The sequence below is a fragment of the Novosphingobium mangrovi genome, assembly GCF_022818885.1.
Taxonomy (GTDB): Bacteria; Pseudomonadota; Alphaproteobacteria; order Sphingomonadales; family Sphingomonadaceae; genus Novosphingobium; species Novosphingobium mangrovi.
The window spans coordinates 56,643-144,581 of the sequence record NZ_JALHAT010000018.1 but is presented as its reverse complement, the minus strand read 5'-3'; the positions used below and the strand labels follow the sequence as shown (position 1 = coordinate 144,581).

68 protein-coding genes, 1 tRNA gene and 1 pseudogene (1 of these 70 cut by a window edge) are annotated in these 87,939 nt (G+C 65.9%); 42 read left to right on the top strand and 28 right to left on the bottom strand.

What is annotated here, in order from left to right:
• From MTR65_RS11860 to MTR65_RS11830, 7 genes and pseudogenes are all read left to right on the top strand, one after another.
• A pseudogene (locus MTR65_RS11860) lies at positions 1-361 on the top strand (DUF4350 domain-containing protein); the annotation flags it as partial.
• On the top strand, positions 358-1,374 hold the full coding sequence (locus tag MTR65_RS11855; RefSeq protein ID WP_243800389.1) for an AAA family ATPase: 1,017 nt from the start codon (positions 358-360) through the stop codon (positions 1,372-1,374). The pseudogene MTR65_RS11860 and the gene MTR65_RS11855, both read left to right, overlap by 4 nt.
• Positions 1,375-1,378: 4 nt before the next feature.
• On the top strand, positions 1,379-2,773 hold the full coding sequence (locus MTR65_RS11850; protein WP_243800387.1) for a DUF58 domain-containing protein: 1,395 nt from the start codon (positions 1,379-1,381) through the stop codon (positions 2,771-2,773).
• Entirely contained in the window at positions 2,770-3,849 is a 1,080-nt protein-coding gene (locus MTR65_RS11845; protein ID WP_243800385.1) for a stage II sporulation protein M, read from the top strand. The genes MTR65_RS11850 and MTR65_RS11845 overlap by 4 nt, the downstream gene beginning before the upstream one ends.
• Complete coding sequence (locus MTR65_RS11840) at positions 3,849-4,799, top strand: RDD family protein (protein WP_243800383.1); 951 nt, start codon at positions 3,849-3,851, stop codon at positions 4,797-4,799. Before MTR65_RS11845 ends, MTR65_RS11840 begins: the two co-directional genes overlap by 1 nt.
• Positions 4,796-5,266, top strand: coding sequence for a GNAT family N-acetyltransferase (locus MTR65_RS11835; RefSeq protein ID WP_243800381.1), 471 nt, complete (start codon positions 4,796-4,798; stop codon positions 5,264-5,266). Before MTR65_RS11840 ends, MTR65_RS11835 begins: the two co-directional genes overlap by 4 nt.
• Entirely contained in the window at positions 5,266-5,778 is a 513-nt protein-coding gene (locus MTR65_RS11830) for a GNAT family N-acetyltransferase (protein ID WP_243800378.1), read from the top strand. Before MTR65_RS11835 ends, MTR65_RS11830 begins: the two co-directional genes overlap by 1 nt.
• 152 nt (positions 5,779-5,930) lie before the next feature.
• Here the strand turns inward: MTR65_RS11830 and MTR65_RS11825 are convergent, their stop codons facing one another.
• Positions 5,931-6,947: a zinc transporter ZntB gene (locus tag MTR65_RS11825; protein ID WP_243800375.1), complete on the bottom strand. Its 1,017-nt coding sequence runs from the start codon at positions 6,945-6,947 to the stop codon at positions 5,931-5,933.
• A gap of 92 nt (positions 6,948-7,039) precedes the next feature.
• Between MTR65_RS11825 and ispG the strand changes: the two genes are divergently transcribed.
• Genes ispG through MTR65_RS11810 form a run of 3 tightly spaced genes read left to right on the top strand, consistent with a single transcriptional unit; the run spans position 7,040 to position 9,462 of the window.
• Positions 7,040-8,188, top strand: a complete 1,149-nt coding sequence (gene ispG / locus MTR65_RS11820) for a flavodoxin-dependent (E)-4-hydroxy-3-methylbut-2-enyl-diphosphate synthase (protein ID WP_243800373.1) — start codon at positions 7,040-7,042, stop codon at positions 8,186-8,188.
• Positions 8,185-8,922 carry a hypothetical protein gene (locus tag MTR65_RS11815; RefSeq protein WP_243800370.1) on the top strand — a complete coding sequence of 246 codons (738 nt, stop codon included), beginning with the start codon at positions 8,185-8,187 and terminating at the stop codon, positions 8,920-8,922. Before ispG ends, MTR65_RS11815 begins: the two co-directional genes overlap by 4 nt.
• A gap of 9 nt (positions 8,923-8,931) precedes the next feature.
• The gene (locus MTR65_RS11810) at positions 8,932-9,462 is read left to right on the top strand and encodes a retropepsin-like aspartic protease family protein (protein WP_243800368.1); all 531 of its coding nucleotides are present in this window, start codon (positions 8,932-8,934) and stop codon (positions 9,460-9,462) included.
• Between the two features lie 433 nt (positions 9,463-9,895).
• Here the strand turns inward: MTR65_RS11810 and rpoC are convergent, their stop codons facing one another.
• Together rpoC and rpoB are read right to left on the bottom strand one after the other, a co-directional pair.
• The gene (gene rpoC / locus MTR65_RS11805; RefSeq protein WP_226632147.1) at positions 9,896-14,191 is read right to left on the bottom strand and encodes a DNA-directed RNA polymerase subunit beta'; all 4,296 of its coding nucleotides are present in this window, start codon (positions 14,189-14,191) and stop codon (positions 9,896-9,898) included.
• A gap of 82 nt (positions 14,192-14,273) precedes the next feature.
• Positions 14,274-18,434: a DNA-directed RNA polymerase subunit beta gene (gene rpoB, locus MTR65_RS11800; protein WP_243800366.1), complete on the bottom strand. Its 4,161-nt coding sequence runs from the start codon at positions 18,432-18,434 to the stop codon at positions 14,274-14,276.
• A gap of 1,147 nt (positions 18,435-19,581) precedes the next feature.
• Between rpoB and MTR65_RS11795 the strand changes: the two genes are divergently transcribed.
• From MTR65_RS11795 to MTR65_RS11785, 3 genes are read left to right on the top strand one after another with little or no spacing between them, the layout of a single operon-like run.
• The gene (locus tag MTR65_RS11795) at positions 19,582-19,785 is read left to right on the top strand and encodes a hypothetical protein (RefSeq protein ID WP_243800364.1); all 204 of its coding nucleotides are present in this window, start codon (positions 19,582-19,584) and stop codon (positions 19,783-19,785) included.
• 28 nt (positions 19,786-19,813) lie between these two features.
• Positions 19,814-20,371 (top strand): DUF2975 domain-containing protein, encoded by a 558-nt coding sequence (locus tag MTR65_RS11790; RefSeq protein ID WP_243800362.1) that lies wholly within the window; start codon positions 19,814-19,816, stop codon positions 20,369-20,371.
• Positions 20,371-20,616 (top strand): helix-turn-helix domain-containing protein, encoded by a 246-nt coding sequence (locus MTR65_RS11785; protein WP_243800360.1) that lies wholly within the window; start codon positions 20,371-20,373, stop codon positions 20,614-20,616. The genes MTR65_RS11790 and MTR65_RS11785 overlap by 1 nt, the downstream gene beginning before the upstream one ends.
• 82 nt (positions 20,617-20,698) lie before the next feature.
• On the opposite strand, the gene MTR65_RS11780 is transcribed toward MTR65_RS11785, so the two are convergent.
• Complete coding sequence (locus MTR65_RS11780) at positions 20,699-21,004, bottom strand: hypothetical protein (protein ID WP_243800357.1); 306 nt, start codon at positions 21,002-21,004, stop codon at positions 20,699-20,701.
• A 463-nt stretch (positions 21,005-21,467) separates the two neighbouring features.
• Here MTR65_RS11780 and rplJ point away from each other — a divergent pair, with 463 nt between their 5' ends.
• Entirely contained in the window at positions 21,468-21,983 is a 516-nt protein-coding gene (gene rplJ, locus MTR65_RS11775) for a 50S ribosomal protein L10 (protein ID WP_226632158.1), read from the top strand.
• Positions 21,984-22,073: 90 nt separating this feature from the next.
• Entirely contained in the window at positions 22,074-22,451 is a 378-nt protein-coding gene (gene rplL, locus MTR65_RS11770; RefSeq protein ID WP_148627451.1) for a 50S ribosomal protein L7/L12, read from the top strand.
• Positions 22,452-22,615: 164 nt separating this feature from the next.
• Here the strand turns inward: rplL and MTR65_RS11765 are convergent, their stop codons facing one another.
• Positions 22,616-23,062 carry a c-type cytochrome gene (locus MTR65_RS11765; RefSeq protein ID WP_243800355.1) on the bottom strand — a complete coding sequence of 149 codons (447 nt, stop codon included), beginning with the start codon at positions 23,060-23,062 and terminating at the stop codon, positions 22,616-22,618.
• 322 nt (positions 23,063-23,384) lie between these two features.
• On the opposite strand from MTR65_RS11765, the gene MTR65_RS11760 reads away from it, so the two are divergent.
• The 4 genes from MTR65_RS11760 (at position 23,385) to MTR65_RS11745 (ending at position 28,469) form a co-directional block, all read left to right on the top strand.
• Complete coding sequence (locus tag MTR65_RS11760) at positions 23,385-24,773, top strand: MATE family efflux transporter (protein ID WP_243800352.1); 1,389 nt, start codon at positions 23,385-23,387, stop codon at positions 24,771-24,773.
• Between the two features lie 198 nt (positions 24,774-24,971).
• The gene (locus MTR65_RS11755; protein WP_039389248.1) at positions 24,972-25,256 is read left to right on the top strand and encodes a co-chaperone GroES; all 285 of its coding nucleotides are present in this window, start codon (positions 24,972-24,974) and stop codon (positions 25,254-25,256) included.
• Positions 25,257-25,301: 45 nt separating this feature from the next.
• Positions 25,302-26,963, top strand: a complete 1,662-nt coding sequence (groL, locus tag MTR65_RS11750) for a chaperonin GroEL (protein ID WP_243800350.1) — start codon at positions 25,302-25,304, stop codon at positions 26,961-26,963.
• A 474-nt stretch (positions 26,964-27,437) separates the two neighbouring features.
• Positions 27,438-28,469, top strand: a complete 1,032-nt coding sequence (locus MTR65_RS11745) for a serine hydrolase (RefSeq protein WP_084591958.1) — start codon at positions 27,438-27,440, stop codon at positions 28,467-28,469.
• A 296-nt stretch (positions 28,470-28,765) separates the two neighbouring features.
• Here MTR65_RS11745 and MTR65_RS11740 read toward each other — a convergent pair whose 3' ends face one another.
• Positions 28,766-29,092, bottom strand: a complete 327-nt coding sequence (locus tag MTR65_RS11740) for a hypothetical protein (RefSeq protein WP_243800348.1) — start codon at positions 29,090-29,092, stop codon at positions 28,766-28,768.
• A gap of 272 nt (positions 29,093-29,364) precedes the next feature.
• Here MTR65_RS11740 and polA point away from each other — a divergent pair, with 272 nt between their 5' ends.
• Positions 29,365-32,205, top strand: a complete 2,841-nt coding sequence (gene polA, locus MTR65_RS11735) for a DNA polymerase I (protein ID WP_243800345.1) — start codon at positions 29,365-29,367, stop codon at positions 32,203-32,205.
• Positions 32,206-32,344: 139 nt separating this feature from the next.
• On the opposite strand, the gene MTR65_RS11730 is transcribed toward polA, so the two are convergent.
• The 3 genes from MTR65_RS11730 to MTR65_RS11720 all read right to left on the bottom strand — a co-directional run bounded on the left by MTR65_RS11730 (position 32,345) and on the right by MTR65_RS11720 (position 34,464).
• On the bottom strand, positions 32,345-32,890 hold the full coding sequence (locus tag MTR65_RS11730) for a glutathione peroxidase (protein WP_243800343.1): 546 nt from the start codon (positions 32,888-32,890) through the stop codon (positions 32,345-32,347).
• 225 nt (positions 32,891-33,115) lie between these two features.
• The gene (locus tag MTR65_RS11725; protein WP_243800341.1) at positions 33,116-33,757 is read right to left on the bottom strand and encodes a CoA transferase subunit B; all 642 of its coding nucleotides are present in this window, start codon (positions 33,755-33,757) and stop codon (positions 33,116-33,118) included.
• Positions 33,757-34,464, bottom strand: coding sequence for a CoA transferase subunit A (locus tag MTR65_RS11720; protein WP_226632171.1), 708 nt, complete (start codon positions 34,462-34,464; stop codon positions 33,757-33,759). The genes MTR65_RS11725 and MTR65_RS11720 overlap by 1 nt, the downstream gene beginning before the upstream one ends.
• Positions 34,465-34,557: 93 nt before the next feature.
• Between MTR65_RS11720 and MTR65_RS11715 the strand changes: the two genes are divergently transcribed.
• From MTR65_RS11715 to MTR65_RS11705, 3 genes are all read left to right on the top strand, one after another.
• A complete protein-coding gene (locus MTR65_RS11715; protein ID WP_243800339.1) occupies positions 34,558-35,466 on the top strand; it encodes a LysR family transcriptional regulator in 909 nt (302 codons plus the stop codon).
• A 104-nt stretch (positions 35,467-35,570) separates the two neighbouring features.
• A complete protein-coding gene (locus MTR65_RS11710; RefSeq protein WP_243800337.1) occupies positions 35,571-36,353 on the top strand; it encodes a universal stress protein in 783 nt (260 codons plus the stop codon).
• A gap of 635 nt (positions 36,354-36,988) precedes the next feature.
• Complete coding sequence (locus MTR65_RS11705) at positions 36,989-39,301, top strand: CDC48 family AAA ATPase (protein ID WP_243800335.1); 2,313 nt, start codon at positions 36,989-36,991, stop codon at positions 39,299-39,301.
• Between the two features lie 136 nt (positions 39,302-39,437).
• Here MTR65_RS11705 and MTR65_RS11700 read toward each other — a convergent pair whose 3' ends face one another.
• The 4 genes from MTR65_RS11700 to MTR65_RS11685 all read right to left on the bottom strand — a co-directional run bounded on the left by MTR65_RS11700 (position 39,438) and on the right by MTR65_RS11685 (position 44,954).
• A complete protein-coding gene (locus tag MTR65_RS11700; RefSeq protein WP_243800333.1) occupies positions 39,438-40,223 on the bottom strand; it encodes a glutaminyl-peptide cyclotransferase in 786 nt (261 codons plus the stop codon).
• A gap of 48 nt (positions 40,224-40,271) precedes the next feature.
• Positions 40,272-41,597 carry a serine hydrolase gene (locus tag MTR65_RS11695; protein ID WP_243800331.1) on the bottom strand — a complete coding sequence of 442 codons (1,326 nt, stop codon included), beginning with the start codon at positions 41,595-41,597 and terminating at the stop codon, positions 40,272-40,274.
• Positions 41,598-41,675: 78 nt separating this feature from the next.
• Complete coding sequence (locus tag MTR65_RS11690; protein WP_243800329.1) at positions 41,676-42,803, bottom strand: mechanosensitive ion channel family protein; 1,128 nt, start codon at positions 42,801-42,803, stop codon at positions 41,676-41,678.
• An 87-nt stretch (positions 42,804-42,890) separates the two neighbouring features.
• Positions 42,891-44,954, bottom strand: a complete 2,064-nt coding sequence (locus MTR65_RS11685; RefSeq protein ID WP_243800327.1) for a S46 family peptidase — start codon at positions 44,952-44,954, stop codon at positions 42,891-42,893.
• 238 nt (positions 44,955-45,192) lie between these two features.
• On the opposite strand from MTR65_RS11685, the gene MTR65_RS11680 reads away from it, so the two are divergent.
• Together MTR65_RS11680 and MTR65_RS11675 are read left to right on the top strand one after the other, a co-directional pair.
• Positions 45,193-47,088 (top strand): M3 family oligoendopeptidase, encoded by a 1,896-nt coding sequence (locus tag MTR65_RS11680; RefSeq protein WP_243800325.1) that lies wholly within the window; start codon positions 45,193-45,195, stop codon positions 47,086-47,088.
• Positions 47,089-47,166: 78 nt separating this feature from the next.
• Entirely contained in the window at positions 47,167-48,018 is an 852-nt protein-coding gene (locus tag MTR65_RS11675) for a sulfurtransferase (RefSeq protein ID WP_243800323.1), read from the top strand.
• A 143-nt stretch (positions 48,019-48,161) separates the two neighbouring features.
• On the opposite strand, the gene MTR65_RS11670 is transcribed toward MTR65_RS11675, so the two are convergent.
• The 8 genes from MTR65_RS11670 to hisS all read right to left on the bottom strand — a co-directional run bounded on the left by MTR65_RS11670 (position 48,162) and on the right by hisS (position 57,324).
• The gene (locus MTR65_RS11670) at positions 48,162-48,797 is read right to left on the bottom strand and encodes a glutathione S-transferase (RefSeq protein ID WP_327194330.1); all 636 of its coding nucleotides are present in this window, start codon (positions 48,795-48,797) and stop codon (positions 48,162-48,164) included.
• The gene (gene trhO / locus MTR65_RS11665; protein WP_243800321.1) at positions 48,794-49,813 is read right to left on the bottom strand and encodes an oxygen-dependent tRNA uridine(34) hydroxylase TrhO; all 1,020 of its coding nucleotides are present in this window, start codon (positions 49,811-49,813) and stop codon (positions 48,794-48,796) included. Before trhO ends, MTR65_RS11670 begins: the two co-directional genes overlap by 4 nt.
• A 130-nt stretch (positions 49,814-49,943) precedes the next feature.
• The gene (gene metK / locus MTR65_RS11660) at positions 49,944-51,158 is read right to left on the bottom strand and encodes a methionine adenosyltransferase (RefSeq protein ID WP_243800319.1); all 1,215 of its coding nucleotides are present in this window, start codon (positions 51,156-51,158) and stop codon (positions 49,944-49,946) included.
• 45 nt (positions 51,159-51,203) lie between these two features.
• Positions 51,204-52,880: an apolipoprotein N-acyltransferase gene (gene lnt / locus MTR65_RS11655; RefSeq protein WP_243800317.1), complete on the bottom strand. Its 1,677-nt coding sequence runs from the start codon at positions 52,878-52,880 to the stop codon at positions 51,204-51,206.
• Between the two features lie 133 nt (positions 52,881-53,013).
• Positions 53,014-53,895, bottom strand: a complete 882-nt coding sequence (locus MTR65_RS11650) for a DUF4167 domain-containing protein (protein WP_268739390.1) — start codon at positions 53,893-53,895, stop codon at positions 53,014-53,016.
• A gap of 244 nt (positions 53,896-54,139) precedes the next feature.
• Positions 54,140-54,988: a peptide chain release factor N(5)-glutamine methyltransferase gene (gene prmC / locus MTR65_RS11645; protein ID WP_243800312.1), complete on the bottom strand. Its 849-nt coding sequence runs from the start codon at positions 54,986-54,988 to the stop codon at positions 54,140-54,142.
• Entirely contained in the window at positions 54,981-56,051 is a 1,071-nt protein-coding gene (prfA, locus tag MTR65_RS11640; protein ID WP_243800310.1) for a peptide chain release factor 1, read from the bottom strand. Before prfA ends, prmC begins: the two co-directional genes overlap by 8 nt.
• A gap of 28 nt (positions 56,052-56,079) precedes the next feature.
• Positions 56,080-57,324 carry a histidine--tRNA ligase gene (hisS, locus tag MTR65_RS11635; RefSeq protein ID WP_243800307.1) on the bottom strand — a complete coding sequence of 415 codons (1,245 nt, stop codon included), beginning with the start codon at positions 57,322-57,324 and terminating at the stop codon, positions 56,080-56,082.
• A gap of 102 nt (positions 57,325-57,426) precedes the next feature.
• Here hisS and MTR65_RS11630 point away from each other — a divergent pair, with 102 nt between their 5' ends.
• Positions 57,427-59,379: a M61 family metallopeptidase gene (locus MTR65_RS11630; protein WP_243800305.1), complete on the top strand. Its 1,953-nt coding sequence runs from the start codon at positions 57,427-57,429 to the stop codon at positions 59,377-59,379.
• Positions 59,380-59,577: 198 nt separating this feature from the next.
• Positions 59,578-60,120: an inorganic diphosphatase gene (gene ppa / locus MTR65_RS11625; protein WP_243800303.1), complete on the top strand. Its 543-nt coding sequence runs from the start codon at positions 59,578-59,580 to the stop codon at positions 60,118-60,120.
• Positions 60,121-60,243: 123 nt separating this feature from the next.
• On the opposite strand, the gene MTR65_RS11620 is transcribed toward ppa, so the two are convergent.
• The gene (locus MTR65_RS11620; protein ID WP_039389215.1) at positions 60,244-60,570 is read right to left on the bottom strand and encodes a WYL domain-containing protein; all 327 of its coding nucleotides are present in this window, start codon (positions 60,568-60,570) and stop codon (positions 60,244-60,246) included.
• 516 nt (positions 60,571-61,086) lie between these two features.
• Between MTR65_RS11620 and MTR65_RS11615 the strand changes: the two genes are divergently transcribed.
• The 3 genes from MTR65_RS11615 (at position 61,087) to MTR65_RS11605 (ending at position 63,775) form a co-directional block, all read left to right on the top strand.
• Positions 61,087-62,025, top strand: coding sequence for a PAS domain-containing protein (locus MTR65_RS11615; protein ID WP_243800301.1), 939 nt, complete (start codon positions 61,087-61,089; stop codon positions 62,023-62,025).
• A 159-nt stretch (positions 62,026-62,184) separates the two neighbouring features.
• The gene (locus MTR65_RS11610) at positions 62,185-62,553 is read left to right on the top strand and encodes a roadblock/LC7 domain-containing protein (RefSeq protein WP_243800299.1); all 369 of its coding nucleotides are present in this window, start codon (positions 62,185-62,187) and stop codon (positions 62,551-62,553) included.
• A 277-nt stretch (positions 62,554-62,830) separates the two neighbouring features.
• Positions 62,831-63,775, top strand: coding sequence for a PAS domain-containing protein (locus MTR65_RS11605; RefSeq protein WP_243800297.1), 945 nt, complete (start codon positions 62,831-62,833; stop codon positions 63,773-63,775).
• Positions 63,776-63,842: 67 nt separating this feature from the next.
• Here MTR65_RS11605 and MTR65_RS11600 read toward each other — a convergent pair whose 3' ends face one another.
• A complete protein-coding gene (locus tag MTR65_RS11600; RefSeq protein ID WP_243800295.1) occupies positions 63,843-65,294 on the bottom strand; it encodes an NAD-dependent succinate-semialdehyde dehydrogenase in 1,452 nt (483 codons plus the stop codon).
• A 204-nt stretch (positions 65,295-65,498) separates the two neighbouring features.
• Positions 65,499-65,798, bottom strand: coding sequence for a GNAT family N-acetyltransferase (locus MTR65_RS11595; RefSeq protein ID WP_039389208.1), 300 nt, complete (start codon positions 65,796-65,798; stop codon positions 65,499-65,501).
• Positions 65,799-65,871: 73 nt separating this feature from the next.
• On the opposite strand from MTR65_RS11595, the gene MTR65_RS11590 reads away from it, so the two are divergent.
• Together MTR65_RS11590 and MTR65_RS11585 are read left to right on the top strand one after the other, a co-directional pair.
• The gene (locus tag MTR65_RS11590) at positions 65,872-66,867 is read left to right on the top strand and encodes a threonine aldolase family protein (protein ID WP_243800394.1); all 996 of its coding nucleotides are present in this window, start codon (positions 65,872-65,874) and stop codon (positions 66,865-66,867) included.
• A 28-nt stretch (positions 66,868-66,895) separates the two neighbouring features.
• Entirely contained in the window at positions 66,896-67,801 is a 906-nt protein-coding gene (locus MTR65_RS11585; RefSeq protein ID WP_243800293.1) for a DMT family transporter, read from the top strand.
• Here MTR65_RS11585 and MTR65_RS11580 read toward each other — a convergent pair.
• On the bottom strand, positions 67,711-68,556 hold the full coding sequence (locus MTR65_RS11580) for a Rossmann-fold NAD(P)-binding domain-containing protein (RefSeq protein ID WP_243800291.1): 846 nt from the start codon (positions 68,554-68,556) through the stop codon (positions 67,711-67,713). The two genes, MTR65_RS11585 and MTR65_RS11580, sit on opposite strands and share 91 nt — an antisense overlap.
• Positions 68,557-68,664: 108 nt before the next feature.
• Between MTR65_RS11580 and pepN the strand changes: the two genes are divergently transcribed.
• The 6 genes from pepN to MTR65_RS11550 all read left to right on the top strand — a co-directional run bounded on the left by pepN (position 68,665) and on the right by MTR65_RS11550 (position 75,682).
• The gene (pepN, locus tag MTR65_RS11575; RefSeq protein ID WP_243800289.1) at positions 68,665-71,319 is read left to right on the top strand and encodes an aminopeptidase N; all 2,655 of its coding nucleotides are present in this window, start codon (positions 68,665-68,667) and stop codon (positions 71,317-71,319) included.
• Positions 71,312-72,094 carry a peptidoglycan editing factor PgeF gene (pgeF, locus tag MTR65_RS11570; RefSeq protein WP_243800287.1) on the top strand — a complete coding sequence of 261 codons (783 nt, stop codon included), beginning with the start codon at positions 71,312-71,314 and terminating at the stop codon, positions 72,092-72,094. The genes pepN and pgeF overlap by 8 nt, the downstream gene beginning before the upstream one ends.
• Before the next feature lie 263 nt (positions 72,095-72,357).
• On the top strand, positions 72,358-72,891 hold the full coding sequence (petA, locus tag MTR65_RS11565) for a ubiquinol-cytochrome c reductase iron-sulfur subunit (protein ID WP_148627413.1): 534 nt from the start codon (positions 72,358-72,360) through the stop codon (positions 72,889-72,891).
• Between the two features lie 23 nt (positions 72,892-72,914).
• Positions 72,915-74,195, top strand: coding sequence for a cytochrome b (locus MTR65_RS11560; protein ID WP_243800285.1), 1,281 nt, complete (start codon positions 72,915-72,917; stop codon positions 74,193-74,195).
• A gap of 30 nt (positions 74,196-74,225) precedes the next feature.
• The gene (locus tag MTR65_RS11555) at positions 74,226-75,035 is read left to right on the top strand and encodes a cytochrome c1 (protein ID WP_243800283.1); all 810 of its coding nucleotides are present in this window, start codon (positions 74,226-74,228) and stop codon (positions 75,033-75,035) included.
• A gap of 110 nt (positions 75,036-75,145) precedes the next feature.
• Positions 75,146-75,682: an adenine phosphoribosyltransferase gene (locus MTR65_RS11550; RefSeq protein WP_226632227.1), complete on the top strand. Its 537-nt coding sequence runs from the start codon at positions 75,146-75,148 to the stop codon at positions 75,680-75,682.
• A 16-nt stretch (positions 75,683-75,698) separates the two neighbouring features.
• Here MTR65_RS11550 and MTR65_RS11545 read toward each other — a convergent pair whose 3' ends face one another.
• Positions 75,699-77,078 carry a malonyl-CoA decarboxylase domain-containing protein gene (locus MTR65_RS11545; protein ID WP_243800280.1) on the bottom strand — a complete coding sequence of 460 codons (1,380 nt, stop codon included), beginning with the start codon at positions 77,076-77,078 and terminating at the stop codon, positions 75,699-75,701.
• A gap of 200 nt (positions 77,079-77,278) precedes the next feature.
• Between MTR65_RS11545 and MTR65_RS11540 the strand changes: the two genes are divergently transcribed.
• A tRNA-Gly gene (locus MTR65_RS11540) sits at positions 77,279-77,352 on the top strand.
• A 108-nt stretch (positions 77,353-77,460) separates the two neighbouring features.
• Here the strand turns inward: MTR65_RS11540 and MTR65_RS11535 are convergent.
• Positions 77,461-80,790, bottom strand: a complete 3,330-nt coding sequence (locus MTR65_RS11535; RefSeq protein ID WP_243800277.1) for a S41 family peptidase — start codon at positions 80,788-80,790, stop codon at positions 77,461-77,463.
• A 215-nt stretch (positions 80,791-81,005) separates the two neighbouring features.
• On the opposite strand from MTR65_RS11535, the gene MTR65_RS11530 reads away from it, so the two are divergent.
• The 3 genes from MTR65_RS11530 to MTR65_RS11520 all read left to right on the top strand — a co-directional run bounded on the left by MTR65_RS11530 (position 81,006) and on the right by MTR65_RS11520 (position 85,807).
• Positions 81,006-81,959: a glycerophosphodiester phosphodiesterase family protein gene (locus MTR65_RS11530; protein WP_243800275.1), complete on the top strand. Its 954-nt coding sequence runs from the start codon at positions 81,006-81,008 to the stop codon at positions 81,957-81,959.
• Between the two features lie 67 nt (positions 81,960-82,026).
• Complete coding sequence (locus MTR65_RS11525; protein WP_243800273.1) at positions 82,027-84,801, top strand: TonB-dependent receptor; 2,775 nt, start codon at positions 82,027-82,029, stop codon at positions 84,799-84,801.
• A 127-nt stretch (positions 84,802-84,928) separates the two neighbouring features.
• Positions 84,929-85,807, top strand: coding sequence for a glycerophosphodiester phosphodiesterase family protein (locus tag MTR65_RS11520; RefSeq protein ID WP_243800271.1), 879 nt, complete (start codon positions 84,929-84,931; stop codon positions 85,805-85,807).
• A gap of 9 nt (positions 85,808-85,816) precedes the next feature.
• On the opposite strand, the gene MTR65_RS11515 is transcribed toward MTR65_RS11520, so the two are convergent.
• Positions 85,817-87,939, bottom strand: partial view of a TonB-dependent receptor gene (locus MTR65_RS11515; protein ID WP_243800269.1) — the 3' portion only. 865 nt of this gene lie beyond the right edge of the window; only the last 2,123 of its 2,988 coding nucleotides appear in the window; its start codon lies beyond the right edge, outside the window — the gene reads right to left on this strand; its stop codon occupies positions 85,817-85,819.

Below are 87,939 nucleotides of genomic sequence, written 5' to 3'. Positions count from 1 at the left end.
TGGCTGGCGCGGTTTCGTACGCTTTGGCCCGCCTGCCACGCCCGAGCGGGCCCTGGCGTTCGGCAAGCAGGCGCTTGTCGCCAACGCGGCCGGGCTGGTGCGCCGATCGCGGCGCTATCACCTGCTGCGCGAGCCCTACGCGGCGCGCGCGCGCGCACGGCTAGTGGCGGCACTGGCGCTCCCGCGCGCCCTCGATGCCGAGGCGGCAGAGGCCGCTATTGACCGGGCGCTGGCCGCCCGCGCGCCCGAGCATGAATCCTTCTCGGCGGTCGCCGCGCGCCTGCGCGCCGCGCACCGTCCCCACGACATCCTCAAGGCCGCGCGTGATCTCCACGCGCTCGAAAGGACACTGACGCAATGAACGACCAGGCCCCGCTTTCCGAGACCCCGGCCGCTGCGGCGCCGGCCACAGACGGTCTTCCGCTGGCCGAGGTGGCCCGGCTGGCCGATGCGATCCGTCATGAGATCGGCAAGGCCGTGGTCGGCCAGGCTGAGACCATCGACCACCTGCTGATCGCGCTCATGGCCCGGGGGCACGTCCTTCTCGAAGGCCCTCCCGGCACGGCCAAGACCTTCCTCGCGCAGTGCTTCGCCGCGACGCTTGGCCTTGATTTCGGGCGCATCCAGTTCACCCCCGACCTCATGCCGGGCGATATCCTGGGCTCCAACCTCTTCAACTTCCAGACCAGCCAGTTCACGCTGACGCGCGGTCCGATCTTCTGCGATCTGCTGCTTGCCGACGAGATCAACCGTACGCCGCCCAAGACGCAGGCCGCGCTTCTGGAAGCGATGCAGGAGCGGCGCGTGACCCTGGATGGCGAACGCCATGCCCTGCCGGCGCACTTCATGGTGGTGGCGACGCAGAACCCGATCGAGAGCCAGGGCGTCTACCCGCTGCCCGAAGCCCAGCTGGACCGTTTCCTGTTCAAGCAGCTGGTCGATTACCCCTCGCTGGAAGAGGAACGCGGGATCGTGGCGCGCTTTGGTGCGAACAAGGGCGCGGCCTCTCCGGCGGACCTCGGCATTGCGGTGGTCACCACGCCGGCCCAGCTCGACGCGGCAGCCGAGGCCGTGCGCGGCGTGACGCTGGCCGACGAAGTGGCCGACTATATCGTGCGTCTGGTTCGCGCGACGCGTGAAAGCGCAGACCTGGCCAGCGGGGCCAGCCCGCGTGCGGCGGTCCTGCTGGCGGGCGCCGCGCGGGCGCGTGCCGCGCTGGATGGCCGCGCGTACGTCCTGCCCGATGACGTGAAGGCCCTGGCCGCGTCCGTCCTGCGCCACCGCCTGCTGCTCAGCCCTGCCGCCGAGATCGAGGGCAAGCAGGTCGAGGCGCTGGTCGAAGACCTCGTCGCGCAGACCGAGGCGCCGCGCTGAGACCATGAGCGCTCCGGCCGACCTTCCCACCGAGCAAGGCTCCGCGGCCGCGGCCGGGCAGGTGCATCGCCCCGAGGGGCGCACTCTGCCGGTGCTGCCGACCGGGCGTGCGGTCCTCGCACTGGCGCTGGCCGCGCCGATTGCCCTGGTGATCGGGGCAGCAGCTCCACAGGCTTGGCTGATCGCGCCTGTGGCTGCGCTGGTCGTGCTCGCGCTGGTCCTGATAGACTCGCAGCTTGCCGGGCGGCTGGGGCCACTCGCGCTGCGCTTTGCCGAGGATTGCGAAGTGGGCGGCGCGTTCACGCTGCAGGCCGATGCCGGGATGCTGGGCGGCCGTGCGCGCGCGATGCACCTGGCGGTAGAGGGTGACCCGCGCCTCGTTCCGGAAGGTCGCTGCGAGATCGCGTTGGCGCCGGACGGGGCTGACTGGCGCGGGGGGCGGGGCCTCTCGCCCACGCGACGGGGCACCGCACGTCTGGGCGGGGTCTGGCTGCGCTGGACGGGGCCACTGGGGCTGGGCGCAAGACAGTTCACCGGCACGCTGGAGCGCGAAGTGCGCATCTGGCCCAATGTCGCGGCGGTGCGCTCGCCCGCCTTGCAGACCTTTCTCAAGGACGCGCAGTTCGGCCTCATCGCACGCCGGATGCGGGGCGAGGGCACTCAGTTCGAGGCGCTGGCCGAATACCAGCCCGGCATGGACCGGCGCCGGATCGACTGGAAGGCTTCGGCTCGCCATTCGCATCTCTACGCCAAGGAGTTCGAGACCGAGCGCAACAACCAGATCGTCTTCGCCTTCGATTGCGGGCAGGCGATGAGCGGGCCGGTGCGCGGCATGCCCCGCCTTGACCGCGCGGTGTCCGCAGCGCTTGCCACGTCCTATGTCGCGCTCAAGGGCGGGGACAAGATCGCGCTCTTCGGCTTTGCCGCAAGGCCCGAGGTACGTACGCCCTTCGTGACCGGGCAGGGCGCGTTCCTGCGCCTCCAGCGCGCCGCGGCGCAGCTGGAATACCGCGCGCAGGAGCCCAACTTCACGCTCGCGCTCGCCACCTTGTCGGGCCAGCTCCAGCGCCGGTCGCTGATCGTGGTCTTTTCCGACTTCACCGATCTCACCAGCGCGCAGCTGATGATCGAGAGCGTGGGGCGTCTGCTTTCGCGCCACGTCGTGTTGTTCGTGACGCTGGTCGACGATGAGCTGGAGACGCTCTCGGCGAAGGAGCCCGATTCGCTCCAGGACCTGTCCGAGGCGGTCGCCGCGGACCTCCTGCTGCGTGAACGCGCCCTGGTCCTGAAACGTCTCCAGCAGATGGGCGTCGACGTCATCGAGGCACCTTACGATGCCATCGGGCCGCGCCTCATCGATGCCTATCTTGAAATCAAGCGCGCAGGAGCCATCGGATGAGCGGTGCCGTTCAGGACAACGCACAGGCGGCTTCGGCCCTTGGCGCCATCGAGAGCGCGGCGCTGCGTTCGGACCGCTTCCGTCTTGAGCGCGAGTCCGACTGGCAGCGCCTTGAGGCCATCGTACGCAAGATGGAGAAGGGCCGCCTGCGCAAGGTCTCGGACGAGGATCTGCTGGCCTTGCCTGGGCTGTACCGTACCGCCGCCTCGGGGCTTTCGGTTGCGCGCGAGACCTCGCTCGATGCCGCGACAGTGGCCTACTTGGAAACCCTCGTCCAGCGCGCCTGGTTCGTGGTCTACGGGCCGCGGACCTCGCTGGCGGGCTGGCTGCGCGGCTTCTTTGCCGGGGGCTGGAGCGCGGCGGTGCGCGCCATTGGCGCCGATGTTGCGGCCTGTTTCGCGATTCTGGTCGCGGCGGTCGCGGCGGGCTGGCTTCTCGTCGCCAACGATCCTGAATGGTACTTTGCGCTCGTCTCGCGCGAGATGGCGGGGCCGCGCGTTCCCGGCGCCACGCCCGAGATGTTGCGCACGACCCTCTTCGACAACGCCGATCAGAACGGGCTCAGCGTCTTTGCCGCCCAGCTCTTCAGCAACAACGCGCAGGTCTCGATCCTGGCCTTCGCGCTGGGCTTCGCCTTCGGCATCCCGTCGGTTCTCCTGCTGGTGCAGAATCTGGCGCTGCTTGGCGCGATGCTCTGGCTCTACAGCGGGGCGGGGCTGACCCTCGACTTTGCAGGCTGGATCGCGGTGCACGGGACGACCGAGATCTTCGCGATCCTGCTTTCGGCCGCCGCTGGCCTGCATATCGGGCGCACGCTCGCCTTTCCGGGGCCCAGACCGCTTCTGAGTGCGGCGGCGGCGGCCGGGCAGCGCGCGGCCGTGGTCATGGTGGGCGTGGTCCTCATGCTTGTGATCGCCGCGCTTCTGGAAGGCTTCGCGCGCCAGCTCGTCGACACGACCCTGGGGCGTTTTTCCATCGGGGGCTTCATGCTGGTCTTGTGGTGCGCCTACTTCTTCGCGTTCCCCGGCACGCGCCGCTGGCGTGAGGAACGCGCCGGGGAAGGGGGCATGCGCTGATGGCCCGCAAGGAACGAAAGGCGCGCAAGCCACGTAAGGACGCCCCCGGGCTTGGCCGCACGCTGCTGACGCCCGAGGGCATTTCGCTCTCCATCGCCATTGCCAGTCGCGGCGCGCGCTTCGGTGCGCTGCTGCTCGACCTCTTGTTCATTGGCCTCGTGATCACGGGGCTCTCGGTTGCACTCCTGTTCATGGCGGGCGGCGCGGCGTCGATCGAGCGCACGCTCTCGAGCGGGACAACGAGTGGCTATGCGCTGCAATTCCTGCTGGTCGTATGGCTCATCGTCCTGTTCCTGTTCCGCAACGCCTACTTTCTGTTCTTTGAGCTCGGGCCGCGCGGAGCGACGCCGGGCAAGCGCATCAATGGCCTGCGCATCGCCGCGCGCGACGGCGGCCGGTTGACACCCGAGATGGTGATTGCGCGCAACCTTCTGCGCGACATCGAGCTGTTCCTGCCCATCGTCTTCGTCGCTTCGGCGGGAGCCGAGAGCGGCCTTGCCTGGCTGGCGGCGACGGCCTGGTTCCTCATCTTCATGCTCTTCCCCCTGTTCAACCGCGATGGCCTGCGGGCAGGCGATGTCATCGCGGGGAGCTGGGTCGTCCAGGCGCCCCGGCCCAAGCTGGCCAGGGCGCTGTCGGTGGAGGCTCCGGCTGAGGCGGCGAGCACCGCCGCGACGTCGGAGGGCCCGAAGTACCGCTTTGGCGAGGACGAACTGGCGGTCTACGGCGAATATGAGCTCCAGGCGCTTGAACGGGTGCTGCGCGACACACGCGCCAAGGCGATCGAGCCTGTCTACCACACGATTTCCGAGAAGATCGGCCGCAACGACGGCTGGGGCGATGAACGCGCCTTCCTGGAGGCCTACTACACCCAGTTGCGCGCGCGGCTGGAAGCGGGGCTGCGCATGGGTGTGCGCAAGGCCGACAAGAACACAGAGGAAACCCGGTGACCTCCACCCGTTACACGATCCGTCGCGACGACCTGTCGGGTGAGGCTATCCTGGCGCTGCTCCAGTTCCACCTGGATGAAATGCATCAGTGGTCCCCGCCCGAAAGCGTCCATGCCATGCCCGCCGAGCGGTTGCGCCAACCCGACGTCACCTTCTTCTCGGCCTGGGACGGAGAGGCCCTTGCGGGCTGCGGCGCGATCAAGCACCTGGATGACCGCCATGGCGAATTGAAGTCGATGCGCGTTGCGCCCGCCTATCGCCGCAAGGGGGCGGGCCGCGCGCTGCTCCTGCACCTTATGGAAGAGGCGAAGGCGCGCGGCTACACCCGCGTGAGTCTGGAAACCGGTCGCCCGCAAGCCTTCGTGCCTGCGCACAACCTCTACCTCTCGCACGGCTTCGTTGAATGCCCGCCCTTTGCCGACTATGTGGCGGACGATTTTTCGATGTGCATGACGCGGGAATTGTAATGGACCTTCGCGAAGCCGGACCCACCGATGCGGCCGCTCTTGCCGAGCTTGGCGCGCGCTCCTTCACGGCCAAGTTCGGCGAGCTCTACCGCCCCGAGGACCTGGCGAACTTCCTCGCCGAATCGCACTCGGAAGAGAACGTTGCGGCGGAGATCGCCAACCCGGCCATGCCGATCATGCTCGCAATCGAGGACGGGCGCCTGCTGGCCTATTGCAAGCTCAAGCTTGCCTGTGGCTGGCCCGACCATGCGCGTGGGGAGAAGGCGATCGAGCTGAAGCAGCTCTACACCGATCCCGAAGCGACCGGGCGCGGCATTGGCGCCAAGCTGATGAACTGGGCGCTGGCCAAGGCCCGGGTCGAGGGCGCGGACGAGATCCAGCTCTCGGTCTATTCGGAGAACCCGGGCGCGCAGAAGTTCTACCAGCGCTATGGCTTCGAGAAGGTGGGCGACATCTTCTTCATGGTCGGCGAGAAGCGCGACGACGAGTTCCTTTTCGCCCTCTCGCTCTGAGCCTGTTTGGAAAATGCCCTACAAGGGCATTTTCGTGACGGCACCGGCCCACGCCCCACCCGCCACCCGACGACAGTATTCTCAGGGTGGCGGGTGGGGGGCGTGGGCCGGTGCCGCAAAATTCGCGTTCTCGCGAATTTCCAGATGTGCGTTCAGAACAACTTCCACTTCCAGAACATCACCAGCTGGACGAGCAGGATCGCAGCGCACAGCGCCACGACCACCCAGAACGCGTCGGGGTCCTGCATGCCGGGCATTCCGCCCACGTTGATGCCCAGAAGGCCAGTGACGAAGCTGAGCGGCAGGAAAATGGCCGCAACGATGGTGAGCAGGTAGCTGGTGCGGTCCGCGCTGGCCGCTGCGCGGGCGCGCAGGTCGTCCTGCAGGACCACGGCGCTTTCCTTGCTGATGTCGAGATCGTCGAGATAGCGGCGCAGGCGGTCGATGGTCTCGGCGATCTCGCGCCGGTCGTGCTTCTCGAACCATTCGGGCGCCTCCCGGCTGATCCGCTCGAGCGCTTCGTGCTGCGGAGCCATGTGGCGCTTGAGGCCGAGGCAATTGCGCCGGATCGTCGCGATCTTGTCGAGCATGGCTTCGGGATCCTCGTCGGGATCGGTCTCTTCCAGCTGGTCGATCACCTCGTTCATGTCGATGATCGAGCGGTTCATGCGCGCGATCATGTGCTCGACCATGAGCGTGATGACCGCGCCTGCATCGAGCGCGCCGGTGCCCTTGTCGAGCTCGGCCATCACCGCGCGCGGGGTCTGCAGGGGGCGGCGGCGCAAGGTGACGAGACGGCGCCCGTCGCACCACACCTGCAGCGAGACCATGTCCTCAGGCTCGGCGCCGGGGTTGAAGTTGATGCCGCGCAGCGTTGCAACCAGCGCGTTGCCCTCGCGAAAGGCGCGCGGGCGGGTGTCCTCGCTGGTGAGAAGTTCGACTGTGGGTTCGGGCAGGCCGAGCCCTTCGTCCAGCCATTCGGCCACGCCATCGGCATTTCGGCACAAATGCACCCAGAGCATTTCCCCAGGCTTGCCGGGGCGCCACTCCTGCGCTTCCTCCCACGAAACCGCCCGTGCCCCGCCGTGTCCGTCGAGCACGCGCCCAAACAGGAGGGGCGTGCCGGTCTCGGTATCGTCGGTCGGGTCGTAGGGGCTGGTTTCGATCATGGAAGACTGAATGCCCGAAACGGGCGAAGGTTCAAGCGAGGTTTCTGGCAAACGGGCTTCAAACCAGGGCGCCATGTCCCTATAAGGGCGCCATGTCTTCGATCCGTCCATGGCGCACTATCGAGCGCCGCCAGAGCCGCCAGATCATGGTTGGCAGTGTTCCTGTTGGTGGTGATGCCCCGATCACGGTGCAGACCATGACCAACACCCTCACGTCCGATGCCAAGGCGACGATCGACCAGATCCGCCGCTGCGAGGAGGCGGGTGCGGACCTCATCCGCGTGTCCTGCCCCGACGTGGAGAGCACCGCGGCCTTCAAGGAGATTGCCCGCGCGGCGACGGTGCCGCTGATCGCGGACATACACTTTCACTACAAGCGCGCGCTCGAAGCGGCCGATGCGGGCGCGGCGTGCCTGCGCATCAATCCGGGCAACATCGGCTCGGACGAGCGTGTGGCCGAAGTCGTGCGTGCGGCCAAGGCCAATGGCTGTGCGATCCGCATTGGCGTCAACGCTGGCAGCCTGGAGAAGGATCTCCTCGAAAAGTACGGCGAACCGTGTCCCGAGGCGCTGGTGGAAAGCGCGCTCGATCACATCAAACTGCTGCAGGACCACGACTTCCACGACTACAAGGTCGCGGTGAAGGCGTCGGACGTGTTCCTCGCGGTCGCGGCTTACCAGGGCCTCGCCGATGCCACCGACTGCCCGCTGCATCTGGGCATCACCGAGGCAGGCGGTCTCATTGGCGGGACGGTCAAGTCCTCGATCGGCATGGGCAACCTGCTGTGGGCCGGGATCGGCGACACCTTGCGCGTCTCGCTGTCGGCAGAGCCCGAAGAGGAAGTGCGCGTCGGCTTCGAGATGCTCAAGGCCCTGGGCCTTCGTACGCGCGGCGTGCGCGTCGTCTCGTGCCCCTCGTGCGCACGCCAGGGCTTCGACGTCATCCGCACGGTCGAGGCGCTCGAAGACCGCCTGCAGCACATCAAGACGCCGCTTTCGCTGTCCGTGCTGGGCTGCGTGGTCAATGGCCCCGGCGAAGCGCGGGAGACCGACATCGGCCTTACCGGCGGCGGCAACGGCAAGCACATGGTCTATCTGTCCGGCCTCACCGACCACACGGTGGAGGACGCCGATATGCTCGACCACATCGTCAAGCTGGTTGAAGCCAAGGCGGCCGAGATCGAGGCGGCGGATGACGCGGCCAAGGATGCGGCCAAGGTTCCGGCGGAACCTGCCGAGTGAGCGGCCTTGGGTCGGAACTGCGCGGTTTCGGCCTGAGCCTTCGCGACGCGCTGCGGGTCTTCCGGCTCGCACCGCTCGCCCCCCTTCTGGTGATGGTGCCCGAGTTCGTCCAGCACGCGGCCGAAATCCGGCTGGGCATGTTCGCCAGCGACGAGGCTTTCCGGACGCTGGCGCAGGACCCCACCCGCTGGGCCTATGGGACAGCCAAGCTGGTCGGCCTGCCACTGGCCGTGCTCTTCACCGCCCGGTTCTGGGCCAACCGGGCCGCCGGACGTGCGGGCTGGACCCTTTCCGATATCGCCTGGCGCCCGCTCGCCCTTGGCTTCCTCATACTCGTGCTGTGCTCGCTCCCGGGAAGCCTCCCGCTCGGCCTGGCACCCTCAGCCAGCCTGGCCATCGGTCTGGGCCTGACCCTGCTCAGCCTTCCGGGCGTGGTGCTGATGATCGCCGGTATTCTGGGACATCGCACTTTCGGGCTGCGCGACGCCTATGTTCGGGGCTGGAGCAAGGCGCTGCGCATTGCGCTCTACATCGCCCCGCCCTGGCTCTTCCTGCAACTGCTGCACGAAGCCAACCACACCGCCGTACTCGGCCAGCCTGACGCCCTTGTCTGGGGTCTCATGGCCTTCGACACGCTCGTCGTCGGGCTCATGGCCGCGGTTGCCGGAACGGGCGCGCATCACGGCTTCATCGGCCCGCGTGCCATTAACCCGGAAGAAGTGTCGGCCAGTTAGATTGCCGCCATGCGCGCTGCACCGATCGTTCTTCTCCTCCTGACCGCCGCGGTTGTCGGCTGGATGGCCCCAGGCCTCTCCACTTCGACATCCACGAGCGACGTTACAGCATTCCAAGCCGCCAGAGAGGCGGCCGCTGGCGAGGCCCGGCGCCAGGCCTGGCTTGCAGGTGGCAGTGTGCTGGAACGCGCGGGCGACGGGCATTTCTATCTCGACGCACGGGTGGACGGGCAGAGCGTTCACTTCCTCGTCGATACGGGGGCGAGCATCGTCGCGCTGACGGCGGAGGACGCCCGCACGGCCGGGCTCGACTGGAACGAGGACGATGTGCGTCCGATCGGGCGCGGGGCCAATGGCACGGTCTACGGCGTGCCTGTGAAGCTCTCGCGCATCGAGGTTGATGGCCTGAGCGCGGAAGGTGTGGAGGCGGCGATCCTGCCTGAGGGGCTGGACGTGTCGCTGCTCGGCCAGTCGTTCCTGGCCAAGTTGCCCGGTGTCGCCATCGAGGGGGATCGGATGCTGCTGGGCGTTGCGGATTAGGAAGAGATTTCCAAGGGGCCATCGCCCCTTGACCCCAAATTCGGCACCCTCACGTATCTCAGCCAAGGTGGCGCGTGCAAGGTGAGCTGGACAGTTTGGGGAGCCCGAGGGCGATGGCCCTCGGAAATTCCCTTCTCCCTTTCAGCGCGCGAAGAGCTCGACGAAGTCGGCCAGCCCCGCGAACAGCGTCAGGATCGCCATGGCCAGGACCGAGGCGGTGGCGGCGGCGAAGACCTTGGAATCGGAAAGCGGCATGCGGCGGTCCATGAGTTATGAGACTGGCTGTCGTTCTACCGTGCCGGGGCCGCGCAGGCCATGACGCCGGACCTGAAGAGTCGGCGCTTGGTCGAATGAATGGCTCCCAAGCAAAAGGCCCCGCCGGATCGCTCCGGCGGGGCCTTTTTCGTGCCTGTCAGGCGGGGGAGGGGGAGGCTCAGGCCTCGGTGTCGCCCTCGTCGCCCTTGATCAGGTATTCACCGGCATCGGCATCGGTGCCGTGGGTTTCGCCTTCGACAGCGGCCAGCGGATCGTTGCCGAGGTCATCGGCGGGATCGCGCTGCAGTTCGGCTGCATGCTCCTGCGCCGCGCTGTCGGCTGCGACAAGCGCTTCCTGCATGCGACGGTAGGAGGCGCGCAGGGCCGCATCGCGGCTGGAAGCGGCCACACGGACGCGGTTCATGCCCGCGCCGGTACCGGCGGGGATGAGACGGCCGACGATGACGTTTTCCTTGAGGCCGATCAGCGAGTCCTTCTTGCCTTCCACGGCCGCCTGCGTGAGCACGCGGGTGGTTTCCTGGAAGGACGCGGCCGAGATGAACGAGCGGGTCTGCAGCGAGGCCTTGGTGATGCCCAGCAGCACCGGCTTGCCTTCGGCGGGCTGCTGCCCGGCCTTCAGCTTGCCGTTGATCTCGTTCATTTCCTCGTAGTCGACCTGCTCGCCCGGAAGCAGCGTGGTGTCGCCGCTCGCGGTGATCTCGACCTTCTGCAGCATCTGGCGAACGATCACCTCGATGTGCTTGTCGTTGATCTTCACGCCCTGCAAGCGATAGACTTCCTGGATTTCCGCGACGAGGTACTCGGCAAGAGCTTCCACGCCCAGAACTTCCAGGATGTCGTGCGGGTCGGGCGAACCGGAGATCAGGTTGTCGCCCTTCTTGACGAAGTCGCCTTCCTGCACGTCGATCACGCGGCTCTTCGGGATCAGGTACTCGACCGGTTCACCCTCCTCGGGGATGATCGCGATCTTGCGCTTGGCCTTGTAGTCACGCACGAACTCGATGCGGCCCGAGACCTTGGCGATGATCGAGTTGTCCTTGGGCTTGCGGGCCTCGAACAGCTCGGCAACGCGCGGCAGACCACCGGTGATGTCGCGGGTCTTAGCGGCTTCGCGGCTGGCACGGGCGATGATGTCGCCCGCTTCGACCATCTGGCCGTCCTCGACCGAGAGGGTGGCACCCGGCGCCAGCATGTAGCGCGCGGATTCGCCCGAGTTGTCGTCGAGAAGGGTGATGCGCGGACGCAGGTCTTCCTTCTTCTTCGAACGGCTCGTCGAACGGTCCTCGGTGACGACGCGGCTGGTCATGCCGGTCGCATCGTCGACCTGCTCGGTCAGCGTGCGGCTGTCGATCAGGTCCTGGTACTTGATGATACCGCCGGTTTCCGTGATGATCGGAAGCGTGAACGGGTCCCACTCGGCCAGACGTTCGCCCTCGGCCACCTTGGCGCCGTCTTCATGGAGAAGGACGGTACCGTAGGGCACGCGGTGCATGGCGCGCTCGCGGCCTTCGGTGTCGAGCACCACGACTTCACCGTTACGGGCAAGCGAGAGCTTGCGGCCGCGCTTGTCGGTGATGGTCGGGATGTCGCGATAGACGACGCTACCCTCGCAGATCGCTTCCAGGTGGCTCGTTTCGTTCAGCTGCGCGGCGCCGCCAATGTGGAAGGTACGCATGGTGAGCTGCGTGCCCGGTTCACCGATCGACTGTGCGGCGATGACGCCGACGGCCTCACCGATGTTGACCGGCGTACCGCGGGCAAGGTCACGCCCGTAGCACTTCGCGCACACGCCCTGTTCGGCTTCGCAGACCAGCGGCGAGCGGATGCGCGCCGACTGGGTGCCGCTGGTCTCGATCGCGGCCACGGCCGGCTCGTCCAGCAGCTGGCCATTGGCCGCCACGAGGTTGCCTTCCTTGTCGTGGATGTCCTCGGCAAGGGTACGGCCCAGGATACGCTCGGCCAGCGAGGCGATGACCGAACCGCCCTGGACGATCGCGCGCATTTCGAGCGCACGCTCGGTGCCGCAATCGTCGACGATGACGACGCAGTCCTGCGAGACGTCCACGAGACGACGGGTCAGGTAGCCCGAGTTCGCGGTCTTCAGAGCCGTGTCGGCCAGGCCCTTACGAGCACCGTGGGTCGAGTTGAAGTATTCAAGAACGGTCAGACCTTCCTTGAAGTTCGAGATGATCGGCGTTTCGATGATCTCGCCCGACGGCTTGGCCATGAGGCCACGCATACCGCCCAGCTGCTTCATCTGGGCCGGGCTACCACGCGCACCCGAGTGGCTCATCATGTAGATCGAGTTGATCTGTGCCTGGCGGCCCGTTTCCGGGTCGATCGGCATGGCCTTGAGCTCGTCCATCATGGCGTTCGCGACTTGGTCGCCGCAACGGCTCCAGGCGTCGATCACCTTGTTGTACTTTTCCTGCTGGGTGATGAGGCCGTCCTGGTACTGCTGCTCGTAGTCGGCAACCAGTTCCTTGGTCTCGGCGACCAGCGGATCCTTCTGGGCCGGGATGATCATGTCATCCATGCCGAAGGAGATGCCGGCCTGGCAGGCGTTCTTGAAGCCCAGCGACATGATCGCGTCGGCGAAGAGGACCGTGTCCTTCTGGCCGGTGTGACGATAGACCTGGTCGATGACCTCGCCGATGTCCTTCTTGGTCAGCAGCTTGTTGACCACGTCGAAGGGCACGGTGTGGCTCTTGGGGAGGCACTCGCCGATAAGCATGCGGCCCGGCGTCGTCTCGAAGCGCTTCATGTACTGCGCGCCGTTCTCGTCGGTCTGCGGCACGCGGGCCTCGATCTTCGAGTGGAGCGTCACCGCACCGATCTGGAGCGCCTGGTGGACTTCGGCCATGTCGGCAAACTTCATGCCTTCGCCCGGTTCACCCTCACGGTCCATCGAGAGGTAGTACAGGCCCAGCACCATGTCCTGCGAAGGCACGATGATCGGCTTGCCGTTCGCGGGCGAGAGGATGTTGTTCGTCGACATCATCAGCACGCGCGCTTCGAGCTGGGCTTCCAGCGAAAGCGGCACGTGGACGGCCATCTGGTCACCGTCGAAGTCGGCGTTGAAGGCCGAGCAGACGAGCGGGTGCAGCTGGATCGCCTTGCCCTCGATGAGGACGGGCTCGAAGGCCTGGATACCCAGACGGTGGAGCGTGGGCGCGCGGTTGAGCATCACGGGATGCTCGCGGATCACCTCGTCGAGGATGTCCCAGACTTCCTTGCGCTCCTTCTCGACCCACTTCTTGGCCTGCTTGAGGGTCATCGAGAGACCCTTGGCATCGAGGCGGGCGTAGATGAACGGCTTGAACAGCTCGAGCGCCATCTTCTTGGGCAGGCCGCACTGGTGCAGCTTGAGTTCGGGGCCGGTCACGATGACCGAACGGCCCGAGTAGTCGACGCGCTTACCCAGAAGGTTCTGACGGAAGCGGCCCTGCTTGCCCTTGAGCATGTCGGAGAGCGACTTGAGCGGACGCTTGTTGGCGCCCGTGATGACGCGGCCGCGGCGGCCGTTGTCGAACAGGGCGTCGACCGATTCCTGCAGCATGCGCTTTTCGTTGCGCACGATGATGTCGGGCGCGCGCAGCTCGATCAGGCGCTTGAGGCGGTTGTTGCGGTTGATGACGCGGCGGTACAGGTCGTTGAGGTCCGAGGTCGCGAAGCGGCCACCGTCGAGCGGCACCAGCGGGCGCAGTTCGGGCGGAATGACCGGCACGACTTCGAGGATCATCCATTCCGGGCGGTTACCCGAATCGATGAAGGATTCGACGACCTTGAGGCGCTTGATGATCTTCTTGGGCTTGAGTTCCGACTTGGTCGTCTCGAGCTCCTGGAGAAGGTCGGCGCGTTCCTGTTCGAGATCGAGCTCCATGAGCATGATCTTGACCGCTTCGGCGCCGATGCCGGCCGAGAAGGCGTCTTCGCCGTACTCGTCCTGCGCGTCGAGCATCTCGTCTTCGGTGAGAAGCTGGAACTTCTCGAGCGGGGTCAGGCCCGGCTCGATGACGATGTAGCTCTCGAAGTAGAGGACGCGCTCAAGCTGCTTGAGCTGCATGTCGAGGAGCAGGCCGATGCGCGAGGGCAGCGACTTGAGGAACCAGATGTGGGCGACAGGAGCGGCGAGCTCGATGTGGCCCATGCGCTCGCGGCGCACCTTGGTGACGGTAACCTCGACGCCGCACTTTTCGCAGACGACGCCCTTGTACTTCATGCGCTTGTACTTGCCGCACAGGCACTCGTAGTCCTTCACGGGGCCGAAGATGCGCGCGCAGAACAGGCCGTCACGCTCGGGCTTGAACGTGCGGTAGTTGATGGTTTCCGGCTTCTTGATCTCGCCGAAGGACCAGGAGCGGATGCGCTCGGGGGAAGCCAGGCCGATCTGGATCTGATCGAAGGTCTCGGGCTTCGCCATCTGGTTCGTGAACTTGGTCAGGTCGTTCATAGTTCAGTCCCTCTGGGGGTAAATTCGTAAGGCGGGCGGGGGAGGAGGGGCAGGCCCGCGAAGGCCGGCCCCCTGGATCCCGTTATTCCGCCGCCTCGGGCAGCGCGTCGGTGTCGTCCTCGTCGTCGAGCGAGGAGAGCTCGACGTTGAGGCCGAGGCTGCGCATTTCCTTGACGAGAACGTTGAAGCTCTCGGGGATGCCCGCCTCGAAGGTGTCGTCGCCCTTGACGATCGCTTCGTAGACCTTGGTACGGCCAACCACGTCGTCCGACTTGACGGTGAGCATTTCCTGCAGCGTGTAGGCTGCACCGTAGGCCTGGAGAGCCCAGACCTCCATCTCACCGAAGCGCTGGCCACCGAACTGGGCCTTACCGCCCAGCGGCTGCTGGGTGACGAGGCTGTAGGGGCCGATCGAACGGGCGTGGATCTTGTCGTCGACAAGGTGGTGAAGCTTGAGGATGTACTTCATGCCCACCGTGACCTTGCGGCTGAAGGCCTCGCCGGTGCGGCCGTCCATCAGCACGCTCTGGCCCGAGGTGTCGACACCGGCCAGCGTGAGCATGTCGACAACGTCCTGCTGGACCGCGCCGTCGAACACCGGGGTGCCCATCGGCACGCCGCCGCGCACGTTCTCGGCCAGCTCGACGAGCTGTTCGGGGGTACGGGCGTCGAGATCCTCGGAGTAGCTGTCGCCGTAGATCGAGCGCAGCTTCTCCTTGACCGCTTCGGGCGGTTCGCCCGCTTCGGGGTTCGGATTGGCCGCCTTCCAGCTGTCGAGCGCCTCGCCGATCTGACGGCCCAGGTTACGGGCCGCCCAGCCAAGGTGGGTCTCGAAGATCTGGCCCACGTTCATGCGCGAAGGCACGCCGAGCGGGTTCATCACGAAGTCGACAGGGGTGCCGTCCTCGAGGAAGGGCATGTCTTCCTGGGGAAGAATGCGGCTGATGATACCCTTGTTACCGTGACGGCCGGCCATCTTGTCGCCCGGCTGAAGCTTGCGCTTCACGGCCACGAAGACCTTGACCATCTTGAGCACGCCCGGAGCGAGTTCGTCACCGCGCTCGAGCTTCTCCTTGCGGTCCTCGAACTTCTCCTGGATCGCCTTGACGGTCTCGTCGTACTGGGCCTTCACCGCTTCGAGCTGCGACTGCATGTGGTCGTCCGCAACGGCGAACTTCCACCACTCGTGCTTCTCGGCCTCGGCGAGGACCTCCTCGGTGATCTCCACGCCCTTCTTGACACCCTTGGGTGCGGACGCAGCGACCTGACCGAGCAGCATGTCCTGCAGGCGGTTGTAGGTGGCGCGGTTGAGAATGGCGCGTTCGTCCTCGCGGTCCTTGGCGAGGCGTTCGATTTCCTCGTTCTGGATGGCGCGGGTACGGTCGTCGATCTCGATGCCGTGACGGTTGAAGACGCGCACGTCGACAATCGTGCCCGACACGCCCGGGGGCAGGCGCAGCGAGGTGTCGCGAACGTCCGAGGCCTTTTCACCGAAGATGGCGCGCAGGAGCTTTTCTTCCGGCGTCATCGGGCTTTCGCCCTTGGGCGTGATCTTGCCGACGAGAATGTCACCCGGGTGCACTTCGGCGCCGATGTAGACGATGCCCGCCTCGTCGAGGTTGCGCAGCGCTTCCTCGCCGACGTTGGGGATGTCGCGGGTGATGTCTTCCGGGCCCAGCTTGGTGTCGCGGGCCATGACCTCGAACTCGTCGATGTGGATCGAGGTGAAGACGTCGTCCTTCACGATCCGCTCGGAGATGAGGATGGAGTCCTCGTAGTTGTAGCCGTTCCAGGGCATGAACGCGACGAGCACGTTGCGGCCCAGGGCCAGTTCGCCCAGCTCGGTCGACGGGCCGTCGGCGATGATGTCGCCGGCCTGTACGTATTCGCCCACCTTCACCAGCGGACGCTGGTTGATGCAGGTCGACTGGTTCGAGCGCTCGAACTTCTGGAGGCGGTAGATGTCGACGCCCGACTTGCCGGCCTCGACCTCACCCACGGCGCGGATGACGATACGGGTGGCGTCGACCTGGTCGACCACGCCCGGACGCAGCGCCGAGATGGCAGCACCCGAATCGCGCGCGACGGTCGCTTCCATGCCGGTGCCCACGTAAGGCGCATCGGCCTTGACGAGCGGCACGGCCTGACGCTGCATGTTCGAGCCCATGAGCGCGCGGTTGGCGTCGTCCTTTTCCAGGAACGGAATGAGCGAGGCGGCAACCGAGACGAGCTGCTTGGGGCTGACGTCCATCAGCGTGACCTGGTCCGACGGGCTCATCACGAACTCGCCTTCCTGGCGGGCCGAGATGAGGTCCTCGACGAACGAACCGTCCTCGTTGAGGGCGGCCGAGGCCTGCGCGACGGTGTGCTTCTGCTCTTCCATCGCCGAGAGGTAAATCACGTCGCCGGTGACCTTGCCGTCGATGACGCGGCGGTACGGGGTCTCGATGAAGCCGTACTTGTTGACGCGCGCGAAGGTCGAGAGCGAGTTGATCAGGCCGATGTTCGGGCCTTCGGGCGTCTCAATCGGGCAGATACGACCGTAGTGGGTCGGGTGAACGTCGCGCACTTCGAAGCCCGCACGCTCACGGGTAAGACCGCCCGGCCCAAGCGCCGACACGCGGCGCTTGTGGGTGACTTCCGAAAGCGGGTTGGTCTGGTCCATGAACTGCGAGAGCTGCGAGGAGCCGAAGAACTCACGCACGGCGGCCACGGCGGGCTTGGCGTTGATGAGGTCGTTGGGCATCACGGTCGAGACGTCGACCGAGCTCATGCGTTCCTTGACCGCACGCTCCATGCGCAGCAGGCCGACGCGGTACTGGTTCTCGAGCAGCTCGCCGACCGAACGCACACGGCGGTTGCCGAGGTTGTCGATGTCGTCGATGTCGCCCTTGCCGTCCTTGAGGTTCACCAGTTCCTTGACCACGGCGAGGATGTCCTCGGTGCGCAGCGTGGTGACGGTGTCCTCGGCATCGAGGCCCAGACGCATGTTGAGCTTGACGCGGCCCACGGCCGAAAGGTCGTAGCGGTCGGCGTCGAAGAAGAGGCCTTCGAACAGCGCTTCGGCCGTTTCCTTCGTCGGCGGTTCGCCCGGACGCATGACCTTGTAGATCGCTTCCAGACCCATGTCGCGGTTCTCGGCCTTGTCGGCCTTGAGCGTGTTGCGCATCCAGGGACCGGCGTTCGAATCGTCGATGTCGAGCAGGTTGAGCTGGTCGATGCCCGCCGCGTCGAGGACCTCGAGGTTCTCAGGGCTGACTTCGTCACCGGCCTCGATGTAGATGCGGCCGGTGGACTCGTCGATCATGTCCTCGGCGATGTAGCGGCCGAAGATTTCCTCGGTCGGGATGAGGAGGGCTTCAAGGCCATCCTTGCCCGCCTTGTTGGCGGCGCGCGGGCTGATCTTGGTGCCGGCCGGGAAGACGACTTCGCCCGAGTTCGCATCGACGATGTCGAAGGCGGGCTTCACACCGCGCCAGGTCTCGGCGTTGTAGGGCAGGCGCCAGCCGCCATCACCGCGCTTCCAGGTGACGGTTTCGTAGAAGTGATCGAGGATCGCTTCGGAATCGAGGCCCAGCGCGAAGAGCAGTGCGGTGACCGGCAGCTTGCGCTTGCGGTCGATACGCACGTTGACGATGTCCTTCGCGTCGAACTCGAAGTCGAGCCAGGAACCGCGGTAGGGGATCACGCGGGCCGCGAAGAGGTACTTGCCCGAGGAGTGCGTCTTGCCGCGGTCGTGGTCGAACAGGACGCCCGGCGAACGGTGCATCTGCGACACGATCACGCGCTCGGTGCCGTTGATGAAGAAGGTGCCGTTCTCGGTCATGAGCGGCATGTCGCCCATGTAGACGTCCTGCTCCTTGATATCGAGGACCGAACGGGTTTCCGTCTCGGCGTCGACTTCAAAGACGATCAGGCGCAGCGTGACCTTCATCGGCGCTGCGTAGGTGATGCCGCGCTGGCGGCACTCGGTCACGTCGTACTTGGGCTCTTCCAGCTCGTAGTGGACGAAGTCGAGCTCGCTGGTACCGGCGAAGTCGCGGATCGGGAAGACCGAGCGCAGCGTCTTTTCCAGGCCCGAGACATAGCCGGTCTCCGGGTTCGAGCGCAGGAACTGTTCGTAGCTCTCGCGCTGGACCTCGATGAGGTTCGGCATCTGGATGACTTCGTGGGCGTCGCCGAAGATCTTGCGGATGCGCTTCTTGACGGAGCGCTTCGCCGTATCGATGGGCTGGGTGGCCATGAGCTGGTCTTGCCTCTTCGCTTCTGGTCAGGGCCGATTCGCAACGAGGCGAAGGGCCCGGGAAAACATCGTCACGCGTGGACGAAATACCTGTCTTGCGGACAGGCCATCAAACGCCAAAAGGCCGCCTTGCACGCGCGGAAACCCTTGCGGGAGCCCGTTGCGGCCAGCAGCCTGATACGTCGGATGAACCCTCTACCGCTTCCTTCCTTGGTGTGCCCCCGCGCATGGGCACGCCTTGCTCGAAGCGATGGGGCGTTGGCGTTCCTATAGAACCCGGCCCCATCGGTGTCAAACGGGGGGCGGGCGGGCGGAGGGGAGGGTGGCATTCGTTTGCAGGCGGGGCGGTGGCTCCATTCGTCCCGTTCCCGCTCACGTTTGGGCGGAAAAGCGGCTCGTTCGGAAAACCGGGCAGGGGGCGGCGCGTTGTGAGGTCATGCAGATGACGAGCCCCTCATACGCGACCCATCGCAGCCGCAAGGCCGGGCCGCTCCTCGCGCTCATGGCGCTGGGGGTGGCCGGTCTTGCAGCGCCGCTTGCCGCGGCCCCTACCCGCGGCGAGCTGGTGCATGTGCCCAGTGCAACATCGCCAGGAACTGCGGCGGACGGCGCACTGGCTGCGGGCGATCTCCCCTCCGCTCGCGGCCGTGCGCTCTCTATGGCCGATCCGGAGCCAGGCCAAGGCGCGCAGGACGCGCGGCTCGGCACGTTGTCCCTTGCCGGCCTTGTGGGCTTGCTTGCCGCCTTTGCCGTATCGGGCGCGACCATTGTCCGGTCCCGGCGCCGCGACGGCGCCTCCCGGGAGCCAAAGTCCCGGTTGTCAAAGGAGTGTGCCCGTCCTGGAGCCTGAACAGATATAGCCGGACCGGTGATCGGGTCGTCCACCCCGTATACCCTCCCTGAGCCGATCAGAGCCCGGCAGTCCCCCGGCATTCCGTATCGCCGGACCGAGCCTTGGGGGCGACTCACACACTGAGTCGCCCCCATTTTCGTGTGTGAGCGACGCGCGCCCGGGAGCGGGAGGGGGAGGGCAGGCTCGATTTTCCGCAATTCAATCAGGAGTGTATCGTTTTTCGATATTATTGTTTGACGATATGGCGAATCGGGATTATTGAATATCGATATCAAGCATATCGGAGAACGAACAATGACCTTCCACGCCGACGAACCCGCCCCCGAAGTTGTCGCCCGGCCTGTCGCTGCGGCCCTGGCTGCCGTTCTCACGGCCCTGATCTGGCTGCCGACGCTGACCGCGCCTCAGGCGGCCCACGCCGCCGAGGTCAGCGTCGTGACCCAGTCCGCGCCCACGCAGGTCCTCGTCGCCTACGCGCCCACTCCGGTGCTGATGTAAGCGCCCGTCAGGCAGAGGAGAGACGACAATGAACCTTGCAACCCGAGCCGTTCGCGATCCGCTGCTGCTGGCCGCGAAGATCATTCTCTATGTCCTGCTGGCGGGGCTCGCACTCGGCGTGCTGGCTGCTTCGGCAGGCAGCGTTGGCCTGGCCTTCTTCACGCATGAGATCGCGGCGGAGTTCGCAGCCTCGCAGGCGACCTTCGACTTTACCGAGGTGCGTCTCGCGCTGCTTGGCGTGCTGGTGCTCGTGATGGTCCTTCTGTCGATGATCGCGGCGATGCTCTGGCTGCTCAAGCGGATCATCGACACGGTCGGGGAAGGCGATCCCTTCGTTCCAGTGAACGCGACGCGCATGACGATCATGGCCTGGCTTTCGCTGGCGATCCAGGTGGTTGCCCTGCCGCTCGCAGGCCTTGCAACCTGGATTCACAACGTCACCGAAGTGAGCGAGGCGGAAACCGGCCTCAATTTCGACAGTGGCTTTGATGGCAACGGCATTTTGCTGATGCTGGTCCTGTTCATCCTGGCCCGCGTGTTCCGCAAGGGCGCCGAGATGCGCGAAGAACTCGAAGGGACCGTGTGATGGGCGAGGACGCGCAAACCGAAGGAGGCCGCATCGTGGTGAAGCTTGACGATATCCTGCATGCCCGTCGCATGACGCTGACCCAGCTTGCCGAGGCAATCGGCATTACCCTTGCCAACCTCTCGATCCTCAAGACCGGGAAGGCCAAGGCGATCCGCTTCTCGACACTCGAAGCGATCTGCCGGGTGCTCGAATGCCAGCCCGGCGACCTGCTCGCCTATGCCGGTGAGGAAGCGGGCGACTAGGTGGGCGGTTCTCCGCTTGCCTGATGCGCACGGCCCTTGGGACGTGCGACTTTACGGGGCCCCTTCGGTCCGGCGTGCCTGTTCAGGCGGCCATATCGAAGAGGGCCCCGGCTCTTTTCCGGTGCAGCGCGGTATAGGCCTCGCTCACCAGCGAATGGCGGGCCTCGGCCCATTCTCGGTGCCAGCGCTCCATCTGCAGGACGTCGCGGGCGCTCTCCGAAAACTGGAAGCGCGGCGCGCGTTCGGCGGCCTTGGCCGAGCCGATACGGGGCGCTGTGGTAGCTGCTCCGGCCTGGTCGATCCTCTCGAGGCGCGGGGTCGCATCGGCAAACCCGGCGCGGGCGCGGGCCCGCACAGGGGCGGGAACCAGCGCGGTGGAGATCGGCATTATTTCCATCGTTGGGTCAGGCTCGCAGCGGTGAGAAGGGCGGGAATGGTATCCGGCCCGTACTGCCATAGCCGAATCTAGCGCTTTCTTATCGCTCTCCTACGTAGATACACATTAGGCGGACCGGGCGGCTTCGATGTTGACTTTTTCCGGCGCGCAGGGCAAAGGCGCCCTCGAACGGCGCAGATGATTCTGCGTTGCTCACCGTCCGAGACAGCTGCCGGGGGCTTCCCCCTTAATCTGCAGCCTAGGCGGGGAACAGGAAAATTCCACGGCCCTTCGCTCTTTCGAGCATGGTGTCCATCTCGTGCTTCGGCGCGAAAAACTCCTTCCCCATCGTACGGTCTTTGCCATGGCGCGTCAGTGTCCATGGGCTCGTGCGTCGTGCACGGGCAAGCAAATGTAGCCGGCCGTGCGGCGCTCCTTCGGGAATGCCAAGCGGTCATATGTGAAGGAGTAAGGCATGGATCGTTCGCAGAAAGCCGATTCGGTCGCCCAGCTCAATGCGGTCTTCAACGAGGTCGGCGTGGTGGTTGTCACCCGTAACCTCGGCCTTTCGGTGGCGCAGTCCTCCGAACTGCGTTCGAAGATCCGCGAAGCGGGTGCGACCTACAAGGTTGCGAAGAACCGTCTTGCCAAGATCGCCATCGCGGACACCGACTACGTCGGTATCGGTGACTTCCTTGTCGGCCCGACGGCCATCGCCACCTCGGTGGACCCCGTCGCAGCTGCCAAGGCTGTCGTCGACTTCGCCAAGACGACCGACAAGATCGAGATCGTCGGCGGCGCGATGGGCTCGCAGGTTCTGGATGCTGATGGTGTCAAGGCGCTCGCCTCGATGCCCTCGCTCGACGAACTGCGCGCCAAGCTCATTGGTCTCGTCCAGGCTCCGGCCACGAAGATCGCCCAGCTCTCGACCGCTCCGGCGGCCAAGCTGGCCCGCGTCTTCAACGCCTACGCCGAGAAGGACGCTGCCTGAGCTTAGTCTCGGTAACACGTTTCGAAATAACGATTTATCCCGTCCGGCGGCCTAAGTCCCCGGCGGGACCACAGATCAGGAGTGAATACTATGGCCGATATCGCCAAGCTTGTTGAAGAACTGTCGCAGCTGACCGTCCTCGAGGCCGCTGACCTCGCCAAGGCTCTCGAAGAAGCATGGGGCGTTTCCGCCGCTGCTGCCGTTGCCGTTGCTGGCCCGGCTGCTGGTGGTGGCGAAGCCGCTGCTGCTGAAGAGCAGACCGAATTCGACGTGATCCTCACCGGCGACGGTGGCAAGAAGATCCAGGTCATCAAGGAAGTCCGCGCCATCACCGGTCTCGGCCTTGCTGAAGCCAAGGCTCTCGTCGAAGGCGCTCCGAAGCCCGTCAAGGAAGGCGCTTCGAAGGCTGAAGCTGAAGAGCTCAAGGCGAAGATCGAAGCAGCCGGCGGCACCGTCGAGCTCAAGTAATCTTCGTTTCTCCAGGTCTTCGGACCGGAGGCGAAAATTCGAAAGGGCGCTCCCTTGCGGGGGGCGCCCTTTTTCGTGTGCGTGGCGCCTCACAGGTGGCCACCAAAAAGGGCTGCGCTCCCCTCGGAGGCGGCCCTTTTTGGTGCAGCGCTGCGCCGCGTGGCTTACTTCAGTGTCTCGAGATACTGGATGATTTCCTGGCGCTTGCCTGCATCGGGAACCATCTGCACCATCTTGGTGCCCGGGACCATCTTCATCGGCCCCTGTAGCCACTCGTCGAGTGCCTCGGGCGTCCACACGATCCCTGAATCCTTGAGTGCGGGGCTGAAGTTGTAGCCCTCGACCTCGCCCGCCGTGCTGCCAACGATGCCGTGCAGGGTCGGCCCGACGCGGTTCTGGCCAGGCTCGACAGCATGGCAGGTCTTGCAGATCTGGAAGGCGGCAGGGGCTGCCGAGGCCGCGGCAGGCGCAGCCGGCGCTGCTTCGGCCGCAGGTGCACTTTTGGCGGCTGTATCGGCAGCCGGCGCGGCGCTGTCCTCCTGCGAGCCCGAGCCACCGCAGGCGGCAAGCAGGACGAGCGGGCTGGCGCAAATCAGGGACGTGAGCTTCATCGGGGGTCCTTTTCTCCTCAAACCGGGGCCGACCTAGGACGGGGAGGTACTGTGGGGCAAGGGGATTGTATGCCTTGGCAACAGAAGAAGATTCCGAGGGCCATCGCCCTCGGGCTCCCCAAACTGCCCACCTCACCTTTCGCACGCTGCCGTGGCTTAGAATGCCGAGGTGGCCAAGTCTGGGGTCAAGGGGCGATGGCCCCTTGTATATTCTTCTTCCTTCTTCGTGTGACCGTCCTGCTCCCAGACCTGTCACACAACCGCACACGGATGCGTTTTTGCTTTCGCTTGCCGCACGGCCCGCGTAGGGCCCCGATCCATTATGGCTCGCAGCATTGGCTCCCCCGACTTTCGCGCCGAACTCGGCAGGACCCTGGCTCTGGCCGGGCCGCTGGCGCTTGCCAACCTGTTGCAGATGGCGGTTTTTGCCACCGACGTCATGTTCGTGGCGCGTCTCGGGCAGCAGGCGCTGGCCGCCTCCAGCCTCGCCGTTGCGATGATCGCGGTCCTGATGATGGGCGTGAACGGGCTGACTTCAGCCTGCGCGCCGCTTATCGCGGCCGAGCTCGGGCGGCGGGAGAACGCGGTGCGCGAGGTGCGCCGGACCACCCGCATGGCGCTGTGGTTGGCGGTGATCCTGGGCCTCGTGTGCATCACGATCTGCCAGTTCGCCGAGGAATTCATGCTGGCGACGGGCCAGGACCCGGCGCTGGCCAGGCTTGGCGGTGACTTCCTGGCTCTGCTCTCGGTGGGCATTCCACCGATGGGCGTGGCCAATGTCCTGCGCACCTTCGTCTCCGCGCTCGGGCGGCCGTACTTTGCGACCGCGATCACCGCGGCCTCGATCCTCGTCAACATCGTGGGCGACTATGCGCTGGTCTTTGGTCATTTCGGTATGCCGGCGCTGGGGCTGACCGGCGCGGCGCTTGCGAGCATCATCACCGCAAGCTTCACGGTCCTCGCCTACGCTGTCGCGATCCGGCGCAACCGCCGCTTGCGGCGCTTTCATATCTTCGGGCGCTGGTGGCGTTCGGAATGGCCGCGTCTGGGCCAGATGCTGACGCTGGGGCTGCCGATCTCGGGCACGCTCATTGCCGAGGGCGGCCTGTTCAGCGGGGCGGCCTTTCTCATGGGCATCGTCGGCGAGGCGCAGCTGGCCGGGCACACGGTGGCCCTGCAGATCGCCGCGATCGCCTTTCAGGTGCCCTTCGGCATCGGGCAGGCCGCAACCATCCGCGTGGGCTACCACTACGGCGCGGCCAACGTGGCGGGCGTCGCGGCCGCGGGACGCGCATCTCTTCTGGTGTGCCTCGTCTTTGCGGCGGTGACCTCGGGCATCATTCTCGCTTTCCCGCGTCTGGTGCTGCGGGCTTATGTCGATGTGAACGATCCGGCGAACGCGATCATGGTCGGCTTTGCGCTGCGCTATCTGGTCGTGGCGGCCGCCTTCCAGTTTACCGATGCACTCCAGGCCGTGGCGGCGGGTGCGCTGCGCGGCATCCAGGACACGCGCGTGCCCATGGGTATTGCGGTTGTGAGTTACTGGGCCGCCGGATTCGCCGTCTCGGCCGTGCTCGGCCTGTTCACCCCGTTCCAGGGCGTAGGCATCTGGATCGGTCTTGCCGTGGGACTGAGCGTGGCGGCGGCTCTGCTCATGGCGCGCTGGCATTGGCGCGGTCGTTTCGGACTGCTAGGTGCCATCGCACGGTAACACACGCGTGTTTCCATGATGCTGTACCGAGCCGCGCCTCGTTACCGCCCGGGCGACGTTTCCGCCGCTTGAAAAAAATTGCCTCCCACCTGCTTGACGCCAACTGGGGCTGTGACCATATCCGGCCGCGTTGGCACTCTCTGCCTGAGAGTGCCAAAACCAGTTTTTGCCTGTTCATAGGACTTAAGGGAGATTCCCATGACTTTCCGTCCGCTGCACGACCGTGTTCTCGTGCGCCGCGTCGAGGCCGAAGAAAAGACGGCCGGTGGCATCATCATCCCCGACAGCGCCAAGGAAAAGCCCGCTGAAGGCGAAATCGTCTCGGTCGGCAAGGGCGCCGTCGTTGACGGCAAGCTCGTCGCCCCCGACGTCGCCGTCGGTGACCGCGTGCTCTTCGGCAAGTGGTCGGGCACCGAGGTCAAGGTCGACGGTGAAGACCTGCTCATCATGAAGGAAAGCGACATCCTCGGCGTCATCGGCTGAGCATCGCTTTCTTCTTCTACCTGATATCCTGAAAGGAATACCAAAATGGCAGCCAAGGACGTAAAGTTCTCGCGCGACGCCCGTGAGCGCATCCTCGCCGGTGTCGACACCCTCGCCAACGCCGTCAAGGTGACGCTGGGCCCCAAGGGCCGCAACGTCGTCATCGAGAAGAGCTTCGGCGCGCCCCGCATCACCAAGGACGGTGTTTCGGTCGCCAAGGAAATCGAACTCAAGGACAAGTTCGAGAACATGGGCGCCCAGATGATCCGCGAAGTGGCCTCGAAGGCCAACGACGCGGCCGGTGACGGCACCACCACCGCCACCGTTCTGGCCCAGGCCATCGTGCGCGAAGGCATGAAGTCGGTTGCCGCGGGCATGAACCCGATGGACCTCAAGCGCGGCATCGACCTCGCGGTCGGCAAGGTCGTCGAGAACCTCAAGAGCCGTTCGCGTGACGTCACCGGTCACTCCGAAGTGGCGCAGGTCGGCGTGATCTCGGCCAATGGCGACAAGGAAGTCGGCGAGAAGATCGCCGAAGCCATGGAAAAGGTCGGCAAGGAAGGCGTGATCACCGTGGAAGAGGCCAAGGGCCTCGACTTCGAACTCGATGTCGTTGAAGGCATGCAGTTCGACCGCGGCTACCTCTCGCCGTACTTCGTCACCAACCCCGAGAAGATGACCGTCGAGCTCGACAACCCCTACATTCTCATCCACGAGAAGAAGCTGTCGAACCTGCAGTCGATCCTTCCCATCCTCGAAGCCGTTGTTCAGTCGGGCCGTCCGCTCCTGATCATCGCCGAGGACATCGAGGGTGAGGCGCTCGCCACGCTCGTCGTCAACAAGCTGCGCGGCGGCCTCAAGGTTGCAGCCGTCAAGGCTCCGGGCTTCGGCGACCGCCGCAAGGCCATGCTCGGCGACATCGCCACGCTGACTGCCGGCGAAATGGTCTCGGAAGACCTCGGCATCAAGCTCGAGAACGTCACGCTGCCGATGCTTGGCGAAGCCAAGACCGTCACGATCGACAAGGACAACACCACCATCGTCGATGGTGCGGGTTCGGCCGAAGAGATCAAGGCCCGCGTCGAGCAGATCCGCTCGCAGATCGAGATCACCACCTCGGACTACGACCGTGAGAAGCTTCAGGAGCGCCTTGCAAAGCTGGCTGGCGGCGTCGCTGTCATCAAGGTCGGCGGTGCTTCGGAAGTCGAAGTGAAGGAGCGCAAGGACCGCGTCGACGACGCGCTGCACGCGACCCGCGCAGCCGTGGAAGAAGGCATCGTCCCCGGTGGCGGTACCGCGCTTCTCTACGCCACCAAGGCTCTCGAAGGCCTCAAGGGCGAGAACGACGACCAGACCCGCGGTGTCGACATCGTGCGTCAGTCGATCATGGCTCCGGCCCGTCAGATCGCGACCAACGCCGGTTTCGACGGCGCGGTTGTCACCGGCAACCTGCTGCGTGAAGACGACGAGACCCAGGGCTTCAACGCCGCCACCGACGTCTACGAGAACCTCGTGGCCGCCGGCGTCATCGACCCGACCAAGGTCGTGCGCACCGCGCTGCAGGACGCCGCTTCGGTCGCTGGCCTGCTGATCACCACCGAAGCCGCGATCTGCGACGCTCCGGAAGACAAGGGCAGCGGCCCGGCCATGCCCGACATGGGCGGCATGGGCGGCATGGGTGGCATGGGCGGCATGGGCGGCTTCTAAGCCGACCTGTCCCAGCTACGCGCTGAACATGAAGGGGCCGGGAAGAGTAATCTTCCCGGCCCTTTTCGTTGTGCGGGTCTCGGGTCAGGTTGGAGAGTTCGAGCAGGCCTTCGGGAAGCACGACCTTTTTCAAGGGGCCATCGCCCCTTGACCCTGGAATCGACGACCTAGCCTCTCTCGGCCACCGCAGCGCGCGCAAGGTGAGGCAGACAGTATGGGGAGCCCGAGGGCGATGGCCCTCGGTTATCTTCTTCCTACTTCTCTTGACGGTCCTGCGGCCCCCAGCGGCTCCATGCGAATCGCGAGCCTGTGCGATTGAGGCGTTAAAGGGGTCTTTTGCGACCACAAGGCGACACGAAACTTCACAAGCGCGCAATTGCTCGCACGCCCCATGCGCTTCGTCGAGCGCTCGTGGCGTTTGGTCGAACCTGTGTTAACCTGTCATCAGGTGGTTACGACTAGGATGGGTTTCGCATGATCAGGGCAGGCAAACTCCTTTCGCAGTGCCGCTTGGGCACGGGGCGACTTCTATCGTTCGCGGCGTTGGCCGTGGCCAGCGTGGTGCCTCTGGCTCCCGCACACGCCGACAACGTCGGGACCGTCCAGACCTCGTTCGATTCGCTTTTCGGCACCGAGATGCGCGGGCCGCCGGTCTACTCGACGATGTTCGAGCGCCAGCTGGCCGCCGCTGCTGAAGCCTCGAACGGGCGCATTGGCGTGGCTGCGGTGGACCTGCGCACGGGTCGCACGCTCGATGTGCTGGGCGACCAGCGCTTCCCGATGGCCAGTACCAGCAAGATCGCCATTGCCGCGACGTTCCTGGAAGGCGTGGACAAGGGCAAGTGGACGCTCACCAGCGAATTCCCGATGCTGATCCCGGTTTCTTCCAAGCCGTTTTCCTCGGCTGTCGCGCCGGTTCGCGAAGGCCAGTACCTGACCGCCGCCAAGCTGCTCGAGCTCATGCTGACGCGCTCGAACAACTACGCGACCGACGGCCTTCTGCGCGTGGTGGGCGGGCCCGATGCCGTCAACGCCTGGGTGCGCCGGGCGGGCATCGAGGACTGGCACCTGGATCGCGATATCGCGACGCTCGTGCGCGACGATGGTGCGCTGGACCCTGCCAACGTGATCGACAAGCGCGACAGCGCGACGCCCATGGCGATGGTGACGCTGCTGCGCGGGCTTTACGAAGGCCAGTGGCTGAGCAAGCGCAGCCGCGACACCCTGATCGCGATCATGGGCCGCTGCGTGACCGGCCGCCGCCGCATTCCCGCTGGCATTCCCGATGGTGCGATGATCCATCACAAGACCGGCTCGCTCCACAACACGTCGAGCGACGTGGGCATCGTCGAGACGCCCAATGGCGATGTCTTCGCCGTTGCCATCTACGTGACCGGACAGGGCAGCCGCCCCAATCGCGAGGCCCGCATCGCGAGCATCGCGCGCACCGTCTACAACGGCTACCTGACCGAGGCCCGCGGCGCGCGCGCCGTCGCCTCGCGCTGATTTTTGGGCTTCAGGCCCTCCTGCCCAAACTGAGTTAGTCAAAAAAGCAGGTCCGAGGGCCATCGCCCTCGGGCTCCCCACAATGTCGAGCTCACCCTTTACGCGCTGCGGTGGCTGAGAGCCATGCGGTTGCCGATTTCGGGGGCAAGGGGTGATGACCCCTTGGAAATCCAGTTCCTTCCGGCACCTCCCACTCTGACCTTTGTCGGGAAGCCAAAACGGGCGCCCGGATCTCTCCGAACGCCCGTTTCGTAACTTGCCGAGTGGCAGCAGGGGTGTTGAGGCCCCTGTCGCGATCAGTTGGTGCTGGGATCGCCGTCGGTGTGGTCGGCCATCTCGTTGGCGGCGTCATTGGCCGCGGCTTCGGCGTCCGAAGCGGCATTGGCGGCTGCGTCTTCGACATCGTCACCGGCCTCGTCCATGGCTGCGCCCGCGTCGTTGGTGGCGTCTTCCATCGAGTCGCCCATCGCGTCCATCTCTTCGCCGGCCTGGTCGGCGTAGGAGCCCATGTCGTCGGCAGCCGACGAGGCTGCGGCTTCGGTGGCGTCTTCGGTCTGCTCCGAGCAGGCGGCCAGCGAAAGCGCGGCGACGGCAGTGGTGGTGGCAATCAGAATCTTGCGCATCTCTCAGTATTCCCTCTTTGTTACTTCCGGTATCCGGCACGCCATTACAGCGTGTTCCTAAGCCTTCAGGAGACGACTTCGTCCGTTCGCTAGAAGTCACGGGCGCCCCGTTCAAGCACTCGTCAACCAACATGTGCATAGAGCAAAGGTTCCCGCGGCAGGGCGAAGGTTTTTGTCGGGGAGCCGCGTGAGGGGCGCTGATCGGAGGCTTTTGCACGGCCCAGCGCGCCTGCCTGCTGACCTTCGGGCAAAGCGCTGCTAGAGCCCTGTTCATGGAGCCAAAGCAGCATCTCTACCTCGTCGACGGATCGGCCTACATCTTCCGCGCCTACCACCGTCTTCCCCCGCTCACGAACCCGGAAGGCACGCCCGTGGGCGCGGTCTACGGCTACACCACGATGCTGTGGAAGCTGGCCGAGGACCTCGACAAGGCCGAAGGGCCCACGCACATGGCGGTGATCCTCGATGCGGGCAGCAAGTCGTTCCGCAACGACATCTACGAGGATTACAAGGCCAACCGTCCCCCGCCGCCCGAGGACCTTGTGCCCCAGTTTCCGCTGATCCGCGATGCAACGCGCGCCTTTTCGCTGCCGTGTATCGAGGAGCAGGGCTACGAGGCGGATGACCTCATCGCCTCCTACGCGCGCGCTGCGGCGCGTGAGGGCTGGGACGTCACCATCGTCTCCTCGGACAAGGACCTCATGCAGCTGGTCGGCACGTGCGGCGAAGGCGGCGGCAAGGTCGACATGCTCGACACGATGAAGAACCTGCGCATCGACATCCCCGAGGTCGAGGAGAAGTTCGGCGTCACCCCCGACAAGGTGGGCGACGTGCTCGCGCTCATGGGAGATGCGGTCGACAACGTGCCGGGCGTGTTCGGCGTCGGCCCCAAGACCGCGACCAAGCTCATCCAGGAGCATGGCGACCTGGAAAGCGTGCTGGCCGCCGCGCCCGACATGAAGAAGTCCAAGCTCAAGGAGCGGTTGATCGAGCAGGCCGAGCAGGCCCGCCTCAGCCGTGTCCTTGTCGCGCTCAAGGAAGACTGCGCGCTGCCGATGGCGCTCGACGAGGTCAAGCTCAATACCATTCCGCCCGAACCGCTCGCCGAGTTCCTGGGCAAGCACGGCTTTACCAGCCTCCTGAAGCGTCTCGAAACCGGCAACGGCAGCCCGTCCAAGGCGACCGATCTCAACCCGGCCAAGGCGCAGAATGCTGGGGCCGGGCCGGCCGAGGGCGCGGCACGCCAGTCGCTCCCCGAGATGCCGGCTGTGGACTACGCGGCCTACGAATGCGTGCAGACGCAAGAGGCGCTCGAAGCCTGGGTGAAGAAGGCGCAGGCCGCGCATATCCTGGCCGTCGATACCGAGACCTCGGCGCTGGAGGCGATGCAGGCCGATCTTGTCGGTGTGAGCCTGGCCATCGGTCCCAACGAGGCCTGCTACATTCCGCTCGGCCATGGCGGCAGCGACATGTTCGCCGAGAAGCCGCCACAGGTGGACATGGACACCGCTATCGCGCTCCTGAAGCCGCTGCTGGAGGACGATGCGGTTCTCAAGATCGGCCAGAACATCAAGTACGACATCAACGTGCTCGCCCGTTACGGGATCATGGTGGCTCCCATCGATGACACCATGATCGAGAGCTTCTGCCTCGATGCCGGACGCGGCACCGATGGTGTGGGCGGTGGCCATGGCATGGACGAGCTTTCACAGCGCCATCTTGGCCACAAGCCGATGGCGTTCAAGGACGTGTGCGGCACGGGCAAGAAGGCCATCCCCTTCGGCGAGGTCCCGCTCGACAAGGCGACCCACTACGCCGCCGAGGACGCGGACGTGACCTGGCGCCTCCACAGCCTCCTGAAGCCGCGCCTTTCCGAGGAAGGCGGCACGCGCATCTATGAGAAGGTGGATCGCCCGCTGATCCCGGTCGTCGCCCAGATGGAGCGCCATGGCATCAAGGTCGACCGTGAGAAGCTGGCCGGGCTCTCGGCCCAGTTCGCCGAGACCATCGGTGCGCTGGAAAAGGATATCCACGAGGCCGCGGGACAGGAATTTACCATCGGCAGCCCCAAGCAGCTGGGCGAGATCCTGTTCGACAAGCTGGGCTACAAGGGGGGCAAGAAGGGCAAGTCGGGCCAGTACTCGACCGACCAGTCGGTGCTCGAACGCCTCGCCGAAGAGGGCGCGGAGGTTGCGACCAAGGTTCTGGAATGGCGCCAGCTTTCCAAGCTGCGCTCAACCTATACCGAGGCGCTCCAGGCCGCGATCAACCCCAGGACGGGCCGCGTCCACACCAGCTACAGCCTTGTCGGCGCGCAGACCGGACGCCTGTCCTCGACCGATCCCAACCTGCAGAACATCCCGATCCGCACCGAGATCGGCCGTCAGATCCGCGATTGCTTCGTGGCCGAGGAGGGCAATGTCCTGCTTGCGGCCGACTACTCGCAGATCGAGCTGCGCCTCGCCGCGCACATGGCCGACGTCCCCAGCTTGAAGGAAGCCTTCGAGAAGGGTGAGGACATCCACGCGCGCACCGCGACCGAGCTGTTCGGGGAAGTGACCCGCGAGACACGTGGGCGGGCCAAGACGATCAACTTCGCGATCCTCTACGGTATCTCGCGCTGGGGCCTTGCCGGGCGCCTGGGTACCGATGCCGATGAGGCGCAGGCGATGATCGACCGCTACTTTGAGCGCTTCCCGGGCATCCAGAAGTACATTGTCTCGACCTTGGAAGGCGTGCGCGAGCGCGGCTATTCGGAAACGCTCTTTGCTCGCAAGACCTGGTTCCCGCGCATCAACTCCAAGAACGGGAACGAGCGTCAGGGCTCCGAGCGCGCCGCGATCAACGCGCCGATCCAGGGCACCTGCGCCGACATCATCAAGCGCGCCATGGCGCGCATGACTCCGGCACTGGAAGACGCAGGCCTTGGCCACGTGCGCATGCTGCTGCAGGTACACGACGAACTCGTCTTCGAATTGCCCGAAGGCGATGTCGAAGCCGCTTCGAAGGTAATCGAGAAGGTCATGGCCGAAGCCGCAGGCCCGGCCGTGGAACTGACCGTGCCGCTGGGCGTGGAGATCGGCTCGGGCCCAAGCTGGGGCGCGGCGCACTAAGCCGGAAAAAAGGGAGAATCCGAGGGCCATCGCCCTCGGGCTCCCCGAACTGTCGACCTCACCGCTCTCGCGCCGCGGCGGCGCAGAAAGGTGAGGCCGCCCGTTTTGGGGTCAAGGGGCGATGGCCCCTTGGATCTTCCTACTTCGCCAATTCCGCCTCGATCGCCGAAACCAGCGCGGGGTCCTTGGGCTCGACGCCCGGCGCGAAGCGGTCCACGACCTTGCCGTCCTTGGAGACAAGGAACTTCTCGAAGTTCCACAGCACGTCCGGGTCCTCGGTGGGGGTACGGCCAAAGCCGCGCAGGCGTTCGCGAAATTCCTCGGCCGGGCCCTGCTTGGTCGGATGCGCCTGCGTCAGCTCCTTGTAGAGCGGCTGCATGTCCGCACCGGTCACGTCGGCCTTGGCAAAGAGCGGGAAGGAGACGCCGTAGTTCAGCTTGCAGAACTCGGCGATTTCCTCGTGGCTGCCGGGTTCCTGCGCGCCGAAGTCGTTGGCGGGGAAGCCCAGGATCTCCAGGCCCTTGTCCTTGTACTGCTGGAACAGTTCTTCAAGGCCCTCGTACTGCGGGGTCAGGCCGCACTTGGAGGCGACGTTCACGACGAGCAGCACCTTGCCTTCATGGGCACTCAGGGTGTCCGGCGTGCCGTCGATCCGGGTCAGGGGAATGGTGGCGATATCGGTCATGGTCGGGCAACTCCGGTTTGTGCGTCACGCCTGTTCAGGCATTCTCCCGATGTAGGGATGCCGGAACAGGCGGCAAGGTCGCCGGGGCGGCCGATTCGCCATGCGGAATAAACCGCAGGATCGCGCTGGGGCGCCGCAACGAGGGCTGGGCCCCTCGCTGCTGACGCCCTGACACGTGCATGGACGGGGTGGGCCTGGTGGCCGCTCGTCCATTTGTACGCTCGATCAGAGCGCGACTTCGTACTTCGCCGTGGTTTTTTCGGCCACTTCCTCGGCGGTGACGCCCGGCGCGAGTTCCACCAGCTGGAACGGGCTGTCGTGGTCCGGGCGCTGGAACACGGCAAGGTCGGTGACGATCATGTCGACCACGTTCTTGCCCGTCAGCGGAAGGGTGCATTCGGGGATGAACTTGGAATCGCCCGACTTCGCGCAGTGCTCCATCACGACGATGATCTTCTGCACACCCGCGACAAGATCCATCGCGCCGCCCATGCCCTTGATCATCTTGCCCGGGATCATCCAGTTGGCGATGTCGCCGTTCTCGGCCACTTCCATGGCGCCCAGAACGGCAAGGTTGATGTGCCCGCCTCGGATCATGCCAAAGCTCGTCGAGCTGTCGAAATAGGCCGTCTGCGGCAGTTCGCTGACGGTCTGCTTGCCCGCGTTGATGAGGTCGGGATCTTCTTCACCGGCATAGGGGAAGGGGCCGATGCCCAGCATCCCGTTCTCCGACTGCAGCGTCACCGTCATGCCCTCGGGCACGTAGTTGGCGACGAGCGTGGGAATGCCGATCCCGAGGTTCACGTAGAAGCCGTCTTCCAGCTCCTTGGCCGCGCGCGCGGCCATTTCGTTACGGTTCCAGGGCATCAGGCGGCCTCCCTTTCGCGGGTCGTCACAAATTCGATCTTCTTGTCGTAGGGCGCGCCGAGCACGAGGCGCTGCACATAGACGCCGGGCAGGTGAATGTGGTCGGGATCGAGCGAGCCGGTCGGCACGATTTCCTCCACTTCCACCACGCAGACCTTGCCACACGTAGCGGCGGGCACGTTGAAGTTGCGCGCGGTCTTGCGGAAGATCACGTTGCCGCTCTCGTCCGCCTTCCAGGCCTTGACCACGGCGAGATCGGCGAAGATGCCTTCCTCCAGGATATATTCCTGCCCGCCGAACTCCTTGACTTCCTTGCCCTCGGCAACCTGCGTGCCAACGCCGGTCTTGGTGTAGAAGCCGGGGATGCCTGCGCCGCCGGCGCGCATGCGCTCGGCCAGCGTGCCCTGGGGGCAGAACTCGACTTCCAGCTCGCCCGAGAGGAACTGGCGCTCGAACTCCTTGTTTTCGCCCACGTAGGACGAGATCATCTTCTTGACCTGCTTGGTGCGCAGCAGCTTGCCGATGCCTTCGTTGTCGATGCCCGCGTTGTTCGAGGCGAAGGTCAGGTCCTTCACGCCCGCATCGCGAATGGCGTCGAGCAGGCGCTCGGGGATGCCGCAAAGGCCGAAGCCGCCGCTGGCGATCAACATGCCGTCCGACAGCAGGCCATCAAGCGCGGCCTCCGCGCTGGGGTAGAGCTTTTTCATGGATTTCCTTCTCCAACTTCCGCGCGGGAGCCTACCGCGCCGCTCGCATCACAAATAGCGATTAATTTTTATGGATTATGATATGCGTTCGTTATGAAACGGATCGCGCTCTTTCACCTTGAAACGCTGATGTGGATCGATCGGCTGGGCACGTTCGCCGCGGCCGCCCAGCGCCTCAACACCACCCAGCCCGCGATCTCGGCGCGTGTGCGCGAGATCGAGGAGCAACTGGGCCTCTCGCTGTTCCAACGTGAGGGACGCCGAATGGTTCTCACCACGCGTGGCCGGCGCCTGATTCAGCAGTGCGAGCCCTTGTGCCACGATCTGGAAAAGGCTCTCCTGGAAGCCAGCGATTTTGCAGGGGCAGCGGGCGCGGTCCGGATCGGATCGGGCGAGATCGCGGCGGCGAGTTGCCTGCCCGCCTGGGTCCAGGCGATCGAGCGCGAGCGCCCGGGGGTCACCATGGAGATCGAGCTCGACCTGACCGCTCGGCTCATGCAGCAGCTTCTGGGCGGCACGCGCGACATCGTGTTTCTGGCCGGGCCCGTTGCCAGCCCCGCTATCCGCACAGCGCCCATCGGCTCGGTGGCGCTGGTCTGGGCGGCGAGCCCTGAGGTGACGCGCGCCGGGCCCGAGACGCCCGACCTGCCGATCTGGTCGCTGCCCGACCACTCGCCCCTGCACCGCGTGACCCTGGCCACGCTTGAGGCGGCCGGGCGCACCCGTCCCACGCTTCACACCTGCAACAATGTGCGCATGCTGATCGAGATCGTCGCACAGGGGAGGGGGGCGGCGGTCCTGCCCGAGACGATGATCCGCAGCCAGCTTGCCCGCGGGGAACTGGCCGAATTCCTGCCGCGCCCTGAACATGTCGTCCACTTCGAGGCGGCCATTCGCGCGCAGGAGCGCGATCCCATCATCCTCGATCTCTTCGCGCGCGCGGCCTCGCTGCGGATCGAGCCGGGCACAGAAGGACGGCGGCCGGAAAGCGCGCGGACTTGAACAGTTTCCAATTCGAACCTTGATTATCAAGGCGATGTTTGATCTTCGTCATGGTGAAGAGGAAACCTTGCCCTAGACTGGGCGGGCCAACGGGAGACCAGACTATGCGCTCGATACTCGTCAATGCGGATCGCAAGCCGGGCAATGATGCCCGCATCGAAACCGCCCTCAACCTCGCCCGCAAGACGGGCGGCCATGTTACCGCGCTCGTCGACACCCCGGTCGCGCGCTATATCGCGATGGACCCGATGGGGGGCAGCTACGTGATCTCCGAGGCGCTCGACAAGGCGCGGGCCGAGGACGATGCTTCGGCCAGCGAGATCGAGACGAAGCTTTCGCGCAACGATGTCTCCTTCGATGTCCTGCGCAGCGAGGACGATCCGGTCAGCGCGCTGGGCAGCATTGCGCGCCTCTCGGACGTGACCATTCTTTCGCGCTCGAGTGGCCTGGCGGGCGAACTGGCGCTGGTGTCGGCGACCCCGGTCCTCGTGCTGGCCGACGACAAGCCGCTCGAGTTCCCGATCCGCCGGGCCTGCATCGCCTGGGACGGTGGTGAGCAGGCGGCCGCTGCGCTGCGCGCCTCGGTGCCGCTGCTGGGGGACTGCCAGATGGTGAAGGTCGTGACGGTGGCCGAAAAGTCGGGTGGTTTTCCCGCGACCGACGCGCTGCGTTACCTCTCGCGCCACGGCATCCACGCCGAGCTCGAAGAGCACGAGCGTCGCGGGTCGACCGAGGAAACGCTGGCCGTCGCGGTCAACCAGGCCCACGCCGAGCTGCTTGTCATGGGTGCCTACGGTAAGAGCCGTTTCCGTGAGTTCCTCTTCGGCGGGGTGACCGCCTATTTCCTCGAAGAGGAAACCGCGCCGGCTCTGCTCCTGGCCCACTGAGCCTACGTCCGTTTCAACGCGGACCTGAAACTCGGACCAAGCGGCGCCATCCCATGGGGGATCGGCGCCGTTTCTGGTGCTGACCTACCTATGGCATCTGCGCGATTCTCGCTCCCACAAATGGTAGCGTTAGCACAATTGAATCCGCCATTTTTCATGGAAGCTCAATAATTTCCGCAGTGCAGCATAGTCCGTTCGGTGCGAGCACTATGAGACATTCGGCGAGTTGTGAGTGAAGCAATATCATGAAGGTTGATTCAGGAATTGGAATGGCGGATTTGCGTCCAGAGGTACCGCTAATTGCATCTGTTTATTGCGCGTAGTGCAATTCACCTTGCTCCCTATGCATCGCGAACGCGCTATTTCGCACTTGCACAACACCCCGATTCGGGTCATAAGGAACGTGCCTTTCAGGCATCCTCTCCCAAAACTTCCACGACCCGGTCGGCAACGTCCGGGTCTTTTTTTGTCTGCTTAACACGCGTGCATTCGGGGCGATCAACCGGAGCTGTTGCTGGCCAACGGTTTGAAATCGCGTGGGCCCGTTCCTAATTCCTATCCGTGAAACACGTGAGGTCGCGTGCCTTGGCCGAAGGACAGGCGAGGCGCGCGGGCCGTTCTTGGAAAGGACAGACATGGTCGACGCCGAATCAAGGGTCGAGGATCGCACGGTGCGGCTGCAGGTTGCGGCCGGACGTCAGGAAGAAAGCGGCCAGGGGATTGCCCGGCTCAGCCGCGAAGCGCTCTCCGCCATCGGGGCCATGGAGGGGGACGTTCTCGAAGTGACCGGAAAATCGGTCACCGTCGCGCGCGCCGTTCTGGCCTTTCCGGAGGACGAAGGCCTCTCCGTCATACGTCTTGATGGCCTCCAGCGCGGCAACGCCGAAGTGGGCTCGGGCGATCATGTCACCGTGCGCAAGGCCGAATCGCGCCCCGCCCAGCGTGTCGTCTTCGCGCCCGCGCAGAAGGACATGCGCCTGCAGGGGCCGTCCATTGCGCTCAAGCGCAACTTCTTCCAGCGCCCGATGGTGCAGGGCGATCTTGTCGCCACGGCCGGGCAGCAGCAGGTGGCGGACATTCCCCCGCAGCTGCGGCGCATGTTCAATGCGCCCGCCTATTCGCTGACCCAGATCCGTCTCAACGTCGTCTCGACCACCCCGCGCGGGATCGTCCACATTGACGAGAACACCGAGGTCGAGCTGCGCGAGACCTTCGAGGAGGCGCACGAGCCGCGCGGCGATGTCAATTACGACGATGTCGGCGGGATGGAGGACACCATCCGCCAGCTGCGCGAGATGGTCGAACTGCCGCTGCGTTATCCCGAGCTCTTCACCCGCCTTGGCGTTGCCCCGCCCAAGGGTGTGTTGCTGCACGGACCTCCGGGGACCGGCAAGACCCGCCTTGCCCAGGCGGTTGCCAACGAGAGCGAGGCCAACTTCTTCTCGATCAACGGCCCTGAAATCATGGGTTCGGGCTATGGCGACAGCGAAAAGGCGCTGCGCGAGGTGTTCGAAGAGGCCACCAAGGCCGCGCCCGCGATTGTTTTCATCGACGAGATCGATTCGATCGCCCCCAAGCGCGATCAGGTCCACGGCGAGGCGGAGAAGCGCCTTGTCGCCCAGCTGCTTACGCTCATGGATGGCCTGAACAGCCGCGCCCATGTTGTCGTGATCGCGGCCACCAACCGTCCCGATGCCATCGATGAGGCGCTGCGCCGTCCCGGCCGCTTCGACCGTGAGATCGTGATTGGCGTGCCCGACGAGCGGGGGCGCCGCGAAATCCTCACCATCCACACCCGCGGCATGCCGCTGGGCAAGGAAGTGAGCCTCAAGGAACTGGCGCGCACCACGCACGGCTTCGTCGGCGCGGATCTCGCCGCGCTCACCCGCGAAGCCGCGATCGAGGCGGTGCGCCGGATCATGCCGAAGCTGGACCTGGAAGCCCGCGCCATTCCGCCTGAAGTGCTCGAAAACCTGTCGGTCGAGCGCGACGACTTCATTGCGGCGCTCAAGCGCGTGCAGCCCTCGGCGATGCGCGAGGTCATGGTGCAGGTCCCGAATATTGGTTGGGACGACATCGGCGGGCTCGATGCCGCGCAGACGCGCCTCAAGGAAGGGATCGAGCTGCCGCTCAAGAACCCGGCCGCGTTCCACAAGCTGGGTATCCGCTCGGCCAAGGGTTTTCTGCTCTATGGCCCTCCGGGCACGGGCAAGACGTTGCTGGCCAAGGCGGTCGCCAAGGAGGCCGAGGCCAACTTCATCTCGATCAAGTCCTCCGACCTGCTCTCCAAGTGGTACGGAGAGAGCGAGCAGCAGATCGCCCGCCTCTTTGCCCGCGCCCGCCAGGTCGCGCCATGCGTCATCTTCATCGACGAGATCGACAGCCTTGTGCCGGCGCGCGGCATGGGCGGCGGGCTTGGTGAGCCGCAGGTGACCGCGCGCGTCGTGAACACGATCCTCGCCGAAATGGACGGCATGGAGGAACTGCAGTCGGTGGTCCTGGTGGGCGCGACCAACCGTCCGGGCCTCGTTGACCCGGCACTGCTGCGCCCCGGCCGCTTTGACGAACTGGTCTACGTCGGCACGCCCGATACGGCAGGGCGTGCGCATATCCTGGGAATTCACACCGAGGCCATGCCGTTGGCTGAGGACGTGTCGCTCGATGCCATCGCCGAGCGGACCGAGCGCTACACCGGTGCGGACCTCGAGGACGTGGTGCGCCGCGCAGGCCTCCTCGCGATCCGCCGCGAAGGCGCCCAGGTCGACAAGGTCACCATGGCCGACTTCGAGGACGCTCTTGAAGACAGCCGCGCCTCGGTCTCGGCCGAGATGGAGGAGGAGTATGCCAAGATGCAGAGCGAGCTGAAGAAGCGCGCGATGGAGGTGGCGCCGCTGGGCTTCATTGCGCCGGGCATGGTCGAGTCCACGCGGGAATTGAAGCACGGGTAGAAAAGGGTTTCCGAGGGCCATCGCCCTCGGGCTCCCCAAATTGTCGACCTTATCTTTCGCGGCCACCTTGGCTGGGAAAGGTGAGGTCGCCCATTTTGGGGGCAAGGGGCGATGGCCCCTTGAATCTCTTATACCTTCACGGACAGTCCGGCGTGATCTGGTAGAGCGTGTCCCAGTTCTTGCCCGTCACGAAGATGCGGTCCTTCTTCGCGTCCCAGGCGATACCGTTGAGGACATCGTCGGCGGTGCGTGCGCCGCTCTTCGCGGTAAGGCCGGAGAGGTCCACCCAACTTTTCACGACGCCTGTTTCAGGATCTATGCGGGCGATCCGCTCGGACATCCAGACGTTTGCCCAGATCTCTCCGTCGATCCATTCCAGCTCGTTGAGCCGTGCGACCGGGCGTCCTTCGTCGGTCACCTCGAGCGTGCCGGTCGACGCGAAGGTTTCCGGATCGCGCAAGGTGAGGCGGCTGGATCCGTTGCTCTGGTAGATCGTGTCTTCGTGGATGGTAAGGCCCCAGCCCTCGCCTGTGACGGGGAAGAGCTTGATGGGTTTGAGCGTCGTGCGGTCCCAGCGATAGGCCATGCCGTCGCGCCAGGTGAGGCTGATGACCTGGTCGCCCCAGGCAACGCTTCCTTCGCCGAAGAAGGTCGGGTCAAGGGCGCCTTCGACGAGCGGGGTCGTGCTTTGCAAGGTGCGCTTGAAGACGCGCGACTGACCTTTGCGGCCTGTGCTTTCGTAGAGAACACCGTCGGCGAAGAAGAGCCCTTGCGTGAAGGCTTCGGGATCGTGGGGGAAGCTCTCCTCGATCGTGAAGCCGCAGACAGGGGCGGGAGCCGCCTCGGCGCCGCAGCCGCTGGCGAGCGGAAGGAGGGCAAGGGCGAGAAGGAAGGCTCTGGGAGCACGCGGGAAACCGGACATGATCCTGTGCTGCCTAAGCCCCTGACCTTGCGCAAGGCTGAATTGCAATCAGTCTTTGATTGCCAGTTCGAGTGCGCGCGTCAACAAGGCGTGGAAGCGCGCTTCGTCCACGCCCGCGCGCGGATTGTTGAGGCTGGCTGTCACCACCATCCAGCGCCCGGCCCGATCTTCGAGCAGGACGGTCATGTTGAGGACGCCGGGTTCCGATCCGCCCTTGAAGCCGGCGTAGGATACCTCTCCTGCCAAGCTCGCCGCAGGGCCCGGATTGAGTGCGAGGATGCGCAGCGCCTCCTGGCCGTTCACGCTGTCCTTGCGCCCCTTGAACCAGCGCATCGCGCGCGCGAGGTCAGCGGGCGAGGCGAACCATTCCAGGCGCTCGATCATGACGGGGCGCCCGTCGGCGAAGAGATCGCCCACCGCGCGGCCGGGCATATTGGCGACGTCGCCTACGAGCATGGCGCGCCGTCCTTCGGTGTCTTGCGCCAGGTAGCGTCGGCCCAAGGCGCCCCCCTCGACGCCTTTCAGCTTGAAGGCTTCCATTGTCGAGAGGAAGGGTATGTTGCGGGCGCCATGGGCGAACCCGATGCGGGCCTGCATGGCCTCGATGCGGGTGCGGCCAAGTTCGGTGAGGAGCACGTCGGTTGCGGAATTGTCGCTCACCCGGATCATCTCCTCGGCGAGCAGGCGCAGTGAAACCTGCGTGCCCGGCGGCATGGCGCGAAAGCCCCCTGCGGGAAGTTCCCTGCCCCCCAGCGTGATCGTGTCGGACCATTCGCGCAGGCCGTTGTCGATCTCGCGCACCAGTTCGGCCAGAATCACCAGCTTGAAGGCCGAGCCAATGGCGAGCGGACGCTCGCCGCGCAGCGCCGCGGCGGGGCTGTCCTCCTCCAGATCCTGTACGAGGAAGCCTGCCTTGCCGGGTGCGGCGGCAAAGGCCGCGGCCACATCGTCAAGGCTGGCAAGCCCGGCAATGTCGGTGGGCATGATGCCGGTCACCCGTAGTCCGGTGACCTGGCCCGGGGCCTGGGGGGAAAGCGCGATCCAGGCCCGCGCCGTCCCCTTTGCAAAAGTGAGGCGAAGGGTGGCCTCGCGCTCGCCGATCGGTGTCAGGCTTTCGATACCTGTCGCTGTGCCAAGCTGGCGTTGGAGCGAGGCGATGAGGGCCTGCATCTGCGCGTCGGGCACGGCCTTGCGAAAGGAAGGTGCGAAGGTCGTAGCGGGATCACCGCCGCCGCTCAGGATGGTGAGGATTTCCGCGCTGCGCTGGCGCAGTTCGTCCGAAACCGGGACATCGTCCGCAGCGCTGGTCACATTGAGCGGGGCGCTCGCCAGAAGGGCGAGACCCGCTGCGGCCCGCAAGGCCTTTCGTGCCATTTGCCACATTGCCGCTCCCCTTTCGCGCACGGGGCAGCATGCCGGGAACGTCGCTATCTGGCAAATAGGGGAAAGACCCTACTGTGCGGCCATCTGCGCCATGGCCTCGCCTGAGGGCGCGCCGAGCGGGGTCGTCTCGACCGGCCCGACGGGCAGCAGGCGGCTGCGCATGATGGCTTCGGGCATCTCGGCGGCGAGCCACTGGATCAGGGCTTCGCGCACATCGCAGCGCAGGTCGAAGAGGGTGGGGCTGTCCTTGGCCGTCACCAGGAAGCGCACCTCGATGGCATCGCGGGTCAACTCGGTAATCTGCATATGGCGCACCCGGCCGTCCCAGCGCTCGTTCGCCGCGACGATCTCCAGGAACTTCTCCCGGATCGGGTCGAGCGGGGTCGCCGGGTCTACGTAGAGCAGGATCGTGCCCATCAGTTGGGACGTGGTCTTGGTCCAGTTCTGGAAGATCTCCTCCAGGAACTTGTTGGTCGGGACGACCAGACGCCGCTCGTCCCAGACCTTGACCACGACGTAGGTGGTCTTGATCTCCTCGATCCAGCCCCATTCGCCGCCCACGATCACGGCATCGCCGATCACGACGGGTTCGGTCAGCGCCATCTGGAAGCCGGAAATCAGCGCTTTCAGAGCCGGCTGCGCGGCGGCGCCAACGGCAAGGGCGGCAAGACCCGCCGAGGCCATCAGCGTCACGCCGATGTCGCGCACGCCGGGAATGGAGAGCAGCATCAGTCCGATGGTCAGGAATACGATCACGAAGGTCGCGATGCGCCCGAAGATGGTGAGCCGCGTGCGGCGGCGGCGGTTGCGGCGGTTGTCCGCCATCGAGATGTCCGCGCGCAGCACCATGGCCTCGACGAAGGCGTTGAGGATCGCCAGCGCCATCCAGCCCACCATGAGCGGCATGACCAGCCCACCGATCCGCTCCCACATGGCTTCGAGCGCGGGCGTCTCGCGCGCGGCGAGTACAAGCGCGAGGGAGACCAGCGCCCAGCGGCTGGGCCGGGCGAGGCGTTTGACCACCAGGTTGTCGGAATCGCTCTCGCTCGCCTTGGCAAAACGCCGAAGCAGCCGGAACAGCAGGGCGTGGATGAAGAGCGCGACCGCAACCGCGAAAACGGCCACGATGACAGCGACGATCGTTTGTTGCAGCCAATTCGGCAGCTCACCGATCAGGTCCTGGAGCAAGTCGGTCATGGAGATGAAACTATGCTGCAGCGCAGCGGTTGCAAGCGCGAAGGGGCTCCTCGATGAAATCCGCCCCTGCGCGCCTGCATTATCGTCCTACTTTGCGGCCAGTTCCTTCACGATGCGGGGGGCCGGGTAGATGGTCTCCAGCGCCTCCTGGAGCGCGGCGGTGGAGACGACGACGGTGCGGTTGAGCACCGGATCATAGCCGTAGTTGCCGCCCAGCGAGTGGATGTTGCCGTCAAAGGCCGCACCGATCACGGTGCCTGCCTTGTCGATCACCGGGGAACCCGAATTGCCGCCGATGATGTCGTTGGTGGTCACGAAATCATAGGTCACAGCCTTGTCGATGGCGCTTTCCTTCGCCGCGAACTGGCTTGGAAGGTCGAAAGGTTCGGCGCCCGTCGCACGTTCGAAGGTGCCGCCCATGGTGGTTTGGAAGGGCACTTCGTTGCCACGCTCGGTCCAGCCCTTCACGCGGCCATAGCTGATGCGCAGGGTGAAGGTGGCGTCGGGGTAGAGGCTGTCGCCATAGGCGTCAAAGCGCGCGTCGGCGAGCTTGGCCCCGGCCTGCGTGACCGGCCCGGCATAGGCCTCGTCGACCTTCTGCTTGAGCGCGCGCTGGTTGGCGTCCAGTTTCAGGGCGTACTGGATCATCGGATCGTCCGAGGCCTCGATCGCGGCGAGGCCCCCGTCCCACAGCTGCTTGCGGTACGTCGGATCGGCGAGCTTCGTGCCTGTGACGAGACGCTCCGACAGGCCCTCGGGGCTTTCCTTGCCAAGGAGCAAACGGGTCTGCGGATCATCGACCCCCAGGTATTCGCGCGCCTTGGAGAGGCTCCAGGCCATCTGCAACTCGTCGAGCCAGGGGTAGACCGGCGCTTCGTCGAGCAGGCGCTTCTCGGTCAGCGGCAGGGCGCTGTCGGTGTAGCCGGGGAGGCGCTCGGCATTGGGCTTGGCGCGTTCGGTCGCCCCCATGACGAGGGCCTGCGCGTAGCTGTAGAGCGTGCCCGAGGGCGCATCGTAGCGGTAGGGGATGTAGAGCGTGCGGTAGGCCTCGACCGCGGCGTCCACCTGCGCCCAGGGATCGCCGATCTCGGCGTTGCTGGCGCTCTTGGCCTTCAGGTCCGCTTCGGCCGCGGCCAGCTTGGCGGTGAAGGCGGGGTCGTTCAGGGCCTTGGTGCGGCCGATGTAGACCTTGAGGCTGTTTTCGACGCCGCTCAGGAGGTCGAGGCCCTCGCGCGCGTGCTCGGGGCTTTCCTCCATCGCGCGGATCAGGCGGCCGCGCAGCTCCGAAAGCGTGGCGACGGTGATCGGTAGGCGCACCTCGCGCTCGAAGGCGAGCTGGCTCAGCGTATAGAGGCGCGAGGTCGAACCCGGGTTGCCGACCACGAAGGTGGCTTCGTCCGCCTGGGGCGTGCGCGGGTTCCAGGTGAGGTGGGCGCGCGTCTTCACCGGCTTGCCGTCCTCGTAGGCGCGCAGGAACGAGCCATCGAGCGAATAGCGCGGGAAATTGAAGTTGTCGGGATCGCCGCCGAAGGTGGCCGCACGGTCCTCCGGCGACCAGACGAGGCGTACGTCGGAATACTTGCGGTAGGTATAGAGCTTGTACTGCCCGCCGCCGAACAGGGTGACGACCTGGCAGCGGAATTTCGCCGTGTCGGTGCAGTTGGCCGCCTCGATCTCGGCGATCTTCGCATCGCGCGCCTTGGTCAGCGCCTCGCCGGTAAGGGCGCCGATGGCCGCCTTCACATCGCCCGTCACATCCTCGATCTTGGTCACGACTTCGGCCTGCTGGCCCGGGCACTTCTTTTCATCGCGCAGCGACGCGGCGATGAAGCCGTGTTCAAGCAGGTCGTTGTCGCCCGTCGAGTTGTCGTAGAGGCACGAGGCGACGCAGTGGTGGTTGGTGAGGATGAGTGCGGCATCCGAGACAAAGCTTGCCGAGCAGCCACCGGTAAGGCGCACGGCCGAGGCGCGCACGGTGTCCAGCCAGGCCTGGTCGGGGGCCCAGCCATAGTCGGCCTGCATCTTTTCGGCGGGGAATCCATCGAAAGTCCACATGCCCTCGTCGGCGTGGGCGATGGTCGACGTGGTGGCGAAAAGCAGCGCCAGCGTGGCGGCGCCAACGGCGTGTAGCGATGGAGTGCGAGCGATCATGACAGGGGTCCTCCTCCTGGGAATGTCCCGGATTTCCCCAAGGAACGACGCCAAGTCCAGCGCAAAGCGCACGAGGGGCGGGGATAAGGATACAGTATCACCTGCCCTTCGACGAAATGCCCACCCGGATCGACCAACGACACACCATGGCTTGTATCCGCGTCGCGAGGCGGTAGCCTCCCGCGCCAGGCCGTGCTTCCCCCATTCTCAAGTCGCGGCAGGAAAAGGATTCTCCGCGATGATCGCACTCGACCGCCGCAAGGCCCTGGGGCTTGCCGCCAGCCTTCCCGTTGCCGCCTCGCTGACCGGCCTTGGCGCGTCCGGTGCGCATGGGGCGGAGGTCCCCTCAGGATCGGGCGCCGGTTCTGGCGCAAGTTGGGACCTGACCGACCTCTTCCCGGATACCCAGGCCTGGGATGCCGCGCGCAAGGCCGTGCTGGCTGCCCTGCCGCGCCTCTCTGCCTACAAGGGGACGCTGGGGACGAGCGCGCAGGCGCTGGCGCGTGCGCTGGACGATATCTCGATGATCAAGCTCAAGGCGATGCGCGTCTACGTCTATTCCTCGCTCCAGGCCGACGAGGACGTGCGCGCGCCCGCCCCGCAGGAACGCGAGGCGCAGGCGCGCGACATGTTCAGCCAGATGGGGCAGGCAACGGCCTGGGTGGACCCGGAGGTCCTGGACCTGGGCGAGGAGACCATCGAGCGCTTCATTGCCGAAAACGAAACGCTCACGCGCCGCTTTGCCTTCCCCTTGCGCGATACCCTGCGCCGCGCCGAGCATATTCTCGACGATCAGGGCGAGGCGATCCTGGCCTCGGCTTCGGCAGCATTGGCAGGGCCGGGCAGTGTGCGCGACCAGCTTGTCGCCTCGGACATTCCCTGGCCCACGATCACGCTTTCGGATGGGCGCGAGGTGCGCCTGGACGCGCAAGGCTATTCGCATAGCCGCGACGCCGATAACCGGGCCGACCGCAAGCGCGTCTTCGACAGCTACTGGAGCGCGTTCAAGGGCTATGAAGGCTCGCTTGGCGCGGCGCTTGCCGCCAAGCTCAAGGGCGATGTGTTCGAGGCCGAGAACCGGGGCTACGAGAGCTGCCTTGCCATGGCGCTTGCCGCCAACCGTATTCCCGAAGGGGTCTACCGCAGCCTCGTGGCCGAAGTGAACGCAGGCCTGCCGCAGCTCCACCGCTATTTCCAGCTGCGCCGCCGGATGCTCAAGCTGCCCGACATCCACTACTACGACATCTATCCCCCGCTGGTGCAGATGGACCGGACCTTCACGCTGGGCGACATGCGCAATGTTGCTTTGGACGCGCTCAAGCCGCTGGGCCGCGACTACGTGCGGCTGATGGGTGAGGCGACGGCGAAGAAGTGGATGGATCCCTTCCCCCGGCCGGGCAAGCGCGCGGGCGCCTACATGAACGGGGCGGTCTACGACGTGCACCCCTATCTCCTCCTCAACCTCTCGGAGAGCTTCGACGGCGTCTCGACGTTCGTGCACGAGTGGGGCCACGCGATGCACACGCTGATCGCGGCCAAGGCCCAGCCCTATGAGACCGCCCGCTACCCCACCTTCCTCGCCGAGATCGCCTCGACCGCGAACGAGGTGTTCCTGACCGAGTACATGCTCGAACGCGCGAAGACGAAGGAGGAGAAGCTCTATTACCTTGGCATGCGCCTGGAAGGCCTGCGCGGTACCTTCTACCGCCAGACCATGTTCGCCGAGTTCGAACTGAAGATCCACGAGATGGCCGAGGCGGGCGAAGGGCTTTCGGGCGCCAGCATCAGCCGCGTCTATGGCGAGATCCTGAGGCGCTACCACGGCGCCGATTTCATCATCGATGCGCCCTACGAGATGGAATGGGCGATGATCGGCCACTTCTACCGCTTCTTCTATGTCTACCAGTACGCGACCTCGATCACGGCGGGGACCTGGTTCGCGCGCTCGGTGCTCGATGGCGGCACGGCTGAGCGGGAAAATTTCCTCGGCGTTCTGCGCGCCGGGGGCTCGGACTACCCGACCGATATCCTGAAGCGCGCCGGGCTCGATATGGCTTCGCCCCAGCCCTATCGCGACCTGGTGGCCGGGTTCGGGCAGACCCTGGACGAAATCGAGGCGCTTCTGGACGCCTGAGCGTATGGGCCGGGCGGCTGGTGGCGGGCGCGTGCAATCGCGCTGGCCGCAGGCTCCCGGCTCGGGTAGCCTGCGGGAATGACCCACCGCACACTTATTTCCGCCGATGAACTCAAGGCCTTGCTCGATGCCGAGGCCGATATCCTCATCCTCGACTGCGCGTTCGATCTCGCCCATCCACAGAACGGTCCGGCGGTGTTCGAGACCGGCCATGTGCCCGGCGCGCGTCACGCACATCTGGAGCATGACCTGTCGGGAACGCCGTCTGGCACCAACGGACGGCATCCCTTGCCCACGCGCGAGGCCTTCGCCGCGTGGCTGCGCGGGCAGGGTCTCTCCAACGGCCAGCAGGTCGTGACCTACGGCGGCATGGGTAACGCGGGTGCAGCGCGGGCCTGGTGGATGCTGCGCTGGATGGGCCACGCCGAAGTCGCGGTTCTCGACGGCGGGCGCGATGCCTGGATCGCGGCGGGCCACGAGCTGGAAACGGGCAAGGCCGCCGATGTACGGGCCGAGGGCGATTTCACGGCGGGCGTGCCGCTGGTGGCTGGCACCGTCGATGCGGACGATGTCCTTGCCAACATCGACACGCACGATGCCCAGATCCTCGACGCCCGCGACCCGGCGCGCTTTCGCGGCGAGCCTAGCCCCAACGATGTAGTCTCGGGCCATATTCCGGGCGCGAAGAACCGCTTCTTTCAGAACAACCTCAATGACGACGGGACCTTCCGCCCGGCGTCCGAACTCAAGGCCGATTTCGAGGCGCTGCTGGGCGATGCCCCGGCGATCCTCCAGTGCGGCTCGGGCGTGACTGCCTGCCAGAATGCGCTGGCCATGGAGATCGCCGGAATTCCGGGCGCTTTCGTCTTCATCGGATCGTGGAGTGAGTGGACCAGCGATCCGGCGCGTCCCATCGCGACAGGCGCGTAAGAGAAGAAGACTTTTTCAAGGGGCCATCGCCCCTTGCCCCCAGAATGGGCGGCCTCACCTTCCACAGCCAACGTGGCGTGGCAAGGTAAGGCAGACAGTTCGGGGAGCCCGAGGGCAATGGCCCTCGGATCAATCCTTCGTACCTATTTTCCGAACCACACCGGCGCATCGCCCGGCTGCCAGGGCGTGTACTTGGGCATCACCGAGGTGAAGAGCTCGGATGCCAGATGTCCGTCGAGCCAGGCGCGCAGGGCGGGAAGGTCCTGGGCATCGAACCAGGCGCGGTCGGTCGCGGCGAACTGGCGGATGAAGGGCATGATCGCCATGTCGGCCAGGCCACGGCGATCTCCGCACAGCTGGCCGCTCAGCGCAATGCGCGCGTCAAGATCGCGCAGGGTTTCCAGCGCGCCTTGGCGGTGGACCTCCGGATCGCTGCCGTGGCGCTCGGGGTACTTGTAGCGGTCGAGGTCGTGCTTGAAGGGGCCGTCGTTGCGCGCGATGAGCTGGGCATCGCCGCGTTCCAGCCAGCCTTCGGGATCGCTGCGTTCGAGCGCCCAGTGCATCACCTCGAGGCTTTCCTCAACGACCTTGCCATCGGGCAGGACCAGCACGGGCACGGTGCCCTTGGGCGAGGCCTCCAGCATGGCGTCCGGCTTGTTCGCCAGCTTCACCTCGCGCAGTTCGCAGGCGATGCCGGCGACGCGCAGCGCCAGTCTTGCGCGCATGGCATAGGGACAGCGGCGGAAGCTGTAGAGGACAGGCGGGACGGGACTGGTCACGCCGCGTCCGGCGTATCGGTGTCCTCGCTCCGGGACGGCGGCGCGGCGCCGACATGTTCCTCCCCGCGCGCCCGGGCGAGGATCTGCTGGCGCTGGCGTTCGCGGTAGCGTTCGCGCTGCTCGTCGGTGCGCTCGTCGTGGCAGTGCGGGCAGGCGACGCCTTCCTCGAACAGCGGGGAGGCGCGGTCCTCGGCGCTCAGCGGCAGGCGGCAGGCGTGGCACAGCGTGTAGTCGCCCTGCAGCAGCCCGTGGCCGACCGAGACGCGGTTGTCGAAGACGAAGCATTCGCCTTCCCACAGGCTGTTTTCGGGTGCGACGGTCTCCAGGTATTTCAGGATGCCGCCCTTGAGGTGGTAGACCTCGTCCACGCCCTCCTGCTTGAGGAACGCGGTCGACTTTTCGCAGCGGATGCCGCCTGTGCAGAACATGGCCACCTTCGGTGCGTCCTTGCCTTCGCCCAGGAGCTTGGCGCGCTGTTCGCGAAACCAGCCCGGAAATTCGCGGAAGGAAGCGGTCTCGGGATCGATCGCGCCCTTGAAGGTGCCGATCGCCACTTCGTAATCGTTGCGCGTGTCGATCAGGATCGTGTCCGGATCGGAAATGAGATCGTTCCAGTCCTCGGGCGCCACGTAGGTGCCGACGGAGGCGAGGGGATCGGTGCCCGGCTCGCCCATGGTCACGATCTCGTTCTTGAGGCGCACCTTCATGCGCAGGAACGGCATCTCGCGCGCGCCCGAGAACTTGACGTCGAGATCCGCGCAGCCCGGCAGCGCGCGGATATGGGCAATGACCCGCTCGATGCCGGAACGCGTACCCGCAATGGTGCCGTTGATGCCTTCGTGCGCGAGCAGCAACGTGCCGCGAATGCCCTCCTCCTCACACAGCGCGGCAAGCGGTGCGCGCAGGGCGGCATAATCGGCAAAGGGCGCGAACCGGTAGAGCGCGGCGACGCAGACCGGCGCGTTGTGCGCGGCGGCGGGTAGCTCGCGCTGGGAAAGATCGGAAGTGCTCGTCATGCGCGGCTCCATAGCGCAAAGCGGGCCCTGCGCGAAGAGGGCGCCCTGTCGCGGACGCCAGATGCACGAGGCCCGGCAAACCGCACGCGGTCGCCGGGCCCTGTAGTGTGTCGCGTGAAGGCGGCTGGCGTTATGCGAGCGCGGCCTTCAGATCGTCGATGAGGTCGGTGCGCTCCCAGGGGAACAGCTCGCCCTCGGGCTTGCGGCCGAAGTGGCCATAGGCCGCCGAAGTCGCGTAGATCGGCTTGTTGAGGCCCAGGCCCACGCGGATGCCACGCGGGGTAAGGCCGCCCAGCTTGTCGGCCGATACCTTGGTGAGCGCGGCTTCCAGCGCCTCTTCGGAGACGGTGCCGGTCCCGTGCAGGTCGACATAGAGCGAGAGCGGCTTGGAGACGCCGATCGCATAGGAAACCTGGATCGTGCAGCGCTTGGCAAGGCCCGCGGCCACGACGTTCTTGGCGAGATAGCGCGTCACGTAGGCGGCCGAACGGTCGACCTTCGTCGGGTCCTTGCCCGAGAAGGCGCCGCCGCCGTGCGGGGCCGCACCGCCGTACGTGTCGACGATGATCTTGCGGCCGGTGAGGCCAGCGTCGCCGTCCGGGCCGCCGATCTCGAAGGTGCCGGTCGGGTTGATGTGGTAGACGGTCTCGTCCGAGATCAGGCCGTCGGGCAGGATGTCGGAGATGACCTTCTTCACGTAGGCCTTGAGCTCGGCTTCCTTGTCGCCCTGGTCATAACCCGGCTTGTGCTGGGTCGAGAGGACAACTGCGGTCGCGGCGACGGGCTTGCCGTCCTTGTAGCGCAGCGTGACCTGGCTCTTGGCGTCCGGTTCCAGGAAGGGCGCGGCGCCCGAGTGGCGGTCGGCCGAAAGCTGCTGCAGGATCTTGTGGCTGTAGTCGAGCGTGGCGGGCATGAGATCGTCGGTCTCGTCGCAGGCGAAGCCGAACATGATGCCCTGGTCGCCAGCACCTTCGTCCTTGTTGCCGCTCGAATCGACACCCTGCGCAATGTGCGCGGACTGAGCGTGGAGGTAGTTCTCGAAGTCGAAGGTCTCCCAGTGGAAACCGTCCTGCTCGTACCCGATCTTCTTGACGGTCTCGCGCACGACCTTCTCGATTTCCTCGAGAGCGCCGTCAGCCCAGGCGCCGTTCTCATAGACGCCCTTGCAGCGGATCTCGCCGGCGAGGACGACCTTCTGGGTCGTGGTCATGGTCTCGCAGGCGACGCGCGCCTCGGGATCCTTCGACAGGAAAAGGTCGACGATTGCGTCCGAAATCTGGTCCGAAACCTTGTCGGGATGGCCTTCCGAGACGCTCTCGGATGTGAAGACATAGTCGCTACGCATAGAGTCACCTGGGATATAAAGAAATCTTTAAGTGCGGTTCCTGCTCTACCTGCGACGGCTGCGAAGTGCAACCATGGAAAGGGAAAGAAGCGAAAGAATGCCTGCCAGCGCGAGTGGGATGGCGTTGCCCAGGCGTGCAAAAAGCGTGGGTTCGTGGGCGGGCGGGATGAAGCCGTCGAGCCGTCCGGCGGTGTGGCGCGGCACGAATTTGCGCACGATGCCGTCCGCGTCGATCACCGCGCTGATGCCGGTGGTGGTCGCACGCAGGACGGGGAGACCTTCCTCGAGCGCGCGCAAGCGTGCCTGCGCCAGATGCTGGGGCGGGCCCCAGGCGCCGAACCAGCCATCGTTGGACGGGTTGAAGATGTAGTCGGGCCGGTGTGCAGGATCCACCACGGCGCCCGAGAAGACGATCTCGTAGCAGATCTGCACGCCCGCCCGTCCGTACCGGCCAAGGTCCAGCGTGCGGGCGCCGGGACCGGGCCAGAAATCGAGCGTGCCGGGGACGAGGCGGGAGAGACCGATCGGCTCGAGCAGGCCGCGCAAGGGGAGGTATTCGCCAAAGGGCACCAGGTGCGCCTTGGAGTAGCTGGCGAGGATATCGCCGCCCCCGTCGAGCACGGTGACCGAATTGCGCGCAGCGAGGTTGTCCTCGCCCTTCATCACCAGGTCGACCGCGCCGGTCATCAGGCGGCTGTAAGGGCCGATGACGCGCCCGATACGCTCGCGCGAGAGCTTTGGGTCTCCGGCATAGGTGAACATGCGGTAGACGTAGGGGGGATAGCCGTCGCGGATGTAATCGCCCAGGCCCGACTCGGGCCAGAAGACCATGCGGCGGCGGCCGGGGACCTGCGGCAGCGAGAGCCGGGCAAGCTTGATGAAGCTGGCCTCGAACTGGCGGGGATCGTCGATGAACTCCTGCCGGATATCGGGCTGGACGAGGGTGTAGCGCACCGTGCCCTCCGCCTGGCGCGCCCAGGGATCGGCGAGACTGAGCAGCGTGGCGAGCGCGCCCAGGCTCGCGAGGGGAAGAAGGGCGCAGGCCATGCGTCCCGCTGTTCCGCGCGGCGCAGCGAGCCGCACAAAGATGCCGGGCAGGGCGGCCAGGAGACACAGCAGGCCGGAGAGGCCGTAGCTGCCGATCCACGGCGAGAGCAGCGCCAGCCCGCGGCTCTCGAACGATCCCAGGAGGGCAATGCCGAGCGGGTTCCAGGCAAAGCCGGTGAAGAGCCAGCCGCGCAGCCATTCGGTCATGATCCAGGTCGCGGCGAGGGCGAGCGCCAGTGGGAGGAAGGGCAGCGAGGGCCGCGTGTCCGTTTCGGGTGGCGGCGCGGGGATGCGGCGCTGGACGAGCAGGCGCGCGGTCAGGCAGGCGAGAGCCGGGAAGAGGGCCAGGTAGGTCGCGAGCAGGACCACCGCGATGCCGCCGAGCCAGGCGGGCATGTTGGCCTGGTAGGTGAAGGCCGTGGCGATCCAGTTGTTACCAAGGGCGAAGTGCCCGAGGCCGAAGAACCAGCCCAGCGCAAAGGCTTCGCGGGGCCTTCGGCTACGGGCAAGCAGCTCCAGGAGAACCGCGATGCCCAAGAGCGTCAGGGGCCAGAGCGCAAGCGGCTGGAAGCCGCAGGCGGCCGCGGCGCCCGCGGCAAGGGCCGGAATGCGGGGGGAGCGCCAGAGCGCATGAAGGCGTCGTGGAGAGGACGCGTCGTGCCGAGGGGAAGCCATCGGCGAGGGGTTTTAGTGGGGCACGCCCGGGACGCAAGCAAACTCGCGCGGGATCAGGCCGCAAGGCGTTCGTCTAAGCAGGGCTTTTGCCGAAAAGGGGTTCGGCCGGGCACGAGGCCCGGCCGGGAAAGGATCAGGCCTCGGCTTCGGCGGCGCTGGAGGCCGTGTCGTCGTTCGAGGCGGTCTTGCGGGTGGTGCGGCGGCGGGGGCGGGGCTTGGCCTCGCCTGCGTCGTCACCGGCCGCTTCGCCAGCGCCTTCCGCGTCGGGCGCGCTCTTGGCGGCCGTCTTGCGGGTGCGGGTGGTCTTGGGCTTGTCGCCGGCCGGAGCGGCCTTCTTGGCGCGGGTGCGCTTGGCGGGCTTGTCCTCGGCAGGGGCCTGGTCTTCCGCGTCGTTCTCTTCGCCACTTACGGCGATGGAGGGCGGAAGGACGCTGGAATCGAAGCCGGTGTCCGCACTCGTTTCGTCGCTGTCGTCGCGGGCATCGTCCTTGCCGCGGCGCGGCTTGCGGGTCTTGGTGCCCGAGCGGTTGTCGCGCACGAAGGGGTTGTCGGCCGGTTCGTAGACCGAGCGGCCCCGCTCCTCGCCGTCGTCCGACGTGTCCGATCCGTCCGAGCTGGTGCGGGTGTCGTTCGCGGAGGCGTCGCTACGGCGCGGGTTGTCGCGCGAGCGCTCACGGCCACTGTCACGGCCGCTGTCACGACCATTGTCGCCGTAGCTGTCCGAGGAATCGCCGTCGTCCTGGCCACGATCGTCGCGACGCGGCTGGCGGGCCTCTTCCTGGCGCTGCTTCTGGTCCGCGATCACCCGGAAGTAGTGGTCCGCGAACTGATGGTAGTACTCTTCCTGGACGCGATCTCCGTTGAGCATCGCGTCGTGGGCCAGCTTCTTGTACTTCTCGAGCAGCTGGGGCGCGTTGCCGCGCGCCCGGCTGTCGATGCGGTTCATCTGCTGGCCGTTCTGTTGGCGATTGTTACCGCGGCCACGCCTGCGGTTGTTACCACGATTGTTATTCAAGGATAACTTTCCTCAAAACCCCTGGCATCCACTCAATCACGAGCTGGATTGCCGAATGTCGCATGACACGGCGGGCCCCCCGGCTGCCGAGACTTATACATTTGCTTCAATGCTGTCCGATGAGAGGGACACTACCCGCAAATGCTGGGAGTGAACCGGGTTATGGGGAAAAATCATCCATCAACCGGTTCGCAGCAATCCATAGGCACTCCGAAGAGCGATTCCAAGTTAAATCTTGCCCGCATCAGTGGACAACGTGCGAAAATGCGACGACGCGCGGCCGATTTGCCAGATCTCGATAGAGTCGTGTCGAAAGATTTACCGCTTCCCCAAGGGCCATTACGGCCTCGGACTGGGTGTAGCCGATCTCGACGAGCGCAAGGCCGCCCGGGGTGAGCAGCTCGGGCAACTGGGGCACGAGTATACGGTAATCATCGAGTCCGTCAGGACCCGAGAAAAGCGCGCCTGCAGGTTCGAACGCATGGACCGAGGTGTCGAGCTCGGCGTCGTCCTCGACATAGGGTGGGTTGGCAAGGATAAGGTCGAAACGCCCCAGGTCCGTGCGCCAATCGTCGCGCGTCCAGTCGACCGGGCGAAATGCTGCGCGTGTCCCGGCGGCTTGCGGGTGGCGCGCGGCGTTGGCCGCCGCCACGGCCAGCGCATCGCCGGAGCGATCGATGCCAAGGCCCTCGGCTTCGGGAAAGAGCGAAAGCGCCGCGATGAGCAGCGCGCCCGATCCGGTGCCAAGGTCGAGAATGCGCTGTGGGGGACGACCTTCAAGCGCCGTGCGCGCGGCCTCGATCACCGTCTCGCTGTCGCCGCGCGGGATCAGGACGGCGGGGGAGACGGCGAGCTCCAACCCATAGAAATCGGTCGATCCCACGATGTAGGCGACCGGCTCATGGGCCTCCCGGCGCGCGATGAGCTGGGCAAAGCTCTCAGGCTCGGGATCGCGCATGTGGTGCAGGAGCAGCTGCGAGCGCGTGGCGTTCAAGGCGTGGGCCATGAGCACTTCGGCGTCGAGCCGGGCGGTGTCGCTGGTGGCGGCCAAGCGCTCGGTTGCCGCGCGCAGCGCGGCCGCGACATCAGCCATCCATTGCGGCGAGGCGCTTGGCTTCGTCCTCAGCGATGAGAGCGTCGATCAGCTCACCAAGCCCTGTGCCTTCCAGCACTTCGGGCAGGCGGTGGAGCGTCAGGTTGATGCGGTGATCGGTCACGCGCCCCTGCGGGAAGTTGTAGGTGCGGATGCGCTCCGAACGGTCGCCCGAGCCGACCATGGCCTTGCGCGCCTCGGCCTCGGCGCCTTGCGCTTCATCGCGCATCTTCTCGTAGAGACGTGCGCGCAGGACCTGCATGGCCTTGGCCTTGTTCTTGTGCTGCGAGCGCTCGTCCTGGCAGGTGACCACGATGTCGGTCGGAAGGTGGGTGATACGCACGGCCGAATCGGTGGTGTTGACGTGCTGGCCGCCCGCCCCGCTTGCCCGGTAGATGTCGATCTTGAGGTCCTTGTCCTCGATCTGGACATCGACCTCGGTGGGTTCGGGAAGCACCGCGACGGTGGCCGCCGAAGTGTGGATGCGCCCGCCCGATTCGGTGACGGGTACGCGCTGCACGCGGTGCACCCCACTCTCGAACTTGAGCTTGGCAAAGACGCCCGTGCCCGTGACATTGGCGACGACTTCCTTGAAGCCGCCAACATCGCTGGCGTTCGCGCTCACCATCTCGACCCGCCAGCCCTGCTCGGCGGCGTATTTCTCGTACATGCGGTAAAGGTCGGCGGCGAACAGCGCCGCCTCGTCGCCGCCCGTGCCCGCGCGGATTTCCAGCATGGCGGGGCGCTGGTCGGCGGAATCGCGCGGCAGCATGGCAATGGCGAGCTGGCGCTCGCGCTCGGGCAATTCTTCCTTGAGACGCGCGACTTCCTCGGCGGCCAGCGCGCGCATCTCGGGGTCGCTGTCCTCCATGGATTGGAGATCGGCGAGCTCGCCGCGCATGGCCGCGACTTCGGCCGCGACGCGCGCAACAGGTTCCAGTTCCGCGTAGTCGCGGCTGGCGGCGACAAAGGCGTCCCCTTCCAGCGTGCCCGAGGCCAGGCGCGCCTCAAGCTCGCCGAAGCGGTGCGCGATCTGGCGCAGGCGGTCGTCGGACAGGCTCATGCGCGTTCGCTCAAGAGTGGCCGGGGGCTCACGGGTGGATCTGCTGGAGAACCTGCTCGACCGCGAGCGATTCCGCGCTCGGCTCGGAGGTCTTCACGTTCGCCGTGGGCACGCCGTCGCGGTTGGTGAAGGAGACAATCACTCGCGCGCCTGCCTTCACGGCCTTGTCGTAGCGCTTGCGGGGCGAGCCGCTGGCGATCATCTCGCAGTCGATACCCTGGAAGCGCAGCGCGGTGATGGCCTTCTGCGCGAAGGGCAGGGCGGCATCGTCCTCGACCGCGAGCACGCAGGTGAGCTGGCTCTCGGGGACAAGTCCGGTGTCCGCGACGAGCATGGCGAGGCGCTCGATGCCCGCGGCCCAGCCCACCGCAGGGGTGGCGGGGCCGCCCAGCGCTTCGAGCAGGCCGTCATAACGTCCGCCGCCCAGCACGGTCCCCTGCGCGCCGAGGCGGTCGGTCACGAACTCGAAGGCGGTGTGGCGGTAGTAGTCGAGCCCGCGCACGAGCGAGGGCGTGCGCACGAAGCGGACCGAGGCGGCCTCAAGCCCCTGCGTGACCGCGCCGAAGAAATCCTGGGCCGAGCTGGAGAGGAACTCGTCGATTCGGGGCGCATCGGCGGTGAAGGGCTTGTCACGCGGGTCCTTGGAATCAAGGATGCGCAAGGGGTTACGCTCCAGACGCTCCTGCGAATCCTCGGACAACTCGGCGCGGTGGTCGCGGAAGTATTCGATGAGAGCCGTGCGCCAGGCCTCGCGGCTTTCGCCATCGCCCAGCGTGTTGAGCTGGAGCGTGACGCCCTCGGCGATGCCCAGTTCCTTGAGGAGCTGGTCCGCCATGACGAGGAGTTCGACATCGACCGTGGGTTCGGCCGCGCCGATCACTTCGGCGTCAATCTGGTGGAACTGGCGGTAGCGGCCCTTCTGCGGGCGCTCGTAGCGGAAGAGGGGGCCGTGCGTCGCGATCTTGAGCGGGGCAAATTGCTTCCACCCGTTGGTGAGGTAGGCGCGGGCGAGGCCTGCGGTGAACTCGGGGCGCAGGGTCAGCGATTCGCCGCCACGGTCGTCGAACGAGTACATTTCCTTGGAGACGACGTCGGTCGTCTCGCCCAGCGAGCGGGCGAACACCGGGGTCTTCTCGAAGACCGGCATTTCCACGCGGTGGAAGCGGTACAGGCGGCGCATGCGCTCGAAGGTTGCAACGACGTGGGCGAACGCTTCGGCGTCGGCGCCGAAGATGTCCTGGGTTCCGCGAATGGCCTGTGGTGTCTTGCTCATCGCGCGCGCTTAGCCCGAATGCGAAAAAGGATAAAGTGCGCGATTGAAATGCGCCAATCCAAGGTTGCCAATCGGCGCGCGGCGCGGGTAGGTGTGTGCGTAATGAAGTATCATACCGCGCTCGTCTCGCTCTCCGCTCTCCTTTTCGCCTCTTCGGCCCTCAACGCCCAGGACGCGGCCCGCTCCACGCCGATGGCACCGGACCTTCCGCCCGCGATGCCCGCGGCGCAGGATGTCGACTATGCCGGCACCGTCTCGCTCGACATCGATGCGACCGACGTAACGCGCGGCGTCTATTCGGTCACGCAGGTCTTCCCGGTTGCCGCCGGAACGAAGGACCTGATCCTGATGCAGCCGGGCTGGCTGCCGGGCAACCACTCCGAGACCGGTCCCTACTCGCTGCTGGCGAACTTCCACTTCTACGCCGATGGCAAGGAAATTTCCTGGGTGCGCGACACGGTGGCGGTGAACGCCTTCCACCTCGCGCTGCCTGAAGGCACCAAGGCGGTGACCGCCAGCTTCGTCCACACCTCGCCCGTGCGTGGGAACGAGGGGCGCATCACCATGACGCGCGAGATGCTGAACCTGCAGTGGGAGAAGATGAGCCTCTACCCGGCAGGCTATTACACCCGCCGCATTCCCTACAAGGCATCTGTCAAGGTGCCCGCAGGCTGGGACGTCTTCACCGCGCTCGACGGCAAGGTGCGTAGCGGCGACACGCTGACCTGGGACGTGACCGACTACCAGCGCCTCGTCGATTCGCCGATCTTTGCGGGCAAGTACGCGCAGAGCTGGGACCTGGGCCACGAGGTCACCATGAACGCGGTGGCCGACAAGCCCGAGCTCTTGGGCATCGCGCCCGAGCACATGGAATACTACCGCAACCTCGTCGACGAATCGCTGGCGACCTTCGGCGCGCGCCACTTCGACACATACGATTTCCTCCTCGCGCTGACCGACCGCATGGGCGGCATCGGGCTGGAGCACCACCGCTCGAGCGAGAACCAGTACGAGCCCAAGGCCTTCATTGACTGGGACGCGATGGACTGGGATCACAACGTGATCGCGCACGAGTTCGTGCACAGCTGGAACGGCAAGTACCGTCGCCCGGCGGACCTGTGGACGCCTGACTACCAGCAGCCCATGCAGAACACGCTGATGTGGGTCTACGAAGGTCAGACCCAGTTCTGGGGCTATATCCTCGCCGCCCGGTCGGGCGTGCAGTCCAAGCAGACCGTGATCGACCAGTTCGCGGTGGCTGCGGCCAAGTACCTCGAAGGTACGCCCGGGCGCAGCTGGCGCTCGGTCGAGGACACCACCCATGCGCCGCAGCTGGCGCGCCGTCGTCCCCTGCCGTTCGTCTCGCTCACCCGCAGCGAGGACTACTACGTTGAAGGTGCACTGACCTGGCTGGAAGCCGACCAGATCATCCGCAGCGGCACCAAGGGCAAGAAGGGCCTCGATGACTTCGCCAAGGCCTTCTTCGGCATGCGCGATGGCGACTGGGGCGAGCTGACCTACGATTTCGACGAAGTGGTCGAGACGCTGAACGGGGTCTACGCCTACGACTGGGCCGACTTCCTGAAGACCCGCCTTTACAAGACCAACCAGCCAGCCCCGATGCGCGGCATCGAGATGGCCGGTTACAAGCTGGTCTGGAAGGAAGAGCCCAACTCCTACGAGAAGGGCCGCGCCGGCTATTCCAACTCGCTCAACCTCACCTACTCGCTCGGCGTGGGGCTGAGCGCCGATGGTACGGTGGGGGCGACCTTGTGGGATTCGCCCGCCTTCGATGCGGGCCTCGTCAACGGCAGCCAGATCGTGGCCGTCAACGGCGAGAGCTACAGCGCCGACACGATCAAGAAGGCGATCACCGCGGCCAAGACCGGCAACGCGGCGGCCGACACGCCGATCGAACTTCTGGTCAAGCGCGGCGATCACTACGAGACGGTGGCGATCGACTACCACCAGGGCCTGCGCTTCCCCTGGCTGGAAAGCACCACGCCGGGCAAGGAAAACGGCTTTGACCGTCTGCTTGACGCCCGCACGCGCTGAAGCGTGATGCCGGGGCCTAGACCAAGGTCGGGTTCCAAGAGATATAAGCCAATTGTTAAGAGCGGGGGCCTTCTAGGCTCCCGCTCTATCCATTCGTGTGGATACAAGGTTGTTGCGGCCCACCCGGTGCCCCGCTAAGCCGCGTTCCACTGAGATTACTATCGATACTTTGTTAAGTGTCTAAGAAGAAGGACGACCATGCGCATCGACATGATTCCCGTTGGGGACAATCCGCCGGAAAGTCTCAACGTCGTCATTGAGGTTCCCGTCGGCGGTGAACCCGTGAAGTACGAGTTCGACAAGGAGTCGGGTGCTCTTTACGTCGACCGCATCCTGCACACGCCGATGCGCTACCCGGCCAACTACGGTTTCGTGCCGCACACGCTTTCGCCCGACGGCGATCCGCTCGACGCGCTGGTCGTCGCGCGCTCGCCCTTCATCCCGGGCTGCGTCGTGCGCGCGCGTCCGATCGCGGTGCTCAACCTCGAGGACGAGCATGGCGGTGACGAAAAGCTGCTGTGCGTACCGGTCGATTCAACTTTCCCTTACTATATCGACGTAAAGGAAAAGGCAGATCTTCCCGAGATCCTGCTGGCCCAGATCGAGCACTTCTTTACGCACTACAAGGACCTCGAAAAGGAAAAGTGGGTGCGCGTGGGCACCTGGGGCGGCGCAGCCGATGCGCGCCAGATCGTGCTCGAAGCGATCGAACGCTATGAAGAGACGAAGGCCAAGGCCTGATTCGCTCTTTTACGAGGTCCACTCCCCCATGTGGAACGAGGGTCGGCGGCGCAAGTCGTCGACCCTTTGCATTTGGAGGAGACGCGTACCGGGGGAAGAAAGCGCGAGGCGGCTGCGTACCGCTCAGGCGGTGACGGTGAACACTTCCTCGTCGGTTTCGCGCGGCGGGGCCGGGTCGAAGTCGGGCAGAGGCTCGAACACCTCTTCGGTCACCAGGAGGTTGGAAAGCCCGTCAAGTTTGAAGTGCCCGAGGCGCCGCTCTTCCTCGCTGCGCCAGTTCTTGTTCGGGTTGAACGCGCTGAGGAACAGCTCGTCGTGGCGGCTGAACAGGCGGTGCGGGGCAAGCAGCATTTCGGTGCCGTTGTACTCGGCGCGGATGTGGCGCTTGAGGGCAATGGCCTCGATCAGCTTGCGCTCGTTCGTGGCGTCGGTCTGGGGTGCGGTCGGCATGGGGCGCCATAATGGGCAGGTATGGCCTGTGATACAAGCGGGAAAGGTGCTGCGAAGGCTGCAAGCGTGATGCCGTTTGCGGTACCCGGCGTGCGCGGTATGCACGTGGTCGCCGGGATTTGTGCAGGCGCGCAGTAAATGTATACGAATACAGTCTGTGTGACTTATTTACCGCAAAAATAACTCCGATTACGGAAGTAAATGCCTTCTAAAGCATCTGCTTAACGACTCCTTAGAGATTATTCCCGATACCCTGCGGCAACGCAGCGAGGAATCGGTGCGGGATGCACATGCCCGGGGGGTGTTTCACCCCGAGCGTGGCCGGATCTGGTCCGGCAGGCGGGGCCGCGTTGCGGTGAGCTGCCTGGTGATCTCGCGGATCTTCTTCGCGTCATGTTTGAACCCGATATCGCTTTTGGACGGGACACCACATGGCAGGAAATCGCGAGCCGTCCCCGGCTCTCGCCTGCCCGTGCTGGACGGTGCCGGAAGCGGGAGATGAAGTGCCGGCCAGTCATGACCGAGATCCAAGACCATACCGAGCGTCGCTTGCAGATTCAGGTCTACCAGGAGTGGGCGCGCGTGGCCAACGCCAAGCCGTTTCCCACGATGGAGGACATGGAGGAGGTCGCGCTCGAGGGGTTCCACGAGGACAGCGTGGTCCTGCAGATGACCGAGGACGCGATGGACCCCATCATCGCCTTCGTCGGGAGCAACCTGCGCCGTGACTGCGGGCAGGGCACGCGTATCGAGCGCCTGCCCGACGTGCCTGGACTGACGCTGCTCTCGCGCTTTACCGACACCTACCTGCAGTGCGTCGCGAACCGGGCCCCGGTCGGTTTCGAGGCCTCCTTCGTCAATTGCCTGAAGGAAAACGTGCACTACCGGGGTATCCTTCTGCCGATCTCGAGTGATGGGCAGAACGTCGATACCGTCTGGGGTGTGACCAGTAGCAAGAGCGAGCCCGCAGTGGACTTCGCCGCCATGGCCGAGGAACTCGAGCTCGTTGACGAGGTGCCCGCCGCGAAGCCTTGCAACGACAACGTCGCCGCGCACGGGGAGGAAGCCACGGCAACCCGGGTGCAGAGCGAAGAGGCGCAGCGTCTGGCGCAAGGGCTGGCCGCGTGCCGCGACATCGACGGCCTGGTCGGCCTCGCGCTGGTCGATATCGCCGATGGCGCTGTTGGCGCGCAGTTGGCCTGCGCGGGTGATTTCGACCTGGCTGGCGTTGCTGCCAGCGGTGCCGAACTCATCCGCCTCAAGCGCGAAGTCATCGCCCAGTGCGGCCTGGCCGAGCGCTTCGAGGAAGCGATCGTCACGACCCGGCGCCAGTTCTGGCTGCTGCAACCCCTGGATGGGGTGGAGGACCTGCTGGTGCTCGCCGCGCTCGACAGGGGCCGCGGCAACCTTGCCAACGCGCGGCGGCAACTGGGCCAGGCGCTCATGACAGGCTGATCCCAGGCCCCGCCCGACCTGCTGCTCGCGCGCACGTCCATCATTTTTTGATTTTTCCGAAGGGTACCTGGCGGTGCCGGGCTCCAGCAGGGGCTCTGCGTTCCGCCATCCTTCACACGTCTTTCCCAGCCCACATCTCAATCCAGAAAGGGATATCCTATGTCACTTGAAGCCAAGCTCAACGAATGCCTTGAAATCGATGGCGCAAAGGCCGTTGCGCTGGTCGATCTCGCCACCGGTATGGCGGTTGCGACCGCGGGCGATTCCAATGGTCTCGACCTCAACGTCGCGGCGGCGGGCAACACCAACGTGATGAAGGCCAAGCTTGCCACCATGCAGGAACTGGGTCTCAACGACGAAGTCGAGGACGTGCTCATTTCGCTCTCGAGCCAGTACCACATGATCCGCCCGCTCACCGACGATTCGGGCAAGGGCCTGTTCCTCTACCTCGTGCTCGACAAGGCCAAGGCGAACCTGGGCATGGCCCGCTTCAAGGTTTCGCGCATTGAGGCCGACCTCAAGGTCTGAGCCCAGGCATACGGTTGCGGGGCCCATAGCCCCGCTCTGCAAACCCCGGTCCACTTAAAGGTGGGCCGGGGTTTTGCACGTCTGGGACCTGGGAAATCTGCGTCCTGACCTCCGGATGATGAGAAAGTGCTACATTTTACAGCGCTTTAAGTTGTATTTAGACATTGCTGCGATAGCGTCTCTGCAATCGGTCGCAGTGCCTGCGCACGCTGCGACGTGATCGTGGGGAACGTGGCGGTCCTTCGGGGCTGTGCGGTGGTATGGGGCGCAAGTCCGAATGACGAGTGAAGACCAGGACCTTGTGGAGCGCCGGCTCCAGATGCAGGTCTACCATGAATGGGCTCGGCTGGCCCGGTCGCGTCCCTATCCCGATTTTCAGGACATGGAGGATGGCGCTCTCGAGCCGTTCCGCGCGGACAGCGCTATCGTGCAGGTTCACGAAGACGGCGAGGCCCCCCACCTGACCTTCGTGGGCGCGAACCTGCGCCGGGATTGCGGGGAAGGGGCCCGGCTGGGGCGCCGCGATGATGTCCCGGCAGGAACCCTGCTGGCCCATCTCACCGAAAACTGCGAGCAATGCGTATCCAATCGCTCGCCGATCTGGTTCGAGGCCGAGTTCGACAACCAGCTCGGCGAAGCGGTGAAGGCACGCGGCATCCTGCTGCCGGTGTCGAGCGACGGGGGGACTGTGGACATGGTCTGGTGCGCGGCAAGCTGCAGCATCGAGGCGCGCGTGGAGCCTGTCGCGCCCTTGCCGATCCCACCGGCCCTCGCGCAAGGGCAGGTTGCCCTCGAGGGCGATGCGCTCGCTGCGATGCAGGATGACCCGGCCTTGCGCGCACTGGTCGTCGAACTGGGCAAGCGGCTGGTTGCGGCGGCCGGTCTGGAGGGGCTGGTCGGCTTGGCGCTGGTTGCAACGGCTGGGGGCGAGGTGGTCTCGCAGCTGCGCCGTGGGCCCGGCTTCGACCTGCCGCGCACCGCACAGTTCATGGCCGGGCTGGCCCGGGCCGAAACGCAGGCGCTGGCCGCAGGGCCGGGAGCCGAGCGTGTCGAGCAGGTCGCGGTGACCACCGTCCGCCATGTCGCGTTCGCTCGTCCTCTGGGCGAGGTGCCCGGCCTCATGGTGCTCGTCGCGCTCGACCGGGGGATGGTGAACCTCGCCAACGCGCGCATCGCCATGGCCCGGCTTGCCCGTGACCTCGATAGTGCGGGCGTCCGATAGAAAAAGCCCCGGAAGAACCGCATAGGTCCTGCCGGGGCCGTTCGTCCTTCGCCGGGGGGCGAAAGCGTCAGGCGGGCTTCACGCCCATGCACAGGTATTTCAGCTCCATGTAGTCATCGAGCCCGTAGTGCGAGCCTTCGCGGCCCAGACCCGACTGCTTGACGCCGCCGAAGGGGGCAACTTCGGTGGAGATGAGGCCGGTGTTGATGCCCACCATGCCCGCTTCGAGCGCTTCGGCGACGCGCCACACGCGGCTCATGTCCGAGGCATAGAAGTAGCTGGCAAGACCGAACTCGGTGTCGTTGGCCATGGCGATGGCGTCGGCTTCCTCGGTGAAGCGGATGACACCGGCAAGCGGCCCGAAGGTTTCCTCACGCGCGAGCAGCATGTCGGGCTTCACGTTGGCGACCACGGTCGGGTTGAAGTAGCTGCCGCCACGCTCGTTGCGCGAGCCACCTGCCAGAACGGTCGCGCCGCCATCGACGGCGTCCTTGAGGTGCTCCTCGACCTTGGCGACGGCCTTTTCATCGACCAGCGGGCCGACTTCGGTGCCTTCGTCGAGACCGTAGCCCACCTTCATCGCCTTCACGCGCGCGGCCAGCTTCTCGACGAATTCGTCGTAGACGCCGTCCTGCACGTAGAAGCGGTTGGTGCACACGCAGGTCTGGCCGCCGTTGCGGAACTTGGAGATCATCGCGCCTTCAATGGCCGCGTCCACGTCGGCATCGTCGAAGACGAGGAACGGCGCGTTGCCGCCCAGCTCCATCGAGCATTTCTTGACGGTGTCGGCCGATTCCTTGAGGAGCTGGCGGCCGATCTCGGTCGATCCGGTGAAGGTGATCTTGGCGACCTTGGGGCTGCCGGTCAGGGTCGAGCCGATCTGCCCGGCGCTGCCCGTCACCACGTTGACGACGCCCGCGGGGATGCCCGCCTTCTCGCACAGCGCGGCAATGGCGAGCGCGGAGTAGGGGGTCGCCGAGGCCGGCTTGATGACCATGGTGCAGCCCGCCGCGAGCGCGGGGCCCAGCTTGCGGGTGATCATCGCATTGGGAAAGTTCCAGGGCGTGATCGCGCCGACAACGCCGACCGGCTGCTTGATGACGACGATGCGGCGATCGGTCGCGTGGCCGGGGATGGTGTCGCCATAGGCGCGCTTGGCCTCTTCGCCGAACCATTCGATGAAGCTGGCGCCATAGGCGATCTCGCCCTTGCCTTCGGCGAGCGGCTTGCCCTGTTCGCGGCTGAGCAGTTCGCCCAGGTCATCCTGCGCGTCCATCATCAGTTCGTAGAGCTTGCGCAGGATCTTCGAGCGTTCGCCTGCAGTCTTTGCGCGCCAGGCCGGAAGCGCGGCTTCGGCAGCGTCGATGGCGCGCAGGGTCTCGTCCGAACCCATCTTGGGGACCGTGCCCATGACCTCGCCGGTGCCCGGGTTGGTCACCTCGAGCGTCGCGCCCGAATCCGCATCGCACCACTTTCCATCGATATAGCACTGCTGTTTCAGGAAATCGGAATAAGCCATGTCGTGCGGGTCCTCTTGATCGTATTCGTCGTGTCGGGGCCTTGCGGCCGGTCCCGGCCTTGCGCGGGTGTCACCAAGGACAAGCGCGTATGCCGGGCGTTTGTTTCACAGGATGACGCCATGCGGGGGCGGGCGGTCCCTGCCTTGCGCAACCTTGCAGATATTCGCTGCGCGGTAATGAAATGCGTGCCTTGGTCGCGCGTGTCAGGCCTTCACGTCGGCCCACTCGGGATGGCGCGCGAAGGCCGCCACCACGTAGCTGCACAAAGGCTGGATGCGGAAATGGTTTTCGCGCGCGTCGGCAACCATCGCCTCGACGAGCCGTCCTGCAATCCCGCGCCCGCCGATTTCGGAGGGGACCAGGACGAGGTCCGCGCGGTGCACCGCAGGATTGCCCGCCTGCGTGGTCCAGGTCAGCTGGCCGAGAGCTTCGCTGTCGGCGGGGTGGGCGCGGTATTCGCCCCCGGTCGCGGTTTCGTGGCGGGTGATGGTGAGGCCGACCATGGGCTCTCCTTCTGGCAAGGTGGCGTGCGGATGGACTTGACGCGGGGCAGGCGCGCTGGTGAGGCATATGGTCATGCAGTTCCTCTCCGACAATGCCGCCGCCGTCCATCCCGCCGTCTGGAAGGCGATGCAGGCCACTGACGCCGCCGATGCGCCCTACGACAACGATGGCCTCAGCCGCGCGCTCGACGCGGCCTTCTCCCAGCTTTTCGGGCGTGAGTGTGCCGCGCTCTGGGTGGCGACGGGCACGGCGGCCAATTGCCTCGCGCTGTCCAGCATGGTCCAGCCCCATGGCGCGGTGCTGTGCCATAGCGAGGCGCACATCGAGATGGACGAGGGCGGCGCGCCCGGCTTCTTCCTCCACGGCGCCAAGCTGATGACGGTGGAGGGGGATCACGCGAAGATTACGCCCGAGGTGCTGGAAGCCGCCGTCTCGGGCATCCGTGACGGGGTGCACCAGGTCCACCCCCACGCGGTCTCGATCACGCAGGCCAGCGAATACGGCTGCGTCTACCGCCCGGACGAGGTCGCCGCGCTGGCCTCCTTTGCGCAGGGCAAGGGCCTTGGCCTGCATATGGATGGCGCGCGCTTTGCCAATGCGGTGGCGTTCCTCGATGTCGCGCCCGGTGATATCGTCGCGGGCGTCGATGCCTTGAGCTTCGGGTTCATCAAGAATGGGGCCATGGGCGCGGAAGCCGTGGTACTGTTCGATCCCGAGGAGGCCGAGGTCCTGCGCTTTCGCCGCAAGCGCGCCGGGCAGCTCCAGTCCAAGGGGCGGTTCCTGGCCGCCCAGATCCTCGCCATGCTGGAGAATGACTTGTGGCTCGCAAACGCGCGCAGCGCCAACGCGGCGGCGGCCGAGTTGGCAGCGGCTGCGGGGCAGCGCCTGCTCCATCCGGTCGAGGCGAACGAGGTGTTCCTGACCTGCACTGCGGCCGAGCGTGCCGCGCTTCGCGAGCAGGGCTTCGGCTTCTACGACTGGGGCACCGAGGCCGCGCGCCTTGTCACCGCCTGGGACGCGAGGTCCGAGGACGTTGCCGCGCTTGCGCGGGCCATCGCCGCGCTTTAGGCGCGACGGCGATGGACACGCACCTTTCATGAACGAGGATTCGCTGCTGCGCCCGGCCGTGGCGCTGCCCTTCCTGCTGGTCAGCCTGATCTGGGGATCGACCTGGTGGGTCATCACCGGGCAGATCGACGCGGCCCCGGCGGGCTGGTCGGTGGCCTGGCGCTTCCTGCTGGCGACGCCGGCGATGTTCGTGGTGGCGGCCGCGATGAAGCGGCCCTTGCGGATCGGGCGTGCAGGCCATGTCCTGGCGATGCTGGTCGGCATCACGCAGTTCTGCGGGAACTACAACTTCGTCTACAGCGCCGAGATGTATCTCACCTCAGGGATCGTCGCGGTTATGATCGCGCTGATGCTGGTGCCCAACGCGCTGCTGGCGCGGGTCCTGCTTGGGCAGCCGATCACGCAGCGGTTCCTGATCGGCAGCGGGATCGCGATTGCCGGGATCGGTCTCCTGCTTCTCCACGAAGCGCGCGAGGCGCCGCTGGCGGGCTCGGTCTGGCTGGGTGTGGTGCTTGCGCTGGCGGCCATGCTTTGCGCCTCGGTGTCGAACGTGATCCAGGCCAACGAGACCGGCCGCAAGCTCGCGATGGTGAGCCTGCTCGCCTGGGCCATGCTCTACGGCACGCTGGCCGATATCGCGGTCGCCTGGCTGCGCGACGGGCCGCCTGTGATCCCCACCGCGCCGCGCTACTGGCTGGGGACGGCCTATCTGGCCGTGTTCGGCTCGGTCGTGACCTTCCCGCTCTATTACACGCTGATCCGCAAGCTTGGCGCGGGACGAGCGGCCTACAACGGGGTCGCGGTCGTTGTCATCGCGATGCTGCTCTCGACCGTGTTCGAGGGTTACCGCTGGTCGCTGCTGGCCGGGACAGGCGCGGGGCTCGCGACGCTGGGGCTCATCGTCGCGCTGAGCGCGCGCAAGCCCGCCACGTAAGTCGGGTAGCGGGGGCGCCAGCCCAGCACGCGCTTGGCCTTCCCGTTCGCCACGCGCCGGTTCTCGGCATAGAAACCGCGCGCCATGGGCGAGAGCCCGGCCTCGTCCAGGGTCTGGAGCGGGGGTAGCGGGAGGTTCAAGAGCGCGCAGGCGTGCTCGACCAGCCAGTTCTGCGGGCAGGGCAGGTCGTCGGCAAGGTTGTAGGCGCCCGCGGGCTTTTCGATCCCCGCGATCACGCCCGCCGCGATATCGTCCACGTGAACACGGCTGAACACCTGGCCTGGCAGGTCGATGCGGTGCGCGCGGCCCTCCTGCACGCGTTCGAGGATCGAGCGGCCCGGACCATAGATGCCGGGCAGGCGATAGACCCGCGCGCCCCGTTTCTGCCATTCGCGGTCCGCTTCGGCGCGTGCGGTGCGCCGTCCGGTGCCGATCGGGCTGGCCTCGTCCACCCAGGCCCCGCCCGCATCGCCGTAGACCCCGGTCGAGGACAGGTAGGAGAGCGCCTTGCTCTTCAGCGCATCGCCATAGGTTTCCAGCACCGGATCGAGCGGCTCCCCGCGCGCTTCCTTGCCCGGCGGGACCGAGGACAGCACGTGGTCGGCATCGGCCAGCGCGGTGCGCACCGAGCCTTCATCGTCGAAGGAGAGCGTGCCCGAACGGCCGGTGGAAATAACTTCCCAGCCCCTGGTTTCCAGAACGCGGGCGATGACAGAGGCAGTATAGCCGAGGCCGAAGATGAAGAAACGAGGCATGGGGGAAGGACCTAGCAGCCTTGTGCCCATTCGACAAAGTGTGCGCCTTGCGCGCAAAACGTATCTCCCCTGTCTGGCAATCGCGCCGGGAAGGGCTAGATAAGGCGCATGGACATCGCCAGCAGACCCGCCGAGCCCGAACAGAACCCCCAGACCGCCGACGCCGCGCCCGCGCCGCAGGCTCCGCCGGTGATCCGGCGCGAGGACTACCTGCCCCCGGCCTGGCTGGTGCCCGAAATCGCGCTCGATTTCGACCTGGGCCTCGATGCGACGAAGGTCACCTCCACGCTGTCGGTAAAGCGCAACCCCGAAGGCAACGGTGCCTCGACCCTGCGCCTCAACGGCGACCAGATCTCGCCGGTCTCCGTCCGTGTCGATGGGGATGCCGCGAACGATTGGCGCATGGACGGGCCTGATCTCCTTGTCGAGCTTTCCGGCGATGCGCACGAGGTCACCATCGAGACCGCGCTCGTGCCCTCGGGCAACAGCCAGCTCATGGGCCTCTACGCGTCCAACGGGATGCTGTGCACGCAGTGCGAGGCCGAGGGCTTTCGCCGCATCACCTTCTTCCCCGACCGGCCCGATGTCCTCTCGACCTATTCGGTGCGCATGTCGGGCGACAAGGCGACCTTCCCGATCCTGCTCGCCAACGGCAACTGCACCGCCGAGGGCGAAGGCGAGAACGGCACCCACTGGGCCGAGTGGCACGATCCCTGGCCCAAGCCCAGCTACCTCTTCGCGCTGGTCGCGGGCGAACTCATTGCCAACCACGGCACCTTCACCACGAAGTCTGGCCGCAAGGTCGATCTCAACGTCTGGGTGCGCCCGGGCGATGAAGGCCGCACGCAGCACGCGCTCGATTCGCTGATCGCCTCGATGAAGTGGGACGAGGAGACCTTCGGGCGCGAGTACGACCTTGACCTGTTCAACATCGTCGCCGTGTCCGATTTCAACATGGGCGCGATGGAAAACAAGGGCCTCAACGTCTTCAACACGCGCTACGTGCTGGCCGATCCCGACACCGCGACCGACGCTGACTACGACGCCATCGAGGGCGTGATCGGGCACGAATACTTCCACAACTGGTCGGGCAACCGCGTGACCTGCCGCGACTGGTTCCAGCTTTCCTTGAAGGAAGGCTTCACGGTGCTGCGCGACCAGCTCTTTAGTGCCGACATGGGCTCGGAACCCGTCAAGCGCATCGAGGACGTGCGGATCCTGCGCATTGCCCAGTTCCCGGAGGATTCCGGCCCGCTCGCGCATCCGATCCGTCCCGATTCCTATCAGGAAATCAGCAACTTCTATACAGCGACCGTCTACAACAAGGGCGCTGAGGTGATCCGCATGATGCGGACCATGGCCGGAGAAGAGCGCTTCCGGAAGGGCACCGATCTCTACTTCGACCGGCACGATGGCACCGCGGCCACCTGCGAGGATTTCGTCAAGGCGATCGAGGATGGCGCGGGGCTCGATCTTGCGCAGTTCCGCCTGTGGTATTCGCAGGCCGGCACGCCGCAGGTCGCGGCAAGCCTGACGCAGGAGGACGGCAAGGCGGTTCTCACCCTGCACCAGACCGTCCCGACCACGCCCGGCCAGCCCGAGAAGCAGGCCATGCCGATCCCGCTGCGCGTGGCTCTGTTCGACCGCGCCACCGCCACCCATTCGGGCGAGAGCCTGATCGTGCTCGACAAGGCCGAGGACCGCTTCGTCTTTGCCGACGCGCCCGCCGATCCGGTGCTCTCGATCAACCGGGGCTTTTCGGCACCCGTCGCCATCGAGATGGCGCGGCCCGATGCCGACCTCGTCTTCCTCGCGGCCTGTGATGATGATCCCTTCGCCCGCTACGAGGCGATGCAGAGCCTTGTTGTCCAGCACCTCGTGGCGGCGGTTGGCGGCGGTCTCGACGAAGGCCAGCGCAGCGCCGGGCGCAAGGCCATTGGCGAGGCGTTCCGTGCCATCGTGACCGATGCCGAACTCGACGACCTGATGCGCGGCGAACTGATGCTGCTCCCGGCCGAGAGCTATCTCGCCGAGCAGCTTCTCGTCTCCGACCCGGGGGCGATCCACACCGAGCGTGAGGGCCTCAAGGCCTGGCTCGGCGCGACCTTTGCAGACGAACTCAAGGCCCTGCACGACCGCGTTTCGGCCGTGCCCTACAGCCGCGAGGCCGAGGCACGTGGTGCGCGCAAGGTGAAGACGCAGGCGCTTGTCTACATCGCTGCGGGTGACAGTGCCGAGGGCGCATCGCGCGGCATTGCCCAGTACCGCGCGGCCTCGTGCATGACCGACCGGCAGGGCGCGCTCATGGTGCTTGCCAGCCTCGACTGCACCGAACGCGAAGAGGCGCTGGCCGACTTCCTGGCGCGCTACGAGGGCAACGCGCTTGTCATCGACAAGTGGTTCTCGCTCCAGGCGGGCTCGCTCCACCCGCGCGTGCTGGACCACGTCCGCGCGCTCGCCAAGCATCCGGAGTTCCGCATGTCGAACCCCAACCGCGTGCGCTCGGTCTTCATGGCCGCGGCCATGAACCCCGTCGCCTTCCACGACCCGAGCGGCGAGGGCTACCGCATGATCGGCGACATCATCCGCCGGCTCGACCCGATCAACCCGCAGACCGCTGCGCGCTTCGTGCCCTCGCTTGGCCGCTGGCGCCGGGTGGAACCTGTCCGCGCCAAGCTCATGCGCGCCGAGCTGGAGCGCATCGCGCAGGAGCCCGATCTGTCGCGCGATGTGCGCGAGCAAGTGAGCAAGAGCCTTGGCTGACCTGGAGACGGCGGGCGTCGATGTCGCCCGCGCCCAGGCGCTTGAGGGGATCGCGCACGGTTTCCTTGGCCGCCGCGGCGGCGTCAGCGAAGGCGACGTGGCTGGGCTCAACGTGGGCTACGGCTCGGGCGATGACCGCGACAAGATCGATGCGAATCGGGCGCTTGTAGTAGACGCCGTGCTCCCCGGAGCGCAGCTGACCACGGTCTACCAGGTCCATTCGCCCAACTGCGTGCCAGTTTCCGATCCCATCTGGACCGATGCCGAGCGCCCCCGCGCGGACGCGATGGTCACGGACCGTCCGGGCGTGCTTCTGGGCATTCTCACGGCCGACTGCGCGCCGGTGCTTCTCGCCGATCGCGAGGCGGGTGTCGTCGGCGCTGCGCATGCGGGCTGGAAGGGCGCCTTTGCCGGTGTGACCGACAGCACCGTTGCAGCGATGGAAGCGCTCGGGGCCGACCGCAGCCGCATCGTCGCGGCCGTGGGGCCGTGCATCGCGCGGCGCAGCTACGAGGTCGATGAAGCCTTTTTCCGCCGTTTCGTGGAAGCCGATGCGGTGAACGAGGGCTTCTTTGCCGCCGGGCGCGAAGGTCACCACCAGTTTGACCTGGAAGCCTATGTCGCCGCGCGCCTTGCCGCCTCGGGCGTGGGCCGAATCGAGGCCCTCGGGCTCGACACATATGCGGCGCCCGAGCGGTATTTCTCGTACCGCCGGGCGACCCATCAGGACGCGGCAAATTATGGACGCCAGATATCCGTAATCGGCTTGACCTAGGTCAAGACAGCCCCCGAACAGAGCCACTACAACCCCGTCCGGGGCGCTTTCTTGCGGCTTGCTTGACCAAAAACACGGTTGGCAGGGCTGGTTTTCGTGTATATCAGCCGTGCCAAGTCGGTAGTGAGGACGAGATATATCTTGTTCCGGTACCGTACGTTGGGGGGATCCAAGCGAACCGTAGGTAAGCAACCTGGCCCCTTGTCGGTTCCGGCGCGCGTCGGTTTTGGCGGGGGGTTGTCTAAAGCAAGGCAAGGGCAAACATGGCAGAAGAAGATGGCGTGCGGAGGCGCGATTTCATCAATGTCGCGGCGGTAAGCGCGGCAGGAGTCGCCGGAATAGGGGTAGTCATTCCGCTGGTAAGCCAGATGTCGGCCTCGGCCGATGTTCTCGCGGCTTCCACCACCGAGGTCGATATCTCTTCTGTGCAGACCGGGCAGGCGATCAAGGCGATCTTCCGCAAGCAGCCGGTCTTCATCCGTAATCTCACCCAGCGCGAGATCGACGCGGCGAACGCGGTCGATGCCGCCAGCCTGCGCGATCCGCAGACGCTGGAAGAGCGGACCAAGGAAGGCAAGACCAACTGGCTGATCACCATGGGCGTGTGCACGCACCTGGGCTGCGTGCCGCTGGGCGCCGGCGAGGGTGAGCCGCGCGGTGAGTTCGGCGGCTATTTCTGCCCCTGCCACGGTTCGCACTACGACACCGCCGCCCGTATCCGTAAGGGCCCCGCGCCCCTGAACCTGCAGGTTCCGGACTACGAATTCACGTCCGACACTGTCGTGACCATCGGTTAAGCCCAAGAGAGAGGATCAAGAACATGAGCTTTCCCTGGGCCAAGCAATACACTCCCAGCCATCCCTTCATGAAGTGGATGGACGAGCGCCTGCCGGTGCCGCGCCTCGTCTACAACGCCGTCGGCGGCGGCTACGAGGTTCCGCGTAATCTCAACTATTTCTGGAACTTCGGTTTCCTCGCGGGGCTGTGCCTCGTGCTGCAGATCGTCACGGGCATCGTCATGGCGATGCACTACGCGGCGAACACCGAGGTTGCCTTCGACACCATCGAGCACACCGTGCGCGACGTGAACTGGGGCTGGATGATGCGCTATGCGCACGCCAACGGTGCCTCGGCGTTCTTCGTCGTCATCTACGTCCACATCTTCCGCGGGTTCTACTTCGGCTCCTACAAGGCGCCGCGCGAGATGGTGTGGCTGCTGGGCGTCGTGATCTTCCTGCTCATGATGGCCACCGCCTTCATGGGCTACGTGCTTCCCTGGGGCCAGATGAGCTTCTGGGGCGCCAAGGTGATCACCGGTCTGTTCAGCGCGATCCCGCTTGTCGGCGAACCGCTCCAGCAGTGGCTGCTCGGCGGCTTTGCGCCGGATAACGCGGCGCTCAATCGCTTCTTCTCGCTGCACTATCTGCTGCCCTTCGTGATCGTGGGCGTGGTGATCCTGCACATCTGGGCGCTGCACATCCCGGGCTCGTCGAACCCGACCGGCGTGGAAGTGAAGAGCGAGAGCGACACCGTTCCGTTCTACCCCTACTACGTCGCCAAGGACGGCTGGGCGATCGGCGTCTTCGCGATCCTCTACTGCGCCATGGTGTTCTTCGCGCCGAACTACCTGGGCCACCCGGACAACTATATTCCGGCGAACCCGATGTCGACGCCCGCGCACATCGTGCCCGAATGGTACTTCTGGCCGTTCTACGCGATCCTGCGCGCCTTTACCCAGGACTTCTTCTTCATCCCGGCCAAGCTCATGGGCGTGCTGGCGATGTTCGGAGCCATCCTGGTGTGGTTCTTCCTGCCCTGGCTGGACAAGTCGCCGATCCGTTCGTCGTCCTACCGTCCGGTGTACAAGTGGTTCTTCGTGGTCCTGTGCCTCGACATGCTGGTTCTGTTCTACTGCGGCGGCGCCGCGGCCGAAGAGCCCTACGTCATGATCAGCCAGATCGCCGCGCTGTACTACTTCGCGCACTTCCTGATCATCCTGCCGATCGTATCGGCCATCGAGAAGCCCAAGCCTTTGCCCTTCTCCATTACCGAGGCTGTCCTCGGGAAGGACGAAGACGCCAAGCTTGAGCCGACCGCCTGATCAACAGCAGACACGAAAGAGACGAAAGACATGGCACGCATTCTCTCGATCCTCGTGGGGCTGTTCTTCACGGTGGCTCTGGTCTGGTCGTTCGGTGTGGGTTTCTACACCTGGGCGACCGAACCGGCGCAGCCGACGGCCGAGCACGAGTTCCACGAGCATCCCAAGCACGTGAGCTTTGCCAGCGACGGGCCCTTCGGCACGTTCGACAAGCAGCAGCTGCAGCGCGGCTTCCAGGTCTACCAGCAGGTCTGCGCGGCCTGTCACGCCCTGAAGCATGTGGCTTTCCGTGACCTTGAAAAGATCGGCTACAACGAGCCGGAAGTGAAGGCCATCGCGGCCCAGTTCCAGATCCCCAAGTACGACGAAATGACCGGCATGGTGGAAACCGTCGAGGGCACGCCCACCGACTACTTCCCGCCCGTCATGTACGCCGGCCAGGGCTCGCCGCCCGATCTCTCGCTGATCACCAAGGCGCGTCACGACGGTGGACCCTACGTCTACTCGCTGCTGACCGGGTATCAGGACCAGCCGGCTGAACTGCTGGAGCACTTCCCGGACGCCAAGACCCCGGATGGGCTCTACTACAACCCGTACTTCCCCAACCTCAACCTGGCGATGCCCGCACCGCTGATGGAGGACATGGTCACCTATTCGGACGGCACCCCGGCCACGGTCGACCAGATGGCGAAGGACGTCTCGGCCTTCCTGATCTGGACTGCCGAGCCGACCATGGACAAGCGCAAGCAGACCGGTTGGCCGATCCTGGGCTTCCTGCTCTTCGCGACGATCCTGGGCTACATGTCCTACCGCAACATCTGGGCGAACAAGAAGCACTGAGCTTTGCCGTCCCGGTAGTTAGAAAGAACCCCTCCATCCTCGCGGTGGAGGGGTTCTTTCGCTATGGGGGCACCGCTGTGTTCCTCAACGAGTTCCCGGAGTAGCCCCACGTGACGCCTGAAGACCTGAAGCCGCTCGTCCGCACGATCCCGGATTTTCCCAAGCCCGGCATCCTGTTTCGCGACGTCACCACGCTCATGGGTGATGGCGAGGGATTTGCCGCCGCGGTTGGCATGATGGCGGACAAGGTGCGGGCCTGCGAGGGACAGGCCATTGCCGGGATCGAGGCGCGGGGCTTCATCTTCGGCGCGGCTATCGCGGCAAAGCTGGCCATGCCCTTCATTCCCGTGCGCAAACCCGGCAAGCTGCCCGTACCCGTGCTCGCCATCGACTACGCGCTGGAATACGGCACCGACACGCTGGAGGTCGATCCGGGCGCCGTGGCGGACGGCAGCCGCATCGTCCTTATCGACGATCTTCTGGCGACGGGCGGGACGGCCCTTGCCGCCTGCGAGCTTCTGCGCCGGGCAGGCGGCATTGTCGCCGAGGCGCTGTTCCTCGTCGACCTTCCCGATCTGGGGGGCGCCGAGCGTCTGCGCAGTGCCGGGGTCGCGGTCGAGGCGCTGCTCGACTATCCTGGACACTGAGGCTGCGGAGAGCCTGTCAGGCCGCTTCGGCTGACTTCCTGCGCTTGCCTCCACTCTCTTCGTCGCTGCCCTCGTCAAGCAGCGCGCGCACCTTCTTCGAGGTCGCGACGGTGCCCATCTCGGCCAGAGCAAAGCAGTTGGCCTCGATGTAGTCGAGGTCATAGAGATAGTTGACCATGATGCCGCGCGATTGCTTCACCCCGTTGGGGGAGAGGTCGGCATTGGCATGGATCGCCTCGAGGCGGGCGCCGTTGCCCAGGTGAAAACGCGCGACCGGATCGCGGGGCTGGTTGCCCCGTCCCTTGGCGGTGACAAGATAGCGCGCGGCCTCGGCGCGCAACGTGCCGTCCGACAGGGCCGGTGCCTTGCCAGGGTCTTCTCCGTCCAGCCACCGGGCGAAACCGGGGACGGGTGAGAGCGTCGCGAAAGTCTCGATGTGGGGCAGTTCCTCGCGCAGCTGCCCAACCACGCGCTTGATGAGGTGGTTGCCGAAGGGAATGCCCTTGAGGCCCTTCTGGCAATTGCTGATCGAATAGAAGATCGCGCACTTCGCCTCGGCGACCGGCACGCTCTCGCGCTCTTCGGCAATGACATCGTGGATGGCGCCCGGGACTTCGCGGGTCAGGGCGACCTCGACGAAGATCAGCGGGTCGAGCGGCATCTGGGGGTGGAAGAAGGCGTAGCAGCGCCGGTCGACCGGCTCGACCCGGCGTTGCAGGTCATCCCACCCGCGAATGGCGTGGACCGCCTCGTAGCGGATGATGCGTTCAAGGAGGACCGCAGGCGAATCCCAGCCGATCCGGCGCAGTTCGAGGAAGCCTGCGTTGAACCAGGCGGTGAAGGCACCTTCGAGTTCGCGGTCGAAGGCGAGGAGGCCCGCCGAGCGGTGTTCCCGGGGGACCGAAAGCAGGTCCTCGCGCAGCCAAAGCAGCTTCTGCGTGCCGTCGGGCGCGGTGTTGAGAAGGTTGATGAGGCGGCGGCAGGGCGACTTGCTGGCCGCGTGAAGGGCAAGACCCGACGCCTCGTCGCGCTTGGCCTGCCACTGCGCGATGGCCTTGTCGATGGCCTGGGCATCGAGGGGATAGCGCTCGTGGATCGTTTCCAGAAAGCGGCGGCGCTGGTCTTGCGAGCGGCTTTCGTAAAGGCGGAAGAAGGCGGCGGCGAGCGAGGGCCCCGAGGCACGTCCGCGCACCGAGAGAAGCGCATCGGCAAGGTCGAGAAGGTTTTCGCCGGGCGCGCTGGGCTGTCCGATCCCGACGCTGCGCAGCAGTTTGCCAAGCCCCGCTCCCAGCAGCAGGTCGAGCGGCTTGCGCAGCCGGGCCGAGGCGGCGTTGGCTGCCGGAGCCGCTGGCGCTTGCAGGGGTGGGGATGTGCGGTCGGGATGCGTCGTGGCCATGGCGATTCGCTCCTCCTCGTCTGGGACACAGGCAGTCTACCAGTCGCGAGGAGGGGCGGGAACCGGCGCGCGCTGAGCAGAGACCCGTAGCGGCGCTGGGGGCAAGCGCCGGGCATGTGAAAAGATATGTTGACTAGACGCGCGCTGTCGTGGCAAGCGGCTCGCCTTGGCAGCGCCCGACGCGCTGTCAGACCGGCGTTGCGGGTATAGCATAGTGGTAATGCTCTAGCCTTCCAAGCTAGCTAGAGGGGTTCGATTCCCCTTACCCGCTCCACGCCCTTTCTTCCCAAATTGATGTCCGCGCATGCCGTTTCAGGCCGCTCCTGCACGTGCCTGTGGCACCGCACCGGGGCGAGCCCCGCTGCGGTGCGTGCCGTGGCGCCTAGCGCGCGGGAAGCGGGGTGACGTCGCCTGCCGGGGTGCCGAGCGGGGGCAGGGGCTGCGGGATGAGCGGGCGCACCGGCTCGTGTTCGATTTGCCGCTGGAGGAGGGCGACGGCGCTTTCGAGCTGCGCGTCGCGCCCCTCGAACGCGGCGTGGGGGGCGTTCTCCACCTCGATGTCGGGAGCGATGCCGTGCCCCTCGACGATCCAGCTGCCGTCGGCGGCGTACTGGGCGTTTTCGGCGATGCGCACCGCGCCCTTGTCGGAGAGACGGTTGCGGTCGGAAAGCCAGATGCCTGCGCCCGCCGTGCGCGTGCCCACCAGCGGGGCGATGCCCAGCGACTTGATCGCGGCGGCAAAGGTCTCGCCATCGGAGTAGGTGCGCTCGTCGATCAGCACCGCGACGTGGCCGCGGTAGGCGTTCTGCATGTTGGTGGTGGGAACCCCGGTGCCGTCGGGCCTGGCCCAGAAGGCCCAGGGACGGCGCATCAGCATGCCGATGATGAGGCTGTCGATATTGCCGCCGCTGTTGCCGCGCACGTCGATGATGAGCCCGTCCTTGCCCAGTTGGGCGAAGTAGTCGCGCGCGAAGCTGGCGATGTCGTCGGGGCCCATGGCGCGCAGGTGCAGATAGCCGACTTTGCCAGCCGACAGTTCCTGCGTCGCGAGGCGGCGCCCCTCCACGAAATCGCGGTAGCTCGCCATGACTTCGCCGTCCTGCGTCATCGGCTCGACAATGGCGCTTATCGAGGTTCCTGCGCGGGTGAGATCGAGACGTACTTCCTGCCCGGCCTTGCCTGCAAGTTCGCGGCGCAACTCGGCGAGCGAGGCGATGGGGCGTCCGTCCACGCGGCGGATCACGTCGCCCGCGCGCACGTCGACGCCCGGGCGACGCAGCGGCGGGCGCAGCGCGACGAGGTCGGCCTCGGTGCGCCAGATTTCCTCGATGCGAAGGCCGCCCGAGACGGGTGCGTAGCTGGCACCGAGGAAAGCCATGGCGCTGTTTTCCGCGTCGCTCGGCAGGTCACCCGGACGAACCTGACTATGGAGGATACCCAGTTGAGAGGCCATGAGGCCCAGCAAGGTGTTGAGCTCCGCGCGGTGGCCGATGCGGTCAAGGAACGGCTCGATGCGGGTGCGGACCTCGTTCCAGTCGACCCCGCGCAGGGCGGGATCGTAGGCGAAATCGCGGTGCATGCGCCAGGCATCGACGAACATCTGGCGCCATTCGGACACCGGATCGATGGCGAGGCGCCAGTCGTCGAGGCGCACGGTGTCGGGCGCGATATCGTCGGGCAGCTTGGCCTTGGCGGGGACGAGGGCGAGTTCGGGCTTCTCGCGTGATCCGTGCGCGACAAGGAGCGTCTTGCCATCGCTTGAGAGATCGGCGCCGAACGCTCCTTCGGCGAAGGTTTCCAGTTTGGGATCGCGCTTGTCGATGGCGATCGAGACGAGATCCTCGCCCTTGCGGGTATAGAGGAAATCCTTGGAGGCGAGCAGCAGGCCGGACATGCCGGGCGCGGTGGGCAGCTTGTAGAGGCGCGCCGCAAGGCCGTCCATCACGATGCGGGCGGGCTTGGTGGCCGTGTCGTCTTCGTCCTTGTCCTTTGCGGCCTCGTCGGACCGTTTTGAGGACGAGGGCTTCGCTTCTTCGGCGCTGCGGGTCAGCTCGTTGTCCTCGCTAAAGCGGAAGGGCGCGGACGGATCGAGCTGGAGCGCGTGGATCTCGCCCCGGTCGGGGAAGGCAACGCCCATGTTGCGGTCGCCCCAGGGGCTGCCCGGGGTCGGCGCGAAATTGCGGTCCGAGAGGAAATAGAGCCAGGCGCCATCGTGTGCGAAGGCGGGCGCATAGTCGTTGTACTTGCTGGAGGTCGCCTGGACGCGGGCGCCTGTGGCGAGGTCCTGAACGAAGATGTCGGCGGTGTTGGCATTGTTCGCGCGCGCGACTTCGGCGTAGGCGATGTGGGTGGAGCCGGGGGCGAAGGCGAGATCGTGGAAGGGCTGGTCATCGCCCGTCTCATTGCGGGCGAGCAGGGTGACCTTGCCGCTGGCGATGTCGACCTTCTGGAGGCGGGCCTGCTTGTCCCACAGCACCAGAGTCCTGCCGTCTGGCGCGACGGCGAAGGACCAGATGTGGGCGTCATAGCCATGGGTGATGGCAACCGGCTTGCCCGACCCATCGGCGGACATGGCGTAGATATCGCCCTGCTCGCCTTGGTCCAGGATCATGAACACGCGCTTGCCCTCAGGGCCCGCGACGGCCTGGCGGGCGCGGGCGGTGAGCGGCACGGCGAATTCGACCCGGCGCAGGGCTCCGGGGGCGGCGAGGGCGACCCGGCCGCGCGCGGTCACCGCAACGCTCTCGCCCGAAGGCGAGATGTGCGCGCCTTCCAGCTGCGACATGGGAACGGCAATCGCGCGCAGGCGGGTCTGTGCGCGATCCGTGACGATGTCGATGGCAAGGGTGTGGACGCTGCTGTCGCTGCGCGAGAAGACGTGGATGTCCGCGCCGTTCTGAAGGTAGATCGCGTCGCCATCGAGGCTCGCCTGAAGAACGGGGAAGGGCATTTCCTGCGAGAGCTGGACCGCGCCTGTACCATCCTCGTTCACCGACCAGATTGCATCGCCGCCGCTCTTGTCGGAGATGAAGTAGACCTTGCCGTCAGCGGCCATGGGAAAGCGGATCGGGGCGCCGAAATCGGGCAGGAGCTGGACCGCCTCGTGCGCTGCGCCGCCGTCCCAGCGCCACAGCTGCGCCATGCCGCCGCCGCGGTAGAGCACGGCGTGGTCGCGCGCGCGCGCGGTCAGGCCCCGGCGGCTGAAGAACAGCGTGGTGCCGTCTGTGCCATAAGTGGCATCGTTGGCGCGCCACAGCGGGATCGGCGTTGCTTCGCCGCCGGTGGGGGCGACGGTGTAGAGGATTTCACCCTGTCCGCCGCCGGTCAGCCGCGAGGAATAGATGACGCGGCCATCGGGCGTCCAGCCGACCGTGCGCAGCAGGCCGCCCTCGAAGGTCAGGCGGCGCGGCGTCCCTCCAGCGACGGGCATGACATAGACATCCTGCTCGCTGTCGTAGCTTGCGGTGAAGGCGACCATCGTGCCGTCGGGTGAAATGTGGGCGTCGGTCTCTTCGGCGGGATGGTTGGTGAGGCGGATCGCGCTGCCGCCCTCGCGCCCGGTGCGCCACAAGTCGCCCTCGCTGGCAAAGACCAGGACGTCGCCGCGCGCGCTGGGATACTGGTAGAAACCGTCCTCCGCGTGTCCGCTGGTTGCGGCGGTCGCAGCGCCAAGGGCAAGCAGGCTGCAGGCGAGAAAGCGCATGGTCTTCATGGGTTGGGGGCCCCTTCTATCTGTAGAATTGCGAGGGACCATGCCGGGCGCGGGTGCGATAGGCAATGACCGGGAACCCGGCATCCGCAGCCCTGTCACGGGCAAGGGGGCCCCGCGCGCGCAAAAAAAATTGGCCCGGCCTGTCAGATTTTGGGCGTCGGGACGTCTCCCTTTCGAACGCGGCACACGCCGCGCGAGTGACCGGGGGGTCAGACGTGATTTCTGCCACGAAAGTGCGTGCAGGAGCGCTCGGCGTTCTTGCAGCCTGTAGTCTTGCCGTACTGCCGCAACTGGGGCAGCCGACCCAGGCGGCCACGCCCTCCGCGCGGAGCGCCGAGCTTGCCCGGCGGCTGGCCGGGCCCGACGGGCACGTGATGGTCGTTGCGCACAGGGGCTGTTGGAAGGCCACCTCGGAAAACAGCCTCGATGCGATTGCGCAGTGCCGCGCGATGAGGATCGACATGGTCGAGCTCGACGTGCGCACCAGCCGGGACGGGGTGCCGGTGCTGATGCACGACGCCGACGTTGCGCGCACCACGGACGGCACGGGCCGGGTCGCCGATATGACGCTGGCAGACCTGCGCGCTCTGCACCTGCGCGAAGGCATGGGTGGTACAAGTGCGGCGACCGAGCGGCGTATTCCCACGCTGGCCGAAGCGCTTGCGGCGACCGGCGGGGAGGTTCTCGTCAACCTCGATGCCAAGGCGGTCGACCCGGCCGTTCTCCTGCGTATCGTGGATGAGGCGGGCCTGCGCGGCCACGTCCTGTTCAAGGCCGAGGCTTCGGCCTCCGAGATCGCGCAGCACGTGCCCTTCGTCCGGGACGTCCACTTCCAGCCGATCCTGCGCGAGCCGGGCATGGCGGATGATCCTGTCGCGGCGGTCGCGTCCTACGACGCGCTGGCGCCCGTAAGCTACGAGATCGACGTCAAGACGCAGGGGTTCCTGCCGCGCCTGACAGGGGCTCTGCGCGCGCGCTGTGCGCGCTACTGGGTCAACAGCCTGGCGGGGCGCATCTACGATGACCACGCCGCGCTGGAGGACCCGGACGCCGTGTGGGGGCGGCTCGTCGCCTACGGTGTCGACGCGATCCAGACCGATCATCCCGGCATCCTCAAGGACTACCTTTCGCGAAGCGGCCTGCGCAGTTTCGCCTGCACGCCGAGCTAGGGCGCGCACCCTCCCTTTACCGCTGAATTTTTGAACCTGCTTTCTGCTTCACAGGACAGTTATATCCATGAAACGCATCCATGTTCTTGGCCTGACCGCCGCTCTTCCCGCGCTTGCCGCCATGCTGGCCGCAGCCCCGCTCCATGCCCAGACGGCCACGGCCGCCACCACGGCGCAGGCCGGTGAGGAGGAGCCCGAGACCGCGCGCCGTCACCGCGCCAACGAGGATACCGCCGAAGAGGCGATCCTCGTCACCGGCTACCGCTCGTCCAACGTTGCGGCCATCGAGGCCAAGCGCGATGCGGTCGGCATCCGCGATTCCATTGCACAGGATCAGGCCGGCCTCCTGCCCGACCTCACCATTGCGCAGGTCGCCCAGCGCATTGTCGGTGTGGCTCTCGTGCCCGACTTTGCCACCTCGAACGACCGCTCGCCCGACCTTGCCGAGAGCGTCATGATCCGCGGTATCGGATCCAGCTACAACATCGTCACCATTGACGGTATGCCGCTCGCGACGACCTCTTCAAGCAGCCGCGGCGCGCGTATCGAACTGCTGCCGCCCTCGTTCGTCAGCCGGATCGATGCGGCCAAGACGATCACCGCGAACCTTGATCCCCATGCCCTGAGCGGCCAGCTCGACCTCATCACGGCGAGCGCCTTCGATACCGGCAAGACCACGGTCGTTGCGCGCGCCTCGGTCGGCGACAACAGCACCGCAGGCCAGTTCGCGCACAAGGACCAGGGCCAGAATTTCCGCGGCGACCTCACCTATTCGAGCGTGTTTGGTGCCAACCGCGATTTCGGCGTCGTCCTCTCGGGCTCCTACGCGCGCTACAATTCGAGCAACTACGATTACAAGCCGGGCGCGGTCGATTCCAGCTACCTGCTCTATGACGACAACGGCGAGGAAATCAGCGACTACAACGACCTGTCGACCACCAACGGCTGGTCGGCCGCCGCGCGCAACCAGATCTTCGCCTATACCGACAGCGTCGAGCGCGCCTCGGGCGTGATGAAGCTCGAATATGATCCGGGCACGGCCACCTACGCCTCGCTCTATACCGGCTACTTCTACCAGAAGGAGGACGAGGTCCGGAACGAGTACCTCGCGCAGTCGCGCGACAGCGCCGGTCTGGTCGCGCAGGATGCGACCTCGGGCACCTGGGCGATGGGCCGGACTGCGCTGGGCTATTCGCACCAGCCCCAGAAGCGCGAGACCTTCGTGGTCTCGGGCCTTGTCGAGCAGGACCTGGGCGGCGGTTTCGACGCCAGCCTCAAGGCCACCCATTCGCGCGCGCGTCTCAACACGATCCGCGACCGCTCCAAGTTCCAGGGCGACTACAACGAGGAGGGCGCCTTCTCCTACGACCTGTCGAGCGCCAACCCGCAGCTGACCCTGCTCAACCCGGACTATGTCAACGATCCGGCGACCTACAACGAAAGCTATATCCAGCACATCACCCAGCGCGCCGCGCAGGACCTGACGTTCGTCGGCCTCGATGTGGGCAAGAATTTCGCAGCCGACGACTATGGCCTGGGCTTCAACCTTGGCGCGAGCTTCCAGAACACCGACCAGAGCTACGACCAGGACCGCTTCGCGGGCAACCTTTACAACGAAAACGGCGATCGCATCACGCTGGTCGGCTATGACCGTCCCGACCGCCTGACCACCACAGACCCGCGCATCGACTTCCTCCTCATCAACGACGAGGCGGTGCGCGCGGCCTGGGAGGCGGCGGGGTACACCGACGTCCAGGATGACAGCGACACCAACATCTCCTCGGACTACGAGCTCAACGAGAAGGTCTACGCGGCCTACGCGCAGGCACGCTACCGCACCGAGAACTTCAATGTCCTTGCCGGTCTGCGCTTCGATGCGACCGAGAACGACATCGACCTGTGGGTGCGCGATGCCAACCTGGTGGGCGGCGTGCAGGATGCTGACAGCTACAGCGAGGGGCACCGCCGGGCGACCTATCAGTACCTCCTGCCTTCGGTCATCGCGAGCTACCGTTTCGATAGCGACGTGGTGCTGCGCGCGGGCTATTCCAAGACGATCGGGCGTCCCAACTTCAACTACTATGCGATCTCGGAATCGATCGGCCTTCCCGACGAGGTCGAGGGCGACAACATCATCTCGGTGACGCGCGGCAACGCCGACCTCAAGCCGCGCACCTCGAACAACTTCGACCTTTCGCTCGAATGGTACCCGACCCGGGGCTCGATGCTGTCGGTCGCGGCCTTCTACAAGGACATCAAGAACCTCATCTTCACCCAGAACATCTCGGTCGATGGCTTCGAGTACCAGGGTGACATCTATACCGCGCGCATCACCACTCCGATGAATGCGGAGAGTGCCTCGCTGAAGGGCGTGGAGGTCTCGGCTCGCCAGGACTTCCGCGACATTGCGCCGGGCTTCCTGGGCAACTTCGTGCTCAACGCCAATGCGACCTACATCAAGGGCAAGCAGACGGTGATCCAGGCCGACGAGACGACCCGCCACGTCGATGGCCTGGAAGGCCAGCCCGAGTTCCTCGCCAACGCCTCGCTCTCCTATGAGGACAGCGTGTTCGGCGCCTCGCTCGCCTACAGCTACGTGGGGGACTACCTGAAGTCGATCAACGAGGACTCGCAGCTTTTCGACATCCACTCGAGGCACCGCAGCGAGCTCTCCGCCCAGATCCGCCTCAAGGTCTTCGAGGGTGTGACCGTGATCGCCGAAGGGCAGAACCTGACCAAGACCGACATCGAGTACTTCCGCAAGATGCCCGATGGCCAGCTGCTTGCCGAGCGCGCGCAGAAGGGGCGTACTCTCTGGCTCGGCGTCAACGCGCGGTTCTGATCGCGCACGGCCCTGGCCTCAGGATCGTGACAGCAGGGCTCCAGCGGGACATGCGTTCCCCTGGAGCCCTCGGCTTTGGCCTTTTATCCCTCCAGATTGCCCCGGGTGGGGCAGGGGAACTTCGATCATGAAAACACTCCTTTGCACAGGTCTGCTGGCCGCACTGGCGCTGGCCACGCCGGCTGCGTGGGCGGCCGAGCCCTTCTGCGGGACAAATCCCCATATCGCACGCCTTCAGGCCGAGCGCGCGGACCCGAACGGGCGCATTCTCATCGCCGCGCACCGGGGCGGGCATCTGGCCGCGCCCGAGAACTCACGCGCGGCGATCGCCGAGGCCATTGCCGAGAAGGCCGACATCATCGAGATCGACGTGCGCGTGACGACAGATGGCGTCCCCTACGTGATGCATGACCGCACGCTGGATCGCACCACGAATGGCGCCGGTTCCAACGCGGACATCACATATGCCCAGCTTAGGGCGCTGCGCCTGAAAGGCAGCGCCGAGAGCCCGCCCACCTTGCAGGAACTGCTCGTGAAGTCCTGCGGCAAGGCGCTGGTCGATCTTGACATGAAGACCGACAAGGTCGCTCCGGTGCTGGCCGTGGTCGAGGGGGTGGGGATGGCCGAGCAGGTGATCCTGTTCGACTCCGAGAGCAAAACCCTGCGGGCCGGGCGTCGCCTTGTGCCGGAAGTGCCTGTCATGACTCGCCTGCGTACAGACGGCCCGACGCTGGAGGAGATCAACCGGGGTCTGGCTCCGGTTGCCATCGTGCACGGCGACCCCAGGTCGCTGACCCGCGCGGCGAGCGCGGCAATTGCGGCGCTTCCCGCCCGCATCTGGGCCAACGCGCTGGGCGAGACCGATGCCGTGCTGGCACAGGGCGATGAGGCGGAGACGTGCCGCAGGCTCGCGGATATTCGCGCCATGGGCGTGTCGGTGATCCAGACCGACTATCCCGCCACGCTGCGCAAGGCACTGCGCCAGTGTGGCATATCTGGGCGCTGAGGCGGCAGACTACCCTCCCAATCCCCAGTGGAGGCTGAGGCGCACGCTGCGCGGCACTGCGTAGCTGTCCTTGAGCCAGCCATACCCGGGGCCGGTCAGGCTGGTCAGCCGGGCCTGGGTGAGGTTGGAGACGTCGAGTACCACGCTCCAGCGCGGTGCGAAATGGTAGCGGGCCTGGAGATCGACCTGGCGGCGCGGCGCCCAGTAGACGTCCTGCGAGGGCGCGTCGGGCGCCACGGCGCGAAGCGCGCGTCCCGTCGCATTGAGCGCGGCGCGCAGCTCCAGGCCGTCTTGGGCGTAGAACAGGCTGAGATTGGCGACCTGCGAGGGTTGGCCGACCAGCCGGTCGACCACGCGCGGCGAGCCGGTCGTTTGCAGGACCGACATGGCCCCGTCGAGCCGGGTCCAGTTGGCGGTGACGCCGAAGGGGGCAAGGTGGCGCGACAGCGCGCCAAGCGAGCCTACGCTCGCGCTCAGCTCCAGTCCCGATATGTGCGCAGCGCTGGCGTTCACGGGGCGGATTACCTGGGCTGAGGCGTAGTGCACGCCCTCCCAGGTATAGCCTTGGGTCATGGCATCGAAGATCTCGTCGCGGATGCGTTTGTGGAAGAGGGCGGCCGAGACGAGCCCGTCGAGCCGGGCGGGCAGTGTCCACTCCGCACTCACATCGAAATTGTCCGAGGTTCGCGGCGCAAGCTCGGGATTGCCGAGGCGGACAGTGACGTCCGGGCTTTGCGGGTTTCCGGCAAGGCTCGAGCTGCCGAAGTCGATTGCAGCGCGCGGGGCGTAGCTCTCGTAGCTGGGACGCCCCAGCGTGCGGCTGTACCCGGCACGCAAGCGCAGCGACGGCGTGGGATCGAAATTGGCAAGAAAGGCCGGGAGCAGCCGGGTGTAGCGCGAAGAGGCCGTCGTCGCGGTCCAGGTGTCTCCCGCCTCGATGTAGCCTTGCGTCGAGAGCGAGGTCCGGTCGAGGTGGAGCCCTCCCACCAGTTCCCAGGGGCCGCGCGCCAGGCGCGCCATGGCGTAGGCTGAAAGGCTCGTCTCGGCATGGTCGAAACGGTCGCGCAGGGCATCGCCGATGTCCGAGGTGAGGGCGATATCCGCCCGGTTGGCCTCGAACAGCGCCCAGGCCCTGTCAGGATCAATTTCGATCAGCTCCAGGCCCGCGCGGTTGAAGGGAAGGGGATTGGTGCGCACCTCTCCCGCCTGCGCCAAGGTCAGGTCCCGGTTGTCGGTATTCCACGCGGTGTTGGCATAGCGGTAGCGGTAGCCTGCGCGTTGCACGCCTGTCCCTGCAGCAAGGCCAACTCCGCTCTCGCCGGGCGCCATGTTGCGCCGCCAGTCGAGCCGCGCGGTATCAAGGTCGGAGACCGCGCTGCGTGCCCGCTCGCGCCAGTAGGCGGCAGGGTAGAGCGAGAGGTCCGTGTAGCTTGCGCGTGGCACGGTGAAACTGTGGTGGAGCGCGCTCGTGTCGTAGCGGACCGGGAAGTCCGCCGATCCGGTGACGTCGCCCTCGGCATCGCGGCCCGAGGTGAATTTCACCATGGTGTAGGCCTCGCCCATGGTGGCCTGTGTGCGCGCGGCACGAAGGGAAAGGCTGTCCCGGTCCGAGGGTGACCAGGTGGCGTTGAACAGCGCAAGTCGGGTGGTGGTGCGGGTCACGCCGTCGCGGTAGCCCACCTGCACCGCGCCGCGCGCGAAGTGGCCCGAGGTGTCGCTTGTCCGGGTGATCGCGCCGCGCGGCTCGATCACGACTTCGTTGCGGATGAAGCCGTCGCGGAAGGTGAAGCTGCCCAGGAACGTGGAGATCGCCAGATCGGGCAGGTCGGCCTCGAAGCGGGCCGAGAGGCCATGGCGGCGGCGGTCCGAGCTGTTGATCCAGTACTTGTCCTGAACCGGCACCGGACGCCCCTGCGCGCGCGGGTCATCTTCGTCCACGCGCGTGCCGTCGGCGGCATAGAAGGCGAGGAAGCCGCTGTCGCTGGTGCCGTGCATGTCGCTGTTGTTCTGGAGGCGGCGGGCATTGGCCGAGAGGACGAGCCCGAACCGGCGCTCTGGCCCGAAAGTCGTGGCAAAGGTGCCGCTGGCGTGGAGGCCGGGAGTGGACTGGGGCTGGACCTCGCCGTGGCGGC

Excerpts from the sequence above, each read along its gene's own strand:
- MTR65_RS11855 (WP_243800389.1), top strand. The coding sequence starts at position 358 with ATGAACGACCAGGCCCCGCTTTCCGAGACCCCGGCCGCTGCGGCGCCG.
- MTR65_RS11850 (WP_243800387.1), top strand. The coding sequence starts at position 1,379 with ATGAGCGCTCCGGCCGACCTTCCCACCGAGCAAGGCTCCGCGGCCGCG.
- MTR65_RS11845 (WP_243800385.1), top strand. The coding sequence starts at position 2,770 with ATGAGCGGTGCCGTTCAGGACAACGCACAGGCGGCTTCGGCCCTTGGC.
- MTR65_RS11840 (WP_243800383.1), top strand. The coding sequence starts at position 3,849 with ATGGCCCGCAAGGAACGAAAGGCGCGCAAGCCACGTAAGGACGCCCCC.
- MTR65_RS11830 (WP_243800378.1), top strand. The coding sequence starts at position 5,266 with ATGGACCTTCGCGAAGCCGGACCCACCGATGCGGCCGCTCTTGCCGAG.
- MTR65_RS11825 (WP_243800375.1), bottom strand. The coding sequence starts at position 6,947 with ATGATCGAAACCAGCCCCTACGACCCGACCGACGATACCGAGACCGGC.
- ispG (WP_243800373.1), top strand. The coding sequence starts at position 7,040 with ATGTCTTCGATCCGTCCATGGCGCACTATCGAGCGCCGCCAGAGCCGC.
- MTR65_RS11810 (WP_243800368.1), top strand. The coding sequence starts at position 8,932 with ATGCGCGCTGCACCGATCGTTCTTCTCCTCCTGACCGCCGCGGTTGTC.
- rpoC (WP_226632147.1), bottom strand. The coding sequence starts at position 14,191 with ATGAACGACCTGACCAAGTTCACGAACCAGATGGCGAAGCCCGAGACC.
- rpoB (WP_243800366.1), bottom strand. The coding sequence starts at position 18,434 with ATGGCCACCCAGCCCATCGATACGGCGAAGCGCTCCGTCAAGAAGCGC.
- MTR65_RS11795 (WP_243800364.1), top strand. The coding sequence starts at position 19,582 with ATGACCTTCCACGCCGACGAACCCGCCCCCGAAGTTGTCGCCCGGCCT.
- MTR65_RS11790 (WP_243800362.1), top strand. The coding sequence starts at position 19,814 with ATGAACCTTGCAACCCGAGCCGTTCGCGATCCGCTGCTGCTGGCCGCG.
- MTR65_RS11785 (WP_243800360.1), top strand. The coding sequence starts at position 20,371 with ATGGGCGAGGACGCGCAAACCGAAGGAGGCCGCATCGTGGTGAAGCTT.
- MTR65_RS11780 (WP_243800357.1), bottom strand. The coding sequence starts at position 21,004 with ATGCCGATCTCCACCGCGCTGGTTCCCGCCCCTGTGCGGGCCCGCGCC.
- rplJ (WP_226632158.1), top strand. The coding sequence starts at position 21,468 with ATGGATCGTTCGCAGAAAGCCGATTCGGTCGCCCAGCTCAATGCGGTC.
- rplL (WP_148627451.1), top strand. The coding sequence starts at position 22,074 with ATGGCCGATATCGCCAAGCTTGTTGAAGAACTGTCGCAGCTGACCGTC.
- MTR65_RS11765 (WP_243800355.1), bottom strand. The coding sequence starts at position 23,062 with ATGAAGCTCACGTCCCTGATTTGCGCCAGCCCGCTCGTCCTGCTTGCC.
- MTR65_RS11760 (WP_243800352.1), top strand. The coding sequence starts at position 23,385 with ATGGCTCGCAGCATTGGCTCCCCCGACTTTCGCGCCGAACTCGGCAGG.
- MTR65_RS11755 (WP_039389248.1), top strand. The coding sequence starts at position 24,972 with ATGACTTTCCGTCCGCTGCACGACCGTGTTCTCGTGCGCCGCGTCGAG.
- groL (WP_243800350.1), top strand. The coding sequence starts at position 25,302 with ATGGCAGCCAAGGACGTAAAGTTCTCGCGCGACGCCCGTGAGCGCATC.
- MTR65_RS11745 (WP_084591958.1), top strand. The coding sequence starts at position 27,438 with ATGATCAGGGCAGGCAAACTCCTTTCGCAGTGCCGCTTGGGCACGGGG.
- MTR65_RS11740 (WP_243800348.1), bottom strand. The coding sequence starts at position 29,092 with ATGCGCAAGATTCTGATTGCCACCACCACTGCCGTCGCCGCGCTTTCG.
- polA (WP_243800345.1), top strand. The coding sequence starts at position 29,365 with ATGGAGCCAAAGCAGCATCTCTACCTCGTCGACGGATCGGCCTACATC.
- MTR65_RS11730 (WP_243800343.1), bottom strand. The coding sequence starts at position 32,890 with ATGACCGATATCGCCACCATTCCCCTGACCCGGATCGACGGCACGCCG.
- MTR65_RS11725 (WP_243800341.1), bottom strand. The coding sequence starts at position 33,757 with ATGCCCTGGAACCGTAACGAAATGGCCGCGCGCGCGGCCAAGGAGCTG.
- MTR65_RS11720 (WP_226632171.1), bottom strand. The coding sequence starts at position 34,464 with ATGAAAAAGCTCTACCCCAGCGCGGAGGCCGCGCTTGATGGCCTGCTG.
- MTR65_RS11715 (WP_243800339.1), top strand. The coding sequence starts at position 34,558 with ATGAAACGGATCGCGCTCTTTCACCTTGAAACGCTGATGTGGATCGAT.
- MTR65_RS11710 (WP_243800337.1), top strand. The coding sequence starts at position 35,571 with ATGCGCTCGATACTCGTCAATGCGGATCGCAAGCCGGGCAATGATGCC.
- MTR65_RS11705 (WP_243800335.1), top strand. The coding sequence starts at position 36,989 with ATGGTCGACGCCGAATCAAGGGTCGAGGATCGCACGGTGCGGCTGCAG.
- MTR65_RS11700 (WP_243800333.1), bottom strand. The coding sequence starts at position 40,223 with ATGTCCGGTTTCCCGCGTGCTCCCAGAGCCTTCCTTCTCGCCCTTGCC.
- MTR65_RS11695 (WP_243800331.1), bottom strand. The coding sequence starts at position 41,597 with ATGGCACGAAAGGCCTTGCGGGCCGCAGCGGGTCTCGCCCTTCTGGCG.
- MTR65_RS11690 (WP_243800329.1), bottom strand. The coding sequence starts at position 42,803 with ATGACCGACTTGCTCCAGGACCTGATCGGTGAGCTGCCGAATTGGCTG.
- MTR65_RS11685 (WP_243800327.1), bottom strand. The coding sequence starts at position 44,954 with ATGATCGCTCGCACTCCATCGCTACACGCCGTTGGCGCCGCCACGCTG.
- MTR65_RS11680 (WP_243800325.1), top strand. The coding sequence starts at position 45,193 with ATGATCGCACTCGACCGCCGCAAGGCCCTGGGGCTTGCCGCCAGCCTT.
- MTR65_RS11675 (WP_243800323.1), top strand. The coding sequence starts at position 47,167 with ATGACCCACCGCACACTTATTTCCGCCGATGAACTCAAGGCCTTGCTC.
- trhO (WP_243800321.1), bottom strand. The coding sequence starts at position 49,813 with ATGACGAGCACTTCCGATCTTTCCCAGCGCGAGCTACCCGCCGCCGCG.
- metK (WP_243800319.1), bottom strand. The coding sequence starts at position 51,158 with ATGCGTAGCGACTATGTCTTCACATCCGAGAGCGTCTCGGAAGGCCAT.
- lnt (WP_243800317.1), bottom strand. The coding sequence starts at position 52,880 with ATGGCTTCCCCTCGGCACGACGCGTCCTCTCCACGACGCCTTCATGCG.
- prmC (WP_243800312.1), bottom strand. The coding sequence starts at position 54,988 with ATGGCTGATGTCGCGGCCGCGCTGCGCGCGGCAACCGAGCGCTTGGCC.
- prfA (WP_243800310.1), bottom strand. The coding sequence starts at position 56,051 with ATGAGCCTGTCCGACGACCGCCTGCGCCAGATCGCGCACCGCTTCGGC.
- hisS (WP_243800307.1), bottom strand. The coding sequence starts at position 57,324 with ATGAGCAAGACACCACAGGCCATTCGCGGAACCCAGGACATCTTCGGC.
- MTR65_RS11630 (WP_243800305.1), top strand. The coding sequence starts at position 57,427 with ATGAAGTATCATACCGCGCTCGTCTCGCTCTCCGCTCTCCTTTTCGCC.
- ppa (WP_243800303.1), top strand. The coding sequence starts at position 59,578 with ATGCGCATCGACATGATTCCCGTTGGGGACAATCCGCCGGAAAGTCTC.
- MTR65_RS11620 (WP_039389215.1), bottom strand. The coding sequence starts at position 60,570 with ATGCCGACCGCACCCCAGACCGACGCCACGAACGAGCGCAAGCTGATC.
- MTR65_RS11615 (WP_243800301.1), top strand. The coding sequence starts at position 61,087 with ATGACCGAGATCCAAGACCATACCGAGCGTCGCTTGCAGATTCAGGTC.
- MTR65_RS11610 (WP_243800299.1), top strand. The coding sequence starts at position 62,185 with ATGTCACTTGAAGCCAAGCTCAACGAATGCCTTGAAATCGATGGCGCA.
- MTR65_RS11605 (WP_243800297.1), top strand. The coding sequence starts at position 62,831 with ATGACGAGTGAAGACCAGGACCTTGTGGAGCGCCGGCTCCAGATGCAG.
- MTR65_RS11600 (WP_243800295.1), bottom strand. The coding sequence starts at position 65,294 with ATGGCTTATTCCGATTTCCTGAAACAGCAGTGCTATATCGATGGAAAG.
- MTR65_RS11595 (WP_039389208.1), bottom strand. The coding sequence starts at position 65,798 with ATGGTCGGCCTCACCATCACCCGCCACGAAACCGCGACCGGGGGCGAA.
- MTR65_RS11590 (WP_243800394.1), top strand. The coding sequence starts at position 65,872 with ATGCAGTTCCTCTCCGACAATGCCGCCGCCGTCCATCCCGCCGTCTGG.
- MTR65_RS11585 (WP_243800293.1), top strand. The coding sequence starts at position 66,896 with ATGAACGAGGATTCGCTGCTGCGCCCGGCCGTGGCGCTGCCCTTCCTG.
- MTR65_RS11580 (WP_243800291.1), bottom strand. The coding sequence starts at position 68,556 with ATGCCTCGTTTCTTCATCTTCGGCCTCGGCTATACTGCCTCTGTCATC.
- pepN (WP_243800289.1), top strand. The coding sequence starts at position 68,665 with ATGGACATCGCCAGCAGACCCGCCGAGCCCGAACAGAACCCCCAGACC.
- petA (WP_148627413.1), top strand. The coding sequence starts at position 72,358 with ATGGCAGAAGAAGATGGCGTGCGGAGGCGCGATTTCATCAATGTCGCG.
- MTR65_RS11560 (WP_243800285.1), top strand. The coding sequence starts at position 72,915 with ATGAGCTTTCCCTGGGCCAAGCAATACACTCCCAGCCATCCCTTCATG.
- MTR65_RS11555 (WP_243800283.1), top strand. The coding sequence starts at position 74,226 with ATGGCACGCATTCTCTCGATCCTCGTGGGGCTGTTCTTCACGGTGGCT.
- MTR65_RS11545 (WP_243800280.1), bottom strand. The coding sequence starts at position 77,078 with ATGGCCACGACGCATCCCGACCGCACATCCCCACCCCTGCAAGCGCCA.
- MTR65_RS11535 (WP_243800277.1), bottom strand. The coding sequence starts at position 80,790 with ATGAAGACCATGCGCTTTCTCGCCTGCAGCCTGCTTGCCCTTGGCGCT.
- MTR65_RS11525 (WP_243800273.1), top strand. The coding sequence starts at position 82,027 with ATGAAACGCATCCATGTTCTTGGCCTGACCGCCGCTCTTCCCGCGCTT.
- MTR65_RS11520 (WP_243800271.1), top strand. The coding sequence starts at position 84,929 with ATGAAAACACTCCTTTGCACAGGTCTGCTGGCCGCACTGGCGCTGGCC.